Annotated in this window: 85 protein-coding genes and 1 riboswitch (1 of these 86 cut by a window edge); of the genes, 24 read left to right on the forward strand and 61 right to left on the reverse strand. The window is 72.2% G+C overall.

Annotated elements, in window-relative coordinates; all coding sequences use genetic code 11:
• From AB0946_RS29125 to AB0946_RS29145, 5 genes are all read right to left on the reverse strand, one after another.
• Positions 1-1832: the 5' portion of a sensor histidine kinase KdpD gene (locus tag AB0946_RS29125; protein ID WP_366763640.1), read on the reverse strand. Its footprint begins 727 nt before the window's first position; the window shows 1832 of its 2559 coding nt (coding positions 1-1832); the start codon lies at positions 1830-1832; the stop codon falls past the left edge of the window.
• 134 nt (positions 1833-1966) lie between these two features.
• Positions 1967-2659, reverse strand: coding sequence for an ABC transporter ATP-binding protein (locus tag AB0946_RS29130; protein ID WP_366763641.1), 693 nt, complete (start codon positions 2657-2659; stop codon positions 1967-1969).
• Positions 2660-2858: 199 nt separating this feature from the next.
• Positions 2859-3620, reverse strand: coding sequence for a DUF3710 domain-containing protein (locus AB0946_RS29135; protein WP_366763642.1), 762 nt, complete (start codon positions 3618-3620; stop codon positions 2859-2861).
• A 1-nt stretch (position 3621) separates the two neighbouring features.
• Positions 3622-4173 (reverse strand): dUTP diphosphatase, encoded by a 552-nt coding sequence (dut, locus tag AB0946_RS29140; protein WP_189881229.1) that lies wholly within the window; start codon positions 4171-4173, stop codon positions 3622-3624.
• Positions 4170-4754 carry a PaaI family thioesterase gene (locus AB0946_RS29145; protein ID WP_366763643.1) on the reverse strand — a complete coding sequence of 195 codons (585 nt, stop codon included), beginning with the start codon at positions 4752-4754 and terminating at the stop codon, positions 4170-4172. Before AB0946_RS29145 ends, dut begins: the two co-directional genes overlap by 4 nt.
• Before the next feature lie 58 nt (positions 4755-4812).
• Between AB0946_RS29145 and AB0946_RS29150 the strand changes: the two genes are divergently transcribed.
• A complete protein-coding gene (locus tag AB0946_RS29150) occupies positions 4813-5277 on the forward strand; it encodes a DUF3093 domain-containing protein (RefSeq protein ID WP_366763644.1) in 465 nt (154 codons plus the stop codon).
• A 60-nt stretch (positions 5278-5337) separates the two neighbouring features.
• On the opposite strand, the gene AB0946_RS29155 is transcribed toward AB0946_RS29150, so the two are convergent.
• From AB0946_RS29155 to AB0946_RS29170, 4 genes are all read right to left on the reverse strand, one after another.
• Positions 5338-6252 carry a hypothetical protein gene (locus tag AB0946_RS29155; protein ID WP_366763645.1) on the reverse strand — a complete coding sequence of 305 codons (915 nt, stop codon included), beginning with the start codon at positions 6250-6252 and terminating at the stop codon, positions 5338-5340.
• 13 nt (positions 6253-6265) lie between these two features.
• Complete coding sequence (locus AB0946_RS29160; RefSeq protein ID WP_171152140.1) at positions 6266-6562, reverse strand: DUF4193 domain-containing protein; 297 nt, start codon at positions 6560-6562, stop codon at positions 6266-6268.
• Positions 6563-6955: 393 nt separating this feature from the next.
• Positions 6956-8212 (reverse strand): HAMP domain-containing sensor histidine kinase, encoded by a 1257-nt coding sequence (locus AB0946_RS29165; RefSeq protein WP_225808367.1) that lies wholly within the window; start codon positions 8210-8212, stop codon positions 6956-6958.
• Positions 8213-8217: 5 nt separating this feature from the next.
• The gene (locus AB0946_RS29170; protein WP_093832080.1) at positions 8218-8871 is read right to left on the reverse strand and encodes a response regulator transcription factor; all 654 of its coding nucleotides are present in this window, start codon (positions 8869-8871) and stop codon (positions 8218-8220) included.
• A gap of 413 nt (positions 8872-9284) precedes the next feature.
• On the opposite strand from AB0946_RS29170, the gene AB0946_RS29175 reads away from it, so the two are divergent.
• Positions 9285-9458, forward strand: a complete 174-nt coding sequence (locus AB0946_RS29175; RefSeq protein WP_171152145.1) for a hypothetical protein — start codon at positions 9285-9287, stop codon at positions 9456-9458.
• 73 nt (positions 9459-9531) lie between these two features.
• Here the strand turns inward: AB0946_RS29175 and AB0946_RS29180 are convergent, their stop codons facing one another.
• Both AB0946_RS29180 and AB0946_RS29185 read right to left on the reverse strand, forming a co-directional pair.
• Positions 9532-10347: an inositol monophosphatase family protein gene (locus tag AB0946_RS29180; RefSeq protein ID WP_366763646.1), complete on the reverse strand. Its 816-nt coding sequence runs from the start codon at positions 10345-10347 to the stop codon at positions 9532-9534.
• A gap of 8 nt (positions 10348-10355) precedes the next feature.
• Complete coding sequence (locus tag AB0946_RS29185; protein WP_366763647.1) at positions 10356-11483, reverse strand: ferrochelatase; 1128 nt, start codon at positions 11481-11483, stop codon at positions 10356-10358.
• 171 nt (positions 11484-11654) lie between these two features.
• Here AB0946_RS29185 and AB0946_RS29190 point away from each other — a divergent pair, with 171 nt between their 5' ends.
• Positions 11655-12893, forward strand: a complete 1239-nt coding sequence (locus AB0946_RS29190; protein WP_366763648.1) for an MFS transporter — start codon at positions 11655-11657, stop codon at positions 12891-12893.
• Positions 12853-14172, forward strand: coding sequence for a D-arabinono-1,4-lactone oxidase (locus tag AB0946_RS29195; protein WP_366763649.1), 1320 nt, complete (start codon positions 12853-12855; stop codon positions 14170-14172). Before AB0946_RS29190 ends, AB0946_RS29195 begins: the two co-directional genes overlap by 41 nt.
• Here AB0946_RS29195 and AB0946_RS29200 read toward each other — a convergent pair.
• Entirely contained in the window at positions 14096-14875 is a 780-nt protein-coding gene (locus AB0946_RS29200; protein WP_366763650.1) for a hypothetical protein, read from the reverse strand. The genes AB0946_RS29195 and AB0946_RS29200 overlap by 77 nt on opposite strands.
• A gap of 500 nt (positions 14876-15375) precedes the next feature.
• Here AB0946_RS29200 and sepH point away from each other — a divergent pair, with 500 nt between their 5' ends.
• Positions 15376-16416 carry a septation protein SepH gene (gene sepH, locus AB0946_RS29205; RefSeq protein ID WP_366763651.1) on the forward strand — a complete coding sequence of 347 codons (1041 nt, stop codon included), beginning with the start codon at positions 15376-15378 and terminating at the stop codon, positions 16414-16416.
• 59 nt (positions 16417-16475) lie between these two features.
• Here sepH and AB0946_RS29210 read toward each other — a convergent pair whose 3' ends face one another.
• Entirely contained in the window at positions 16476-17324 is an 849-nt protein-coding gene (locus AB0946_RS29210; protein ID WP_366763652.1) for a sulfurtransferase, read from the reverse strand.
• A 318-nt stretch (positions 17325-17642) separates the two neighbouring features.
• On the opposite strand from AB0946_RS29210, the gene AB0946_RS29215 reads away from it, so the two are divergent.
• Positions 17643-18434 carry a VOC family protein gene (locus AB0946_RS29215; RefSeq protein ID WP_366763653.1) on the forward strand — a complete coding sequence of 264 codons (792 nt, stop codon included), beginning with the start codon at positions 17643-17645 and terminating at the stop codon, positions 18432-18434.
• A 4-nt stretch (positions 18435-18438) separates the two neighbouring features.
• Here AB0946_RS29215 and AB0946_RS29220 read toward each other — a convergent pair whose 3' ends face one another.
• The 4 genes from AB0946_RS29220 to AB0946_RS29235 form a co-directional block, all read right to left on the reverse strand.
• Complete coding sequence (locus AB0946_RS29220) at positions 18439-19098, reverse strand: thymidine kinase (protein ID WP_171152162.1); 660 nt, start codon at positions 19096-19098, stop codon at positions 18439-18441.
• Between the two features lie 53 nt (positions 19099-19151).
• Positions 19152-20348 (reverse strand): nucleotide pyrophosphatase/phosphodiesterase family protein, encoded by a 1197-nt coding sequence (locus AB0946_RS29225; RefSeq protein ID WP_366763654.1) that lies wholly within the window; start codon positions 20346-20348, stop codon positions 19152-19154.
• Positions 20348-20944: a DUF5998 family protein gene (locus tag AB0946_RS29230; protein WP_014675503.1), complete on the reverse strand. Its 597-nt coding sequence runs from the start codon at positions 20942-20944 to the stop codon at positions 20348-20350. The genes AB0946_RS29225 and AB0946_RS29230 overlap by 1 nt, the downstream gene beginning before the upstream one ends.
• Before the next feature lie 325 nt (positions 20945-21269).
• The gene (locus AB0946_RS29235) at positions 21270-24080 is read right to left on the reverse strand and encodes a GNAT family N-acetyltransferase (protein ID WP_366763655.1); all 2811 of its coding nucleotides are present in this window, start codon (positions 24078-24080) and stop codon (positions 21270-21272) included.
• 176 nt (positions 24081-24256) lie between these two features.
• On the opposite strand from AB0946_RS29235, the gene AB0946_RS29240 reads away from it, so the two are divergent.
• Positions 24257-24538, forward strand: coding sequence for an HPr family phosphocarrier protein (locus AB0946_RS29240; RefSeq protein ID WP_171152168.1), 282 nt, complete (start codon positions 24257-24259; stop codon positions 24536-24538).
• Between the two features lie 205 nt (positions 24539-24743).
• Here the strand turns inward: AB0946_RS29240 and AB0946_RS29245 are convergent, their stop codons facing one another.
• The 4 genes from AB0946_RS29245 to AB0946_RS29260 all read right to left on the reverse strand — a co-directional run bounded on the left by AB0946_RS29245 (position 24744) and on the right by AB0946_RS29260 (position 29579).
• Positions 24744-25430 carry a GntR family transcriptional regulator gene (locus AB0946_RS29245; RefSeq protein ID WP_366763656.1) on the reverse strand — a complete coding sequence of 229 codons (687 nt, stop codon included), beginning with the start codon at positions 25428-25430 and terminating at the stop codon, positions 24744-24746.
• A gap of 196 nt (positions 25431-25626) precedes the next feature.
• Positions 25627-26382, reverse strand: coding sequence for a M23 family metallopeptidase (locus AB0946_RS29250; protein WP_366763657.1), 756 nt, complete (start codon positions 26380-26382; stop codon positions 25627-25629).
• 12 nt (positions 26383-26394) lie between these two features.
• Positions 26395-26555, reverse strand: a riboswitch (cyclic di-AMP (ydaO/yuaA leader).
• A 235-nt stretch (positions 26556-26790) separates the two neighbouring features.
• Complete coding sequence (locus AB0946_RS29255) at positions 26791-28179, reverse strand: pitrilysin family protein (RefSeq protein WP_366763658.1); 1389 nt, start codon at positions 28177-28179, stop codon at positions 26791-26793.
• Complete coding sequence (locus AB0946_RS29260; protein ID WP_366763659.1) at positions 28176-29579, reverse strand: pitrilysin family protein; 1404 nt, start codon at positions 29577-29579, stop codon at positions 28176-28178. Before AB0946_RS29260 ends, AB0946_RS29255 begins: the two co-directional genes overlap by 4 nt.
• A 259-nt stretch (positions 29580-29838) precedes the next feature.
• Between AB0946_RS29260 and AB0946_RS29265 the strand changes: the two genes are divergently transcribed.
• Positions 29839-32298, forward strand: coding sequence for a DNA topoisomerase IV subunit A (locus AB0946_RS29265; protein ID WP_366763660.1), 2460 nt, complete (start codon positions 29839-29841; stop codon positions 32296-32298).
• Positions 32299-32352: 54 nt separating this feature from the next.
• Here the strand turns inward: AB0946_RS29265 and AB0946_RS29270 are convergent, their stop codons facing one another.
• The gene (locus AB0946_RS29270; protein WP_366763661.1) at positions 32353-33453 is read right to left on the reverse strand and encodes a GTP-binding protein; all 1101 of its coding nucleotides are present in this window, start codon (positions 33451-33453) and stop codon (positions 32353-32355) included.
• Between the two features lie 304 nt (positions 33454-33757).
• Positions 33758-34954 carry a citrate synthase/methylcitrate synthase gene (locus AB0946_RS29275; RefSeq protein WP_366763662.1) on the reverse strand — a complete coding sequence of 399 codons (1197 nt, stop codon included), beginning with the start codon at positions 34952-34954 and terminating at the stop codon, positions 33758-33760.
• A 119-nt stretch (positions 34955-35073) separates the two neighbouring features.
• On the opposite strand from AB0946_RS29275, the gene AB0946_RS29280 reads away from it, so the two are divergent.
• The 4 genes from AB0946_RS29280 to AB0946_RS29295 all read left to right on the forward strand — a co-directional run bounded on the left by AB0946_RS29280 (position 35074) and on the right by AB0946_RS29295 (position 39788).
• Positions 35074-36330: a citrate synthase gene (locus AB0946_RS29280; protein WP_366763663.1), complete on the forward strand. Its 1257-nt coding sequence runs from the start codon at positions 35074-35076 to the stop codon at positions 36328-36330.
• A 53-nt stretch (positions 36331-36383) separates the two neighbouring features.
• A complete protein-coding gene (locus AB0946_RS29285; protein WP_366763664.1) occupies positions 36384-37325 on the forward strand; it encodes a sucrase ferredoxin in 942 nt (313 codons plus the stop codon).
• A gap of 100 nt (positions 37326-37425) precedes the next feature.
• Positions 37426-39108 carry a sensor histidine kinase gene (locus AB0946_RS29290; protein WP_366763665.1) on the forward strand — a complete coding sequence of 561 codons (1683 nt, stop codon included), beginning with the start codon at positions 37426-37428 and terminating at the stop codon, positions 39106-39108.
• Positions 39108-39788, forward strand: coding sequence for a response regulator (locus AB0946_RS29295; RefSeq protein WP_366763666.1), 681 nt, complete (start codon positions 39108-39110; stop codon positions 39786-39788). The genes AB0946_RS29290 and AB0946_RS29295 overlap by 1 nt, the downstream gene beginning before the upstream one ends.
• Before the next feature lie 27 nt (positions 39789-39815).
• Here the strand turns inward: AB0946_RS29295 and AB0946_RS29300 are convergent, their stop codons facing one another.
• The 3 genes from AB0946_RS29300 to AB0946_RS29310 all read right to left on the reverse strand — a co-directional run bounded on the left by AB0946_RS29300 (position 39816) and on the right by AB0946_RS29310 (position 42604).
• Complete coding sequence (locus tag AB0946_RS29300) at positions 39816-40874, reverse strand: ABC transporter substrate-binding protein (RefSeq protein ID WP_366763667.1); 1059 nt, start codon at positions 40872-40874, stop codon at positions 39816-39818.
• Positions 40875-40935: 61 nt separating this feature from the next.
• A complete protein-coding gene (locus AB0946_RS29305; protein ID WP_366763668.1) occupies positions 40936-41799 on the reverse strand; it encodes an ABC transporter permease in 864 nt (287 codons plus the stop codon).
• Positions 41789-42604, reverse strand: a complete 816-nt coding sequence (locus AB0946_RS29310) for an ABC transporter ATP-binding protein (protein WP_366763669.1) — start codon at positions 42602-42604, stop codon at positions 41789-41791. Before AB0946_RS29310 ends, AB0946_RS29305 begins: the two co-directional genes overlap by 11 nt.
• A gap of 159 nt (positions 42605-42763) precedes the next feature.
• On the opposite strand from AB0946_RS29310, the gene AB0946_RS29315 reads away from it, so the two are divergent.
• Entirely contained in the window at positions 42764-43456 is a 693-nt protein-coding gene (locus AB0946_RS29315; RefSeq protein ID WP_366763670.1) for a response regulator, read from the forward strand.
• Between the two features lie 16 nt (positions 43457-43472).
• Here AB0946_RS29315 and AB0946_RS29320 read toward each other — a convergent pair whose 3' ends face one another.
• From AB0946_RS29320 to AB0946_RS29345, 6 genes are all read right to left on the reverse strand, one after another.
• On the reverse strand, positions 43473-45065 hold the full coding sequence (locus AB0946_RS29320) for a cation acetate symporter (RefSeq protein WP_366763671.1): 1593 nt from the start codon (positions 45063-45065) through the stop codon (positions 43473-43475).
• Positions 45062-45610 carry a DUF485 domain-containing protein gene (locus tag AB0946_RS29325; RefSeq protein WP_366763672.1) on the reverse strand — a complete coding sequence of 183 codons (549 nt, stop codon included), beginning with the start codon at positions 45608-45610 and terminating at the stop codon, positions 45062-45064. Before AB0946_RS29325 ends, AB0946_RS29320 begins: the two co-directional genes overlap by 4 nt.
• A gap of 69 nt (positions 45611-45679) precedes the next feature.
• Positions 45680-46369, reverse strand: coding sequence for a response regulator transcription factor (locus tag AB0946_RS29330; RefSeq protein ID WP_366763673.1), 690 nt, complete (start codon positions 46367-46369; stop codon positions 45680-45682).
• On the reverse strand, positions 46366-47517 hold the full coding sequence (locus tag AB0946_RS29335; protein WP_366763674.1) for a histidine kinase: 1152 nt from the start codon (positions 47515-47517) through the stop codon (positions 46366-46368). Before AB0946_RS29335 ends, AB0946_RS29330 begins: the two co-directional genes overlap by 4 nt.
• Positions 47514-48050 (reverse strand): DUF1453 domain-containing protein, encoded by a 537-nt coding sequence (locus AB0946_RS29340; RefSeq protein ID WP_366763675.1) that lies wholly within the window; start codon positions 48048-48050, stop codon positions 47514-47516. The genes AB0946_RS29335 and AB0946_RS29340 overlap by 4 nt, the downstream gene beginning before the upstream one ends.
• A gap of 313 nt (positions 48051-48363) precedes the next feature.
• Positions 48364-50487, reverse strand: a complete 2124-nt coding sequence (locus AB0946_RS29345; protein ID WP_366763676.1) for a DNA topoisomerase IV subunit B — start codon at positions 50485-50487, stop codon at positions 48364-48366.
• 441 nt (positions 50488-50928) lie between these two features.
• On the opposite strand from AB0946_RS29345, the gene AB0946_RS29350 reads away from it, so the two are divergent.
• The gene (locus AB0946_RS29350; RefSeq protein ID WP_366763677.1) at positions 50929-51159 is read left to right on the forward strand and encodes a hypothetical protein; all 231 of its coding nucleotides are present in this window, start codon (positions 50929-50931) and stop codon (positions 51157-51159) included.
• A gap of 99 nt (positions 51160-51258) precedes the next feature.
• Here the strand turns inward: AB0946_RS29350 and AB0946_RS29355 are convergent, their stop codons facing one another.
• The 7 genes from AB0946_RS29355 to AB0946_RS29385 form a co-directional block, all read right to left on the reverse strand.
• Complete coding sequence (locus tag AB0946_RS29355; RefSeq protein WP_366763678.1) at positions 51259-52113, reverse strand: serine protease; 855 nt, start codon at positions 52111-52113, stop codon at positions 51259-51261.
• A gap of 121 nt (positions 52114-52234) precedes the next feature.
• Positions 52235-53770 carry an RNA polymerase sigma factor gene (locus AB0946_RS29360; RefSeq protein WP_366763679.1) on the reverse strand — a complete coding sequence of 512 codons (1536 nt, stop codon included), beginning with the start codon at positions 53768-53770 and terminating at the stop codon, positions 52235-52237.
• Positions 53771-54203: 433 nt separating this feature from the next.
• The gene (locus tag AB0946_RS29365; RefSeq protein ID WP_366763680.1) at positions 54204-55091 is read right to left on the reverse strand and encodes a FadR/GntR family transcriptional regulator; all 888 of its coding nucleotides are present in this window, start codon (positions 55089-55091) and stop codon (positions 54204-54206) included.
• A 162-nt stretch (positions 55092-55253) separates the two neighbouring features.
• Complete coding sequence (locus tag AB0946_RS29370; protein ID WP_366763710.1) at positions 55254-58004, reverse strand: ATP-binding cassette domain-containing protein; 2751 nt, start codon at positions 58002-58004, stop codon at positions 55254-55256.
• Positions 58005-58167: 163 nt separating this feature from the next.
• Positions 58168-58926, reverse strand: coding sequence for an NUDIX hydrolase (locus AB0946_RS29375; RefSeq protein ID WP_356336680.1), 759 nt, complete (start codon positions 58924-58926; stop codon positions 58168-58170).
• 152 nt (positions 58927-59078) lie between these two features.
• Positions 59079-60992, reverse strand: coding sequence for a glycogen debranching N-terminal domain-containing protein (locus AB0946_RS29380; RefSeq protein WP_366763711.1), 1914 nt, complete (start codon positions 60990-60992; stop codon positions 59079-59081).
• 706 nt (positions 60993-61698) lie between these two features.
• Positions 61699-63261, reverse strand: a complete 1563-nt coding sequence (locus AB0946_RS29385) for a DUF4192 domain-containing protein (protein ID WP_366763681.1) — start codon at positions 63259-63261, stop codon at positions 61699-61701.
• A 143-nt stretch (positions 63262-63404) separates the two neighbouring features.
• Here AB0946_RS29385 and AB0946_RS29390 point away from each other — a divergent pair, with 143 nt between their 5' ends.
• Both AB0946_RS29390 and AB0946_RS29395 read left to right on the forward strand, forming a co-directional pair.
• A complete protein-coding gene (locus tag AB0946_RS29390) occupies positions 63405-65570 on the forward strand; it encodes a RecQ family ATP-dependent DNA helicase (RefSeq protein ID WP_366763682.1) in 2166 nt (721 codons plus the stop codon).
• Positions 65571-65960: 390 nt separating this feature from the next.
• Complete coding sequence (locus tag AB0946_RS29395) at positions 65961-66581, forward strand: hypothetical protein (RefSeq protein ID WP_366763683.1); 621 nt, start codon at positions 65961-65963, stop codon at positions 66579-66581.
• A gap of 505 nt (positions 66582-67086) precedes the next feature.
• Here AB0946_RS29395 and AB0946_RS29400 read toward each other — a convergent pair.
• The 3 genes from AB0946_RS29400 to AB0946_RS29410 all read right to left on the reverse strand — a co-directional run bounded on the left by AB0946_RS29400 (position 67087) and on the right by AB0946_RS29410 (position 69194).
• Positions 67087-67719, reverse strand: a complete 633-nt coding sequence (locus tag AB0946_RS29400) for a hypothetical protein (protein WP_366763684.1) — start codon at positions 67717-67719, stop codon at positions 67087-67089.
• A 68-nt stretch (positions 67720-67787) separates the two neighbouring features.
• Positions 67788-68489 (reverse strand): ribonuclease HII, encoded by a 702-nt coding sequence (locus AB0946_RS29405; RefSeq protein WP_366763685.1) that lies wholly within the window; start codon positions 68487-68489, stop codon positions 67788-67790.
• 81 nt (positions 68490-68570) lie between these two features.
• Positions 68571-69194 (reverse strand): TetR/AcrR family transcriptional regulator, encoded by a 624-nt coding sequence (locus AB0946_RS29410; RefSeq protein WP_366763686.1) that lies wholly within the window; start codon positions 69192-69194, stop codon positions 68571-68573.
• Positions 69195-69376: 182 nt separating this feature from the next.
• On the opposite strand from AB0946_RS29410, the gene AB0946_RS29415 reads away from it, so the two are divergent.
• Positions 69377-70927: an MFS transporter gene (locus AB0946_RS29415; RefSeq protein ID WP_366763687.1), complete on the forward strand. Its 1551-nt coding sequence runs from the start codon at positions 69377-69379 to the stop codon at positions 70925-70927.
• 379 nt (positions 70928-71306) lie between these two features.
• Here the strand turns inward: AB0946_RS29415 and AB0946_RS29420 are convergent, their stop codons facing one another.
• The 3 genes from AB0946_RS29420 to AB0946_RS29430 form a co-directional block, all read right to left on the reverse strand.
• Complete coding sequence (locus AB0946_RS29420) at positions 71307-72212, reverse strand: ADP-ribosylglycohydrolase family protein (RefSeq protein WP_366763688.1); 906 nt, start codon at positions 72210-72212, stop codon at positions 71307-71309.
• A gap of 12 nt (positions 72213-72224) precedes the next feature.
• Positions 72225-72884, reverse strand: coding sequence for a histidine phosphatase family protein (locus AB0946_RS29425; RefSeq protein ID WP_366763689.1), 660 nt, complete (start codon positions 72882-72884; stop codon positions 72225-72227).
• A 136-nt stretch (positions 72885-73020) separates the two neighbouring features.
• Positions 73021-73626 carry a YdbC family protein gene (locus AB0946_RS29430; protein WP_171152245.1) on the reverse strand — a complete coding sequence of 202 codons (606 nt, stop codon included), beginning with the start codon at positions 73624-73626 and terminating at the stop codon, positions 73021-73023.
• Between the two features lie 155 nt (positions 73627-73781).
• On the opposite strand from AB0946_RS29430, the gene AB0946_RS29435 reads away from it, so the two are divergent.
• Entirely contained in the window at positions 73782-74318 is a 537-nt protein-coding gene (locus AB0946_RS29435; protein WP_366763690.1) for a TerD family protein, read from the forward strand.
• A 72-nt stretch (positions 74319-74390) separates the two neighbouring features.
• Here the strand turns inward: AB0946_RS29435 and AB0946_RS29440 are convergent, their stop codons facing one another.
• Together AB0946_RS29440 and nrdR are read right to left on the reverse strand one after the other, a co-directional pair.
• Complete coding sequence (locus AB0946_RS29440; protein ID WP_366763691.1) at positions 74391-77285, reverse strand: vitamin B12-dependent ribonucleotide reductase; 2895 nt, start codon at positions 77283-77285, stop codon at positions 74391-74393.
• 165 nt (positions 77286-77450) lie between these two features.
• Positions 77451-78002 (reverse strand): transcriptional regulator NrdR, encoded by a 552-nt coding sequence (gene nrdR, locus AB0946_RS29445; protein WP_366763692.1) that lies wholly within the window; start codon positions 78000-78002, stop codon positions 77451-77453.
• A gap of 565 nt (positions 78003-78567) precedes the next feature.
• Between nrdR and lexA the strand changes: the two genes are divergently transcribed.
• On the forward strand, positions 78568-79347 hold the full coding sequence (lexA, locus tag AB0946_RS29450; protein ID WP_225808402.1) for a transcriptional repressor LexA: 780 nt from the start codon (positions 78568-78570) through the stop codon (positions 79345-79347).
• Positions 79348-79551: 204 nt separating this feature from the next.
• On the opposite strand, the gene AB0946_RS29455 is transcribed toward lexA, so the two are convergent.
• The 4 genes from AB0946_RS29455 to AB0946_RS29470 all read right to left on the reverse strand — a co-directional run bounded on the left by AB0946_RS29455 (position 79552) and on the right by AB0946_RS29470 (position 86514).
• Positions 79552-81543, reverse strand: a complete 1992-nt coding sequence (locus AB0946_RS29455; protein WP_366763693.1) for an ATP-dependent DNA helicase — start codon at positions 81541-81543, stop codon at positions 79552-79554.
• 323 nt (positions 81544-81866) lie between these two features.
• Entirely contained in the window at positions 81867-82637 is a 771-nt protein-coding gene (locus AB0946_RS29460; protein WP_366763694.1) for a GNAT family N-acetyltransferase, read from the reverse strand.
• 104 nt (positions 82638-82741) lie between these two features.
• Positions 82742-84784, reverse strand: coding sequence for an IucA/IucC family protein (locus AB0946_RS29465; RefSeq protein WP_366763695.1), 2043 nt, complete (start codon positions 84782-84784; stop codon positions 82742-82744).
• Between the two features lie 215 nt (positions 84785-84999).
• A complete protein-coding gene (locus AB0946_RS29470) occupies positions 85000-86514 on the reverse strand; it encodes a diaminobutyrate--2-oxoglutarate transaminase family protein (protein ID WP_366763712.1) in 1515 nt (504 codons plus the stop codon).
• 505 nt (positions 86515-87019) lie between these two features.
• On the opposite strand from AB0946_RS29470, the gene AB0946_RS29475 reads away from it, so the two are divergent.
• Positions 87020-88228 carry a hypothetical protein gene (locus tag AB0946_RS29475; protein WP_366763696.1) on the forward strand — a complete coding sequence of 403 codons (1209 nt, stop codon included), beginning with the start codon at positions 87020-87022 and terminating at the stop codon, positions 88226-88228.
• 63 nt (positions 88229-88291) lie between these two features.
• Here the strand turns inward: AB0946_RS29475 and hflX are convergent, their stop codons facing one another.
• The 6 genes from hflX to miaA all read right to left on the reverse strand — a co-directional run bounded on the left by hflX (position 88292) and on the right by miaA (position 96909).
• Positions 88292-89782: a GTPase HflX gene (gene hflX / locus AB0946_RS29480; RefSeq protein ID WP_366763697.1), complete on the reverse strand. Its 1491-nt coding sequence runs from the start codon at positions 89780-89782 to the stop codon at positions 88292-88294.
• Positions 89783-89990: 208 nt separating this feature from the next.
• On the reverse strand, positions 89991-91514 hold the full coding sequence (locus tag AB0946_RS29485; protein WP_366763698.1) for a M1 family metallopeptidase: 1524 nt from the start codon (positions 91512-91514) through the stop codon (positions 89991-89993).
• 82 nt (positions 91515-91596) lie between these two features.
• Positions 91597-94056 carry an HD domain-containing protein gene (locus AB0946_RS29490; RefSeq protein ID WP_366763699.1) on the reverse strand — a complete coding sequence of 820 codons (2460 nt, stop codon included), beginning with the start codon at positions 94054-94056 and terminating at the stop codon, positions 91597-91599.
• Positions 94057-94242: 186 nt separating this feature from the next.
• Positions 94243-95112: a diaminopimelate epimerase gene (gene dapF, locus AB0946_RS29495; protein ID WP_366763700.1), complete on the reverse strand. Its 870-nt coding sequence runs from the start codon at positions 95110-95112 to the stop codon at positions 94243-94245.
• 64 nt (positions 95113-95176) lie between these two features.
• Complete coding sequence (locus tag AB0946_RS29500) at positions 95177-95644, reverse strand: hypothetical protein (RefSeq protein ID WP_366763713.1); 468 nt, start codon at positions 95642-95644, stop codon at positions 95177-95179.
• A 326-nt stretch (positions 95645-95970) separates the two neighbouring features.
• Positions 95971-96909: a tRNA (adenosine(37)-N6)-dimethylallyltransferase MiaA gene (gene miaA / locus AB0946_RS29505; protein WP_366763701.1), complete on the reverse strand. Its 939-nt coding sequence runs from the start codon at positions 96907-96909 to the stop codon at positions 95971-95973.
• 187 nt (positions 96910-97096) lie between these two features.
• Here miaA and AB0946_RS29510 point away from each other — a divergent pair, with 187 nt between their 5' ends.
• Together AB0946_RS29510 and AB0946_RS29515 are read left to right on the forward strand one after the other, a co-directional pair.
• Positions 97097-97384, forward strand: coding sequence for a hypothetical protein (locus tag AB0946_RS29510; RefSeq protein ID WP_366763702.1), 288 nt, complete (start codon positions 97097-97099; stop codon positions 97382-97384).
• A 24-nt stretch (positions 97385-97408) separates the two neighbouring features.
• Positions 97409-97696 (forward strand): antitoxin, encoded by a 288-nt coding sequence (locus tag AB0946_RS29515; protein WP_366763703.1) that lies wholly within the window; start codon positions 97409-97411, stop codon positions 97694-97696.
• 143 nt (positions 97697-97839) lie between these two features.
• On the opposite strand, the gene AB0946_RS29520 is transcribed toward AB0946_RS29515, so the two are convergent.
• The 3 genes from AB0946_RS29520 to miaB form a co-directional block, all read right to left on the reverse strand.
• The gene (locus tag AB0946_RS29520) at positions 97840-98553 is read right to left on the reverse strand and encodes a class III extradiol dioxygenase subunit B-like domain-containing protein (RefSeq protein WP_366763704.1); all 714 of its coding nucleotides are present in this window, start codon (positions 98551-98553) and stop codon (positions 97840-97842) included.
• Positions 98554-98587: 34 nt separating this feature from the next.
• Positions 98588-98815 carry a hypothetical protein gene (locus AB0946_RS29525; RefSeq protein WP_366763705.1) on the reverse strand — a complete coding sequence of 76 codons (228 nt, stop codon included), beginning with the start codon at positions 98813-98815 and terminating at the stop codon, positions 98588-98590.
• 85 nt (positions 98816-98900) lie between these two features.
• Entirely contained in the window at positions 98901-100430 is a 1530-nt protein-coding gene (gene miaB / locus AB0946_RS29530) for a tRNA (N6-isopentenyl adenosine(37)-C2)-methylthiotransferase MiaB (protein WP_366763706.1), read from the reverse strand.
• A gap of 310 nt (positions 100431-100740) precedes the next feature.
• On the opposite strand from miaB, the gene AB0946_RS29535 reads away from it, so the two are divergent.
• Both AB0946_RS29535 and AB0946_RS29540 read left to right on the forward strand, forming a co-directional pair.
• Complete coding sequence (locus AB0946_RS29535) at positions 100741-101262, forward strand: regulator component (protein ID WP_366763707.1); 522 nt, start codon at positions 100741-100743, stop codon at positions 101260-101262.
• On the forward strand, positions 101255-102403 hold the full coding sequence (locus AB0946_RS29540) for an MAB_1171c family putative transporter (protein WP_366763708.1): 1149 nt from the start codon (positions 101255-101257) through the stop codon (positions 102401-102403). The genes AB0946_RS29535 and AB0946_RS29540 overlap by 8 nt, the downstream gene beginning before the upstream one ends.
• 136 nt (positions 102404-102539) lie before the next feature.
• On the opposite strand, the gene AB0946_RS29545 is transcribed toward AB0946_RS29540, so the two are convergent.
• Complete coding sequence (locus tag AB0946_RS29545; protein WP_366763709.1) at positions 102540-103376, reverse strand: SDR family oxidoreductase; 837 nt, start codon at positions 103374-103376, stop codon at positions 102540-102542.
• Positions 103377-103788: the final 412 nt, after the last annotated feature.

Below are 103788 nucleotides of genomic sequence, written 5' to 3' on the forward strand. Positions count from 1 at the left end.
TTGCCCTCGGCGAGCGTGCGGGCCCGGTCGGCCTCCTCCTTCAGGCGCCTGCGGTCGAGCACGACGGCGGCCTGGGCGGCGAACGCGGCGAGCACCCGGCGGTCCGCCGCGGGCAGCACCCGGCCGGTGAGCGCCAGTGCCATGTGGTCGCCGACGGGCACGTCGACGTCGGCGTCCTCGGGGCGTTCCAGCGGCGGCCCGAAACCGGCGCGGCCCGCGCACGTCCAGGGCGCCACGTCGCTCGCGCGTTCCAGCAGGGCGGCCGACTCCATGGCGAAGGTCTCGCGGACCCGTTCCAGCAGTTCCTCCAGGCTCGTCTCGCCCCGCAGCACGTTGCCCGCGAGGAAGGAGAGGATCTCGGACTCGGCGCGCAGCCGGGCGGCCTGGTGGGTGCGCCGGGCGGCGAGGTCGACCACCGAGGCGACCGCCATCCCCACCCCGAAGAAGATCGCGATGGCGACGATGTTCTTGGGGTCGGCGACGGTCAGCCGGTGCAGCGGCGGGGTGTAGAAGTAGTTCAGCAGCAGCGAGCCGAAGGCCGCCGAGGCCAGCGCGGGCAGCAGGCCGCCGAGCAGGGCCGCCGCGACGGTGACGGCCAGGAACAGCAGCATGTCGTTGGCGAGGCCGAGGTCGACGGTGTTCAGCAGCACCGCGAGGATCGCGGGACCGGCCAGGCCGACCGCCCAGCCCCAGACGATCCGGGCCCGCCCGAGCCGGCCGCCCCGGGCCACGGGCAGTCCCCGCCCCTTGGCGACCTCCTCGTGGGTGACGATGTGCACGTCCAGGTCGGGGCCGGAGTCCCGGGCGACCGTGGCGCCGACGCCGGGCCCGAAGACATACTGCCAGGCCTTGCGGCGCGAGGAGCCGAGCACGATCTGGGTGGCGTTGACCCCGCGGGCGAAGTCGAGCAGGGCGGCCGGGACGTCGTCGCCGACCACCTGGTGGAACGTTCCGCCGAGGTCTTCGACCAGGGTGCGCTGGACGGCCAGTTCCTTCGGGGAGGCCGAGGACAGCCCGTCGCTGCGGGCGATGTAGACGGCCATGACCTCGCCGCCGGCACCCTTCTCGGCGAGCCGGGTGGCCCGGCGGATCAGGGTGCGTCCCTCGGGACCGCCGGTCAGGCCCACCACGATCCGCTCCCGGGAGCCCCATATCGCCGAGACCCGGTGCTCGCTGCGGTAGGCGTTCAGGTACGCGTCGACCCGGTCGGCCACCCACAGCAGCGCCAGCTCGCGCAGGGCGGTGAGGTTGCCGGGGCGGAAGTAGTTGGACAGGGCCGCGTCGACCTTGTCCGGCTGGTAGATGTTGCCGTGGGCCATGCGGCGGCGCAGGGCCTGCGGGGACATGTCGACCAGCTCGATGTCGTCGGCCCGCCGTACGACCTCGTCCGGTACGGTCTCCCGCTGCCGCACCCCGGTGATCGACTCGACCACGTCGCCGAGTGACTCCAGGTGCTGGATGTTGACGGTGGAGACCACGTCGATGCCGGCGGCCAGCAGTTCCTCCACGTCCTGCCAGCGCTTGGCGTTGCGGGAGCCGGGGACGTTGGTGTGGGCCAGCTCGTCCACGAGGGCGACGGCGGGCGCCCGGCGCAGCACGGCCTCGACGTCCATCTCGCCGAAGACGGCATCCCGGTACTCCAGCTGTCTGCGCGGCACCTGCTCCAGGCCGTGCAGCATCACCTCGGTGCGCGGCCGGCCGTGGCTCTCCACCAGCGCGACCACGCAGTCGGTGCCCCGTTCGACCCGGCGGTGCGCCTCGGCGAGCATCGCGTAGGTCTTGCCCACGCCCGGTGCCGCACCGAGGTAGATCCGAAGCTTGCCGCGTGCCATGGCCCCATTGTCTTCCCGTGCCTGTCGCCTACGCAGCGTCGACCTTACGGCCCACGACCACGGCGAACGGGACGGGGAGCGGGAGCGGCCCGCAACTTTGACGCAACCCTGATGACCTCGCCGGGCGGCGCGGCTCAGTCTTCGGTGATCTCCCCGTCGCGCAGCTCCAGCACCCGGTCGGCCAGGTCCAGCAGGGTCGCGTCGTGCGTGGCGACCAGCGCCGTGACCTGCTCGCTGCGGACGACGGCGCGCAGCAGCTCCATGACGGCGTGCCCGGTCTCGGCGTCGAGCTGGCCGGTGGGCTCGTCCGCGATGAGCAGGGCGGGCCGGTTGGCGAGGGCCCGTGCGATGGCGACCCGCTGCTGCTGGCCGCCGGACAGCTCACCGGGCCGCTGGGCCGCGTGCCCGGCGAGCCCCACGAGGGAGAGCAGCAGTCCGACCCGCTCCTCGCGCTCGCGCGGGTCGGCCCGACGCAGCCGCAGCGGTACGCCGACGTTCTCGGCGGCGCTCAGGATCGGTATGAGCCCGAAGGACTGGAACACGAACCCGACCCGGTCCCGCCGCAGCCGCAGCAGCTCGTTCTCGCCGAGCCGGGCGAGATCCCGCCCCTCGACCTCCACCCGGCCCCGGTCGGGGGTGTCCAGCCCGCCGACGATGTTCAGCAGGGTGGTCTTGCCGGACCCCGACCGCCCTTTCAGGGCCACGAGTTCCCCGCGGGGCACCTCGAAGGAGACCCCGCGCAACGCGTGCACGGCGGCGGCCCCCACGCCGTACGACTTGTGCACACCCTCGACCCGCACCATGGTCTCGGTGACCACGTGGCTCATGTCCCCTCCCCCGGTCGACCGCGCATCAGTATCACCGGTCGGGCAGCGCCCCGTAAGGGGCGCGGGGAACTGCGCGATCCGCCACGGGGAACCCGCACCCGGGCGACGGCGGATCCTCCATGGCGGGACCCCGCAAGAAGGCGGGCCGCGCCCTGGAGGCACGGCCCGCCGAGATGAACGGCTGAACCCGGTGAAGCGCCTAGCGGACTTCCGTGATCTCGGGACCCCGCTGCAACTGCCCCATACCCCCGGAGAACCGCGAGCCCTCCTCCTGCTGGACCCCCTCGGGAACCATCTGCGCGTCGTTGGGCAGCTTGAGGACGATCGGGTCGCGCGGGGCCATCGGGCCCTCGCCACGGACCACGACGGTGTCCCGGAAGATCTGCTCCAGCAGCCCGGCCGCCTGCGGCTGCACCGCGCCCTGGCCGGAGATCACCCCGCGCAGGAACCACCGCGGGCCGTCCACGCCGACGAACCGGACGACCTGGAAGCCGCCGGTGCCGTCGGGCAGCTGCACCGGAACCTGGGCGCGCAGCTCCCATCCGAGCGGGCCCTCGACCTCGTCGACGATCCCACCCTGCTGGGTGATGCCGGACGCGATCTCCTCGCGGACCTCGCCCCAGATGCCCTCGCGCTTGGGCGCGGCGAACGCCTGGAGCTGGACGGCGCTGTCGCGCAGCACGACGGTCGCGGCGACGATGGCGTCCCCGGCGACCTCGACCCGCAGTTCCATGCCGTCGACGCCCGGTACGAACAGACCGCCGAGGTCCACGCGGCCCTCGGCCGGGTCGCGCACCTCGCTGCTGTCCCACGGCCCGTCGGGCCGGGGTCCGGGCTCCAGCCGGACGCGCTCGCGCTCGGCCTCCACCTCGTCCGCCTCGGTGTCGACGCTGTCGACGACCTGCTCGGCCTCGCCGGCCGCGTCCTCGGCGGCACCCTTCTTCTTGCGACGTCCGAACACGTCACTGTCCTTCCCGGTCGGATACGACCGCAGCGTATCGATTCCCACCCGTCGGACCGCCCTCGGCGGCCTGACCGCTTGTGCCGCTCTCGCCGCCCACCGCGGCATGGCCACCGGTGGACCCGAAGCCCCCTTCGGCCCGCGCCGAGCCGGGAAGTTCCGCGACCTCCTGGAAGCGGACCCTCTCGACCTGCTGGACGACCAGTTGGGCAATCCGGTCGAAGCGCTCGAACCGCACGCTCTCGCGCGGGTCGAGATTCACCACGATCACCTTGATCTCCCCACGGTACCCGGCATCAACCGTCCCCGGGGCATTCACGAGGGCGACACCGCAGCGGGCGGCGAGACCGGAACGCGGATGCACGAAGGCCGCGTACCCCTCGGGCAGGGCGATCGACACACCCGTGGGCAGGACGGCCCGTTCCCCGGGCGCCAGTTCGCACGCCTCGGTGGTGCGCAGGTCGGCTCCGGCGTCCCCGGGGTGCTCGTACGCCGGAAGGGGTACGTCCGCGTCGACGCGCCGGATCAGGACGTTCAGCGGGTCTCGGCTCACGGGTTCACCTCGAAGGCGCGGGTGCGCCGGATCTGGTCCGGGTCGTTCATGGCGGCCCGGATCTCCTCCTCGCGGCCGTGGTCGATGAAGTGGTCGACCTTGACCTCGACGAAGAGGGCGTCGGCGCGCACGGCGAGCGGTCCGCCGGGGCCGCCGAGGCGCCCGGCGGCCGTGCAGTAGATCTTCCGCCCGGCGACGGCGGTGACCTCGGCCTCCAGGTACAGCGTGGTGCCGACGGGCACGGGCCGCACGAAGTCGGTCTCCAGCCGTCCGGTGACGGCGATGGTGCGCAGCAGCCAGTTCAGCGAGCCGAGGGTCTCGTCCAGGGCCGTGGCGAGCACTCCGCCGTGCGCGAGCCCCGGAGCGCCCTGGTGGGCGGGCTGCACGGTGAACTCGGCGGTCAGCGAGACGCCCTCGCCGGCCCGGGCCTCCAGGTGCAGCCCGTGCGGCTGTCCGGGACCGCATCCGAAACAGTGTTCGTAGTGGGCGCCGAGGAGCTCCCCGGGCGCGGGCGCGTCGGGGTGCCGTACCGGTTTCACCGCGTCGGCAGGGGGCTGAAGAGCTGCGGAACTACCACTCACAGGCGCAGACCTTACCCGCGCGTCGGGCTTGTGCGGATCCCGTGCCAAGCTTGGCTTCATGCAGCTCTCCGCCACCCCGTACGAAGAACGCCTCACCGCCCCCCGGTCGTGGTGGCTGATCAGCTTCCTGGTGGGGGTCTCGTTCGCCCTGATACTGCTGCCTTTCGGCACGCTGCCGCTGCTCGGCGGACTGGTCGGCGGCACGGCCGCGGCGGCGGTGGTGGCCAGCGCCTACGGTTCCCCGCGCATCCGGGTCGTCGGCGACTCCCTGATCGCCGGCGAGGCGAAGATCCCGGTGGCGGCGCTGGGCGAGACGCAGATCCTGGACGCGGAGGAGGCCCGCGCCTGGCGGACGTACAAGGCCGACACCCGGGCGTTCCTGCTGCTGCGCGCCTACATCCCGACGGCGCTGCGCGTGGAGGTCACGGACCCGCAGGACCCGACGCCGTACCTGTACCTGTCGACGCGGGAGCCGGAGAAGCTGGCCGCGGCGATCGAGGCGGCCCGCAAGGCGCACGCCTGAGGACCTTCGTCCGGATCGTCGGACCGGGCCGGCCCGGGAGCGGGGTGGCGGCGACAGACCCTAGGGGCCGTCGGGCAGCCCGCGCAGTCTCAGCGGTTCCGCCGGCTTCTCCAGCGGCGGCAGTTCCGGCAGCTCGTCCCAGGGAACCTGGATCTTGCGCAGGTCGGCCCGGATGCGGGCCGCCAGTCTCCTGGTGTCCCGGCGGTTCATGACCGCTCCGACCGCGGCCCCGACCATGAACGGCATCAGGTTGGGCAGGTCGCGGACCATCCGTTTCATGATCTGCTGGCGCATGCGGCGCTTCATGTGGCCGCCCATGGCCGTGTCGTACGTCGACGGCTTCAGCACGTCGATCCCGCGCTCCCCCGACCAGGAGGACAGATACGCGGCGGAGCGGGTCTTGAGGTTCCCGGGCGGGCGTACGCCGTAGACCTCGTGGAGTTCGGCGATGAGCTTCAGTTCGATCGCGGCGACCCCGGTGATCTCCGCGGCAAGTTCGGTCGGCATGGCCGGCGGCACCGGCAGCATGGCCGCCGCCCCGATCCCGGCTCCGACCGTCGAGGTGCCGGCCGCCGCGCCCGCCACGAGTTTGTCGGCCAGCTCCTCGGGTCCGAGGCCGGGGAACTGCCCGCGCAGGGTCGCGAGGTCACGTACGAGGATGCGCGGGGCGATCTCGATGATCCGGTCCGCGAGGTACGCCAGACCCGCGCGAGCCCGGCTGCCGCCCTTACGGGCGCCTTCCCGGGCCAGATCCCGGGCCTTGTCGCGGACGACCTCCGCCCGCCGCCGGGCGACGGGTGAGGGGTGCTGCGCCGGCGCGGGCGAGTCCTCCCGGCCGGCTTCCGGTTCGAGCGGGGCTCCCGCCAGGGGTGAGCCCCGCTCTCCGTCACGCGCGCCGTGCGGGCCGCCGATCGGCCCTTGGTCCGCTTTCCGCAGGGAGAAGCGGCGCTTCCGGGGAGGGGTCGAGCCAGACACGGCCGACCCGTCCTCAGTCGCAGTCGCGGCAGATCGGCTGGCCGTTCTTCTCCCTGGCCAGCTGGCTGCGGTGGTGCACCAGGAAGCAGCTGGAGCAGGTGAACTCGTCCTGCTGCTTCGGCAGCACCCGGACGGCCAGCTCCTCGTTCGAGAGGTCGGCGCCGGGCAGTTCGAGGCCTTCGGCGGCCTCGAACTCGTCGACGTCCACCGCCGAGGTGGACTTGTCGTTCCGCCGGGCCTTCAGCTCTTCAAGGCTGTCCGAGTCGACGTCGTCGTCGGTCTTGCGTGGAGTGTCGTAATCGGTTGCCATAGTCGCTCTCCCCCTCTGGGTGTCTGCGGTGTCTCCAGCGCACGTAACGCGTGAGAGGCCGGACTTGTGCCCGACCTGAGGCGGAGATTTTGCCTCACATCAAGGTCTGTTACTCAATCGACACCCAACCCGACCCCTCAAGAGTGATCGGCTTGGATGGCGGTGAGGACCGTACACGGTTCGAATGCCGCACCTCAAAGGCGCCTCACCGTGTACTTCCCGTGATCAAGAGCCCTGAAAACCCGGACTTTCCCGGCTTTCCACCTTCTGTCATGATCACTGTGCGTACATGGCCGGAAATCCGCCCATGTGATCGATCACACAGGAAGAACCATGTACAGCGGTCGGAAAATTCCGCGTGCAGCGAACATCCTCCGCGTGTGTCGTGCCTGATCACAGGGGCAAGGTGACGCGCATCACCAGACCACCGCCCTCCCGTGGCCGGGCCAGGATGTGACCGCCGTGCGCGCGGGCCACGGACCGGGCGATGGACAGGCCCAGACCCACCCCCTTGTCACTGCCCGTCCGCTCGGTGCGCAACCGCCGGAAGGGCTCGAAAAGGTTGTCGATCTCGTACGCCGGCACGACCGGCCCGGTGTTCGTGACGGTCAGCACGGCCTGCCCGTGCTCGATCTCGGTGTCCACCTCGACCCAGCCGTCCTCCGGCACGTTGTACCGCACGGCGTTCTGGACGAGGTTCAGCGCGATCCGTTCCAGCAGCACGCCGTTGCCCTGGACCACGGCGGGCTTGCGCTCACCGCGGATCTTCACGCCCTTGGCATCGGCCTCGGCGTGCACCTGGTCGACGGCCTGCGTGGCGACCTCGGCCAGGTCGACCGGTTTGCGCTCGACGATCTGGTTGTCACTGCGGGCGAGCAGCAGCAGCCCCTCGACGAGCTGTTCGCTGCGCTCGTTGGTGGCGAGCAGGGTCTTGCCGAGCTGCTGGAGTTCCACCGGCGCGTTCGGGTCCGACAGGTGCACTTCGAGGAGCGTGCGGTTGATCGCGAGCGGGGTGCGCAGTTCGTGCGAGGCGTTGCCGACGAAGCGCTGCTGGGCGGTGAAGGCCCGCTCCAGCCGCTCCAGCATGTCGTCGAAGGTGTCGGCCAGCTCCTTCAGCTCGTCGTCCGGGCCGTCCAGCTCGATCCGGCGGGAGAGGTCCGAGCCGGCGACCTGGCGGGCGGTGCGGGTGATCCGGCCGAGCGGGGAGAGCACACGGCCCGCCATCGCGTAGCCGAACGCGAAGGCGATCACGGCGAGGCCCAGGAGCGCCAGCAGGGAGCGGCTGAGCAGGTTGTCCAGGGCCGCCTGGCGCTGCTGGTCCACGCAGTGGGCGATGGCCTCGTTGAAGTCCGACAGCGGCACCGGGCCGGAGTTGATCGCGGTGACCGCGGGGCAGTTGTCGCTGGTGACCTTGATCGCCGACCCGCTGACGATCTTGAACAGCGGCTGGTTGCCGGTGCTGATCGCCTGTGCGGCCAGCAGATAGATGATCGACAGCAGCAGGATGCCGGCGATCAGGAACATGCCGCCGTAGAGCAGCGTGAGCCGTATGCGGATGGTGGGGCGCAGCCACGGGAAGGGCGGCTGCGGCCTTCTGGGGTCCCAGGTGGGCTTCGGGGGTGCCTGGGGCGGTGCGGGTGTCGTGGCCACGGGGATCAGATCCGGTAGCCGGAGCCGGGGACGGTGACGATGACGGGCGGCTCGCCCAGCTTGCGGCGCAGGGTCATCACCGTCACGCGCACCACGTTGGTGAACGGGTCGGTGTTCTCGTCCCAGGCCTTCTCCAGCAGCTGCTCCGCCGAGACGACCGCGCCCTCGCTGCGCATCAGCACCTCCAGCACCGCGAACTCCTTGGGCGCGAGCTGGACCTCCTTGCCGTCGCGGAAGACCTCCCGGCGGTTGGGGTCGAGCTTGATGCCGGCGCGCTCCAGGACCGGCGGCAGCGGCACGCTGGTCCGGCGGCCGAGGGCACGGACGCGCGCGATCAGCTCGCTGAACGCGAACGGCTTGGGCAGATAGTCGTCGGCGCCGATCTCCAGGCCCTCGACGCGGTCGCTGACGTCGCCGGAGGCGGTGAGCATCAGCACGCGCGTGGCCATGCCCAGCTCGACGATCCTGCGGCAGACGTCGTCGCCGTGGACGAGCGGGAGGTCACGGTCGAGGACGACCACGTCGTAGTCGTTGACGCCGATGCGCTCCAGGGCGGCCGCACCGTCGTACACGACGTCGACGGCCATGGCCTCCCGGCGCAGTCCGGTGGCCACCGCATCGGCGAGCAGCTGCTCGTCCTCGACGACGAGTACGCGCACGTCGCTTGTCCTTCCTGTGTCCACCCGCGAGGACGCGCCGCGGGCGCGTGCGGGCAGGGGTGTCCGTGGATGTGAGCCCCATCCTGCCCTTTTCGGCCATAAGTCGGCTGTAAGGCGGGGTCCGGGCCGCGTGAACGGACGTCCGGGGGCGGGAATACGAGAATTTCTCCCGCGGTTGAGGTTTCTCCGGAGGGGAGCGGGGGGAGGACGGCTTTACACCCCGCGATCACGCTCTGCATGTGCCGCAGCACCATGCGGTACTTCGGCCTCCGCTTCGCAGAGCGGGCGCGGGTGTCCGGCACCGTCGCCGCCCAGCCCGGGCAGCGCTGGGCACCCGCGAGAGACGTGATCGCCCCTTCTGAACGGCACACCCCCGTGCCACCGACCCACGACCCTGGACGAGGGGGCGCAGCATGGACGCTTTCACCGCAGGACTTCTGCAGCGCATAAGGGCGACCGAGTCCGACCTGTCTCGGGCTCGTGACGAGGGCGACGACTTCCTCGCCGAGGTGGAGCAGGCAGAGCTCGAAGACCTGCGACGCCTCGCCGCCGAACACGGTGTGGAGGTCGGCGCGTCACGCGTCTGAACGGCCCGGCAGGGCAAGCGGGGACCCCGGCGAATCCAGCGCCGGGGTCCTTTCGCTTGTCCGCCGGCCCGGGTCAGTCGTGCCAGGCGCCGAAGTCCTCCAGCAGCCGCTGGAGGGGCTCGAAGACGCCGGGTGACCCGGCCACGGTCAGATCCCGCGACGGCCGCTCACCGGGCCGTCCACCGGTCAGCGCACCGGCCTCCCGGGCGATCAGGTCCCCTGCCGCGAAGTCCCACGCGTTGAGCCCCCGCTCGTAGTACCCGTCGAGCCGGCCGCAGGCCACGTCGCACAGGTCGATCGCCGCCGAGCCGCCGCGCCGGATGTCCCGCAGGACGGGGATCAGCCGGGCGGCGATCCCGGCCTGGTGGGCACGGACCTCGGTGACGTAGTTGAAGCCGGTGGAGACCAGGGCCTGGTCCAGCGGCGGCGCGGGCCGGCAGGCGAGCGCCCGCTCACCCTGCCACGCGCCCGTGGCCCACGCGCCGCCGCCGCGCACCGCCTGGTACGTCTCGCCGCGCATCGGAGCGGCGACCACCCCGACGACGGTCTCGCCGTCCTGCTCGGCGGCGATGGACACCGCCCAGGTCGGCAGGCCGTACAGGTAGTTGACGGTGCCGTCCAGCGGGTCGATCACCCAGCGGACACCGCTCGTGCCCTCGACGGAGGCTCCCTCCTCGCCGAGGAAGCCGTCGTCGGGGCGCTGCCCGGAGATCAGATCGGTGATCAGCTTCTCCGCCGCGATGTCCATCTCGGTGACGACGTCGATGGGGCTGGACTTGGTCTTCGCCACGGCCAGGTCGGCGGGGCGGCCGTCGCGCAGCAGCGCGCCGGCGCGGCGGGCGGCCTCCTGGGCCAGTTCGAGCAGGTCCCGGTGCAGGGCGTCGGTCACGGGTCTCCTCACGCGTAGGGGCTGTCGGCGCCCGCGGCGGCGGGGCGCGGGGCGCGGGCCGGGCAGCAGCCGACCGGGCAGACGTGGTGGCTGGGGCCGAGCGCGCCCAGGGCGCAGGGCGCGGTGTCCTGGCCGCGTTCCACGGCGGCGCGCTCCACGATCAGCTCGCGGACGGCCGCGGCGAACCGCGGGTCGGCGCCCACGGTGGCCGAACGGCGCACCGGCAGGCCCAGCTCCCCGGCCTTGGCCGTCGCCTCGGTGTCGAGGTCGTAGAGGACCTCCATGTGGTCGGAGACGAAGCCGATGGGGGCCATGACGACGGCCGGGACACCGGCGGCGTGCCGCTCCTCCAGGTGGTCGCAGATGTCCGGCTCCAGCCAGGGGATGTGCGGGGCGCCGGAGCGGGACTGGTAGACGAGCCGCCAGGGGTGGTCGATCCCGGTGCGCTCGCGGACGGCGTCGGCGATCAGCCGGGCCACGTCCAGGTGCTGCTCCACGTAGGCGCCGCCCTCGCCGTGGGCCTCGACGGGGCCGGAGGTGTCGGCGGCGGAGGTCGGGATGGAGTGGGTGGTGAAGGCGATGTGGGCACCCGCGCGGACGTCCTCGGGGAGGTCGGCGAGGGAGCGCAGCACGCCGTCGATCATGGGCTCGACGAAACCGGGGTGGTTGAAGTAGTGCCGCAGCTTGTCGATCCTCGGCGGCTCCAGGCCCTCGGCCTCCAGGGCGGCCAGCGCGTCGGCGAGGTTCTCCCGGTACTGGCGGCAGCCCGAGTAGGAGGCGTAGGCGCTGGTGGCGAGGACCAGAACGCGGCGGCGGCCGTCGGCGACCATCTCGCGCAGGGTGTCCGTCAGGTACGGCGCCCAGTTGCGGTTGCCCCAGTAGACCGGCAGGTCAAGGCCGTGGCCGGCGAAGTCCTTGCGCAGGGCGTCCAGCAGCGCGCGGTTCTGGGCGTTGATGGGGCTGACCCCGCCGAACAGGAAGTAGTGCTGCCCGACCTCCTTGAGGCGTTCCTTGGGGATACCGCGCCCGCGCGTGACGTTCTCCAGGAACGGGACCACGTCGTCCGGGCCTTCGGGACCACCGAAGGAGAGCAGGAGCAGGGCGTCGTACGGGGTGGGATCGAGCGCGTCTGGCATGCGTCGATCCTCCCACCCGGCACCGACAGCGGGGAAACAGCGGGGGGAGAGTCGGCTTCCGGTCACTTCGGGACGGTTTTTCCGGTTGTCATATCAGGTGTTCTCGGATTGCCCCGACTCGTAAGCTGTATGAGCCGCATTCGCGCCTTACCGAGCCGCTTCGGAGACCACGTGCCCAGCCCCTACAGAGCCCTGTTCGCCGAGCCCGGCACCAAGGCCTTCTCCGCCGCGGGATTCATCGGGCGGATGCCGTTGTCGATGATGGGCATCGGCGTCGTCACGATGGTCTCCCAGCTCACCGGGCGCTACGGCCTCGCGGGCGCCCTGTCCGCCACCATCGCGCTGTCCGCCGCGGCGATCGGCCCGCGGATCTCCCGGCTCGTGGACCGGCACGGGCAGCGCCGGGTGCTGCGCCCCGCGACCCTGGCAGCCCTGCTCGCGGCGGCCGGGCTGCTGCTCGCCGCCCACTACCGGTGGCCGGACTGGGTGCTGTTCGTCTGCGCGGCCGGGATCGGCTCGGTGCCGAGCCTGGGCGCGATGATCCGGGCCCGCTGGGCCGCGCTGTACCGGGGCACCCCGAAGCTGCACACCGCCTACTCGTTCGAGTCGGTCGTCGACGAGGTGTGCTTCATCTTCGGGCCGATCATCTCCATCGGCCTGTCCACGGCCTGGTTCCCGGAGGCGGGCCCGCTGCTCGCCGCCTGCTTCCTGCTGGCCGGCGTCCTGTGGCTGACCTCCCAGCGCGCCACCGAGCCGGAACCGCATCCGCGCGAGCGGCGGGGCGGCGGCAGCGCCCTGCGCGCGCCGGGGCTCCAGGTGCTGGTGGCGACCTTCGCGGCGACCGGTTCGATCTTCGGAGCCGTGGACGTGGTCACCGTCGCCTTCGCCGACGACCGCGGCCACAAGGGCGCCGCGAGCCTGGTTCTGGCGCTGTACGCGGCCGGTTCCTGCGTCGCGGGCGTGGTCTTCGGACTGCTGCGCCTCAGCGGTGCGCCCGAGCGACGCTGGTTGCTGGGCGTGGCGGCGATGGCCGTGAGTATGATCCCCCTCCTACTGGTCGGAAACCTGCCGCTTCTGGCCGTGGCGCTGTTCGTTGCGGGGCTGTCCATCGCACCGACGATGATCACGACGATGTCCCTCATCGAAGAGCACGTACCGCGCGCGCAGCTCACCGAGGGCATGACCTGGGTGAGCACCGGCCTCGCCGTCGGCATCGCGGCCGGCTCCTCCGTGGCCGGCTGGGTGATCGACGCGGCCGGGGCACGGGCCGGGTACGGGGTTCCGGCCGTTTCCGGGGCCGTCGCGGTCGCGGTCGGTTTCCTCGGGTACCGCCGGCTGCGCAGGCCGGCCGCGGGTCGGGGAGGCACCGTTGAGCAGCACAGCGAGCGGGAAGAACGGCACCTGGCGTAACTGGGGCGGCAATGTCTCCGCCCGGCCCGCCCGGCAGGTCACGCCGGCGTCCGTGGAGGAGCTGGCCGGTGCGGTGCGCCAGGCCCGGGAGGACGGCCTGAGGGTGAAGGCGGTCGGCACCGGGCACTCCTTCACCTCGATCGCCGCCACGGACGGTGTGTTGATACGCCCTCAACTGTTGACCGGTATACGCACCATCGACCGGGCGTCCATGACGGTCACGGTCGAGGCGGGCACCCCGCTCAAGAGACTCAACGCCGCCCTCGCGCGCGAGGGCCTCTCGCTCACCAACATGGGCGACATCATGGAGCAGACCGTGTCGGGTGCCACCAGCACGGGCACCCACGGCACCGGCCGCACGTCGGGCTCCATCGCCGCCCAGATCACGGCACTGGAACTGGTCACGGCCGACGGCTCGGTGCTCACCTGTTCCGAGAAGGAGAACCCGGAGGTCTTCGCGGCGGCCCGGATCGGGCTCGGCGCCCTGGGCGTCGTCACCGCGGTCACCTTCGCCGTGGAGCCGCTCTTCCTGCTCACCGCGCGCGAGGAACCCATGTCCTTCGAGCGGGTCCTCGCCGAGTTCGACCAGCTGTGGGCCGAGAACGAACACTTCGAGTTCTACTGGTTCCCGCACACCGGCAACACCAACACCAAGCGGAACAACCGCAGCGCCGGCCCCGAGCAGCCGGTGGGCCGGCTCGCGGGCTGGTTCGAGGACGAGTTCCTCTCGAACGGCGTCTTCCAGGTGGCCCAGTGGGTCGGCCGCGCGGTCCCGGCGACCGTTCCGGCGATCGCGCAGGTCTCCAGCAGGGCCCTGTCCGCGCGGACGTACACGGACATCCCGTACAGGGTCTACACCTCACCGCGCCGGGTGCGCTTCGTGGAGATGGAGTACGCCGTCCCGCGCGCGGCCCTGGTGGAGGCGCTGCGCGAACTGAAGGCCATGGTGGACCGCTCCGGGCTGCGCGTCAGCTTCCCGGTCGAGGTGCGCACCGCCCCGGCCGACGACATCACCCTGTCCACCGCCTCCGGCCGGGACAGCGCCTACATCGCCGTCCACATGTTCCGGGGCACGCCGTACCAGGCGTACTTCACGGCCGCCGAGCGGATCCTCACCGCGCACGAGGGGCGTCCGCACTGGGGCAAGGTGCACACGCGGGACGCGGAGTACTTCTCCCGGGTGTACCCGCGCTTCGGCGAGTTCACGGCGCTGCGGGACCGTCTGGACCCGGACCGGCTGTTCCAGAACGACTATCTGCGGAGGGTTCTGGGGGCGTAGGCATCGTGGCGGACGGGCCGGGGGCACTGGGCGTGGGGACCGGGGTCGCCGGGTCGCCGCCCGGTTCCCCGCTCCGCCCGGAGTCCGGCTGCCCGGTCGGCCGGCCGCCGGATGAGTCGCCGGGCGCGGGGGACGCGCCCGGGCCCGTGCCGTCGCCGGCGGACGGTGTGCGCTCCGGGGAGGGGGTGCGCGAAGGGGCCGGCGTCCGGTCGGACGTGGCGCCGGAGGAGCCCCGGCCGGTGACGGCGTCACTGACCGTCGTGCCCGTACCGCCGCTGAAACTGTTCCCGGAGACCAGCTCGTACGCCGTGATGCCGGCCAGCGTGACCCCGAAGACCAGGGCGGCGGCGACCAGCGGCCGGCGGCGGCCCCCGGCCCGTGCGCGGTAGACGGTGCCCTCGGTGAACTCGCCCGGCGGCGGAACCGTCTCCCGCCTCCGGGCCCGCGCCCCCCGTTCCTCCGGCGGCCGGGCCGCCACCACGGTCTTCTCCCGCAGCTGCTCCCCGGTCCGCTTGAAGAAGTGCTGGAAGACCGATCCGCCGCAGGTGGCGACGACGCTGACGACGCCGGCGCCGAGGATCGTGCCGTACACCCCGAAGTACGAAGCGAGTTTGGCCGCCACCACCGCCGCGAGAGCGCTGCCCGCGACCTGGGGGACGTTCAGGTCGATCCGCTTCCGACCTGTATCGGGCGTCTCACGCATACCCGGAACTTGCCTGCCTTTCCCGCACCTCATGGAGCACTTGCCGCAGTTGCCGACATTGGCCGGCCGACCGCACGAGAAAGGGACGTACGGACGAAACCATTAGTTCCGTTTCTGGCGATTGCGTGAAGTTCGCCACGTTCATGATCCACAAAACCGGTTGCGGACGGCCAAGTCGCACCCCTTGCCAGAAGTTGGGCGGCGCGCCAATCCACGCACGTGGTCCGAATGGAGTACTGTTGCGAGCCCTGGGTCCGGTCTCCCACCAGGGTGTCCGCGGCCTTGCAGGATCGCCGGGAGGGGGCTAGTTGCTCAGGGTGACGGAGTTGGTCACTTAGCGTTGCGAACAGGTAACCGTGCCATAACGGCGGTCCAGGGCCCGTGCCCGACACGCCGGGCAACTCGGCAAGGTTGTGGCAGGCTGCACCCGGGCAGGCCACACTCGACTAGCGGAAGCAGCGACGCACGTGACGTCGGCAGGCACCACCCGGGAGGTCCCCATGCCCGAACTGCGTGTCGTGGCCGTCTCGAATGACGGCACACGGCTGGTGCTGAAGGCTGCCGACTCTACGGAGTACACGCTTCCGATCGACGAACGGCTGCGCGCCGCCGTCCGGGGCGACCGGCCCCGCCTCGGCCAGATCGAGATCGAGGTCGAGAGCCATCTGCGCCCGCGCGACATCCAGGCGCGGATACGAGCCGGTGCCACGGCGGAAGAGGTCGCGCAGCTCGCCGGCATCCCCGTCGACCGGGTACGGCGCTTCGAGGGGCCGGTGCTGGCCGAGCGCGCCTTCATGGCCGAGCGGGCCCGCAAGACCCCGGTCCGCCGCCCCGGCGAGAACTCCGGCCCGCTGCTCGGCGAGGCCGTGCAGGAGCGGCTGTTGCTGCGCGGCGCCGAGAAGGACACCGTGCAGTGGGACTCCTGGCGCCGCGACGACGGCACCTGGGAGGTGCTCCTCGTCTACCGGGTCGCGGGTGAACCGCACTCGGCGAGCTGGACGTACGACCCGCCCCGGCGGCTCGTCCAGGCCGTCGACGACGAGGCGCGCTCGCTGATCGGCGAGTCCGACGACCTCGCCGTGCCGGAGCCGAGCTTCCCGTTCGTCCCGAGGATCGCCCGGCTGCCGCGCGAGCGCACCATGGACCGCGCTCTCGAACGGAGCGACCGGGAGCGGCCCGGCCTGCCCGCCCAGTCGTCGGAGCCGGCCGAGGAGAGCACGGGCGAACGCGACTCGCTGACCAGCCTGCTGGAGGCCGTGCCGAGCTTCCGGGGGGACCTGGTCGTCCCGGAACGCCCGTCGGAGCCCTCGGAGGACACCGAGGAGGAGCCCGCCACCGAGGAGCCGCCTGCACCCGCCGCGTCCGCCGGCTCCGCCTACGCGGACGTCCTGATGCCGCGCTCCGTCGGCAGCCACCGCGACCGGCTCATCGGCGCGACCGACCGCCAGGCCGAGGCCGACGGCGTCCGCCCCGGCCGCCGCGCCGCCGTTCCGAGCTGGGACGAGATCGTGTTCGGCACGCGCCGCAAGAAGCAGGAGTAGGACGGTTCCACCGACGTAAGAGGGGGCACGCGCGCGTGCCCCCTCCAACGGGTGTGCGGTTACTGCGGGTCCGCGCCCACCGCCACCGGCCGGGACGGGTCCGCGGACCACTCGGACCAGGAACCGACGTACAGGGCCGCCGGAATGCCCGCCACCGCCAGCGCGAGGACCTGATGGGCGGCGGAGACACCCGAACCGCAGTACACGCCCACCTCGGTGTCCTCGGACACCCCCAGCGCCTTGAAGCGGTCCCTCAGCTCCGCCGCGGGCAGGAAACGGCCGTCCGGGCCCACGTTCTCCGCCGTCGGCGCCGACACCGCGCCCGGGATGTGCCCGCCGACCCGGTCGATCGGCTCCACCTCACCGCGGTACCGCTCCCCCGCGCGCGCGTCCAGCAGCACACCCGTGCGGGCGAGGGCCGCGGCGCCGTCCGCGTCCAGCAGCCCCGGCGCACCCGGCGCCGGCTCGAAGTCGCCCTCGGCCGGGGCCGGCACCGCGGTGGACAGCTCGCCCTCCCAGGACGGCAACCCTCCGTCGAGCACCCGCACGTCCGGGTGACCCGTCCAGCGCAGCAGCCACCACGCGCGCGCGGCGGCCCAGCCCTGTCCGCCGTCGTACACCACGACCGGCCGGCCCGCCGACACGCCCGCGCGACGCATCGCGGCACCGAACTCCGCCAGATCGGGCAGCGGGTGCCGGCCGCGCGCGCCGGGCGCGGCGGCCAGCTCGCGGTCCAGGTCGACGAAGACCGCGCCGGGCAGGTGACCGGCCGCGTACTCGGCCCGCCCGTCGAAGGGCGGCGCGCCCGCCTTCGCCGTGCTCAGCTGCCAGCGCACGTCCAGCAGCACCGGCGGGTCGCCGGCGGTCAGCTCGTGTGCGAGTTCGGATGCGGTGATGATGGCTGTCATGGCGTCCATCCTTACGCCAGGGGTGGCCGCGGCGTCCAGGTCCCGCTACTCTGCTCGGCCGGACAGGCTCGATCACAGCACGTAGGTGAACGAGCACGTGCTGTACTGCCGACGGACACCCGCCGGCCATCGTCAGGAAACGGCGAAAGACGGCAGACCGGGCATCCTCCCGGACGTACGGCCGAGCGGCGCGGTACGGCCCCACGGCACCCCGGAGGATGCGGGCACCGGCACGGGCGTACGCGCCACCAGCGCGGACACCCTTCCGGGGAGCGGAAGCGACACGGCCACCACGAGGGGCCGGGGAGAGAGTGATCGATGACCGAGGCACGGGAGCCGGCCGGTCCGCACGCACGGCGCGTGCCCGGCACACCCTGCTGGGTGAGCCTGATGGTGCACGCCCTGGACGCCACCGAGGAGTTCTACGGTGAGCTGTTCGGCTGGGAGTTCCTGCCGGGCCCGCAGCAGCTCGGGCCGTATGTGCGGGCGCTGCTGGACGGGCGCGAGGTCGCCGGCATGGGCCAGTTGCCGCCGGACCGCCGGCTGCCGGTCGCCTGGACGCCGTACTTCGCCTCGGACGACGTGGACCGCACCGCGGACACCGTACGGCTGTGCGGCGGCACACTGGCCGTCGGGCCGCTGGACGCGGCCGAGGCCGGACGGATGGCCATCGCCTCCGACCCCTCCGGGGCGGTGTTCGGGATCTGGCAGAACTCCGCGCACCTCGGCACGCCGGTCACCGGCGTCCCCGGCACGCCCGTCTGGAACGAACTGGTCACCCTGGAGACGGAGAGCGTCGCCAAGTTCTACCGGAGCGTGTTCGGCTACGAGGAGGAGCCGGTGGTCTCCGCCGACTTCGACTATCTGACCCTGCGCCTCGACGGCCGGCCGGTGGCGGGGCTGCACGGCGTGGGCCACGCGCTGCCCCGGGACCGGGGGCCGTACTGGCAGACGTACTTCGAGGTCGCCGACCTCGCCGAGACGCTGCGGCAGGTCACCGGTCTGGGCGGCCGGATCCTCAAGCCGGCCCACGACGGCCCGCACGGGCGGCTGGCGACGGTGGCGGACCCGGAGGGCGCCGAGTTCTCGGTGGTCCAGGAGCAGCGCTGAGCAGTCAGGGGGTTCCGGAGGACGGGACGGGCAGCACGTCCGGGGACAGGGCCGCCGCGCGGGCCGTCGCCGCGGTCATCCGGCGCCGGTGGTGGCGCCGGCACAGCACCTCGTAGCCGACCTGGCCCGCCGACTGGTTGACGTCGCCGACGACCACCTGGGCGCCCTCGACCACCATCTCGCCGTCTATCGTGCGGGCGTTGTGCGTGGCGCGGGCGCCGCACCAGCACAGCGCCTCCACCTGGAGCACCTCGATCCGGTCGGCCAGCTCCACCAGCCGCTGGGAGCCGGGGAACAGCTTGGAGCGGAAGTCGGTGGTGATGCCGAAGGCGAACACGTCCAGGCCGAGATCGTCCACGACGCGCGCGAGCTGGTCGATCTGCTCGGGGGCGAGGAACTGCGCCTCGTCCGCGATCACGTAGTCGGCCCGGCCGCCCCGCGAGAGGTGGTCCACCAGATAGGCGTACAGGTCCTGGCGGTCCTCGACCTCCACCGCGTCGGTGACCAGGCCCAGCCGGGAGGACAGCTTGCCCTCGCCGGCGCGGTCGTCCCGGGTGAAGATCATGCCCGCGAGGCCGCGCGCGGAGCGGTTGTGCTCGATCTGCAGAGCCAGCGTCGACTTCCCGCAGTCCATCGTTCCGGAGAAGAACACCAGCTCGGGCATGAGGAGTTGAGCACCTTTCGGCGAGTCGCGGAAGACGGGGGGCGGGGGACGGTTCAGGAGCGTACTTCGAGCAGCGGGACCAGCTGCTCGGCCGGGGTCATCGAGCCGTGGTTGCCGACCAGCGCCGACTCCTTGGGCTCCCGTTCGGACGCGATGATCAGCACGTCGTCGTGCGCGGCGGCGACCACGTCCCCGATCCGCGGGTACACGCGCTCGTCGCACTCGCCGGGCCGCCCGAACCAGCCGGCCGCGATGGCCTCGTCCCGCGAGGCCACCCAGAACTGCTCCCCGAGCACCTCGCGCCACACCGTCAGCACGTCGTTCTCGGCGCCCGGCACCGCGTACACGTGCCGGGCCCGGCCCTCGCCGCCCAGCAGGGCGACCCCGGCGCGCAGTTCCCAGTCCTCGTCGAAGTCGATGCGGTGCCGCTCGTCGAACGGGATGTCGACCATGCCGTGGTCGGCGGTGACGTAGAGGGCGCTGCGCGGCGGCAGTTGCTCCGCGAGGCGCTGGACGAGCCGGTCGACGTACATCAGCTGGCCGCGCCAGGTGTCGGAGGCGATGCCGTAGCGGTGTCCGGAGCCGTCCAGTTCGGCGTAGTACGTGTACACCAGCGCGCGGTCCGCGGCGGCCAGTTGCCCGGCCGCGACATCCATGCGTTCCTCGCCGGTGAGCCGTCCGTGGAAGCTGCCGCCGCTGAGCGCCACCTTGGTGAGCGGGGTGTGCTCGAAGGCGGGCGAGGACACCTGGGCGGCGTGCACCCCGGCCTGGTGGGCGAGCTCGAAGACGGTGGGGTACGGCTGCCAGGGGCGCGGTTCGGTGTACGGCTGCCAGCGGAGCTGGTTCATCAGCGCGCCGGTGTCCGGGTTGCGCACTGCGTAGCCGGGCAGGCCGTGGGCGCCGGGCGGCAGGCCGGTGCCGACGGAGGCGAGGGAGGTCGCGGTGGTCGCCGGGTACCCGGCGGTGAGCGGACGGCCGGTGCCGCCGCGTGAGCTGCCGAGCAGGGACGTCAGGAACGGGGCCTCGTCCGGGTGGGCCTTCAGCTGTTCCCAGCCGAGGCCGTCGACCAGGAAGACGCAGACCCGGTCGGCGGGGGTGAGTTCCCCGATCGTGGCGGTCAGGCCGGGCACGCCCATGCCGGCGGCCAGGGTGGGCAGCAGGTCGGCGAGGGAGCCGCTGCCGTACTCGGGCAGCGGCGCGGTGTCGAGGGCGAGGGGTTCCGGGTGGTCCCAGGCGGAGAGCTGGGACATCAGCGCGTGACGTCCGCGGTCGCCTCCGAGATGGCCTGCGCGAAGGCGAGCGCCTGGCGCACCGTCTCCGGGCCGTCCCCGGCCTCGCTGACGCGCAGGCTGAGGTCGTCCGCCGTGGAGCTGCCCGTGTAGCCGTGGTCGGCGTCGCAGTTGGGGTCGCCGCAGGCGGCGGGCTCCAGGTCGATGCGGCTGACCGCACCCCAGCCGATGGTCAGCACGACCTCGCGGGGCAGGGTGCCCGGTGTGTACTGCTCGGGGTTCGCGACGACCCGGCTGACCACGACCGAGGAGATCCGGTCGAGCTTCACCGACTCGGTGGAGGTGGTGGCGTACGGCGTCGGGGACGTGCTGTCGGCGGCCTGCTCGTCGGTGTGGCTGACGATGAAGCGGTTGCCGGTCAGGACCAGCACGGTGACGTGCCGGCGCACCTCGTTCTGGTCGAACGTGGTCTCCTGGTGGACCAGGTACGACCGGATGGGCTCGCCGCCCACAGCGGCCTCCACCGCCTCGGCCACGAGGGCCGGGTAGTAGCCGCTGCGCTCGATCGCCGCGCGCAGCCCCTGGGTCGTCGTACTGGTCTTGGCCATGGCGTCCATCCTAATCCGTGGGCAAGGGGGGTCCGGGCCAGTCGCGCGGACCGGTGGCGCCCTGTGCGTCCGCGCGCGGGGGCCGCGGCACGAGCCCCGGCCCGGCCTCCAGCCCCCCGCCGGCCACCGGGCGGCACACGGCCTCCCGGCCTCCGGCGTCCGCTTCGAGCACGACGTCGAGGGGCGCGTCGACGCCGGGACCGCACGCGACACGGTGTCCGCGCGGGGGTCCCGGCACGAGCCCCGGGTCTCGGGCGACGGTCTCCCCGTCCCGCCGGCTGCCCGCCGGCGGCTTCCGTGCGGCGGTCTCCATGTGTTCCCCCCCCCGCCCCGCTCAGTAGGCCGGCAGGGTGCGCGGGCCGAGGTCGTCACGGGCGGGCGGCGGCGCGAGCCGTACGGTGGCGCCGAGCACGCTGGCCCCGTGGGGGGCGACGACGACCGGCTCCAGGGTGACCGCGACCACCTCCGGGTGGTCGTCGACCAGCCGCGACACCCGCAGCAGCAGTTCCTCCAGGGCCGGGGTGTCCACCGGGGTGGAGCCGCGCCAGCCGAACAGCAGCGGTGCCGTCCGGATCGACCGCACCAGCGAGGTCGCCTCCCGGTCGGTGACGGGGATGAGCCGGTGGGCCATGTCGCCGAGCAGCTGCGAGGCGGCCCCGGCCAGGCCGAAGGACAGCACGGCACCGGCCGCCGGGTCGATCACGGCCCGTACGACCGTGTCGACGCCGCGCGGTGCCATGCCCTGCACCACGGGCCGCAGCTCCTCCGGCAGCCCGAACAGCTCGGTCAACTCGGCGTACGCCCGCAGCAGTTGCTCCTCGTCCGCGAGGTCGAGACGGACACCGCCCAGGTCGGCGCGGTGCCTGAGGTGCGGGGCGGTGGCCTTGAGGGCGACCGGGTAGCCGAGCGTGCGGGCGGCCTCGACGGCGGCGTCCGGGGTGAGTGCGGGCAGGGCCCGGCGCACGGGTATGCCGTACCTGGCGAGCAGCTCACAGGTCTCCGCGTCGGAGATGGTGAGCCCCTGCCCGCGCGCGAGCAGCTCGCCGATCAGCCGGGCCGCGCCCTTCTCGTCGATGTCGTCGTACTCGGGCACCTTCCCGGGATCGGCCGCCTCCCGCCGCCACTGCGCGTACTTCACGGCTTCGGCGAGGGCGCGGACGGCACGTTCGGCGGCGGGGTAGGCGGGGATGAGGTGGGTGCCCTCGGGCGGGGTGGTGAGCGGGGCGGGGACCGCCGCCCCCTCGGTGCCGGGCGCCTTCTCGACGGCTCCCGGGGCGGTGCTCGCCGCCGCCGACAACGCTTGCGCCAGTCCCCCCAGCTCCACGTGCACCACGAGCACCGGTTTGCCCGGCACCGCCGCCGCAGCGGAGCGCAGCGCCTCCGCCAGCTCCGCGTCCCCCGGCGAACTCTCCCCTATCGCGGGGATCGCCGTGACGACGACGGCGTCGTTCGTGCCGTCGGCCAGCGCGGCGGCGAGCGCCCGGTGGAAGTCCTCCGCCGTCGCCCCGGTCGTCAGGTCCACCGGCCGCGCGGGCCGCAGTCCCTCGGCGAGGCAGCGGTCGTAGGTCAGCACGCCCAGCGACTCGGAGTTGCCGAGGATGGCCACGCGCGGTCCGGCGGGCAGCGGCTGCCGCGCGAGGAGCAGGCCCGCGTCGACCAGTTCGGTGATCGTGTCGACCCGGATCACACCGGCCTGCCGCAGGAGCGCGGAGACGGTCTCGTACGGCAGCCGGGTGGCCCGCACCGCGTGTCCCTGCGGTGCCGTGCCGGTCCCCTGCACCACCACGAGGGGTTTGGCCGCCGCCGTCCGCCGGGCGAGGCGGGTGAACTTGCGGGGGTTGCCGATCGACTCCAGGTACATGAGGACGACGTCGGTCTCGGGGTCGTCGTACCAGTACTGGAGGACGTCGTTGCCGGAGACGTCGGCGCGGTTGCCGGCGGACACGAAGGTGGAGACGCCGGTGACGCCGGTGACGCCCCCGCCGCGCCGGTGCAGCCGGGAGAGCAGGGCGATGCCGATGGCGCCGGACTGGGCGAACAGTCCGATGGGGCCGGGGCGGGGCATCTCGGGGGCGAGCGAGGCGTTCAGCCGGACGTCCGGGGCGGTGTTGATGACGCCGAAGGCGTTCGGGCCGATGATCCGCATGCCGTACGCGCGCGCGGCCCGCACGAGGGCCCGTTGCCGCTCGCGCCCCTCGGGCCCGCTCTCGGCGTACCCGGCCGAGAGCACGACCAGCCCCTGGACGCCGTGTTCCCCGCACTCGGCGACCACGGCGGGCACGTGCGCGGCCGGTACGGCGACGACGGCCAGGTCGACCGGCCCGTCGATGTCCCGCACCGAGCGGTGCGCGGGCACCCCGTCGATCTCCTTGAGGTCGTCCGGGAAGGCCTTGTTCACGGCGTGCAGGCGGCCGGGGTAGCCGGCGTCGCGGAGGTTGCCGAGGACGCCGCGGCCCACCCCGCCGGGGGCGCGGCCGACGCCGACGACGGCGACGGAGCCGGGCGCGAGGAGCCGCCGTACGGAACGGGCCTCGGCGCGCTGCTCGCGCGCGCGCTGCACGGCGAGGGAGCGGTCGGTGGGTTCGAGGTCGAACTCGAGGCGGACGACGCCGTCCTCGAAGCTGCGCTTCTGGGTGTAGCCGGCGTCCGTGAACACCTTGATCATCTTGGTGTTGGCGGGCAGCACCTCGGCGGCGAAGCGGCGGATGCCCCGCTCGCGCGCGACGGCCGCGATGTGCTCCAGCAGGGCGGAGGCGACGCCGCGGCCCTGGTGGGCGTCCTGCACCAGGAAGGCGACCTCGGCGTCGTCGGCGGGCGCGGACGCGGGCATGCCGTCGGTGCCGATGCGGTCATAGCGTACGGTGGCGATGAACTCGCCGCCGATGGTGGCCGCGAGTCCCACCCGGTCCACAAAGTCGTGGTGCGTGAAGCGGTGGACGTCCTTGGCGGAGAGCCGTGGGTACGGCGCGAAGAAGCGGTAGTACTTCGACTCGTCCGAGACCTGCTCGTAGAAACTGACCAGGCGGTCGGCGTCATCAACGGTGATGGGCCTGATGCGCGCGGTACCACCGTCGCGCAGCACCACGTCCGCCTCCCAGTGGGCGGGGTACTGGTGCCGGTCCTGCCGGTCCGCCGAGGTCTGCATGGGCCCCAGAGTACGGCTCGCGTCCGACAACGGCGCGAGGCAGTCTGTGGAGGACGGGACGCCGGACCGAGGCCGCGGTCCGGTGCCACACCGGAGGGGACGCACGTCCGCTCCGGACACGCTTCACGATATGGGAAACTGGTCTAGACAACCTGAACACCGAAGGGCAGCAACACATGGCTGAGCGCCGCGTCAACGTCGGCTGGGCCGAGGGCCTCCACGCCCGCCCCGCCTCCATCTTCGTCCGAGCCGCCACGGCCACAGGCGTCCCGGTGACGATCGCCAAGGCCGGGGGCAACCCCGTCAACGCGGCCTCCATGCTGGCCGTCCTGGGCCTGGGTGCCCAGGGTGGCGAGGAGATCGTCCTCGCCTCCGACGCCGAGGGCGCCGACGCCGCCCTGGACCGTCTGGCCAAGCTGGTCTCCGAGGGCCTGGACGAGCTGCCCGAGACCGTCTGAGCGAGCACCGCACGAAACGCCGGAGCCGCGTTCGCCTTGTCAGGGCGGCGCGGCTTCGCCGTATGCGGGCGCACCCGCCCGACGCACGTCGATTTACCGCCCGCCAGCGGCCGGCGGACCGCCCGGGAATTTCTCGCACGACGAATTCTGGCAGCAGGAAATACCCCGCCCCGAGAATAACTCCTCTTTGTATACGGTGCGCTTGTTAAAGCCGCGGGCCCGACATGTTTACGGCATGTTGCGAAGTCCTCACGCGCTCCGTGGCGGGAGAGAACCGCAGCCGGTGCGAGCCCGTCGCACGCTCGGCGTGCAGCGTCGTGAGCGCCCGCGCGCGCTCGGCGTCGCCGCGGGCCACCGCGTCCACGATGGCACCGTGCTCCGTCCAGGACTCGACCGGGCTGACCGGCGCCTCCACCGTGTACATCCACGCGATCTTGTGCCGCAGCTGGGTGAGCACCGAGGTCAGCGAGGTGCTGCCGGAGGCCTGGGCGAGCGTCTCGTGGAACCAGCCGCCCAACGAGCGCAGGTCCTCGTTGCTGCCCCTGCGGGCCCGCTCCTGGCCCAGCCGGACCAGACCGCGCAGCACCTTCAGATGCGCCTCCGTACGCCGCTGGGCGGCCCGGGCGGCGCCCAGCGGCTCCAGCAGCGTCCGCATCTCCAGCAGGTCGGCGGCCTCCTGCTCGGTCGGCTCGGCCACGCACGCGCCCGCGTGCCGGCGCGTCACCACGAAGCCCTCGGCCTCCAGGGTGCGCAGGGCCTCGCGCACGGGGACGCGTGAGACGCCGTAGCGGCGGGCCAGGACTTCCTCGGTGAGGCGGCTGCCGCGCTCGTGGACACCCGCGACGATGTCGTCCCGGATGGCCGTGCACACCGAGTGCGCCGGAATACGCATGACCGACCTCCGCCTTAATCCCCGTGAAACGTCGACGATGGACGTGTGTTCCGTGACTCTATTCCAATGAGCCGGAATTTCCGACGGCGGGCCCTAATCCATGGCTATTTTTTGGACAGCGGTCCGGCGGCCACCGGTAAAAAGGCGAAAGCCCCGGCTCGGTGAGCCGGGGCCTCGGACAGCCGTGCGGTCGGCGTCAGACGTTCACGCCGTGCTTGCGGAGGTAGGCGACGGGGTCGACGTCCGAGCCGTACTCGGGGGTCGTGCGCGCCTCGAAGTGCAGGTGCGGGCCCGTGACGTGGCCCGTGGCCCCGGACAGGCCGATCTGCTGGCCCGGGACGACCTTCTGGCCCACCGTGACCGCGATGGACGACAGGTGGCCGTACTGGGTGTACATGCCGTCGGCCATGCGGATCACGACCTGGTTGCCGTACGCGCCGCCCCAGCCGGCGGAGACCACCGTGCCGGAGCCCACCGCGTGGACGGCCGTGCCGCTGGCCGCGTGGAAGTCGATGCCGGTGTGCGCACCGGAGCTCCACAGGGAGCTGCTCGCCTGGTAGGCGGTGGAGACGTAGGAGTGCGCGATCGGGGCGACGAAGGTGTTCAGCCGCTTGCGCTCGGCCTCACGGGCGGCCCGGACCTTCTCGGCGCGGATCCTCTGCGCCCGCTCGGCCGCCGCCTTGGCCGCGGCCTCCTCGGCCGCCTTCTGCTCGGCGGCCTGCTGCTGCGCGGCGGCCTGCGCGTCGATCTCGTCGGCGACGCCCTCGGACGCGGCGACGACCGGGGTGAGGCCGGTCTGCTCCGCGGTGTTCTCGGCGGCGAGCGCCGGGGAGCCGGCGAGGGTGCCGATCACACCGGTGGTGGTGAGGGCCGCGACGCCGGCCGCCTGGGCGGTGGTCCGCTTGACCCGGCCGGGCTTGCGGTGCTTCCCGGTGGCGCACATGAACGCCATGAAGTGGCTGGTCCTTTCCTTCCCTCTCGCCTACCGGGTTAGCTGACGGGTTCGGAGCAGGAAGGTCTCCTACGGGCCTCCTCGCACTCGCGCGGACGCCCGATTCACCCCAGGGACGGTGGGTCCCCGGCTCCCCTGGCTCGCGCCGTACGGGGACTCGGCGATGACTGTCCGGTGCCGCGGGTGCGGCGCACTGCCTGACGAACAGCCCGGACGAAGCTACGCAAGCACGTTGTCAATCCTCAAACGCATCCCGGCTTTTGTAGCGCATCCCACAGGGCAGACAGGCAACCTCCGCCCCAAAACGGGCATCTGAGGAAGGGAGTGGAACACCGTGGGGCCCTGACGACCCGTAGGTCACCAGGGCCCCACGCGCGCGTGCCGTCGTCCGGCCGCCGCGGTGGCCGTCTACTCGGCCGCCACCACGGTCACTTCACCGATGCCCAGCGCCTCCACCGGCGCCTTGATCTGCGACGCGTCACCGACGAGGACGGTCACCAGGCGGTCCACCGGGAAGGCGTTCACGACGGCCGCGGTGGCCTCCACCGTGCCCGTGGCCGCCAACTGCTGGTACAGCGTCGCCTGGAAGTCGTCGGGCAGGTGCTGCTCGACCTGGTCGGCCAGCGTGCCGGCGACGGCCGCCGCGGTCTCGTACTTCAGCGGCGCCACACCGACCAGGTTCTGCACGGCGACGTCCCGCTCGGCGTCGGTCAGGCCGTCCGCCGCGACCGTGCGCAGCACCTTCCACAGGTCGTCCAGCGCCGGGCCGGTGTTGGGGGTGTCCACGGAGCCGCTGATGGCGAGCATCGCGGCGCCCGTGCCGTCCGGCGCGGACCGAAGGACCTGCCCGAAGGCGCGCACGCCGTAGGTGTAGCCCTTCTCCTCGCGCAGGACGCGGTCCAGGCGGGAGGTGAGGGTGCCGCCGAGGCAGTACGTGCCGAGCACCTGGGCGGGCCACACCCGGTCGTGGCGGTCGGGCCCGATCCGGCCGATGAGCAGCTGGGTCTGGACCGCGCCGGGCCGGTCCACGATGACCACGCGCCCGGTGTCGTCGGCGGTCACCGGCGGCACCGGCCGGGGCTCGCCCGGGGTGCCGGTCCACGCGCCCAGGGTGTCGTCCAGCAGCGCGTCCAGGTCGGCGCCGGTCAGGTCGCCGACGACGACCGCGGTGGCCGTGGCGGGCCGCACATGACGGTCGTAGAAGGCGCGTACGGCCGCCTCGTCGATCTTCTCGACCGTCTCCTCGGTGCCCTGGCGCGGACGGGACATGCGCGAGGTTGCCGGGAACAGCTCCTTGGAGAGTTCCTTGGCGGCCCGGCGGGAGGGGTTGGCCAGCTCGTGCGGGATCTCGTCCAGGCGGTTGCGGACCAGCCGCTCCACCTCGCTCGCGGCGAAGGCGGGCGCGCGCAGGGCATCGGCGAGCAGGACGAGGCCCTTGGCCAGGCGGGAGGCCGGGACCTCCAGGCTGAGCCGGACCCCGGGGTGGTCGGCGTGCGCGTCGAGGGTGGCGCCCGCGCGCTCCAGCTCGGCGGCGAACTCCTCGGCGGAGTGCTTGTCGGTGCCCTCGGAGAAGGCCCGCGCCATGATCGTGGCGACGCCGTCCAGGCCGGCCGGCTCGGCGTCCAGCGGCGCGTCCAGCAGCACCTCGACGGCGACGACCTGCTGGCCCGGGCGGTGGCAGCGCAGCACGGTCAGGCCGTTGTCCAGCGTGCCGCGCTCGGGCGCCGGGAACGCCCACGGCTTGGCCTCGCCGGGCCGCGGCTGGGGGTGGAAGTCCATGGTGGCGAGCTCGGTCACTTGGCCGTCTCCTCGTTCTCGGTCTCTTCGCGGCCCGCCTCTACGGTCGCTTCGTGCTCGGGGTCCTCGGGGACCCCGGCGTCCGGGGCGGCCTCCGGGGACTTCGGCTCGTACACGAGGACCGCGCGGTTGTCGGGGCGCAGGCGGGCCTGGGCGACCTCCTGGACCTCCTGCGGGCTCACCTCCAGGACGCGCTGGACGGCGGTCAGGGCGAGCTGCGGGTCGCCGAACAGGACCGCGTACCGGCACAGTTCGTCGGCGCGGCCGGCGACCGTGCCGAGCCGGTCCAGCCACTCGCGCTCCAGCTGGGCCTGGGCGCGCTCCATCTCCTCGGGCGTGGGGCCCTCAGCGGCGAACCGGGCCAGCTCCTCGTCGATGGCGGCCTCGATGACCGGCACCTCGACGTCACCGGAGGTCTTCACGTCCAGCCAGCCCATGGAGGGAGCACCGGCCAGGCGCAGCAGACCGAAGCCGGCCGCGACGGCCGTCCGGTCCCGGCGCACCAGCCGGTTGTACAGGCGGGAGGACTCGCCGCCGCCCAGGATGGTCAGGGCGAGGTCGGCCGCGTCGCACGCGCGCGTGCCGTCGTGCGGGAGCCGGTAGGCGGCCATCAGGGCGCGCGCCGGGACCTCCTCCACGACGACCTCGCGCTTCTGCTCGCCGATGACGTCCGGCAGGGAGCCGTCGCGCGGGGCGGGCTTGCCGTCGTGGGACGGGATCGAGCCGAAGTACTTCTCGATCCAGGCGAGGGTCTGCTGGGGGTCGATGTCGCCGACCACGGAGAGCACCGCGTTGTTGGGCGCGTAGTAGGTGCGGAAGAACTGGCGGGCGTCCTCCAGGGTCGCCGCGTCCAGGTCCGCCATCGAGCCGATCGGCGTGTGGTGGTACGGGTGGCCCTCCGGGTAGGAGAGCGCCGTCAGCTTCTCGAAGGCGGTGCCGTACGGGACGTTGTCGTAGCGCTGGCGGCGCTCGTTCTTGACGACGTCGCGCTGGTTCTCCATGGACTCCTCGTCCAGGGCGGCCAGCAGCGAGCCCATGCGGTCCGCCTCCAGCCAGAGCGCCAGCTCCAGCTGGTGGGCGGGCATGGTCTCGAAGTAGTTGGTCCGCTCGAAGCTGGTGGTGCCGTTCAGCGAGCCGCCGGCGCCCTGCACCAGCTCGAAGTGGCCGTTGCCCTTGACCTGCGCCGAGCCCTGGAACATCAGGTGCTCGAAAAGGTGAGCCAGGCCGGTACGCCCCTTGACTTCGTGGCGGGAGCCGACGTCGTACCAGAGGCAGACCGCCGCCACCGGGGTCAGGTGGTCCTCGGAGAGCACCACGCGCAGACCGTTGGCCAGGCGGTGCTCGGTCGCTGTCAGGCCCCCGGAGCCTGCCTCGGCTGTGGTCGTGTGACCCATGGGCATGTACGTCCCTTCGCGAGCGGAGGCGGTTGATGGAAACCGCGGTTTTCCTGCCGTTCCTGCCACTGTATGCAAAGCGTGCGGGGCGTCGGCGAAGTTCCCGCGGGGCGTACGCCCACAGCGGATCCCGCAACCCGCCCGCGACCCGGTCCCGGCTCCCGGCGGTGCCTGCTGAACCGGGTCGCGGCACGGGTTGTCACTGCCTCGGTCCACAATGGTCGGCGTCAGTTCCGTCCATCCTTTCAGCAAGGAGCCGGCAGCGATGGCCCGCCGCAGCACGAAGACCCCGCCGCCCGACGATTCGTTCGAGGAGAGGATCCTCGACATCGACGTCGTGGACGAGATGCGTGGCTCCTACCTGGAGTACGCGTACTCGGTCATCTACTCGCGCGCCCTGCCGGACGCCCGTGACGGCCTGAAGCCGGTGCACCGCCGGATCGTGTACCAGATGAACGAGATGGGCCTGCGCCCCGAGCGCGGCTACGTGAAGTGCGCCCGTGTCGTCGGCGAGGTCATGGGCAAGCTGCACCCGCACGGCGACGCGTCGATCTACGACGCCCTGGTGCGCATGGCGCAGCCCTTCTCCATGCGCGTGCCGCTGGTCGACGGCCACGGCAACTTCGGCTCGCTGGGCAACGACGACCCGCCGGCCGCCATGCGGTACACCGAGTGCCGGATGGCCGAGGCGACGAGCCTGATGACCGAGTCGATCGACGAGGACACGGTCGACTTCGCGCCGAACTACGACGGCCAGGAGCAGGAGCCGGTGGCGCTGCCCGCCGCCTTCCCGAACCTGCTGGTCAACGGCTCCTCGGGTATCGCGGTCGGCATGGCGACGAACATGCCGCCGCACAATCTGCGCGAGGTCATCGCCGCCGCCCGCCACCTGATCCGGAACCCGAACGCGGACCTGGACGCGCTCATGAAGCACGTCCCGGGCCCGGACCTGCCCACCGGCGGCCGGATCGTCGGCCTGGACGGTGTCCGGGACGCGTACGCGACCGGCCGTGGCACCTTCAAGATGCGCGCGACGGTTTCGGTCGAGACGGTCACCGCCCGCCGCAAGGGCCTGGTGGTCACCGAGCTGCCGTTCACGGTCGGACCCGAGAAGGTCATCGCGAAGATCAAGGACCTGGTCAACGCGAAGAAGGTCCAGGGCATCGCCGACGTCAAGGACCTCACCGACCGCGAGCACGGCCTGCGCCTGGTCATCGAGATCAAGAACGGCTTCGTGCCCGAGGCGATCCTGGAGCAGCTGTACAAGCTGACCCCGATGGAGGAGTCCTTCGGCATCAACAACGTCGCCCTGGTCGACGGCCAGCCGCTCACCCTGGGCCTGAAGGAGCTGCTGGAGGTCTATCTGGACCACCGCTTCGACGTGGTCCGGCGCCGCAGCGAGTTCCGCCGCGGCAAGAAGCGCGACCGGCTGCACCTGGTCGAGGGTCTGCTGACCGCGCTGGTCGACATCGACGAGGTCATCCGGATCATCCGGTCCAGCGAGAACTCCGCGCAGGCCAAGGAGCGCCTGATCGAGCGCTTCTCGCTGAGCGAGGTGCAGACGCAGTACATCCTCGACACGCCGCTGCGCCGGCTCACCAAGTACGACCGGATCGAGCTGGAGGCGGAGAAGGAGAAGCTCACCGCGGAGATCGAGGAGCTGACCCGGATCCTGGAGTCGGACGCGGAGCTGCGCAAGCTGGTCTCGGCCGAACTGGCCGCCGTCGCGAAGAAGTTCGGCACCGACCGGCGCACGGTCCTGCTGGAGTCCGCGGGTGCCCCGGCGGCCACCGTCCCGCTCCAGGTGGCCGACGACCCATGCCGGGTGATGCTGTCCTCGACGGGGCTGCTGGCCCGTACGGCGACCGACGAGCCGTTCCCCGAGGCGGCGGGTGCCAAGCGCGTCAAGCACGACGTGATCGTCTCGGCGGTGCCGACGACCGCGCGCGGGGTGATCGGCGCGGTGACCTCGGCGGGCCGGCTGCTGCGGATCAACGTGGTCGACCTGCCGCAGCTGCCCGAGCCGGCGACCGCGCCGAACCTCTCCGGAGGTGCCCCGCTGGCGGAATTCGTCTCCCTGGAGGACGACGAGACGGTGGTCTGCCTGACCACGCTGGACGAGTCGTCGCCGGGTCTCGCGCTCGGCACCGAGCAGGGCGTCGTCAAGCGCGTGGTGCCCGACTACCCGTCGAACAAGGACGAGTTGGAGGTCATCACGCTGAAGGAGGGCGACCGGATCGTCGGCGCGGTGGAGCTGCGCACCGGCGAGGAGGACCTGGTGTTCATCACGGACGACGCCCAGCTGCTGCGCTTCCAGGCCTCGATCGTCCGCCCGCAGGGCCGGCCGGCGGGCGGCATGGCGGGCATCAAGCTCGCCGAGGGCGCGAAGGTGATCTCGTTCACCGCGGTCGACCCGGCCGTGGACGCGGTGGTGTTCACGGTCGCGGGCTCGCGCGGCACGCTGGACGACTCGGTGCAGACGACGGCCAAGCTCACCCCGTTCGACCAGTACCCGCGCAAGGGCCGGGCGACAGGCGGCGTGCGCTGCCAGCGGTTCCTGAAGGGCGAGGACTGCCTGTCGCTGGCCTGGGCGGGCCCGGTGCCCGCGCTCGCGGCGCAGAAGAACGGCACCCCTGCGGACCTGCCGGAGCCGGACCCGCGCCGCGACGGCTCGGGCACGTCGCTGGCGAAGACGGTGGCGGTGGTGGCGGGCCCGGTGCTGTAGCCGGGCTCAGGGCGGGCCCCCCGGGGGGCTCGCCCTGCCGGGCCCCCGCCGGCTCTAGGCGGGCGGGTCCTCCACGTCGGCGTCCGCTTCGCCGGGGTCCCGCACGTAGCGCAGGACGCCCCACATGCCGTGCTCGTCGGCGTGCGGGGCGTCGTCCCTGCACGCCTGGAGTTCCTTGCCGAGGGTGTCCGCGTCGATGCCGGCGCCGATCAGCACCAGCTGGGTGAGACGGTCCTCGCGGGGCGCCCAGGGCTCCGGGTAGAAGCGCAGGAACCGGCCGACGGCGTGCACGGCGTAGCGGTTGAGCGGGTCGTAGGGCCCGAAGTCGACGTAGCCCTTGATCCGGTACAGCCCCGCGGGCCGGCTGTCCAGGAACCGCATGAGCCGACGGGGCTCCAGAGGCACGTCGGAGGTGAAGGACAGGCTGTCGTAGCCGGTGTGCAGATGCCCGGCGTGCTCGCCGGCGTCGTGGTCGTCGCCATCGGCGGCACGGTCGTGCAGGTCGTCGAAGGACAGCTGTCCGAGGCGCTCCTCGCTCGGCCGGCAGTCGAAGAGGAGCTCGGGGTCGATCCGGCCGTAGGTGGCGGGGACGACGGCGGCGCGGCCGGTGAGCGCGCGGACGGCCCCCAGCGTCCGCTCGGCGTCGTCCGCGCGGTCGAGCTTGTTGACGACGACCAGGTCGGCGAGCGCCAGGTGCCGGTCGATCTCGGGATGCTTCGCCCGCGTGTCGTCGAACTCGGCGGCGTCGACGACCTCGACGAGACCGCCGTACACGATGCCCGGGTGCTCGCTGGCGAGCACCATGCGCACGAGTTCCCGGGGCTCTGCCAGCCCGCTGGCCTCGATGACGATCACGTCGATCCCGGTGCCGGGCGCGGCGAGCCGGTCCAGGTAGAGGTCGAGTTCGCTCGCGTCGACGGCGCAGCACAGGCAGCCGTTGCCGAGCGAGACGGTCGAGTCGCCCAGGGCGCCGGCGACGGCCATCGCGTCGATCTCGATCGCCCCGAAGTCGTTGACGACGGCCCCGATCCGGCTGCCTCCGCTGCGGTGCAGCAGGTGATTGAGGAGCGTGGTCTTCCCGGATCCCAGGAAACCGGCGAGCACGACGACCGGGATCTGCCGCGGACTGCCGCCGCGAGCCAGGCTGTTCCCCAACGGGCGACCTCTCTGACGTACCAGAGCGCACCGGTTCGCGGCCCGATGCGCGGACGGGCGTGGACTGCGCGTCAAGGATACGAGCGGGCCGGGAGCCCGAGGGCCTCGGGCTCCGGCGCGGGACCGGGGGCTTCGGCGCGGGCGCCGGGGGGCTTCGGTGCGGGGGCCGGGGGGTCTTCGGCGCGGGGCCGACGGGCGGGGAGGGGCCACGGCGGGTGGCCTGGCGCCACACCGGGCCGGCGCGGGGATACGACGGCGGCGCGGATGGGGCGGGCGGCACCGGAACGCGGCGCCCCGCCCGCGCTCACCCGGCAGTGGGCACCGTGGCCTTCGGCTGCGGGCCCACGTACCGCGCCACCGGACGGATGATCTTCGAGTCGGCGGCCTGTTCCAGGATGTTGGCGCTCCAGCCCACGACCCGTGCCGCCGCGAAGGTGGGGGTGAACATCTCCCGGGGCAGACCGCACAGTTCCATGACCACACCGGCGTAGAACTCGACGTTCGTGTGGAGTTCGCGGCCGGGCTTCAGCTCGGCGAGGATCGCTTCCACGCGCCGCTCGACCTCCACCGCGAACTGCGCCCGGGGGCCGCCGAAGCCGAGGGCGATCTCGCGCAGCATCCGGGACCGCGGGTCCTCCGTGCGGTAGACGGCGTGCCCGAAGCCCATGATCCGGTCACCGGCGAGCACCCTCTCGCGGATCCAGGCGTCGATCCGGTCGGGCGTGCCGATCGCGTCCAGGGTGTCCAGGGCCCGGCTGGGCGCGCCTCCGTGCAGCGGCCCGGACAGGGCGCCGACGGCACCGGTCAGACAGGCCGCCACGTCGGCGCCCGTGGAGGCGATGACGCGTGCGGTGAAGGTTGACGCATTGAATCCGTGATCAATGGTTGAGATCAGGTATTGCTCGATCGCCCGCGCCCGGCGCGGATCCGGTACCGAACCCGTCATCATGTACAGGTAGTTGGCCGCGTACGAGAGGTCCTCGCGCGGTTCGACCGGGTCGAGACCGCCGCCGAGCCGGTAGAGCGCTGTGAGCAGGGTGGGTACGGCCGCGCAGGCGGCCACGGTGTCGGCGCGGCGCCGGTCGGCGTCGATGTCGTACACCGGCCGGAAGCCCTGTGCCGCGCCCAGCAGGGACAGTGCCGTACGCAGTCCGGCCAGCGGCCCCGAGCGCCGCCCGGCCGCGGCGATGGCGGGGAGGGCCGCGCGGACGTCCTCCGGCAGGCGCCGCAGGGCGGCGGTCTCCGCGGTGAAGGCGGCACCGCGCCGGGCGTCCGGCAGGGTGCCGTGGACCAGCAGATGCCAGACGTCCTCGAAGCTCCGGGTATGCGCGAGGCCGACGGCCGAGTACTGCCGGTAGTGGTAGAAGCCCTCCCGGCCCCGGACGTCGCCGATCTCGGTCTCGGCGACGACGACACCGGCGAGACCGCGCGGGGCGTCGATGAGCGCCGTCTCGCCGGGCGAGGTGGCGCTGTGCGGGGCGGCGGACACGTTGACGGCCATGGATCTCCTCCTTGGGTCCCCCGTTACGTGATCCGACTGTCCATGCTTGACAGCTCCACTGTCAATATTGACCTAATCAATGTATCCATCAACATGTGTGCTGCCACTACGGTGACCTCATGCGCGATCACGACACCGCTCCCCACCGTCCCGGGCGCCGGCTGAGCACCAAGGAGACCGCCGAGCTGCTCGGCGTGAAGCCCGAGACGGTCTACGCGTACGTGAGCCGCGGCCTGCTCAGCAGCAGACGCGAACCCGGCGGCCGGTCCAGCACGTTCGAGGCCGGGGAGGTGGAGGCCCTCGCCCGCCGCAACCGGCGGGAGGCGGCCGGGACTCCGGGGTCCGGCGGTGACCTGTCCGTCCGCACCCGGATCACCCTCATCGAGCAGGAGCGGTACTTCTACCGGGGCGTGGACGCCGTCGACCTGGCCACCCGCCACTCCTACGAGGAGGTCGCGGAGTGGCTGTGGACCGGCCGGCTGAGCCCCGGGGCGGCGTTCTCCGCGCCCGGGACCACCGTCGAGGTCGCCCGCCGCGCGGTGGACGCCCTGTCCGAACACGCCTCCCCGGTCGACCGGCTGCGGGTCGCCGCGATCGCCGCGGCGGCCGAGGACCCGCTGCGCTTCGACCTGTCCGAGGACGCCGTGCTCAACACGGCACGGGTCCTGATCCCGACCCTCGTCGCCGCGCTCCCGCCGGTCCGGGCCGACCACAAGGACGGCGGCGCACTGGCGCAGCGGCTGTGGGGGCGGCTGACCGGCCACCCGGCCGACGAGGACTCCCTGCGCGTCCTGGACACCGCGCTCGCGCTGCTCGCCGACCACGACCTGGCCGCGTCCACGCTGGCGGTGCGGGTCGCCGCCTCGGCCCGGGCGCACGCGTACGCGGCCGTCTCGGCCGGGCTCGGCGTGCTGGAGGGGCCGCTGCACGGTGCCGCCAGCGGCCTGGCCCACCGGATGCTCCTGGACGTGCTCGACCAGGGGACCGCGGTCCCGGTGATCGCCGACGAGCTGCGCGCGGGCCGCCGCGTGCCCGGTCTCGGCCACCGGCTGTACGCCGGTGAGGACCCCCGCGCGCGGGTCCTGTTCGGCCTCCTGGAGCAGGTCCCGCGCGCGGAGTCCGCCCTGCTCGCGGCCCGTGACATCGTCGCGACGACCGCCCGGCACACCCCGCTGCACGCCAATGTGGACCTGGCCCTGGCGGTGTTCACCGCGTCCAGCGGCATGCCGGCCACCGCCGGTGAGACGATCTTCGCCGTCGCGCGGACCGCGGGCTGGATCGCCCACGCCCTGGAGGAGTACGGCGAGCGTCCGCTGCGCATGCGGCCCAGTGGCCACTACGTCGGTCCGCGCCCGCCGCAGCCCCTGCCGGAGTAGGACACGGGCGGGCCGGAAGTCGCCCCGGGGAAAGTCAGGTTAGGCTCACCTCTGTGAGTAGGTGTGCGACCGCCTCCCGGAGCCTCGAGGAGCCGGTGTCCGGTACGGCGGCGACGGCGACGACGTGGCTGCTGCTGGAACAGCCTGGCCCCTGGGGTGCCAAGGCGCTCACGTCGAGTCACCTGGACCCCGCGCTGGGCAGGGCGCTGGAGGCCGCCGCCGGCGGAACCGGCGTGCGGATCGCTCTCATCCGGCGCCCCGGGCGCCACGCCGACCCCGGTACGCCCCCGATCCGGCAGGTGTACGCCGCGCACACCGTTCCCGGGCGCGTGTGGCTGCAAGGCGCGGCCACGCGCGATCCACGGCGGCTGCTCGACCTCGACTTCGCCGGCCTCGGAGCGGGTGACCACCGTTCCTTCGGCACGGTGCTCGGCGGACGGCCGCACCGGGGTGATCCACTGGCGCTCGTGTGCACCAACGGCAAGCGTGACCGCTGCTGTGCCCTTCTGGGCCGTCCGCTCGCCACGGAGCTGGTCGCCTCCGGGGTGCGCGGGGTCTGGGAGGTCACCCATCTGGGTGGACATCGCTTCGCGCCCACGGTGCTGGTCCTGCCGTACGGCTACGCCTACGGCCGCGCCGAGGCGCACATCGTCAAGGAAGCACTGCACGGCGTCCAGGAGGGTCGTGTGGTCGTGGAGGGGTGCCGGGGGTGCTCGGCGTGGGAACGACCGGGCCAGGCGGCGGAGCTGGCCGTGCGGTCCGCCGCGGGCGAGTACCGGGCGGGTGTGCTCAGCGTCGTACGGACCGAGGGCACCGATTCCGGCTGGCACGTCACCGTCCGGCACGCCGACGGCCGCCGGTGGCGGGTCACCGTGGCGCGCGGGACGTCGCTGCCGCCCCGCCCGGAGAGCTGCGGCGCGGCGGTGCTCGGTACGCCCGCGCGGATGGACGTGGTCGAGGTGCGCGAGGTGCGGCCGACGGCGCTGGCGAGCTGACCGGGCACGGGCGCCGTCAGGCCTTGATCAACGCATGGATCAAGAGATCCACACCACACCCGCTGGGGTGCGTCCGGCCGCCGCACGTACCGTCGTGGGTATGAGCCCCACTCCCCCCGCCCGACGGCTGCGCCTCGGTCTGCCACGGCGGATGTTCTCCCAGGTCCTGCTGATGCAGGTGGCGATCGCCGCGGGGGTCGCGGTGCTCGCGACCGGGCTCTTCCTCGCCCCGCTGAGCAAGCAGCTGGACCAGGAGGCGATGCGCCGCGCGCTGGCCATCGCCGAGACCACGGCCCAGGACCCGCAGATCGCCGACGGCGTGCTGACCACCCCGCCGACCAGGAACGGCCCCGTGCAGAAGGAGGCCGAGCGGATCCGGCGGGCGACGCACGCCGAGTACATCGTGGTGCTGGACCGTAACTGGGTGCGCTGGTCGCACCCCACGGCCTCGGAGATCGGCCGGCGCGTCTCCACCGACCCCACCGACGCCCTGGCCGGCCAGGAGGTCATGGAGATCGACAGGGGCACCCTGGGACGCTCGGCGCGCGGCAAGGTGCCGCTGTACGACGCCGGCCACCGCATCGTCGGCGCGGTCTCCGTCGGCATCGCCTACGACAGCGTGCGGGCGCGGCTGATCAGCGCGATCCCGGGCCTGTTCGCGTACGCCGGCGGTGCGCTCGCCGTGGGCGCGCTGGCCGCCTGGCTGATCTCGCGCCGGGTGCAGCGGCAGACCCGGGACCTGGCCTTCTCCGACATCTCGGCGCTGCTCGCGGAGCGCGAGGCGATGCTCCACGGCATCCGGGAGGGCGTGGTCGCACTCGACCGCGGTGGCCGTGTCCGTCTGCTGAACGACGAGGCACGGCGGCTGCTGGGCATCGGCGACGAGGCCGTCGGGCGCACCCCGGACGAGGCGCTCGGCGCGGGGCGCACGACGGACGTGCTGGCCGGCCGGGTGACCGGCACCGATCTGCTCACCGTGCGCGGCCAACGCGTCCTGGTCGCCAACCGCATGCCCACCGACGACGGCGGCGCGGTGGCGACCCTGCGCGACCGTACCGAACTGGAACAGCTGGGACGCGAACTCGACTCCACGCGCGGGCTGATCGACGCCCTGCGCGCCCAGGACCACGAACACGCCAACCGCATGCACACCCTGCTGGGGCTGCTGGAGCTGGAGATGTACGACGACGCCGTGGAGTTCGTCGGCGAGGTGGTCGGGGACCACCGGGCCACCGCCGAGCAGGTCACGGAGAAGATCCAGGACCCGCTGCTGGCCGCGCTGCTGGTGGGCAAGGCGACCGTGGCGGCCGAGCGCGGGGTCGCCCTGTGGGTGTCGGAACGCACCCGGCTCCCGGACCGGCTGATCGATCCCCGGGGGCTGGTCACGGTCGTGGGCAACCTCGTGGACAACGCCCTCGACGCCGTGGCGGGCACACCGCACGCGCGCGTGGAGGTCGAGTTGCGCGCGGAGGGCCGTACGGTCGTCCTCCGGGTGTGCGACACGGGTCCCGGCATCCCCGAGGACCAGCGGGAGCTGGTCTTCACGGAGGGTTGGTCCACGAAGAAACCGCCCGCGCACGGCAAGCGGGGCATCGGGCTCTCCCTGGTGCGCCGGCTCGCCGAACGGCAGGGCGGGAGCGCGGCCGTGGGCGCGGCGGCCGGTGGTGGCGCGGAGTTCACCGTGGTCCTGCCGGAGGCGCTGACCGAAGCGGAACTGGAACCCGCGCTGCCCGGGAGGTCCGTCGGGACCGCCGCCGTCGCCGTCACCGAGGAGGAAGCCTGATGATCGAGGTCCTGGTCGTGGACGACGACACCCGCGTGGCCCGGGTCAACGCCGCCTACGTGGCGAAGGTGCCCGGCTTCCATGTCGCCGGCGAGGCGCACAACGCGGCGGAGGCGCTGCGTCAGGTCGAGGCGCTGCCCCGGCTGGATCTCGTCCTGATGGACCACTACCTGCCCGACGACACGGGTCTCTCGGTGGTCCAGGAGATGCGCCGGCGCGGCCACCAGACCGACGTGATCATGGTGACGGCCGCGCGGGACGTGTCGACCGTGCAGGCCGCCATGCGGCAGGGCGCGCTGCAGTACCTGGTGAAGCCGTTCGCCTTCGCCGGTCTGCGGGCGAAGCTGGAGGCGTACGCCGAGCTGCGGCGCACCCTGGACGGCGGTGGCGAGGCCGAGCAGGCGGAGGTGGACCGCATCTTCGGCGCCCTGTCCGCCTCGTCGGAGCCCGGGCTGCCCAAGGGGCACTCCCCCACGACGGCCGAGCTGGTGCGCCGGGCGCTGCTGAACGCCGAACACCCGCTGTCCGCCCAGGAGATCGCCGAGCGGACGGGAGTGAGCCGGCAGACCGCCCAGCGGTATCTGAAGCTCCTGGAGCGCACGGGCCGGGCGCGGTTGACCCTGAAGTACGGCGACGCGGGCCGCCCGGAACACCGTTACGTGTGGGCGACCCGCGCCTGAGCGCGCTTCACATCGACGCGGCAGCGGTCACTTGACGGCGTTGACGAACTCCGTCGTGTACGTCTTGCTCAAGTCGACCTTCGCGTTCTGGATGTTGGGGTTGAACGCCTTGAGGACCTTCTCGACGGTCTCGGGACCGTCCTGGGGCATCACGCCGTCGTCGGTGAACATCGGGAGGGTGCTCTTGATGGCCTGCGCGTACAGTGCCTTGTCGCCCTGGGAGTAGTCGGCGGGCATCTTGGCGGCGATCTCGTCGGCGCTGTGCGTGGACATCCACTTGAGCGTCTTGACGAATGCGTTGGCCAACTTCTGGACGGTCTCCTTGTGTCCGTTCACCCAGTCCGTCTGCATGTACAGACTTGACGAGGGGTACGGCCCGCCCAGCGCCTCCTGCGAGCCCTCGGGGGTGCGCATGTCGATGAGGATCTTGCCGGCCTTCTTGTCCAGGATCGTCGCGACGGTCGGGTCGGTGGTCATGCCGCCGTCGATCGCGCCCTTCTGGAGCGCCGCGATGAACGTGGGTCCGGCCCCCACCGCGACCGGCGTGAAGTCGCTGACCTTCACCCCGTTCTTGACCGCCAGGTACTTGGTGAGGAAGTCGGTCGAGGAACCGAGCCCGGTCACGCCCAGCTTGCGGCCCTTGAAGTCCTTGGGCGAGGCGAGGTCGCCGGCGGCCTTGTTCGAGACGACCTCGACCTCGCCGGGCGCGTGCGAGAACTGCACGACCGACTCCACCGACTTGCCCTTCACCTGGAGGTCCAGGGTGTGGTCGTAGAACCCGACCGCTCCCTGCACCTGGCCGGAGACGAGCGCGGTCTCGGCCTGCACCCCGGCGGGCTCGCTGAGGAGCTGGACGTTCAGCCCCTCCGCCTGGAAGTAGCCGAGGCGCTGGGTGAGCATCGCGGGCAGGTAGATGACCTTGTCCAGGCCACCGACCATGATCTTGACGCTCGTCCCCTTTCCGCCGCCCCCACCGCTGCCGGTGTCGGCCGTGGAGCTTGCCGCGTTGTTGGCGCAGGCGGTGAGCGAGGAGAGGGCGAGCAGTCCGGCGGCTGCCAGGGAGGCGTGTCTGGCGGTCTTGCGCATGCGGGTTCACGTCCTTGTGAGGGGGCGGTGCGGGAAGGAGCGGGGGGTGGCGGGGAACCGGTCAGCTGTCGGAACCGGTGGGCTTCCAGCGGAAGATGCGGCGCTCGGCGAAGGTCAGCAGCCCCTCGGCGACGAGGGCGACGACCGCGAGGATGACCATCGCGGCGTACACGCCGGCGGCGTTGAAGGTGTTCTGCGACTGCGAGACGAGCAGGCCGATGCCCTTGGTGGCACCGATGTACTCGCCGACGATGGCGCCGATGAGCGCGAAGCCGAAGCTGACGTGCAGGCTGGTGAAGATCCAGGAGGTGGCCGACGGGATGACCACCTGGAGGGTCACCCTGCGGTCGCTCGCGCCCAGGATGCGGGCGTTGGCCACCAGGTTGCGGTCCACTTCGCGGGCGCCCTGGAAGGCGTTGAAGAACACCGGGAAGAAGACGAGCACCACGGCGGAGGCCACCTTGGAGGACGGTCCGAGGCCGAACCAGATCAGGAAGATGGGCGCCAGCACGATCCTGGGGATCGAGTTGAGCACCTTGATGTATGGACCAAGAACCTCGGCGAGCAATCTGATCCGCCCGAGCGCGATGCCGAGCAGCACACCGGCGACCACGCCGATGATCCAGCCGAGCAGCGCCTCGTACAGCGTGTACCAGATCTGCTCGCCCAGGGACCCGAGCGCTGTTCCGTGGGTCACCCAGGTCCAGATCTGGTCCCAGATCTTCGAGGGCATCGAGAAGTTGAACGGGTCGATGACCTCGGCACGGGACAGCACCTCCCACAGACCGAGGACGACCACCAGGAGCACCACGCGCACGACGTTGACGAGGAGCCTGCGCCGGCGTGCGGCCTGGGCGCGGGTCCGCGCGCGATCGGGTGTCCTGACGGTGTCCACCACCGGGGTGCTGAGAACCTCAGGCGACATGGGCGGCACCCCTCTCGCGCGTGATGCGGACCTCTTCGCCGAGGGACTCCCAGATCTCGCGGTAGATCTCGATGAACCGCGGCTCCAGCCGCACCGACTCGACCTTGCGCGGGCGGGGCAGGTCGATGTCGAAGACCTGCTTCACGGTCGCGGGTCCGGCGGTCATCACGACAACCTTGTCGGCCAGCGCGATGGACTCCTCCAGGTCGTGGGTGACGAAGACGACGGAGGCGCCGGTGCCCTCCCACAGCTCCAGCAGCTCGTCCGACATCAGCGCGCGGGTCTGCACGTCGAGCGCCGAGAACGGCTCGTCCATCAGCAGGATCTCGGGGTCGTTGACGAACGTGGCCGCCAGGGCGACCCGCTTGCGCTGACCACCGGAGAGCTGGTGCGGATAACGGTCCTCGAAGGCGGCGAGCCCGACCCGGGCCAGCCAGTCGCGGGCCCTCTGCTTGGCCTCCGCCTTGGGCACGCCCCGGAAACGCGGGCCGGCCATGACGTTCGACAGCACGGTCCGCCAGGGGAAGGTGGCGTCCTGCTGGAAGACGAAGCCGACCTTGTCGCCGACCCCGTCGACCGGTTCCCCGGCCACCAGCACCTCGCCCTCGGTGGGCTCCTCCAGGCCGCTGACCAGGGTCAGCGTCGTGGACTTGCCGCAGCCGGTCGGTCCTACGACGGCCACGAACTCGCCGCGCTCCACGGTGAGGTCCAGGCCGCGCACCGCCGTGTGCAGTCCCCCTGACGGGGTTCCGAAGGTCTTGCTCGCGCCCCGCAGCTCGATCGCGGGGCTGGTGTGTGCGCTCATGGGCCGGGACGGTAGGTGTGGCCCCGGCCACAGCAGGAGTCTTGTGAGCACAAGCCGTTCTTTTGCTCGCAAGCACCTGTTGTGCTCGTTTTGCTCGCGCTACAACTGCGGAGCCGAAACACGGGCTGAACGCTCGCCGGCCTTGTGAGGAGAGGCCTGATGATTGACGTCCTGGTGGTCGACGACGACTTCCGTGTCGCTGAGATCAACGCCAAGTACGTGGGGAAGGTTCCCGGCTTCCGGGTGGCCGCCCGCGCACACAGTGCCGCCCAGGCCCTGGCCGCCGTGGAACGCGGCTCCATCGACCTGGTGCTGCTCGACCACTACCTGCCGGACCAGACCGGCCTCGAACTCGTGCACCGCATGCGCGAGCAGGGTCACGGCACCGACGTCATCATGATCACGGCGGCCAGCGATGTGACGACCGTCCAGCAGGCGATGCGCCTGGGCGCGCTGCACTATCTGGTCAAGCCCTTCACGTTCGCCGCGCTGCGCACCCGCCTGGACTCCTACGCCGCCCTGCGCCGCACGGTCGACCGGGTGGGCGGGCGGGGCCTGACGGGTCAGGAACAGGTCGACCGGATCTTCGGCGCCCTGCGCACCGCCCCCGCCCTTTCCGCGCCCGGCCTACCGACCGGCCACTCCGAACCCACGACCGACCTCATCTGCGGTGTCCTGCACCGCGCCGACCATCCGCTCTCGGCCCACGAGGTGGCCGCCCGCACGGGCCTGAGCCGCTCCACCGCCCAGCGCTATCTCCGCCACCTCGAACAGGCGGGCCGTCTGCGCCTCTCCCTGAAGTACGGCGACACCGGCCGCCCGGAACACCGGTACGCCTGGGTGGCGCCGTAACGCGCCCACGGCCCGGCTACACGGCTCCGGCCCCGGTCAGCGAACGCACCTCCGTCTCGGCGTACTTGGCCTCGTCCGGAACCTCGTCCGAGGTCACCGTGCCCAGCCAGCCGGCGAGGAAGCCGAGCGGGATGGAGACGATGCCCGGGTTCTCCAGCGGGAAGTACTGGAAGTCGACGCCGGGGAAGAGGGATTCCGGGCTGCCGGACACCACCGGGGAGAGCAGCACCAGCCCGATCGCCGGGAGCAGCCCGCCGTACACCGCCCACACCGCGCCCCGCGTGGTGAAACCGCGCCAGAACAGCGAGTAGAGCAGGACAGGCAGGTTCGCCGAGGCGGCGACCGCGAAGGCGAGGCCGACGAGGAAGGCGACATTGAGATCGCGGGCCAGCAGGCCGAGTCCGATCGCCACCACACCGATGCCCACCGCCGCGCACCGGGCCACGGCCACCTCGCTGCGGGGCTTGCCGCTCCGGCGGCGCAGCGACGCGTACAGGTCGTGGGCCACCGAGGCCGAGGAGGCGAGCGTGATGCCCGCGACCACCGCGAGGATCGTGGCGAAGGCCACGGCGGCGACCACCGCGAACAGCACGGTGCCCCCGGTCGAGCCCGCTCCGCCGCCCAGGTCGAGGGCGAGGAGGGGCACCGCCGTGTTCCCGGCCGCGTTGGACCCGCGTACGGCCTGCGTTCCGACCACCGCCGCCGCCCCGAAGCCGAGGACGATCGTCATCAGGTAGAAGCCGCCGATCAGGCCGATGGACCACACCACCGAGCGGCGAGCGGCCCGCGCGGTCGGCACGGTGTAGAAGCGGGACAGGATGTGCGGCAGCCCGGCCGTGCCCAGCACCAGGGCGAGCCCCAGGCTGATGAAGTCCAGCCGGGAGTTCCAGTCCCCGCCGTACTTCAGCCCGGGCGCCAGGAACGCCCTGCCCTGGCCGCTGCGGTCCGCCGCCGTGAGCAGCAGCCGGTCGACGTCGCCGTGGAAGCGCAGCAGGACCAGGACGGTCAGCACGACCGTCCCGCTCAGCAGCAGGACCGCCTTCACGATCTGGATCCAGGTGGTGGCCCGCATCCCTCCCAGCGACACGTAGATCACCATGAGCGCGCCGACACCGATGACCGTCCATGCCTGGGCCGCACCGCTCGTGCGCCCCAGCAGCAACGCCACCAGACTGCCCGCGCCGACCATCTGCGCCACCAGGTACAGCACGGACACCGTGACCGAGGACGTTCCCGCGGCGATCCGCACCGGCCGCTCACTCATCCGGGCGGCCACCACGTCGGCCAGCGTGAACCGCCCGCAGTTGCGCACCAGTTCGGCCACCAGGAACAGGACGACCAGCCACGCCACGAGGAATCCCACCCCGTACAGCAGCCCGTCGTACCCGTACAGCGCGATGAGCCCGCTGATCCCCAGGAAGGAGGCCGCCGACATGTAGTCCCCGGCGATGGCAAAACCATTCTCCATCGGGGAGAACAACCGCCCGCCCGCGTAGAACTCCTCCGCCGAACCGTGCCGCCTGCGGCTCACCCACGTCGTGATCGCGAGAGTGACCGCCACGAACCCGCTGAACAGCAGCAGCGCCAGAGTCTGATGATCACCGGTCACGGCTTCCCTCCCTGCGCTCCACGGGCCAGTTCCTGGGTGTCCCAGCGCAACTCCAGTGCGGCCCGGTCCCGACGCAGCCGCGCGTGCCGGGCATACGCCCAGGTGAACAGGAACGTGGTGACGAACTGCCCGAGCCCCGCGAGCATCCCCACGTTCACCGCCCCCACCACCGGCCGGGCCATGAGTCCCGGCGCGCTCGTCGCGGCGACCACATAGGCCACGTACCACGCCAGGAAGGCCGTGACCCCGGGCACCACGAACCGCCGGTACCTGCCGCGCACCTCCTGGAACGCCTCGCTCCGCTGCACCTCGAGGTACACGTCGCGGGCGCGCGCCGCCGCCGCGCCGGGCTCGGCACGCGCGGGCGGCACGGCCGGCGCCGGCATGCCCGCGCCGTCCAGCTCCCCCCAGCCCGAGGCCGATGTGTCGTACCAAGGGTCCTCGTACGCCACGTCACGGGAGGACGTGCCGTCGTCTTCCTGGTTCCCGGCCGATCTCTCGGGACCGTCCCCGACTCCACGAGGACGACCGTTGCTTGACTGCATGCCCAAGGATGGACAGAACGGGTGGATCCCTGACTCTTCTTCCTCCGGCTCTTCACCCCATCAGGTGATTCACCCGGTCGGTGGCCGCACCAGCCCCTTGCCGTAGGCGTACCGCACGGCCTGCGCCCGGTCCTTCAGACCCGTCTTGGCGAAGAGGTTGTTGATGTGAGTCTTCACGGTCGCGGTCGACACATGCAGCCGGCGGGCGATCTCCTGATTGGTGAGCCCTTCGCCGATCAGCACCAGGACCTCGGTCTCGCGTGCGGTCAGCCCGTCGGGCGCCTCGTCGGCCGTGGGCACCGGCACGGGCTCGGCCTGCGACAGCCTCTCCAGCAACCGCCGCTGGACACTCGGCGACAGCCCCGCGTCCCCCGAGAGCACACTGTGCACGGCACGGACGATCTCGTCCCCGCCCGCGTCCTTGGTCAGGTAACCCCGGGCACCGGCCTTGAGCGCGGGGAACAGCGAGTCGTCGTCCGCGTAGGTGGTGAGCACCACGACCTGCGTGCCCGGGTACTGCTCCCGGATCCGCCGGGTGGCCTCCACGCCGTCGCAGCGGGGCATCCTGAGGTCCATCAGCACGACGTCCGGGGCCAGTTCCCCGACCAGCCGCACCGCCTCCTCCCCGTCTCCGGCCGCCCCGACGACCTCCACGCCGGGCAGCAGCCCGAGCAGCATCACGATGCCTTCGCGGACCACCGTCTGATCGTCGGCCACCACAACCCGCGCGGGTTTCCGCTCCCCTTCCGTCCGCGTCATACGGGCACCTTCAGTGTCACCACGAACCCCTCCTCGCCCGGCCCCGCGTCCAGCGAACCGCCAAGCAGTTCGGCGCGCTCACGCATGCCCAGCAGACCGTACCCGCCCCCGGAACCGTTCAGTTCGCCCCCTTCGCCGCCCGAGTCCCGCACGTCCAGCGTCACTTCGTGCTCGCTGTAGTCGAGCCGCACGGTCACCCTGGCGCCCTGCGCGTGCTTGCGGACGTTCGTCAGGGCTTCCTGGGCGACCCGTCGCACGGCCTGGGACGCCTCGGCCGGGAGGGATGTGCGTTCACCTGTGACGGTGACCTTGGCACCTTCGGCCGTGCTGACGAGTTCGGCCAGGAAGTCCTCCAGTGGGGTCAGCTCGCCCCGCAGCGCGGACAGCGCCTGCCGGGTCTCGGCGAGGCCGTCGCGGGCCATGCCCCGGGCGGCCACCACCCGCTCCAGGATCCGCTCGCGATCCGCGCCGCTCTCGATCAGCAGCCGGGCCGCCTCCAGGTGCACGAGCTGGGCGGAAAGGCTGTGCGCCAGCACGTCGTGGATCTCCCGTGCGATGCGGGCACGCTCGGCCAGTGCCGCGGACTCGGCCTCGGCCGCGCGGGCGGCGCGCTCCTGGGCGAGGAGCCGCTGCGCACTGCCGCGGGCTTCCGCGTCCAGCCGCAGCACGTACCCGGCGAGGGCCATGCCGGCCACGGTGGCGGCCGTGGTCAGCCAGACGTCGTTGTTGAACGCGGAGTACGAGGCCAGCGCCACGGACGCGACGGGGACCGCGGCCCCCAGCGGCAGCCGCTCCAGCGCGCTGACTCCGCAGCCGCACCAGATCACGAGGGCCGGCCCGGTGAATCCCGTGGCCTCCGCGGCGACCGCGATGCCCAGGAGCACGCCGATGAGCGCGAGGGAGGGCACCAGCCGGTGCGCGTAGGTGGTCCGGAAGAAGGCCCAGGAGACGAGGCCGGCGAGGAGGACCGCCGCCGCTGCCGCGAGTGCTTCCCAGAGACCGACGTGCCTCTGGCTGAAGGCACCCCACAGGAGCACGGCCAGCACGACCAGCCGGACGGCCCAGGCCAGCATGCGCCGGGGGCGGGTGGTTCCCGAGCGGCCGAGCGCTTCTCGTGAGGGCCAGCGTGTCCAGGCGTTCTCCGTCACACGCGCTCCTTCCACGCCGACCGCTCGTCGTCACCGTACGCCGGAGCGGGACGGCTCGGGGCGGGGCGGCTCGGGGCGCCGAGGGACTGGGCCCGCCAGGCCAGGATTCCGCCGCGCACCAGCAGGGTTCCGGCGAGGCCGAGCATCAGCGCGGAGCTGTCCTGGTGCACGCCGAGAGCGGAGCCGAGGGCGAAGACCCCGGCTCGCAGGGCTATGCCCACCACCCACACGGCGCCGCTCGCCTTGCTGCTCCTGGTCCACACGACGCCGTCCGGCGCGGTCCAGATACGGGTGGTCCAGCCCCAGCCGACGCCGGTGACCAGGCCGATGAACAGCTCCACCACGAGCAGTACGGCGGATTCGGCCCGGTGGTGGGCGTCGAGGATGCCGGGCTCGCGCAGTGCGACGACGGCCAGGATCACGGGTAGCAGCCACCAGCGCCGGTCCGTGCCGATCGCCCGGGCGCGGAACTGCCGCGCGATCACTATGGCGACCACGGCAACGATCACCAGTACGTTGACGACCCCGGGCATCTGGACCTCCGTGAGCGAGAGGACGGTGCCGGAAGCGAGTGCTGCCGACGCCTTCGAAGCTACGGAAGTCCGCAGGCCAGGGGATCGGAGCCGGGGTGGATCACGGGTGGAACCCGAAATCGGCCCGCCTCCACCCAGGGGTGGAGAGACCTGGGGACGGACGGGGGTGGCTGTAAGGGGCGGGCGGGGGTGAGCCCGGGTGATCGGGATCGCCCCGGACACACCGAACGCCCCGCCCCGAAGAAGCCCTCACCTCCGGGCGACAACCCCCGTCGGCCGCCCCCGCCCCGTCCGCCAGAGCCCGGCGCAGCGGCTACGCGTCGATACGTGACCGGTCCAGCGTCGCCGCCGAGCTGGAGATGAACTCCTTGCGGGGTGCGACGTCGTTGCCCATCAGCAGGTCGAAGACCTGCTCGGCGGCCTCCAGGTCGGAGAGGTTGATGCGGCGCAGGGTGCGGTGGCGCGGGTCCATCGTGGTCTCGGCCAGCTGGTCCGCGTCCATCTCGCCCAGACCCTTGTAGCGCTGGATGGAGTCCTTGTACCGGATGCCCTTGCTCTGGAACTCCATGAGCTTGTCGCGCAGCTCGCGGTCGGAGTACGTGTAGACGTACTTCTCCTGCCCCTTCTTCGGCTGGATCAGCTCGATGCGGTGCAGCGGCGGCACGGCGGCGAAGACCCGGCCGGCCTCGACCATGGGCCGCATGTAGCGCTGGAACAGCGTGAGCAGCAGGCAGCGGATGTGCGAACCGTCCACATCGGCGTCGGTCATCATGATGATCTTGCCGTAGCGGGCCTGGTCGATGTCGAAGGTGCGGCCCGAGCCCGCTCCTATGACCTGGATGATCGCGCCGCACTCGGCGTTCTTGAGCATGTCGGTGACCGACGACCGCTGCACGTTGAGGATCTTGCCGCGGATCGGCAGCAGGGCCTGGAACTCGGAGTTCCGCGCCAGCTTGGCCGTGCCGAGCGCGGAGTCTCCCTCGACGATGAACAGCTCGCTGCGGTCGACGTCGTCGCTGCGGCAGTCGGCGAGCTTGGCCGGCAGGGAGGAGGACTCCAGGGCCGTCTTGCGGCGCTGGGCGTCCTTGTGCTGGCGGGCCGCTACCCGGGTGCGGGCGGCTGCGACCACCTTCTCCATGACCACCCGGGCCTGGGCGGCCGCGTCGCGCTTGGTGGCCGTGAGGAACGCCTTCAGCTCCTTGCTGATCACGCTGTTCACGATGCGGCGGGCCGCCGAGGTGCCGAGGACCTCCTTGGTCTGTCCCTCGAACTGCGGCTCGGCCAGCCGGACGGTGACGACGGCGGTGAGGCCCTCCAGGGCGTCGTCCTTGACGATGTTGTCCTCGGCCACGCGCAGCAGCTTCTTCGCACGCAGCACATCGTTCATCGTCTGGGTGAGGGCCTGCTCGAACCCGGCGACGTGGGTGCCGCCCTTGGGGGTGGCGATGATGTTGACGAACGACCTGACGGTCGTGTCGTAGCCCGTGCCCCACCGCAGCGCGACGTCGACGCCCAGCTCACGGGTGACCTCGGTGGGGGTCATCTGACCGTGGTCGTCCAGAACCGGGACGGTCTCCTTGAAGGTGCCCCTGCCCGAGAAGCGGAGGACGTCGCAGATCGCCTTGTCGTTCGCCAGGTACTCGCAGAACTCGCTGATACCGCCGTCGAAGCGGAACGACTCCTCGCCCTTGCTGCCGCCCTCGCCGAGGCCGAACTCGTCGCGGACGACGATGGTCAGGCCGGGCACCAGGAAGGCAGTCTGCCGGGCACGCTGGTGCAGGTTCTCCAGGGACAGCTTGGCGTCCTTGGGGAAGATCTGCCGGTCGGCCCAGTACCGCACACGCGTGCCGGTGCGCGTCTTGGGGATCTTCTTGGCCTTGCGCAGACCGCTCTTGGCCTCGAACTTCGCGTCGGCGCCCTCGGCGGCGAAGGCTCCGGGCACGCCACGCCGGAAGCTGATGGCGTGCGTCTGGCCGCCACGGTCCACTTCGACGTCGAGGCGGGCCGAGAGGGCGTTGACCACGGAGGCACCGACGCCGTGCAGACCGCCGGAGGCCGCGTAGGAGCCGCCCCCGAACTTGCCGCCGGCGTGCAGCTTGGTCATGACGACCTCGACGCCGGACAGGCCGGTCTTCGGTTCCACGTCCACGGGGATGCCGCGGCCGTTGTCGCGCACCTCGACGGAGCCGTCGTCGTGGAGGATCACCTCGATGTGGTCGCAGTAGCCGCCGAGGGCCTCGTCCACCGAGTTGTCGATGATCTCCCAGAGGCAGTGCATCAGACCGCGGCTGTCGGTCGAGCCGATGTACATGCCGGGGCGCTTGCGCACGGCCTCGAGACCCTCGAGGACGAGCAGGTGCCGCGCGGTGTAGTTGGAACCGTCCCGGTCTGCTCCTGCCAGCAGCGCTGTGGACGGCACGGACGTATCGGCGGTCACGCGGTTCGCTCCTCGCTGAATTTCAGATGGCCCCCTTTTGGGTAAGGGGGCGGCTTCGGTCGCCGCACAGAGGGTACCGAGCCCTGGTAGAGCCGGTGTAACGCCACCCTCGTCGGCAACTCACACTAGTCCAGGCTCGTATGCCTGTTCGATCCTTCGTAGGAGTGAAGCACACATCACGTTCCCTTCGAGGCATGAACCATTTAGGCTCCGGGCACGTCCTCATGAACAACCGGCAACCCGGCCGGGAGGACCGAGACAGCAAGACAGCGCGAACCCGTACGCATACAAGAGACGCAATACGGCACATTCGCCGCCAACCGGCAGCAGACAGCCGCCCCGGAAAGATTTTTTCGAGGAAAAGCCACGAGCGGGAACGTTTTCGGGCTGGTTGGATGTTGACCCTGGTACGACAGCTCGTCGAGCTAGAGAAGAGGCGACGTGACTACTGTTCTGACCCCCGCGAGCCCGTTGACGGCCGCCGATCGCTGCGACCGCTGCGGCGCCCAGGCATACCTGCGCGTCGTCTTGCTCAGCGGCGGAGAACTGCTCTTCTGCGCCCACCACGGGCGCAAGTTCGAGCCGGAACTCAAGAAGATCGCCGCTGAGATACAGGACGAGACGGAGCGGCTGACGTCCGTTGGGAACACCGCTTCCGACGAAGAGCGCTGAATCTCGCACCACGACGAGCCAGCCCCGGCACAGGCCGGTGAACGGGCGGCCGCTCCTCCCCTGGAGCGGCCGCCCGTGCTCATGCCCGTCGGCGCGCGCTCAGGAGCGCCCGGAAGGCGGGGCGCCGTCGGCCGCCCGCAGCGCTCGTACGATCTCGGAGACGCGTGTGTAGACGCCGGGAAGGCCCGGCCGTCCGCAGCCGCTCCCCCATGACACGAGGCCGATCAGCCGTCCCCGGGCCACCAGAGGGCCTCCACTGTCCCCCTGGCAGGCGTCGGGGCCTCCGGCGGGCTCACCGGCGCAGAGCATGGTCGTGGCCCGGTAGGAGCCGTCTGGGCCGCCCGGAAAGGCACGAGCACACGTCTCGTCGGGCAGTACGCCTACGCGTGCGGCATGGAGCCGGTGCGGATAGGACCCCGCGCCGGTCGTGTCCCCCCATCCGGACACCAGGGCCTGCGTGCCCGGCGTGTAGGCCGGATCGCCCGTGTCCGCCATGGCGACGACCGCGCTCTGCGGCAGCGGTCCGGCGAGCCCCAGGACCGCGAAGTCCCCGGAATGGGTCGTGGCGTCGTAGGCGGGATTGAACCGGATCTCCCGTACGGCGATCTCGGCGCCCTGCTGCGACAGCAGGTCGGTACGGCCCGCGATGACCTTGAGGTCGCGCAGCCGGTTCGGCGGTGATCCGAGGGCCTCGTCGGACAGACAGTGGGCCGCGGTGACGACGGTGGTGCGCCCGACGGCCACAGCGCCGCAGAACTGGCCCGCCCGGGTACCTCCGAACCGGTCACGGCTGGCCAGCGCCACCGTCCACGGAGCCTGGGAGACGTCGATCGGGAACCCCCCGACCACTACGCTGTCGGCGCCGGCGGGAGCCGCGCTCATCAGGGGTATCGCGGTCACCGTGGCCGCCAGGGCCAGCGGCCGGATCAGTGCCCGGACAACGGAACGGCGCATGCATGCTCCTCACTCTGGGTCCTGCTGGGACACCCAGAGTCGTCCAGGCCATGCAGGCGCGCAGCGCGAAGGCCCGGCTCCCGCGAGGGGAACCGGGCCTTCGCCGTCGTACGACCGCGACCTAGTCGAGGTAGTCGCGCAGCACCTGCGAACGCGACGGGTGGCGCAGCTTCGACATGGTCTTGGACTCGATCTGGCGGATCCGCTCACGCGTCACGCCGTACACCTTGCCGATCTCGTCGAGGGTCTTCGGCTGACCGTCGGTGAGACCGAAGCGCATGGAGACGACGCCCGCCTCGCGCTCGGACAGAGTGTCCAGGACGGAGTGCAACTGCTCCTGCAGGAGCGTAAAGCTGACCGCGTCGGCCGGGACGACGGCCTCGGAGTCCTCGATGAGGTCACCGAACTCGCTGTCGCCGTCCTCGCCCAGCGGGGTGTGCAGCGAGATGGGCTCACGGCCGTACTTCTGGACCTCGATGACCTTCTCCGGGGTCATGTCGAGTTCCTTGGCCAGCTCCTCCGGGGTGGGCTCGCGGCCCAGGTCCTGGAGCATCTGGCGCTGCACACGCGCGAGCTTGTTGATGACCTCGACCATGTGCACCGGGATACGGATGGTACGGGCCTGGTCGGCCATGGCGCGGGTGATCGCCTGCCGGATCCACCAGGTGGCGTACGTGGAGAACTTGTAGCCCTTGGTGTAGTCGAACTTCTCGACCGCGCGGATCAGACCCAGGTTGCCCTCCTGGATGAGGTCCAGGAAGAGCATGCCGCGGCCGGTGTAACGCTTGGCCAGGGAGACCACGAGACGGAGGTTGGCCTCCAGCAGGTGGTTCTTGGCGCGGCGGCCGTCCTCGGCGATGATCTCCAGCTCGCGCTTGAGCTTCGGGGCGAGCTTGTCGGCGTTCGCCAGCTTGTCCTCGGCGAACAGGCCGGCCTCGATGCGCTTGGCCAGCTCGACCTCCTGCTCGGCGTTGAGCAGGGGGACCTTGCCGATCTGCTTCAGGTAGTCCTTGACCGGGTCGGCGGTGGCGCCGGCCGCGGCGACCTGCTGCGCGGGCGCGTCGTCCTCGTCCTCGTCGGACAGGACGAAGCCGGCGCTCTCGGCGCCCTCGGGCTCGTCGGCGACCTTGGTGTCCTCGAGAACCTCGTCCTCGAGAAGCTCGACGTCGTCCTTCTTGGCGGTGGTCTTCTTGGCGGCCGTCTTCTTGGCGACGGCCTTCTTCGCGACCGCCTTCTTGGCGGTCACCTTCTTGGCGGCGGCCTTCTTGGTGGGTGCGGCGTCGTCGGCGGAGTCTGCCGCGGCCGGGGCGGCGGGCGCCGCGGGGGCGGCCGTGGTCGCGGTGCGGGTGGTCACCGTCTTCGCCGCGACCGTCTTGGTGGCGGTGCGCTTGGCGGGGCTCTTCGCTGCGACGCTCTTGCGGGTGCGCTTGGGCTCTGCGGCACTGACCATCAGCGTCACACCCTCTTCCTCAAGGATCTGGTTGAGGCTGCGCAGTACGTTCTTCCACTGAGTGGCCGGAATCTGGTCAGCTTCGAAGGCCCGACGCACATCGTCGCCGGCGATCTGCCCCTCAGCCTTTCCCCGCTCAATGAGAGCCATGACAGAGACGGACTCGGCGATCTCCGGCGGGAGCGTACGGGATGTGCTGGCCGACACGAACAACCTCTCGGAACGTTGGAAAACGGCTTCCGGCACTGTCCACTGCGGACAGGAGCCGACCACCGGCCTGGGGATGGGCCGACGGCGCGGGCGGGGGCCGGGAAGATGCACAGCGCCTGGTTCGGCGTCCGTATTCCCTCCGCGGCTGTCACCTCTTAGGTCATCGCGCTGTCTCCACGAGCGTTACGCCCAATCTGCGTGGCCCGAGTCACACCCCGTAAGCGGTCAAAGGCGGTCAGACATGTGCAAATGAGATCACCTTTGACCTTCGACCGGCCGCATCCGCGACCAGGGCTTCCCGTCACCGCCGGACCCGGCCGGACCCCGCAGGTCCGGCCGGGTCCGGCGGCGGCCGGTACCCGGGCCTGGTGCCGCCACGAGTACCACGAGAGCGCCGCACACCGGCGACCGCACCGCGTTCCTCGCGAGGTCAGTGCTCGCGCGGGGCGGGCACCACGCGCTCCACTTCGGGGTGGACGGTGAGGAGCTGGCGCATGGCGCTCTCCGCCGCCGTGCCGTCGCCGGTGCCGAGCGCGTCGACGATCCGCGCGTGCTGAGCGAGGGACGCCTCGTTCGGCCTGTCACAGCCGGTGACCGGGCCGCCGGAGACCTGGAGCGCCGCCGAGACGATGCCGGATAGGTGCTCCAGCATGCGATTGCCCGCGATCTGGATCAGCAACGAGTGGAACTCCGTGTCGGCGCGCGAGTAGGTGAGCGCGTCGCCCTGGGCCAGCGCGTGGCTCATGATCTCTACCATGTCGCAGAGGCGCTGCTGCACCTCCTCGCGCCCGTGCCCGGCGGCGAGACGGGCGGCGAGCGGCTCGATCGTCCACCGCAGCTCGCTCAGTTCCCGTCGCTGGTCGTCGCGCTGCGGCCCGAAGGCCCGCCACTCGATGATGTCCGGGTCGAGAAGATTCCAGTCGCTGACGGGACGCACGCGCGTACCGACGTTGGGGCGGGCGCTGACCAGGCCCTTGGCCTCCAGGACCCGGAGGGACTCGCGGACGACGGTGCGGGAGACCTCGAAGCGCTGGCCGATCTCCTCCGGCACCAGCGGGCGGTCGGCGCCCAGGTCGCCGGAGACGATCATCTGTCCCAGCTGCTGGACGAGTTGGCCGTGCAGTCCGCGTCCACGGCTGCCCGAGGTCCTTCTGCCGACACGGCCCAGATCGGGATCCCCGCCGTCCCAGGCAGGTGCGCCGACGCGGTCGGTCACCGGCGCCTCGGCGTAGGGGTAGCGGTCGAGTTCGCCCGGGCCGGCCAGACCTGAGTCTGAGGAGCGGGCGGCGGTCATCATGGTGTGCGCAAGGGTACTCACGGATCCTTTGTCGGCGTCGCTTTCAACTCCCTTGAGGGCTTTGGTGAAAAGCACACGAAAGGGTGATCGCTCACGGCGTCGCAATTGACGCCTTATCGAAAAGAAACGGGCTCACTTCGGGGAGTTGTGTACACAGCGAGAACGGAAGCGTACGGACAGTTGTCATCGGAACCGAGTGCGCAGCGCGGTGAACAGGTACGCGCCGAGCAGTGCCGCCAGCGACAACGCCAGCGCGCTCCCGACGGGTTGGGCGAGGAGCCGCGCGACCGCGGCCAGGTACCGCTCTCCGCCGAAGGGCCACTGCAGCAGGTAGACCTCGCGCATCCGCACCGGGAAGCCTGCCGCCATCCGTACGGCCGGGCCCCGTAGCGCCGCGTGCACGAGGGGCACCACGAGGACGGGCACGGCGAGGACGGCGGCCAGTCCGCCCGTCGTGGACCGGAACACACCGGCCGCCAGCACACCGGCCCAGGCGCAACCGACGACCAGCCCGAACCAACTCGCGGTCAGCGAAAGCCAGTCCGCGGGAACTCGTGTCAGCTCCCGTCCGTAGACGATGTAGAGCGCTTCGGCGTCGCAGCCCACGGTGAGGAAGGCGAGCAGCACCGCGGTGGCTCCGGAGACGATCAGTTTCGCGGTGAGCAGTCCCAGCCGGCGGGGGACGGTGCCGCGGTCCGCCGCCAGGGCGGGGTGGCGGAACTCGTCCCCGTAGGCCAGCGCACCGAGCAGTCCCGCCGCGAGCGCCGCGGGCGGCAGCGGCAGCTCTCGCGGCCACGCGGCGAACAGCCGCGCCTGCGGGGTGTGACCGAGCCGCGCCAGGAGTACGGCGATGAGCGCGGACACCACCAGTACGGCACCGCAGACGAGGAAGCCGGTGCCGATTCCGCCGGCGCGCCGGATCTCGTAGCGCAGGGGGCGCAGAGGACTGCGGGCGGGGCGGACCGAGATGGGGGGCGGGAGAGGGGAGAGGGCGGGGACGGGACGGGCACCGTCGGTCCGGGCGGTGCGGCCGGTCTGCTGCCGGGCGCCCGGGTTCCTGGCCCCGGGCAGGAGGGTGCGGGGGCCGGCGAGGGTCGTCGTGGATGCGCGGGTGCTTCCGGGTTGCGGTTCGGAAGCCGTGGTGACCGCGCCGGAGCCGGAGTCCGGGGTGGCCGCCGGGTCGGCGGACCGCCCCCCGGTGGCCCTGGCGGGCGCAGCACCGGCGTCGGCACCGGCCGTCTTCTTCCCGCCGGATGCGGTGACTTCGCCGTGGCCGTCGCCGCCGTCGACAGCTGTACCGGCCGACGACGCGGCGTGCGTCGTAGACCCGGGGGCGATCAGTGGACGCTCCGCCGCGCCGTCTTGATCGAAGTCGTGGCCCGGTGCGGTCCGCTCACCGTCGGCGGTCCGCCCGCGTTCCCGCGCCGCGAGCCCGGGCGTCAACCAGTCTTCGCCGCCCTGGGAGAAGCCGCCCGCGGGCCGCTCAGGCTCAGGTGCGGGCGGATCGAGGGTGCGCTCGGGCTGTTCCGGAGTCTGCCCGCCGACGGTCGCGTCGGCCGAGGAGTGGCCCGGCGCGGCGGCGCCCGGACGGGGCGCGGACCGCTCGGGGGTCTTCGCGCGGGATTCGGCCGTGGCCGCACCGGTCATCGGAGCGCGTGACTCCCCCGGCGGCTGCATGCGGCGCGAGTCCACGGCGTGAAGGGCAGAGGTCGTGGGTTCCTCGGACGCCGGCCTTGCGCGTTCCGGCGCCGTCGGCGGCTCGTCCGCGGTGCCGCTCGCGTCCCGCGGTGAGTCGCCGAGCGCGGCCGAGCCGGGCTCCGGTGGGGAGTGCTGGGCGGACTGCGACGCCGGGCGGCCCGACACGGTGCGTCGGCGACGCGCCCACGAAGGGCCCGCCGGGGCCTGCTCAGGTTCCTCGGACCGGGTGCCGGGTGGCGCCGGCTGCGATGTCGCCGGGCTGTGGCCCTGCCGGGTCTCCCGGTCTGCCGGCACCGAGTCCGGGACCACCGGGAGGGGCTCGGTGGACCACGCCCCTGCGTCGCACTCGGCACCGGCTCCCGGCCCCATGTCGCCCACTTCGTCGGCCAGTTGGTGCACGAGGATGCCGTTGCGGAACGCGATCTCGCCGACGTCGGCGGTCGTGGTGCCGTACACCGACAGGCGGTTGCCGCCCTCGCGTACGACCTCGACGGAGCGGCGAGTGGTGCGCGCGTCCTTGGCGAGCAGGGCCGCGAGACGCACGGCGTGCGGGCTGCGCACGGCCACGCGGGGGCGTAGCCGGGTGCGGGCGAACGCCCTCGCCTCCTGGTCCGCGACGACTCTCCCGGCGTCGAGCGTGACCACCCGGTCGGCACTCCGCGCGGCCTCCTTGGTGTCGGCCGTGGTGAAGAGCACCGTGCCGCCCTGGGCGGCGTGGGCCCGCAGCATGCTGTGCAGCCACTGGGCCTCACGGGCGGGGAGACCGTCGGCGGGTTCGTCCAGGACGAGCGTGTGCGGGTCGGGCAGCAGGGCGCAGGCCAGGCCGACTCTGCGGTCCACGCCGCGCGACAGCGTGCCGAGGCGCTCCTCGCGGAGGCTGACGAGACCGACCACTTCGAGGACCTCGTCGGCCCGCCGCGCGGGAACTCCCGCCGCCGCGCACAGCATGCGCAGATGGCCGCGGACCGTGCGGGACGGGTGGCCCGGCACATCACCGAGGAGTACGCCGACCTCCTGTGACGGGTGCGCGATCCGGTGCAGGGGCCGCCCCCTGAAGTACGTGATTCCGCGCCCGGGTTGGAGCTCAAGCATGAGTCTGAGCGCCGTCGTCTTGCCCGCACCCGCGGCCCCGAGGAGCGCGGTGACATGCCCGGCGCGCGCTTCGAAGGAAACGTCGTCGACGGCGGGCGGATGCGCCTTGCGGGGGTTGCTGGTCAGTCCGAAGGCCTGGATCACCTGCAGCAAGATAGCGCTATATGTCCAGTTTTCCCGGTATAAGGCGACTTGCGAAAACATGCCGCGTGGTCTAGGCCCGATCTTGTCCGCCGTTCGATGGACCCGGGGCTCGGTACGGCGGCCCGGTGCGCCGGTCGTCCAGACGGGCCTGCGGCCCCTGGTCTCAGACCTCGGGGCGCAGCATCGGCGGGTTGAGCAGGGTGGCACCGCCGGCTCGGAAGAGCTGGGCGGGCCTGCCGCCCTGGCGCGTGGTCGTACCCCCGGTGGGGACGAGGAATCCGGGTGTTCCGGTGACCTTGCGGTGGAAGTTGCGCGGGTCGAGGGCCACACCCCACACCGCCTCGTACACCCGGCGCAGCTCTCCGACGGTGAACTCGGGCGGGCAGAAGGCGGTGGCCAGCGACGAGTACTCGATCTTGGAGCGGGCGCGTTCCACTCCGTCGGCGAGGATCTGCGCGTGGTCGAAGGCGAGTGGTGCCACGGGTTCGCCGTCGCGGCCATAGCCACCCTGCTGGAGCAGTTCCTCGACCGGGGCCCAGCGCGCGTTGCTCGCGTCGCCGCCGGCACGCGGCGCGGGCAGGTCGGGCGCGAGCGCGAGGTGCGCGACACTGACCACACGCATGCGCGGGTCCCGCTTGGGATCACCGTAGGTGGCGAGCTGCTCCAGGTGGGCTCCGTTGTCCTGGGCCGGGGCCGAGGGGTCGTGAGCGCACAGCCCGGTCTCCTCGGCCAGCTCACGCGCCGCCGCCTGGGACAGATCCTCGTCGGCCCGTACGAAGCCGCCGGGCAGCGCCCAGCGCCCCTGGAACGGGGGCTCGCCCCTGCGTACCGCCAGCGCGCACAGGGAATGGCGGCGCACGGTCAGCACGACGAGATCCACGGTGACGGCGAAGGGCGGAAAGGCTGACGGGTCGTAGGGCATGCCGCGATCATAGTCGTCTGCCTGACGATAAACACTCCCTTCGCCCGTCGCCCGGGCGGTGATTCCGCTTCTCTTCCGTCCGGGGTGCCGAACCGGCTCTCCGCCTGTCCGGCCAGTGCTGTCGCACGAGGTCAGGGCCTGTTCCGCGGGGGTCATACGCCCAGTTGCAGGCCGTCTGCCGCCTCCTCCACCATGGCCAGTCCGAGGCGGCTGATCCGCACGGCGAAAGGGGCGCCCGCGACACGGAGACCGTGGAGTCCGACTTCGCCGAGCGGGGCGCTGTGGACGGGGCGCAGGGTCACCGTGCGGGCGGGGGCGTCGGGCCGGATCCCGGCGAGGGCCGTGAGCAGCAGGACCACGGAGGCCGCCGCGGTGGCCGCCGGACGGCAGGCGGCGGGGTGCGGGAGGGGCGCGGTGCCGGCGGAGCGCTGTTCGCCGGCGAACATCTCGGGCAGGCGGTGACCGAAGTGTTCCGCCGCGTCCAGCAGCCCGTTCAGCAGTCCGGCCGCCTCCTTCTCGTATCCGGCCGCCGCGAGCCCGGCGACCGCGAGTGCCGTCTCCTGGACGCGTACGGCTCCGGTCCGGTGGCCGAACGGATTGTGTCCCGCCTCCTGGGTGCCGAGGCCGCGCAGTCCCCAGCCCGTGTCCATGGCGGGGGCGCCGAGCAGTCGGGCGAGGTGTGCGGTGTGCACCTTGTCGAGCAGGCCCGGGGCCACTATGCCGCCGCCGAGGAGCCCGGTGTCGAGCAGGTGGACGGCGGTGGCGGCCAGGTGGGGCACGGGCCGGTCATCCGCTGCCAGGGCCATGGCCGGGCGTCCGCCGCCGCGGTCCTCCACCCAGAAGTCGGCCCGGAAGGCGGACCGCAGGGTCTGGGCCCACTGGCGCAGTTCCGTGGCGCCCGGTCTGCCGTAGGCGTCGAGAAGGTCGGCACCGAGCAGGGCGGCACGGTGCGCATGGGCCTGGGTCTCGCAGCGGGCCGCCCCTGTGGGATGCGGATCGCGGAGGTACGTGCCGTCGCGGACGGTGGTCCGCAGCCAGGTCAGGCAGCGCTCGGCCGCGGGGAGCAGTTCCTGTGTCTCCTGATCGGGCAGCCCCCAGCGGCGGGCCTCGGCGAGCAGGACGGGGAAGAGCAGTGTGGCCTCCGTTCCGGTGCAACTCGGCGGGAGATGCGGGCCGGCGTCGCGACGCGGGCCGGGGATCATGCCGGCCCGGGGGCCCGGCCCCGGGAGCTGCGTACGGGCCAGGGTGCGCAGGGTGCCCGCGGCGAGCCGGGTACCCAGGGGCAGCGTCATGCGGGCCGCGGTGAGCGCCTCGGCCGGGGCCATCCCGCAGCGCCAGGGGGCGCCCGCCGCGAGGTAGGTGTCGGCGGGGTGCGCGGGATCACGCAGGAGCAGTGCCCGCAGATCAGCGACGGCCGAGTGGAGCAGCGGGCCCACCCGGTGGTCGTCGCCGGCCGCCCGGGCGAGGGCAAGAGGGCCGGCGGCGTGTCCCGCGGCCCGCAGGGGGCCGGCGCCCTCGGGCCGTACCCGCAGTTCCACGGTTGCCGTCCCGCCCGGTGGCAGTTCCAGCTCCCAGCGCAGCAGTCCTGCGGACGCCAGGGCGTCGGCGGGCGGCGGGTCCGGGGTGACGCAGGCGGCGGCGCCGTCCCTGGCCCAGCGCAGGCCCGAGTCGTGGACGCTGGCCGGGAGTTCGGGGCCCGCCGCCCCGGCGGCGATGGCGGCGAGTTCCGCCAGGTCGGTGCCGAGGGCGACCTCGACGGGCAGGCGCAGCGGACGCGGGGCCGCGCTGCGCAAGGTGATCTGTTCGGTCCCGTCGGCGTGGCGTGTCCGTTCGACGACGACGTCGGGATCGGGGCCGGTGGCCGCGGCGGTGCGCAGCGTCCCCACGAAGCGGGCGCTGTCGGCTCCGGTCATCCAGGCCTGCACCGGCAGCGGTTCACGGCCTGCCACGCGGACCTGGCACCGGGACAGCAGCCGTCTGCCGCCCCGGTAGATCCCGTCCAGTCCCCGCCCGGCCAACTGTCCCGACTCGCCGCAGATGGCAAGGCCGGGCAGGGCCAGGCACATCAGGGCGGTGTGCGTGGGCGGCAACTCCGGCACCGGGTGACTGACCGGAGGTGTGCGCCGCGGCGGCGCAGCCGCGGTGAGACCGCGGGACCGGGCCGTGACGGCGGGCAGAGGGCCGCCCTGGGGGGCCGGGGCGAGGGTGTGGACGTCCGCACGGGAGGCCGGTCGAAAGCCGCCCGCCTTCGGTGTGCGGGGGCCTGTGACGTCCGTCAGGAACGGCTCGGACCTGCTCCGGGGCGGACGTTCGCCGGCGGCGGAGGGCGGAGTCGGCTGCTGGTGCATGGGCTGGCTTCTTCTGCGCTCGGTGTGCCTCGGACGTGCTGGGCGGCCAATGGGCCGCCCCGGAGGACAGGGGAGGTACGGCGGCTGGGCCCGTCCAGGCCTTCCGCCACTCAGGTGAACGGCAGCGGGCTCCTCCGGGTCACGGCTCGCCCTGTGAAGCCGACCGATCGTGGCCTGGCGGGGCGGCGGAGGGCGGGCGTCGGAGCACTCGGTGCTGGCGTGCCCGGTCGGCGAGGGATGGGCGTCCGGGCACCCGGTGATGGCATCACCGGCCGGCGGGAGGTGAGCGTGCGGGCACCCGGTGCCGATCGGCCCAGGTGCGTCGCCAACAGTGCGCGCCCGGCGTGTCCGGAGGTGCCTTCACTCCCACCTGGTGGCCCGGTGGCCGTTCCCGTGCGGGTCGGCACCTGACACTCGCCGGTGCTCATCCGTTCTCCTCGGCCTGCGGGCGTCCGGTGTCCGGACGGGCGCCACCGGTCCTGGCCGCACCTGGACCCGCCCCCCGCGTGCGCGTGGTGATCGGGCTGCGGGTTCCGGGCGCAGAGGACTCGGCGGCGGGCGCCTGGGGGCGGGTGTCGGCCGGCCTCCGTCGGCCTCCCTTCGCGCGCGCCGTCTGACGGCCGTCTTCACCTCCCGCGTTGCGCGCCCGGCGCCGTCGTTGCCTGCCCGTCCGGGAGCCGGGCTCGGCGCTCGGGTCGTCCGCCCGGACACCGGCTGCGGGTGCCGGCGCCGGGGCCTGCGGGGGTGCGGTGGGAGTGGTCTGCGGTGCCGGGCCGGTTCGCTCCGTGGTCCCCGCCGTCGTGCGCCGTGCGCTGTCCGTGCGCAGGCAGCGGCGGACCGCCTCCGGGTCGAGCCCCTCGTTGCACGCCTGGTGCAGCAGGCGGGCGAAGAGGTAGTCGGGATCCGCGGCCAGGGCCATGGCCAACGCCTCCCGCGCCTCCAGTTCATCGCCCATGGACCAGGCGACCCAGCCCGCGAGGGTCAGTGGTGCGGCGGCGTGCTCACCGTAGGGCCCGACGCAGCGGCGAGCGAGAGCGCGCCAGAGCCGGAGCGCCGGCCCGGCGTCGTCCCCTTCCATCCAGGCCGCGGCCCTGTCGCGGGTCGTACGGTCCTGGAGGCCGAGGATCAGGGTGGCCGCCTCGTCGTCCGCGAGGAGGTTGTCGTCGCGCGCGTCCGCCGGATGGGTGCCGGAGACCGGGGCCGCGGTGCCGTAGCGGCGAATGATCCGCTCGGCCAGGTCCAGGGTCTCCTCGGCCACCTCCTGACGGGCCCTCTCGTCCAGGATGCGCGGCACCAGGCTCATGCCGGCCGCGTCCAGGGCGATCTCCTGTTCCAGCGCCGCGCTGGTCTCCCACGGCCGCAGCCTGGCGCGCAGCTCCCGCAGTGTGCCGCGCACCTGGATGCCGGCGTAGGTGGCCGCCGCGGCGAGTACCGACGTGCCGGGAAGGCCCATCGGCGAACCGTCCTCGGGGCAGCAGCCCTCGACCGGGCAGCAGTACGACCAGAAACGGCCGTCGGAGATGCACAGGGCCTCGATGACCGGCACGTCGAGGTTGCCGCATTCGGTCCGCATCAGGTGGGCCAGCCTCTGCAGCCGTCGTTTGACGTCCCGGCCGGACTCTCCGGGACCCGGTTCCTGGCAGACGTAGGCCACCATCCGCTCGGGCCGGGAGCCGCGCCTCTCGCTTCCGGTGACCAGACCGCGGGCCAGCTGCCGGGCGGCGGCCTCCCAGTCCTCCTCGGTCGCGGGGATGCCGAGCCGGGCCCGGCCGCCGAACCTGCCGCGGCGGCCCGCGTGGTCGTGCAGGGCGACGAGCACCATGCTGTCCTCCGGGCGGTATCCGAGGAGGTAGGGCAGGGCGTCGGCCAGCTCGGCCGGGGTGCGCAGCGTGACCTGCGTGGCGTGGTCGGCCGGTCCGGCCGGCGGCTCCTGCCCTGGGATGTCGCCGCTGTCGAAGGGTCCGGTGGCTTCGCTGTGATTCGTCATGCGCCGACGATCTCGCGGATCTTGCGGTTCCGGTTGAGCCTGTGGATAACTCGAATCAGGGACACGACAACGCGGTGCCGCGTTGTCCACAGCCTCGGCCCGTGCCCGCCCGTTTGTCGGTGCCGTCCTGTTGTATGGGACGCATGGAGCACACGAGCAACGCGGATCTCCGGGCCCGGGCGGACGCCGTCCTCGCCCGGCTCGTCGGGGATGCCACGGGCGCGGCCCGGCTGCGCGAGGACCAGTGGCGGGCGATCGAGGCACTGGTCGCGGACCGGCGCCGGGCCCTGGTCGTGCAGCGCACGGGATGGGGCAAGTCCGCGGTGTACTTCGTGGCGACCTCGCTGCTGCGGGCCGGAGGAAGCGGGCCGACGGTGATCGTCTCACCGCTGCTCGCGCTCATGCGGAACCAGGTGGACGCGGCCGGCCGGGCCGGTATCCGCGCCCGGACCATCAACTCCGCCAACACCGAGGAGTGGGAGGCCGTCCAGGCCGAGATCGCGGCGGGCGACGTCGACGTGCTGCTCGTCTCGCCGGAGCGGCTGAACAACCCGGACTTCCGGGACCAGGTCCTGCCCAAGCTGTCCGCGGCCACCGGCCTGCTCGTCGTGGACGAGGCCCACTGCATCTCCGACTGGGGCCATGATTTCCGCCCCGACTACCGCCGGCTGCGCACCATGCTCGCCGACCTGCCGCCCGGGGTTCCCGTGCTGGCCACCACCGCCACGGCCAACGCGCGGGTGACCGCGGACGTCGCCGAGCAGCTCGGCACGGGGGGCGCGTCCGACGCGCTGGTCCTGCGCGGACCGCTGGACCGGGAGAGTCTGAGCCTCGGCGTGCTGCGGCTCCCGGACGCCGCGCACCGGATGGCCTGGCTCGCCGACCATCTGGACGACCTGCCGGGCTCCGGCATCGTGTACACGCTGACCGTGGCCGCCGCCGAGGAGGTCACCGCCTTCCTGCGGCAGCGCGGGCACGCCGTCGCCTCGTACACGGGCAAGACGGAGAACGCCGAACGCCAGCAGGCCGAGGACGACCTGCTCGCCAACCGCGTCAAGGCCCTGGTCGCCACCTCCGCGCTCGGCATGGGCTTCGACAAACCGGATCTCGGTTTCGTGGTCCACCTCGGCTCGCCCTCCTCCCCCATCGCCTACTACCAGCAGGTCGGCAGGGCCGGCCGTGGTGTCGACCACGCGGAGGTGCTGCTGCTGCCCGGCAAGGAGGACGAGGCGATCTGGCAGTACTTCGCCTCGCTGGCCTTCCCCTCCGAGGATCTGGTCCGGCGCACGCTGGACGTCCTGGCCCGGGCCGACGGACCCCTGTCGCTGCCCGCCCTGGAACCGCTCGTGGAGCTGCGGCGCTCACGCCTGGAGACCATGCTGAAGGTCCTCGACGTGGACGGAGCGGTGCGCCGCGTCAAGGGCGGCTGGATCGCGACCGGGCAGCCGTGGTCCTACGACTCCGACCGTTACGCGTGGGTGGCCCGGCAGCGCGCGGCCGAACAGCAGGCGATGCGCGAGTACGCGGCCACCACCGAGTGCCGGATGGAGTTCCTGCAGCGCCAGCTGGACGACGAGGGCGCCAAACCCTGTGGCCGCTGCGACAACTGCGCCGGACCGCGCTTCACCTCCGGTCTGTCGCCGGCGGCCCTCGACGCCGCGCGGAGCGACCTGGGCCGCGCCGGCGTGGAAGTGGAGCCCCGCCGCATGTGGCCGACCGGTCTGCCGGCCATCGGCATCGACCTCAAGGGACGCATCCCGGCCGGGGAGCAGGCCTTGCCCGGGCGGGCGCTGGGACGCCTGTCGGACATCGGCTGGGGCAACCGCCTGCGTCCGCTGCTCGCGCCCCAGACGCCGGACGCCGCCGTGCCCGACGACGTGGCGCGAGCCGTGGTGGACGTCCTCGCCGACTGGGCCCGAGGTCCCGGCGGCTGGGCCTCAGGTGCGTCCGACGCCCCGCCCCGGCCGGTGGGCGTCGTCACCGTGGCCTCGCGCAGCCGGCCCCGGCTGATCCAGTCCCTGGGCACCCGGATCGCCGAAGTCGGCAGACTGCCCCTGCTCGGCTCGGTGGAGTACGCCGGGGACGCTGCCCGTTCGCCACGCAGCAACAGCGCGCAGCGGCTGAAGACCCTCGACGGTGCGTTGACGGTGCCGCCCGAGCTGGCGTCGGCACTCGCCGAGGCGGACGGTCCCGTGCTGCTGGTCGACGACTTCACGGAGACGGGCTGGACGCTCGCCGTCGCGACACGTCTGCTGCGGAAGTCCGGGGCGCGCGGAGTGCTGCCGCTGGTCCTCGCCGTGCAGGGCTGACAGATTGCCGTGACCCGCTCCTTGCCGCTCCAGGGTGATCCGGGGATGACCGGCGTGCCGCCGCGCGTTCTCGCCTGCCGGACTGAGCGGCGTGTTCCGCAGGGCCGCGCAGCTCAGGGATGACCGCGCAGCTACGCAGGGTGACCCGGCAGGCGGTGACGAGGCACCTGAGGCATCGTCAGCCGAACCTTTGGGTAGGGATATAAGCCACGCACCAGCAGATAACAGTCGGCGGTGCCAATTGCTCGTTGCCGCAGCCAAGTTCGACAGGAAGAATTGAGGTCCGCTCCCCGCTCGGTTCGTCCGTGATCCGGTTGGGCTCCGCTGCGGTGCGCGCTCCCCCGAATCCGACCTCGCCCGCAGTGTGGGCGCGTAGCCGAAGGGAGGAACGTGACCTTCGGATTCGCCTCGTCCTCGGCGGCCTCGTTGTCGACGTCCACGTCCGCCGCTTCCGCCAGTCGCCTGCTCGAGCCGGCCGAATGGGCCGCTGCCGGAATCCCTCTGCTGCGCAACCCCCGTGAGGTCGTCAGCGGACTGCACGCCCGCCATCACCCCAAGCCGCTCACGGCGATCGTGGCGGTACTCGACCCGGACGAGCGGCTGCGGGCCAGCGCCTCGTTCACACGCCGTCCGGCTGCCGCCGACGGCTGGATGTTCCGCAACACGCTGCTGGCCCAACTGCGCCGGGTGATTCCGCACGACCTCCGCCGCCGCACCCCCGTGCGCACGGCTGTTCTGCTCTACTGCCGTGAGGGCGACGCGCGTTGGACCGAGGAGGACGGCGCATGGATGTGGGGGCTGCGCGACGCCTGCACGCTGCACGGGCTGCGCTGCGGGGCGTACATCACGCTGACGCATGACGGCTGGCAGGTGCTCGGTGAGGGGCGCGGCGGACGCCGGCCCAACGCGCACTCGGCTCCCGAGCCCTTCGCCACGGCGGAGGCCCCGCCTCTCGTGCCGCGCACCGGTGGCCCGGTCTCCGAGGTGCTGCGCCGGGCCGCGGCTCGCTGAGTCCGCCTGGTGGCGCTCCACCGGCGGCAGGACGGTCGTGCCGCCGGCCGGGATCCACGAACGCCACGGCCGGAGCGCGACTGCTATGACCGGCAGAGCTGCCCGCGCACCACGAGCAGCCGGCCGCGGCAACGAAAGCGGGCAACCGGGGCACGCAAGGCGCGTGGCCAACCGAACGTGACCGACCGGTGGTCGGTGCCGGCGCGCGATGCCGGAACCAGGCCCTGGTGGCCCGAGCCGAGCCGCCGTCTGTCGCGAGGGGTGCCGAGGACACGCGCGAACGCACGCGCTGGTCCGGGGAACAGAAGATTTCCTCCGGCCAGACCAACTCCGAGAACAACCCGGCACGGTCGCCTCGGCCTCGACCCACGCGCCCAGGCACCAGGCAACACGCCGCTTCCGGCGCTGCCGCCGTCCGCACGCGGGCACGCCAAAAGCCGCACCGTGCGGATTCCGCCGGAGCGGCCCCCTCGGCACCCCGGTGCCCCGGGGTGCCGGGCGCGGCTCAGACGCCGGCGCCCAGCACCGAGTTGATCTGCTGCGGGTCGCCGCAGACGATCAGCAGGGCGTCGGCCCGGGAGTGGGCCAGCGGAAGGGCGGTGGCAGCGGCGGAGGCGGGTCCTCCGTTGACGGCCACGACCACCACCGGGCGGGTCGCGGCACGGGAGGCGACGGCGGCATCCGCGTAGAAGACGTCGTCACCGGCGTCATGCTGCGCCCAGTAGGACGTCTCGCCGAAGGACAGCTCGTGCTCGGCCCACGGGTGCTGGGCACCAGTGGTGATCACGAGCACGTCGCCGGGGGCGCGGCCCGAGTCCAGGAGAAGGTCCACGGCCTCCTCGGCGGCGTCGAGCGCGCCCTCGGCCGAGGCCGGGATCAGCTGGATCTGCGGGCTCGCCGCGGTGGCGGTGGGAGTGGCCGGGCCGGAGGGGCCGGGCTTGGCCGGAGCCACGTCACGCGGCGTGCGCTGCACCGGCGGCGTGGGCCGCAGAGGGCCGGGACGACCGGGGCGGGACGGAGCCGCGGGGCGGGGGCCGGGTACGGGGCGGGGGGTCGGCGCGGTACGGCCGCTGGCCGGGGTGGCGCGGGGACCCTGGGCACTCTCGTGAATCTGAGGCTCCTCGGGAATGAGAGGCATGAGCTGATATTTATCAAACGTTGGTGCGGCGCGGATGACCGGGTGGCACATCAGTGCGATCGGAACCGTCAGAAATCGAGAACGAGCTGACCCTCGATTTCCGGAACGCTTCCGTCCGCCCAGCTGCGGACCTTCTTGAGGTGCCGCCACTGAGGCAACGCATCAAGATACGCCCACGACAATCGGTGGTGCGGGGTGGGCCCCCACTCCTCCAGTGCGGCCTTGTGCACGGGCGACGGATACCCGGCGTTGTCCGCGAATCCGAAGTCTGCATGGTCGCTACCCAGTTCGGCCATCATTTTGTCGCGCTGGACCTTGGCGATCACCGACGCCGCAGCGACGGCGACACACGACCGATCACCCTTGATCACCGTGCGCACCTGCCAGGGGTCGCCGAGGTAGTCGTGCTTCCCGTCGAGGATCACGGCGTCGGGGCGGACCGGCAGGGCATCCAGAGCGCGGACCGCGGCGAGCCGCAGCGCGGCCGTCATCCCCAGGTCGTCGATCTCCTCCGGGGAAGCATGCCCCAGCGCGTAGGCCGTCACCCATGACCGCAGGATCGAAGCGAGTTCCGTTCGGCGCTTGATCGTCAGCAGTTTGGAGTCGGTCAGCCCCTCGGGTGGGCGGCGGAGTCCGGTGATCGCCGCGCAGACGGTGACGGGCCCGGCCCAGGCGCCGCGCCCCACCTCGTCGACACCGGCAATGACCTTCGCTCCGGTCGTGGCGCGCAGGGAGCGCTCGACGGTGTGAGTAGGTGGTTCGTACGGCATGGCGCCCTTAGCGTACGCCGCCTGGATCGCCTCGCGACACCCCGGTCGTCCGGCCGGCTCCGCAAGCGCGGACGCGGCGGGTCAGGTCGCGTAGGGCCGCAGCAGCGGAAGCATCAACTGGTCGATCATCTCTTCCAGATCCTGGTCGCTCCATTCACTGGCGCACATCTTCGACCGATACATCATCATGGCCGGAATGGCGTCGAAGACGTACCCGTTGGCCGCGTCCGGGCGGACCTCTCCTCGCTCTATTCCACGTGTGATGACGTCCCGGAGCAGCTTGACGGTCGGCTCCACCACGGTGCCGACGATCACGCCCTCGAAGCGTTCCACTTGCACATGGTCGCACTCGTGAATCACTGAACGCAGCGCGAGCCCGGGCCGCGAGAACATGATCTGCCGTACCTGCCGGCACAGGGTGAGCAGGTCCTCGCGCACGCTTCCGAGGTCCGGGGCCTTCTCGACCCGGGGCAGTCCGGACACCAGGGCGTCGGCGACCAGATCTTCCTTGGAGGGCCAGCGACGGTAGACCGCGGCCTTACCGGTCTGGGCGCCGGCGGCGACGCCCTCCATGGTCAGCCCCTTCCAGCCGACCGTGCTGAGCTGCTCCAGAGTGGCGTCCAGGATCGCGCGCTCCAGCACCGCACCGCGCCGACGAGGGGAAGCCGTCCGGTCAGGGGCGGCCGTCCAGCGCGAGGTAACCATCTGAGTTTCTCCAACATCAAGGGAAGCGGGGGTTCCGGGGGGAGGGCGCCGTGCCGCAGCAACAGGGGGACGCGGGACGCGGCGCTCGATTAAGTGAACGCTTGCGTTCACTGTCGGGGACTCACTACCGTGGACCCAAAGTGAACGCGAGCGTTCACTAGAGCCTTTATGGGGGACCCATAGTGACGACCTCTCAGCTGCTCAAAGACGATCAGAAACCGGGCGTGGCCCGCCGGGAGGGGCATCCCGGCATCGCACTCACCGTCATCGCGGCCTGCCAACTCATGGTGGTACTCGACGCGACGATTGTGAATATCGCACTCCCGCACATTCAAGAGGCCCTCAAGTTCAGCACCACCGACCTGACCTGGGTCGTCAGCGCCTACACGCTCACGTTCGGCGGCCTGCTGCTGCTCGGCGCACGAGCCGGTGACATCCTCGGCCGTCGCAGGGTGTTCATGGCCGGCATCCTGCTGTTCACCTTCGCGTCGCTGCTGGGCGGGCTGGCCCAGGAACCCTGGCAGTTGCTGGCCGCACGGGCCCTGCAGGGCGTGGGTGGCGCGATCGCCTCGCCCACGTCGCTGGCGCTGATCACCACGACGTTCCCCGAGGGTCCGGAGCGGAACCGGGCCTTCGGAGTCTTCGCCGCCGTCTCCGCCGGCGGTGGTGCCATCGGCCTGCTCGCGGGTGGCATGCTCACCGACTGGCTCGACTGGCGGTGGGTGCTGTTCGTCAACGTGCCCATCGGTGTGCTGATCGCCTCGCTGGCACCGCTGTACATCAACGAGTCCGAGCGTCACCCCGGGCGCTTCGACCTCACCGGTGCGCTGACGTCCACGCTCGGCATGGCGTCGCTGGTGTACGGGTTCATACGTGCCGCCGAGAACGGCTGGCGGGACGGCCTCACCCTGGGCTCCTTCGGCGCGGCCGTGGTCCTCCTGTTCGCCTTCGTCTTCACCGAGATGCGGGCGAAGGAGCCGATCACCCCGCTCAGGATGTTCGCCGACCGGAACCGCTGGGGCACGTACGTGATCATGCTGAGCCTGGCCGCGGCGATGTTCGGCATGTTCTTCTACATCGTGCTGTTCGTGCAGAACGTGCTCGGCTACAGCGCCATCAAGGCCGGCCTCGCCTTTCTTCCCGTGACCGCCGCGATCGCCGTGGGGGCGGGCCTGTCCCAGCGCCTCCTGCCGGTGCTCGGTCCCAAGCCGTTCATGATGGGCGGTTCGGCGTTGGTGGTCGCCGGGCTGGTCTGGCAGACGTTCATCCGGCCCGAGAGCACGTACGTCGGCGGAGTGCTGGGTCCCATGCTGGTGTTCGGCTTCGGCATGGGCCTGAACTTCGTGACGGCCACCGTCACCGCCGTGTCGGGTGTCGCCCCGCACGAGGCGGGAGCGGCTTCCGGGCTCCTCAACGCCATGCAGCAGGTCGGCGGTTCGCTCGGGCTGTCCATCCTGACCACCGTCTTCGGATCGGCCAGCACCGACGAGGCGGAGAGGCAGCTGCCGAAGTTCCTCGCCGACGCCTCGCCGGAGCAGAAGGCGGAGTTCGCCAAGACGCACCAACTGCCCGCGCCCTGGGGTCACGAGGTGCTCGCCCACGGCATCTCCACGGCCTTCATACCGGCCGCGGCGATGGCCGCCCTCGCCTTCCTCACCGCTTGGCTGGTGCTCAGGGTCCGCAAGGGCGACCTCGACGCGCTCGCGGGGACGGCGGGGCCGCACCTCGGCTGATCCGGGGCGGGCCGCGCGATGCCGCGGCCGACCGGACCGTCGCCAGGGGACCGACGGCGGACGTGAGGATCCGGTCGGCCGCACCACGGCCACCAGCACCCCGCACAAGCCGAGAAGCAGGAAGGACAGTGCCCGCACCACCTTCGGCACCGGCACCGGCACCGGAGCCGGCACGGCGAACGTCATCTCCCACCCTCCGTCCCTCGTCGTCACGGTCACGGCACCGCCCGCCAGCCCGACCAGGAACGAGGCGGCCGGCGGACGACGCATGCCGGAAGAACGGACGGTGGTCACGCACAGTTCCCGGCGTGCACGGAGAGTCTCCGATCAGGGCCGTGAAACCGGCGGCAGCCGCCAGGCCGACGGCACGAAGGAGCCCTCAGTCTCCGGTGGGGACCCAGTCCGGCAGTGCCTCGGTGTGTCGCACCCACTCCGCGGGCGGCGCCCCGGCCTTGCCCGCGGCCAGCACGCCCCCCACGATCGCGCAGGTCGTGTCGACGTCCCCACCGACCTGGGCGGTCGTCCAGAACGCCGATGCGTAGTCACCGAGGGAACGCGCGGCGGACCACAGGGCGAAGGGAACGGTGTCATGGGCCGTCGTGCGGCGCCCGCAGCCGAGGACAGCGGCGACGGTGGCGGCGTCGGCGTAGTCGAGCATGTCGCGGGCGCGGCGCAGCCCCTGGCCGACCGCGCTCTTGGGGACGAGCGCGATGACGCCGTCGAGCAGTGCCGCCGGGGCCGGCGGGCCGTCGGGCGAACCCGCCATGGCCGCCGCCGCGGCCACCGCCATGGCCCCGACCACGGCCTCCCGGTGCTGGTGCGTGGTGTAGGCCGAGATCTCCGCCTGGTGGGTCGCCTGCTCGGGGTCGTCCGCGTACCACGCGCCCAGAGGCGCGATCCGCATCGCCGCGCCGTTGCCCCACGACCCCTGGCCGTTGAAGAGCCCGGCGGCCAGCCCGCGCCAGTCCTCACCCTCCCGGACGAGACGCAGCAGGCGGTTGACCGCGGGGCCGTAGCCACGGTCGAAGTCGTGGTGCTCGGCGAAGGAGCGGGCGAGCGCGTCCTGGTCGATGCGCTGGTGGGCGGCGAGAACGGCGACCACCGAGCAGGCCATCTCGGTGTCGTCCGTCCACTGCCAGGGGCCTGCGGGCGGCTCGCGCCGCTTCAGCAGGGGATAGTTCGCGGGAACGAAGAACTGGGAGCCCAGCGCGTCCCCCACGGCCAGTCCGCGCAGGCTCGCCAGGGCGCGTTCCAGGCGTACGAGGGAAGAGGAGTCAGCGGTCATCGCCCTGCCACTCTATCCGTTCGCCCAGTACGGCACCGGTTTCCGCCAGCGCTCGAAGGGCCGGTCGAGTGTGTACTTGCCGTCCTCTCCGAGGACGAGCATCCGCATCTCGGCGTTCCCGGGGTTGGACAGCGACTCGAATTCCGCGACCGTCCAGTGGAACCAACGCATGCAGAACAGCCGCATCGCCAGCCCGTGCGTCACGAGGAGGACGTTCGGCGGGTGGTCGGGGGCCTCGAAGCTGCGGAAGAGGCTTTCCAGGAAGCCGCCGACCCGGTCGTACACGTCGGCGCCGGACTCGCCCTGCGGGAACCGGAAGAAGAAGTGGCCGTACGCGTCGCGGTAGGCCTTCTGCAGGCGGACGTCGTCGCGGTCCTGCCAGTTGCCCCAGTCCTGCTCGCGCAGTCTGGGTTCCTCCCGGACGCGTATGAGGTCGGGGTCGAGGTGGAAGGCGCGGAGGGTCTCGTGCGTGCGGCGGTAGGGCGAGACGTACACGCTCACGGGTTCCCGGCCGAAGACCTCGCGGAGCCGCTTGCCGGTCTCCTCGGCCTGCCGCCAGCCGCGCTCGGTCAGCGCGAGGGCGTGGTCGGGCTCGCGCTCGTACACGGAGTCGTCGACGTTGCCCGTGGACTCGCCGTGCCGGACAAGGACGATGCGCCGTGGTCGTGCCATGCCAAAACCCTAGTTCGAACTGCGCGGAGTCGAGCACTCATACGGCCCCTGTACGGCATATGTCACACTCTGCCGCCTCCGGGGCCGCTCCTCCGCACGCCTACCCCGGGAGCGCGTGAATTCGCCTACCGTCACGTCAGACCGTCCAGGACGGTTCCAGGTCCACGATGTCACCGGAGAGCGCCGCGATGTCCGCCTCGGTCTGGGCACGCAGGGCGAGGCGCTCCACACGCTCCGTGCGGTACTTCCCGTGCTCGGCCGCCGACCGCCACATCGACAGGATCAGGAACTCCTGCTCGGGAGCCTCCGCGAACATCCCGCGGATCATGCCGGGCGAACCCGCCATCGCGGGATTCCAGACCTTCTCCTGCATGAGCGTGAAGTGCTCCACGCGCTCCTCGTGGACCCGGCACAGGGCCACGCGGATCAGATCGGCGTCGGTGAACCGCGGTTCGAAGCCCGTCTTCACGTCGAACCGGTACTCGAACAACTTCACCTGCGCGTCCTTGAACGTGCCGGACTGGGCGGCGGCCAGGCGGTCGTGGGAGCGGGCCATGAAGGAGTCGTAGAAGGCACGGCTCTCCCAGAAGGTGAAGATGTGCGCCACCCCCGCCCGCTGCCGGCTCCAGCCCCCGCCCTGTCCCCGAAATCCCGGCTCCCCCGGAAGCCCCGCCCATTTTCGCTGTCCCCGCTCGAACCCCCGGCGGTCCACCACGGTGCAGCGAATCCACTTGACCAGCACCGCGCCATCGTAAGGCCACCGGGCGTGGCGTCGGTCACGCTCCGGCGGAGATCGCCCGCGCACGCGCCCCCGCGCGCGTGGGACGATGGGCGGCAAGGAACCCCGGCCGATGGGGAGTTGGGGTCGAGCGAGCCACAGGGGGAAGGGAAGGCCTGGTGACCGGCTTCAGCAAGGGAATCCGCAAGGTCGAGGTCGCGCTCAAGTGGGACCCCAGTCCGGCGGGTCGGCCGCCGACGGATCTGGACATCGTTGCCGCGACGTTCCTGTCAGGTGCCCCGTACGGGGATCCCGCCTATCTGGTGCACTTCGACAGCCGCTCGCCGGACGGCACGATCCTCCTCAACCGCGACAGCACGGACGGCAAGGGCTTCGGCTGGGACGAGGTCATGACGCTGGAGCTGGACCGCCTCAGCGACCGCTACGCGCGCGTGGTGGTGGGTGTCGTCATCCAGCAGCGGCCCGGGCACAAGACGTTCGCCCAGGTGCTGAATCCCGCCATACGCATCCGCGAGGGTTACACCGTGCTCGCCGAGGACGGTTTCGCGTCGGTCCTCGGGTCGACGGCCGCCACGATCGCCGAGTTCGTCCGGGACGACGACGCGCAGGAGTGGACGTTCCGTCCCGGTGTACGGGGATTCGACGAGGACCCGGCCACCTTCACGCGGGTCATGGGCAGGGCTCAGCCGTCCTGAGGGCCCCGGGAGCCCTACGGGTAAGGGGCGCCGGCTCGTGCCGGCGCCCCTTACTTCACGAACGGCGTGTCATCAGCTGCAGCCGCTGGTCGAGCCGCAGCCCTCGCAGATGTAGCAGGAACCGGCCCGCTGCATCTTCGTACCGCAGGAGAAGCACAGCGGGGCGTCCGCCTGGATGCCCAGCTGCATCTCCACCAGTTCGGCGCTGGTGTGCGCCTGCCGCGGCGCGGGCTTGGCAGCCTCGGGCTCGGCCTTCGGCGTGGCGACCGCCTTCAGCTCCTGGGCGCGCGGGGCCGACTGGGCCAGGCCCTCGACGTCGACCTCGTCCTCGGCCGGCTCGTAGGAACCGGTCTCCAGGTGCCGCTGACGCTCCTCGGCGGAGTGGATGCCGAGCGCGGAGCGGGTCTCGAAGGGCAGGAAGTCCAGCGCCAGGCGACGGAAGATGTAGTCGACGATCGACTGCGCCATCCGCACGTCCGGGTCGTCCGTCATGCCGGCAGGCTCGAAGCGCATGTTGGTGAACTTCGAGACGTACGTCTCCAGGGGCACGCCGTACTGCAGGCCGACGGAGACGGCGATGGAGAAGGCGTCCATCATGCCCGCGAGGGTGGAGCCCTGCTTCGACATCTTCAGGAAGACCTCGCCGAGACCGTCGTCCGGGTAGGAGTTGGCGGTCATGTAGCCCTCGGCGCCGCCGACGGTGAAGGACGTGGTGATGCCGGGACGTCCCTTCGGGAGGCGCTTGCGGACCGGGCGGTACTCGACGACCTTCTCGACCGCGGCCCGGATGGTCTCCTCGGCCTTCTCGGTGACCTCGGCCTTCTCCTTCTCCTTGGTCTTCGCGGAGAGCGGCTGGCCGACCTTGCAGTTGTCGCGGTAGATCGCGAGCGCCTTGACGCCCAGCTTCCAGGCCTCGAAGTAGATCTCCTCGACCTCCTCGACGGTCGCCGTCTCCGGCATGTTGACCGTCTTGGAGATGGCGCCGGAGATCCACGGCTGGATCGCGGCCATCATGCGGACGTGGCCCATCGGGGAGATGGCGCGCTCGCCCATGGCGCAGTCGAACACCTCGTAGTGCTCCTGCTTGAGGCCGGGGGCGTCGATCACGTTGCCGTGCTCGGCGATGTGGGCGACGATCGCCTCGATCTGCTCCTCCTGGTAGCCCAGGCGGCGCAGTGCCTGCGGGACGGTGCCGTTGACGATCTGCATCGAGCCGCCGCCGACCAGCTTCTTGAACTTCACCAGGGCGAGGTCGGGCTCGACACCGGTGGTGTCGCAGGACATCGCCAGGCCGATGGTGCCGGTCGGCGCGAGGACGGACGCCTGGGAGTTACGGAAACCGTTCTTCTCGCCGAGGCGCAGGACGTCCTGCCAGGCCTCCGTGGCGGCGGCCCACACCGGGGTGTCCAGGTCGTCCATGCGGACGGCCGTGCCGTTGGCGTCGGCGTGCTGCTTCATGACGCGGTTGTGGGCGTCGGCGTTGCGGGCGTAGCCGTCGTAGGTGCCGACGACCGCGGCCAGCTCGGCGGAGCGGCGGTAGGCCGTGCCCGTCATCAGGGAGGTGATGGCGCCGGCCAGGGCGCGGCCGCCGTCGGAGTCGTAGGCGTGGCCGGTGGCCATCAGCAGGGCGCCGAGGTTGGCGTAGCCGATGCCGAGCTGGCGGAACGCGCGCGTGTTCTCGCCGATCTTCTCGGTCGGGAAGTCCGCGAAGCAGATCGAGATGTCCATCGCGGTGATGACCAGCTCGACGACCTTCTGGAAGCGCTCGGTCTCGAAGGACTGGTTGCCCTTGCTGTCGTCCTTCAGGAACTTCATGAGGTTCAGCGAGGCCAGGTTGCAGGACGTGTTGTCCAGGTGCATGTACTCGCTGCACGGGTTCGACGCGGTGATCCGGCCGGACTCGGGGCAGGTGTGCCAGTTGTTGATGGTGTCGTCGTACTGGATGCCCGGGTCGGCGCAGGCCCAGGCGGCCTCGGCGATCTTGCGGAACAGGGCCTTGGCCTCGACCTCTTCGATGACCTCACCGGTCATACGGGCGCGCAGGCCGAACTTGCCGCCGTTCTCGACCGCCTGCATGAACTCGTCGTTCACGCGGACCGAGTTGTTGGCGTTCTGGTACTGGACGGACGTGATGTCGTCGCCGCCCAGGTCCATGTCGAAGCCCGCGTCCCGCAGGACGCGGATCTTCTCCTCCTCCTTGACCTTGGTCTCGATGAAGTCCTCGATGTCGGGGTGGTCGACGTCGAGCACGACCATCTTGGCGGCGCGGCGGGTGGCACCACCGGACTTGATGGTGCCGGCGGAGGCGTCGGCGCCGCGCATGAAGGAGACCGGGCCGGAGGCGTTGCCGCCGGAGGAGAGCAGCTCCTTGGAGGAGCGGATGCGGGAGAGGTTCAGGCCGGCACCGGAGCCGCCCTTGAAGATCATGCCCTCTTCCTTGTACCAGTCGAGGATCGACTCCATGGAGTCGTCGACGGACAGGATGAAGCAGGCGGAGACCTGCTGGGGCTGCGGGGTCCCGACGTTGAACCAGACGGGACTGTTGAAGCTGAAGATCTGGTGCAGGAGGGCGTACGCCAGCTCGTGCTCGAAGATCTCGGCGTCGGCGGGCGAGGCGAAGTACTTGTAGTCCTCACCGGCCTTCCGGTACGTCTTCACGATGCGGTCGATCAGCTGCTTGAGGCTGGTCTCGCGCTGCGGGGTGCCGACGGCTCCCCGGAAGTACTTGCTGGTGACGATGTTGACCGCGTTCACCGACCAGAAGTCGGGAAACTCGACGCCACGCTGCTCGAAGTTGACCGAGCCGTCGCGCCAGTTGGTCATGACGACGTCACGGCGTTCCCACGACACCTCGTCGTACGGGTGCACTCCGGGCGTGGTGTGGATGCGCTCGATACGCAGTCCCCTGGTGGCCTTGGTGCCCTTGGCTCGGGAACCTCGTGCCGGACCGCTCGCCGTCTCTGTCATGCCGCCTCCCTGTACGGGCAAAAACGCCCTGAAGTGCCCATTTGTTCCGATGAGCACGTGTTTCTGTCATGCGTTGCGGGCGCCCTCAGCTGTCACCCGCAACAGGTCTTCGTTCGCCGCCTCCCGGCCGGAACCCGGCTCTCCTCCCGGTTTCCGGCCCTCCGGTCAGTCGGCGGCGCGCGCGGGCACGGGGACCTGAGTGGCCCCGTCGGTCCCGCGATCGTCTTCCTGGCTCCCCGCTCCCGCGTCCTCGCCGTTCGCGGCGGGGCCTCCCGTCGCCTCCCTCAGCTCCGCGATGGCGGCCTCGAAGTCGTCGAGCGAGTCGAACGCCCGGTAGACGGAGGCGAACCGCAGATAGGCGACGAGGTCGAGCTCCTGCAACGGGCCGAGTATGGCCAGGCCCACGTCGTGGGTGGTCAGCTCGGCGCTGCCGGTCGCACGCACCGCCTCCTCGACCCGCTGGCCGAGCTGGGCCAGCGCGTCCTCGGTGACAGGTCGTCCCTGGCACGCCTTGCGCACACCATTGATGATCTTGGTGCGGCTGAAGGGCTCGGTGACCCCCGACCGCTTGACCACCATGAGCGAGCACGTCTCCACGGTCGTGAAACGACGGGAGCAGTCGGGGCACTGGCGGCGCCTGCGGATGGACGTGCCGTCGTCGGTCGTACGGCTGTCGACCACACGGCTGTCGGGATGCCTGCAGAAGGGACAGTGCATGTTCTCCAACCCTCCTCACAGCAGACACGTCGGCCTCACAGGACCCAAAGGCCCCGCGAAGCAGCCCTAAGCATAGGCGATCGCCAAGGCGTCTAGGACCCGGGGGACCACAACTTCTGGGTCGCGGTAGCCATCCAACCACTAGATGTAGGGATTGGCTCATACAGCGAGGCAGAGTCGCGTGTCGCGCCACAAGGGCGGCCCCGAGCGTCGCCGGCGACCGGCGCAAGGACACGCGGGCGCCGGGCAGTGTTCCCGCGACGCTCACGGGGATACGGTGGGCGCCACAGGGAGGAGGCGTGGCACTCCCGCGCAGAAAGGCCCCCGGCTCCCGGACTGCGGGATTCCGGATGGCAGACTGGGGCCCGGCCCACGAGGCCACCGCACCCCGGCGGTGAAGAGTACAACAATGGGCGCTTTTGTCCGCCAAGTGTCGCGTTAGCAATACACCCAGGCACGTGATCGCGTCAGGCAAAACGCACTTTTTCACTCGAACGTGTGTTTGGCGCAACCTTTCGAAAGCAACTACCGTTGTCCAGCAGGGAGACCATCGAGAGGGGCCGACGTGACCACCACCGCAGACAGTGCCACCATCACCGCCCAGGACCGCTCCTTGGGCCGAGTCGAGCCGGTACACGCGATGAACGAAGCCACGAATCCCGAGGGACCCAAGCGCTCCCTGCCGGGCCGACCTCCAGGCATCCGGGCGGACAGCTCCGGCCTCACCGACCGGCAGCGCCGGGTGATCGAGGTCATCAGGGACTCCGTACAGCGGCGCGGTTACCCGCCGTCGATGCGGGAGATCGGCCAGGCCGTCGGCCTCTCCAGCACGTCCTCGGTCGCCCACCAGCTGATGGCGCTGGAGCGCAAGGGCTTCCTGCGCCGTGACCCGCACCGCCCGCGCGCGTACGAGGTGCGCGGATCCGACCAGGCCGTCACCGTGCAGCCCACGGACACCGCCGGCAAGCCCGCCGCGTCGTACGTCCCGCTGGTCGGCCGCATCGCCGCCGGTGGTCCGATCCTCGCGGAGGAGTCCGTCGAGGACGTCTTCCCGCTCCCCCGCCAGCTCGTCGGCGACGGTGAACTGTTCGTCCTCAAGGTCGTCGGCGACTCGATGATCGAGGCCGCGATCTGCGACGGCGACTGGGTCACCGTCCGCCGCCAGCCGGTCGCGGAGAACGGCGACATCGTCGCCGCCATGCTCGACGGCGAGGCCACCGTCAAGCGCTTCAAGCGCGAGGACGGCCACGTATGGCTCCTCCCGCACAACGCGGCCTACGAGCCGATCCCCGGCGATGACGCGACCATCCTCGGCAAGGTCGTCGCCGTACTGCGCCGCGTGTGACGGCCGCGGCGGGCGGGTCGGCCCGTCCGCTCCCTGACCGGGCCCCGGAACCCCTGCGCCGGTTCCGGGGCCCTGCATATCTCCGGGTCCCCGGCGTATGTCCGTCCGAGGCCCTGGGCCCGGCGGCCCCGTGTTCACGGGCGGCCGTGGAATCCGGGCGCACCACGGGGTAGCCGGGCCGGCACCGGCCGGGCTACCCCGCGATCATTTGGCGGCCGCCGGCTCCGCCTCCGCCTGCTGGGCCACCGCGTCGATCGCCGCGAGCGACCTGCGGACCTGATTGCGGTCCGTGGTGTACCAGAAGTCCGGCAGGGACGCCTTCAGATAGCCGCCGTAGCGCGCGGTGGCCAACCGCTGGTCCAGTACGGCGACCACACCCCGGTCGCCGGACGCCCGGACGAGACGGCCGGCGCCCTGTGCCATGAGCAGGGCCGCGTGGGTCGCCGCCACCGCCATGAACCCGTTGCCCCCCGCCTCCTCCACCGCCTTCTGGCGCGCGCTCATCAGCGGATCGTCGGGCCGCGGGAACGGGATCTTGTCCATGACGACCAGCTGGCAGCTGGGGCCCGGGACGTCGACGCCCTGCCACAGCGACAGCGTTCCGAAGAGGCACGTCTTCGGGTCGGCCGCGAAGTTCTTGATCAGTTCACCGAGCGTCTCCTCACCCTGCAGCAGGATCGGGAACTCCGGGATCCGGGTCCGCAGCTCCTCCGCGGCGAGCTGGGCGGCCCGCATGGACGAGAACAGGCCGAGGGTGCGCCCGCCGGCCGCCTGGATCAGCTCGGTCAGCTCGTCCAGCATGTCGGAGCGCTCGCCGTCGCGTGCCGGGCGCGCCAGGTGCTTGGCGACGTAGAGGATGCCCTGCTTGCGGTAGTCGAAGGGCGAGCCGACATCGACGCCCTTCCACTTCGGCAGGTCCTCGCCCTCCGCCCCTTCCGGGCCGAGCCCCAGGGAGGCGCCGACGCCGTTGAAGTCGCCGCCCAGCTTGAGCGTCGCCGAGGTGAGGACCACGGTCCGGTCGGCGAACAGCTTCTCCCTGAGCAGGCCGGAGACCGACATGGGGGCGACCCGGAGGGACGCGCCGAAACGGTCGTGCCGCTCGTACCAGACGACGTCCCACTCCGAGCCGTTCACGACCCGCTCCGCCACGTCGTGCACCGTCTCCACCGAGGCCAGCGCCTGTTTGCGGACGGCGTCCTCGTCCTGGACGGACTTGTCGCGCGTCGCGCCGATCGCGGAGATCACCGTGCGGGCCGCGTCCCGCAGCGCCATCAGGGCATAGCCGAGGTCCTCCGGGATCTCCTCCAGGCGGCCCGGCAGCGCGAGTTCCATGAGCCGCTCGAAGCCCTCGGCGGCGGTCTGGAGCTGATCGGCGGCCTTCTCGTTGACCAACTTGGCGGCACGACGCACCGCGCGGTTGACCTGCCCGGGCGTGAGTTCGCCGGTGGCGACGCCCGTGACGCGGGAGACGAGTTCATGCGCCTCGTCCACGATCAGCACCTCGTGCTGGGGCAGCACCGGGGCGCCCTCGATGGCGTCGATGGCCAGGAGCGCGTGGTTCGTGACCACCACCTCGGCGAGTTTCGCCCGCTCACGGGCCATCTCCGCGAAGCACTCGGCGCCGTACGCGCACTTCGACGCGCCCAGGCACTCCCGCGACGACACCGAGACCTGGGTCCAGGCACGGTCCGAGACGCCCGGGGTGAGATCGTCCCGGTCGCCGCTCTCCGTCTCGTCGGCCCAGTCCCGCAGTCTCAGCAGGTCCTGGCCCAGCTTGCTGGTGGGCGCCGCGGCCTCGAACTGGTCGAAGAGCCCCTCCTCCTCGTCCTGCGGCATGCCCTCGTGCAAGCGGTGCAGGCACAGGTAGTTCGACCGGCCCTTGAGCATCGCGAACTCCGGGCGTCGGCGCAGCAGCGGGTGCAGGGCGTCGACGGTGCGCGGCAGATCCCGCTCGACGAGCTGGCGCTGGAGGGCGAGTGTGGCCGTCGCGACCACCACCCGTTCTCCGTGCGCGAGCGCGGGGACGAGATAGCCGAGCGACTTTCCGGTGCCGGTGCCGGCCTGGACCAGCAGGTGGGATCCGTCGTCGATCGCCTCGGCGACCGCTTCGGCCATGGTCACCTGGCCGGGGCGCTCCGCACCGCCGACGGCGGCGACGGCGGCATGCAGGAGTTCGGGGAGGGAGGGCTTCGTCATAGCCTGACCACCCTACGACCCTGCACTGACAAACGGGGGGTCGTTACGGGGGCAGGGGGAGGGCTCACGGGCGGGGCTCCTGGGTGGGCTGGGGTTCTGGTGGCGGTGGGGTGGGACTGGGCTCGGGGGCTGTGCGCCGCAGTGGGGCGGGCCCGGGCTGCTGGTCGCGACCTGTTCGTCCGGCTGGGGCAGGTGCGGGCCGGTGGTCGGCCCCGGGGCGCGGCAGTACGGCTCGGGCGACTCGGCCAAGAACTTTCTCTCGGATACGGGAACACCACGGACTCCCCGCTCGTATCTATCCGTGAGCGCTCAGTCACAAGGTGCTACATGACATCGCGCAGGACACGGTCCCAAATCATGAGGGCGGCCCGCTTGCCGGGCAGGTCGACCTCCGCCGCGAACCGGAAGCCCGCGCTCAGGAACGCGGCGACGGAGGGGGTGTTGCGAAGGTCGGGTTCCGCGAGGACACGTGCGCACGGGGAACGCCGGTCGAGGATCAGGTCGGCCACGGCTCGGAGCAGGACGGAGCCCAGTCCTCGTCCCCGGTCGGCGGCGTCACCGACGAGGAGGTGGATCCCGGTGTCGTGCGGACAGGCCGGATAGTGACGGGCCAGCGGATCCAGGTCGGCACGGTAGATCTCCCAGTAGCTCATCGGGGTGCCGTCGAGTACGCCGAGGCACGGCACGCTGCGCCCGTCGCCGTGGAGCTGTGCCCTCAGGTGGTGCTCCGTCCGGATCCGGGGCCCGGCCAGCTCCCAGAACTCGGCGACGGCGGGGTCGTTCATCCAGCGGTGGACGAGCGAGAGGTCCTGATCAATGCGTACGGGCATCAGCCGGAAGGAGCCGGCCGGGGTCACCACCGAGCCCCACGCGGCGAGTCGGCCGAGGAGACCGGTCGTCGCCCCGGCGCGGAGGGCGACGAACTGCGCGGGCAGGCACAGCTCCAGCGTGTCCTCGCTGTCCGGGTCCTCGTCCTCGACGGTGAGCCGTCCGAAAAGGGAGTTCCGGGGCCCTTCGGTGGCCGCGCGGCGAGTGGTGCCGTCCGGCGGGGCCGGGACGGGGCCGGTTCCGGCGCCGGCGTCGGTGGGGGGCACGGTGCGCTCCTCTCAGGAGACGTGGTGGGTGGTGTTGCTCGGACGGGAGACGGTGGGCGCTCGCTGAGGGCGGTCCGCTCAGGTGGTGCGCAGAGGTACGTCGCTCATGCGTGAAGGGGGTTGGCGATGGTGACGTAGACGGACTGGGTGTCGACCGGGCCGACGAGTTCGTCGAGACCGTGCAGCCGGGTCAGCAGGTTGGCCTTGCAGCGCAGGACGGGTGAGTCCAGGAGGCGGCCGGGCAGGGAGGTGCGCAGCGGGGCGGGCCCCGAGGCGAGGCCGGTGAGGAAGCGGCGGAAGGCCGCGAGCAGCAGCCGCTCGTCGGCGAGGCGCTGGGAGCCGAAGGCACCGATCAGACCGAGCACGTTGTTGACGGCGAGGTAGTAGGCGAAGCGCTCGTCGGCGACCTCGTCCGGGACGAAGGTGTCACTGTGCTCGCCGATGCCGGGCAGCCGGGCGGTCAGTTCGGCTCGCCGGGACTCGCGGAAGTAGTACCCCTGGTTGTCGCGGTAGCGGCCGCCGGTGGGCCAGCCGTCGCCGTCCAGCAGGACCAGCGTGTTCTGCTGGTGCGCTTCGAGGGCGATGCCGGCCTCGCCGTCCAGCCAGAGGACGGGCCGGACGACCTGCTCCAGGTAGCGCAGGAACCACTCGGCGGCGACGGCGCCGACGGGTCGGCCGGTGCGCGTGGCGAGATCTGCGACGACTCGCGCCAGCCGGGACCGCATCGGCCGGGCGGGGTGGTGCGGCGCGGTGCCGGCGGGCGGCTCGGGGGACGGGCGAGGGGCGACCAGCCCGGCGACACAGCCGACGTCGTCGGCCGGGGTGAACGGGTTGTGCCGGATCACCACGTCGAGACCGGGCAGGGGCAGGCCGTCAAGGTCGTCGACGGCGAGCCAGGCCGGGTCGCGGACGATGTCGAAGCCGGGGTGGGCGGTCTGCCACTGGCGGGCGAGACCGGTACGCAGGAGCCGGTGCACCTCGACTCCGCGGTGGAGTTCCTTGCGGAGGTTCTCCCGGCGGGAGTTGGTGATGCGCAGGGCCAGCGAGAGCTTGAGCATCGCGGGGGCACCGGATCGGTGCACGGTGCGTACGGAGGAGGTGGGAGACCAGGAAGCGCCCAGGGGTCCGAGGTCATGGAGGAGCCCGGAGTCGAGCAGCGCGGCGACGGGCGCGCGGTGCCGGACCTCGCGGGCCTGCCAGGGGTGCAGTGGCAGGGCGGTGTGACCCTCGGGCAGCGGCAGTGCGGTGCCGGCGAGGCGGCGGACGAGGTGCCCGGCGGGCACGGGACGGCCGCGCTCGGTCCACGCGGAGTCGGTCGCGAGGAGGGAGGGGTCGACGGACAGCCAGTGCAGGGGGAAGGAGCCACGCAGCTCGGGTGAGTACCGCTCGGCTTCGGCTTCGGTCAGGCCTTCCCTGCTCTTCGGGGTGGGATGCAGCGGGTGCCCGAGCAGCAGGGCCTGCTCGGCGCCGAGGAAGCGGTCGGGGGTGTCGGCGGGGTGTTCCCGCCGGTGCCGGATGAAGGTCGCGGTACGGCGGACGGAGTCGGCGACTCTGGCCACGAGGTCTGGGCCGTCGGCTCGATCGCCGGCGCCGGTGCCGGAGCTGGGGACGCCCTCGAAGCGGGTGCCGTCGGGCCCGGTGCCGTCGGCGGAGTCTGAGGAGGCGCGAGGTGAGGAGGTGGTGGTGTCGGCCGGCTCGGGGACGGGTTCCCGTGCGAGGAGGGCCGCGAGGGTGACGGCGTCGACGGGTGGCGTCGCGTCGGACGCGCCGGCCAGGCGCGGGAGGCCGAAGCGGTGCCAGCCCGTCGGGGACCAGTGGTGGACCGGTGCGATCAGGGTGGCGCCGCTGGCCGGCAGCGGGATGTGGAGGCTGCCCGCCGTAGGAGCGGTCAGGCGGCTCTCGCGGGCCCAGCACCGCAGCAGGTTCTCGACGGCGGCGGCCTGGGCGGCGGCCTGGGGATCGGGGTCCTCCAGCGGATCCGGGTCCTCCAGCGGAGCGGGGCCCTCAGCCGCGCCGGCCTCGGGAGCTGTCCTCCGGGCGGGACCGGTCTCCCGCCTCTTCTGCCGCGGGACCGACTCGGTGAGCGGTGCGGCGCAGGACGGTGCGCCGGTGCCTCCCTGGTCGTCGGGGGTGGGGGTGGCGTTCATGACGCTCCTCTCGGGCTGGAGTGAGGGGTGCGGGCTCGTTCCGCCGTCGGCTCGGGCGGCGTTCCTTCCGGGCCGGCGGGCGGTGAGGCGGGCGGCCCTGTGGGTGTGGTCGGCGGTGGACGTCGGCCTCGACGTCCGGGAAGGGGGGCTGAACAGGGATGGGAAGCGGTGTGTGCCCGCAGGCGGGCGCCAGGGGCGTCCGGCGCGGCTGGTGGTCAGCCCGCGTGCTGGGCCGGGCAGGCTTGGCGTTGCTGGTGTGGGCCATGGGATGCGTGGTGACGCGCGACCGCGGCCACCGCGTCGGTCAGCCGGTCGAGTACAGCCGTCGCCTGTTCGTCGCTGATCGTGAGCGGCGGAAGCAGCCGGACCACGGACGCGTGCCGGCCGCCGAGTTCGACGATCAGTCCGCGCTGGAGGCACTCCCGCTGCACGGCGGCGGCGAGTTCGGGGGCGGCCGGGGACGGCGTGCGGGTGGGCTCCGGCCGGACCGCCGCGCCGCCGAGGCCACCCATGTCGCCCATGCCACCGCCGTCGAGGCCGGCGACCTCACCGGCGTCACTGGCGTCACCGACGGGGGGAACCGGGCGAGAGGCGGTGGGGTCGGCGTCCGGGTTCACCAGTTCGAGCCCGATCATGAGTCCGCGCCCTCGGACGTCTCCCACGCAGGGGAACGCGTGGCTGAGTTCGGCGAGTTGGCGCAGCATGCGGGAACCGAGGGCGGCCGCGCGTTCGGCGAGGGCGTTCTCGCGGACGTGGGCGAGGGTGGCGGTGCCGGCGGCCATGGCGAGCTGGTTGCCGCGGAAGGTGCCGGCATGGGCGCCGGGCTCCCAGACGTCGAGGTCGTCGCGGTAGACGATCACGGCCAGTGGGAGGCTGCCGCCGATGGCCTTGGACAGGACCATGACGTCGGGGGTGACGCCGCTGTGGTCGACGGCCCAGAAGGCGCCCGTGCGGCCGACTCCGGTCTGGATCTCGTCGGCGATCAGCGGGATGGACCGGTCCGCCGTGAGCCGGCGCATGCGGCGCAGCCAGTCGTCCGGCGCGGGGATCACTCCGCCTTCGCCCTGGACCGGTTCGAGGATCATCCCGGCGGGCAGCGGGACGCCGGACTTGGGGTCGTCGAGGAGGGACTCGGTCCAGCGGACGGCGAGTTCGGCACCGTGCGGGCCGCCGACGCCGAAGGGGCAGCGGTAGTCCTGCGGGTAGGGCAGGCGGGTCACCTGGTCGTCGGCCGCTCCCCCGGAGACGGCCAGGGCGCCGGCGGTCATGCCGTGGTAGGCGCCGGTGAAGGTGAGGATGCCGGTGCGGCCGGTCGCGGTCCTGACCAGTTTGAGGGCGGCCTCGACGGCGTCGGTGCCGGCCGGTCCGCAGAACTGGACCCGCGAGCGGCCGGCGAGGCCGGGTGGGAGGGTGCGGAACAGTTCGGTGACGAAGGCGTCCTTGACGGGGGTCGCGAGGTCGAGGACGGAGAGGGGGGCACCGGAGTCGAGGACCCGGCGGATGGCTTCCAGCACGACCGGGTGGTTGTGGCCGAGGGCGAGGGTGCCTGCGCCGGAGAGGCAGTCGAGGTAACGGCGGCCGTCGGCGCCCTCGATGGTGAGCCCTCGGGCCCGGACGGGCACGATGGGCAGGGCCCGGGCATAGGTGCGTGCCGAGGACTCACGCGCCGACTGGCGTCTGAGGATTCCCTCGTGCACGGCCCGCGCGTCCCCGGACGTGCCTCCAGCCATCGACTCCGAAACGGACACGGCGCGTTGTCCTCCCCGCTGCCCGAAGGCGAGTTGATCCTCGGGGACCGGACACTGGCGACAGGCCCCACGGGCTACAACCGCGCACCGATCGGGCGGTTACGGGCTCGCCGGGAGATCCTTGGCCGGACGGCACGGGGACGCGCCCCTCCGCCACGCCGGGAGTCGAGGACAGTCGAGGAGTCGGCACGGATCACCGTGGCCAAGCGGCACGGATCACCGTGGACAGGCGGCACGGATCACCATGGAAGGCGGCACCGTTCTGCGCGGACAACGAGGCGGCCCTCGGACCGGCCGGCGCTCCTGCCCTGTTCAGGCGGCCTGTGACGGAACCGTTGCCCTCCCGTCGGAACTCCCCCACGGCGACGGCATAGTGTGTGATGCCGTTCCCAGAAGGTCGTGAGACCGGCATGCACCTTCCATGAGTTGGACGCCGGTGTCGGGGCCCAAGCACCGAATTCCTTTCACAGCAGGGGGAGTCAACAACATGCGATCCATACGGCCGTCGTTCACCGCTCGGCGAGGCAGGGGTGGTCGCCGGACCTCCACCTCGCTGACGGCGGTCGCTCTCGCGTCGGTGCTGGCGCTGACCGCCACCGCCTGCGGCGACGACAACGCCGACGGCAAGCCGTCCGCGGCGAGCAGCCACGACGGAAAGATCACGATCCCGGACGACCTGAAGCAGAGGCTCAAGGAACACGGGATCGACATCGACAAGTGGAAGCACGGCGCCTGGAAGAACTGGAACCGGGACGACTGGCTGCGCGAGGCCAACGACTTCGTCAACCCGATCATCAAGGGCCTGTGGAACCCGGACCGGATGCGTGACGCCGAGGACCCGGACCGGGGCGTCGACGACAACGACATCTCCGGTGACCAGGGCGTGACGGACCCGACGCCGCAGCCGGTGCAGGCACGTACGGTCACACCGCCGTACCACACCAGTGCGGCCACCTCGGGCAAGCTGCTCTTCGACGCCCCCGGGGGCACCATGGTCTGTTCCGCGACGGTGGTGACGGACCCGGCGCACCCGGGCAAGTCCAACCTCGTCTGGACGGCGGGTCACTGTGTGCACGCCGGCAAGAAGGGCGGCTGGTACCGCAACCTCGCCTTCGTGCCGTCGTACAACGACCAGGGAAGGTCGGCGGCCGAACTGGAGGGCGCCAGCCGCTCCGAGATCGCTCCGTACGGCGTGTGGTGGGCCGACGCGGCGAAGACCTCGCAGCAGTGGATCAGCAAGGGGGGCGAGACGGGCGGTGACGGTGCCTCGTACGACTTCGCCGTCATCCATGTGACGCCCGAGCAGGGCAGCGGCGGCAAGTCGCTGGAGGAGACCGTCGGCGGGGCGCTGCCGGTGAACTTCGACGCGCCGGCCGTGTCCCAGGTGCGGAGCATCACGGCGTCCGGCTACCCGGCGGCGGCGCCGTACGACGGTCAGCTGCTGTACCAGTGCCAGGACAAGCCGGGCCGGCTCTCCATCGAGCAGTCCGACCCGACGATGTACCGGATCGGCTGCACGATGACCGGTGGCTCCTCCGGTGGCGGCTGGGTGGAGACGGGCGCGGACGGCAAGCCCGCGCTGGTGTCGAACACGTCCATCGGCCCGGTGCGTTCCGGCTGGCTGGCCGGTCCCCGGCTGGGCGAGGTGGCCAAGGGCGTGTACGAGTCGGTGAGCAAGCAGTTCGCCGGGCGGTGACCTGGCGCCGGGCATGACGAGGGCCCGCCACCCTGGGGTGGCGGGCCCTCGTGACGGGCTGGGTCAGGCCGCGGAGACCGGTACGTACGGCGCGAGGTCCGCCGCCAGCTCCTCGTGCACCCGGACCTTGAGCAGGGTGCCCTCCGCGGTGTGCTCCTCGGAGATCACCTCGCCCTCGGTGTGGGCGCGGGCGACCAGCTTGCCGTGGGTGTACGGCACGAGCGCCTCGATCTCGACCGAGGGGCGGGGCAGCTCGTCGTCGATCAGGCCGAGCAGCTCCTCGATGCCCCGGCCGGTGCGTGCCGAGACGGCGATGGAGCGCTTCTCGACCCGCAGCAGCCGCTGGAGGACCAGCGGGTCGGCCGCGTCCGCCTTGTTGACCACGACGATCTCCGGCACGTCGGTGGCTCCGACGTCGCGGATCACCTCGCGTACGGCGGCGAGCTGCTCCTCCGGGTTCGGGTGCGAGCCGTCCACCACGTGCAGGATCAGGTCGGAGTCGCCGACCTCCTCCATGGTGGAGCGGAACGCCTCGACCAGGTGGTGCGGCAGGTGCCGGACGAAGCCGACGGTGTCCGCCAGGGTGTAGAGCCGGCCGCTCGGGGTCTCGGCCCGGCGGACGGTCGGGTCCAGGGTCGCGAACAGGGCGTTCTCGACCAGGACGCCGGCGCCCGTGAGGCGGTTGAGCAGGGAGGACTTGCCGGCGTTGGTGTAGCCCGCGATGGCGACCGACGGGACCTTGTTCCGACGGCGCTCCTGGCGCTTGATCTCGCGGCCGGTCTTCATCTCCGCGATCTCCCGGCGCATCTTGGCCATCTTCTCGCGGATCCGGCGCCGGTCCGTCTCGATCTTGGTCTCACCGGGGCCACGCGTGGCGAGACCGCCGCGACCGCCACCCATCTGCCGGGACAGCGACTGACCCCAGCCGCGCAGCCGCGGCAGCATGTACTGCATCTGCGCGAGCGCGACCTGCGCCTTGCCCTCGCGGGACTTGGCGTGCTGGGCGAAGATGTCCAGGATCAGGGCCGTACGGTCGATGACCTTGACCTTGACGACGTCCTCCAGCTGGATCAGCTGGCCGGGGCTCAGCTCACCGTCACAGATGACGGTGTCCGCGCCCGTTTCGATGACGATGTCACGCAGCTCGGCGGCCTTGCCGGAGCCGATGTAGGTGGCCGCGTCGGGCTTGTCGCGGCGCTGGATCACGCCGTCGAGCACGAGCGCGCCCGCGGTCTCCGCGAGGGCGGCCAGCTCCGCGAGGGAGTTGTCGGCGTCCTGCGCCGTGCCGGTGGTCCACACGCCGACGAGCACGACCCGCTCCAGGCGGAGCTGGCGGTACTCGACCTCGGTGACGTCCTCCAGCTCGGTGGACAGACCCACCACGCGGCGCAGGGCCGCGCGCTCGGAGCGGTCGAACTGGTCGCCGTCCCGATCGCCGTCGATCTCGTAGCTCCAGGCGACGTCCTCTTCCATCAGGGCATCGGCCCGAAGACCCTCGGGATAGGCGTGCGCGAGGCGCTTGGTGTCCTGGGAAGAGGAAGAAGAGGAGGTCATTGGATCCTTACGTCGATGAGATACGTCGGTGGGAGTGCCGTCCCGGCGTCAACGTGACGGCTTCCGTACGGCGGGCGGTCACCCGTCCCGCTCGTGGTGTACAACGCACGGGTACCCCGGGAGATTCCCGTTTCCCCGCGCGCCCACCCCTAGATGGTCGCACGGTACGGCGCGTCTCGTCATCGGGTTATCTCCGGGCGTCACCGGGTCACCGCCGGGCGCGCGGCGAGGCGGGCTGGGCCGATGCCGTCTGCTTCCAGTCCGGGTGGCCGGGCATCGGCGGGGTCTTCTCGCCGTACAGCCAGGCCTTGAAGAAGCCGCTCAGGTCGCGGCCGGCGACGGCCGAGGCCAGCCGGACGAAGTCGTCGGTGGTGGCGGTGGCGTCCTGGTGCTCCCGGACCCAGATCCGCTCCAGCCGTTCGAAGGCCGGTCGGCCGATCTCCTGGCGCAGGGCGTACAGGGCGAGGGCGGCGCCGTCGTAGATGCTGGGCCGGAAAATGCTGATCTTCTGGCCCGGGGCGGGCGGCTTGGGCCGGGCGGGCGGGCCGCCGGCCTCGCGCCAGCGGTCGGAGGCGCCGTAGGCGGCCTTCATCCGCTGCTCCATCGGCCGGTTCGCCGTCTCCTCGGCGTACAGCGCCTCGTACCAGGTGGCGTGGCCCTCGTTCAGCCAGACGTCGGACCAGGCGCGGGGGGTGACGCTGTCCCCGAACCACTGGTGGGACAGCTCGTGCACCATGATCGACTCGATGTACCACTTGGGGTAGGCGGGCTCGGTGAACAGGCCTTTCTCGAAGAGCGAGAGGGTCTGTGTCTCCAGTTCGAAGCCCGTGGAGGCCTGGGCCATGAGCAGGCCGTAGGTCTCGAACGGGTAGCGGCCGACCTTGCTCTCCATCCAGGCGATCTGGTCGGGCGTCTTCGCGAGCCACGGTTCGAGTGCCTTGCGGTCGCCGGCGGGTACGACATCACGCACGGGCAGGCCGTGGGGGCCCTCGCGGCGCAGCACGGCCGAGCGGCCGATCGAGACCTGGGCGAGCTCGGTGGCCATGGGGTGCTGGGTGCGGTACGTCCAGGTGGTGGTGGTGCCCACCCGGTCGGTGCCGGCGGGCAGGCCGTTGGCGACGGCGGTGTAGCCGTTCGGGGCGGTGATCCGGAAGGTGAACATCGCCTTGTCGGACGGATGGTCGTTGCACGGGAACACCAGGTGGGCGGCGTCGGCCTGGTTCGCCATGGCGAGGCCGTCGGAGGTGCGCACCCAGCCGCCCTGCTGGTCCTTGCCGTAGACGGGGTCGCTGGTGTGGCGCACGGTGATCCGCGTCCAGCTGCCCCCGGCCAGGGGGTGCTCCGGGGTGACGACGAGGTCGTCGCCCGCGCTCCTGAAGTCCGCGGGGCGTCCGTCGACCTCGACCGACCGCACGGTGCCGTGCGCGAAGTCCAGGTTGAGGCGCTCCAGGTCGGCGGTGGTCCAGGCGTCGATGGTGGTGACGGCCTGGAGCGGCTTGTCGTTGCTGCCGGGGTAGGTGAGGGACAGGTCGTACGAGGCGACGTCGTAGCCCGGGTTGCCGAGGTAGGGGAAGAGCCGGTCGCCGACGCCGAGCGGTTCGGGCGGCGCCGCGGCGGCCAGGAGGCAGACGGAGAGGGCGGAGGCGAACAGGGCCGCCTTCCGGTGCCGGGAGGGCTTGGGCGTGGTCCGGGTGACGGCGGTCCGGGGCCGGGAGCGGGGGGTGAGCAGCATGGACCACCGCTACCAGTGGCCGCCCTCCCCGCGGCGACGACGCGCGACCGGCCCACCCGAACGGGTACGCCGGACGCCGTCGTCAGGACGCCCTCGGCTGGTGCTGGGCCCTGCGCACGTCGTACACCCCCGGTACGTCCCGCATGGCGCGCATCAGGGCCGGGAGGTGGGCCGCGTCGGACAACTGGAGGGTGTAGGTGTGGCGCACCCGCTGCTGGGTGGGCGGTTCCACGGTGGCGGAGACGATCTCGACGCCCTGCGAGGCGATCGCCTCGGTGAGGTCGGCGAGGAGGTGGGGGCGGCCGAACGATTCAGCGACCAGGGTGACCCGGCACTCGGCGGTGTCCCCCCAGCGCACGCCGATCTCCGCGCGTCCCCTGCTCTTCATGTGTGCCACCGCCGGGCACTCCACGCGGTGCACGGTCACCACTCCCCCGCGCACCGCGAACCCGGTGATCTCGTCCGGTGGTACGGGCGTGCAGCACCCGGCGAGCCGTGCGGCGGCACCGGGCCGGTCCACGAGGACGTCGGCGCGCCGGGAGCGCGGGGCGGGGGCACCGTCGGCGGGGCGCTCCGGCGCGGCTGAGGAGCGGGGATCGGAGGGTGCCGCGGCGCGGGTACCGGACGGCTCGGCGCGGCGGGCCACGGCCGGGCCTGCGGGGCGGGCCGCCGCGGAAGAGTCTGCCGAGCGAGCCGTGGAGGGGGCTGCGGTGGCAGTCGGGCCGCCGGTGGTGGCCGCGGGGCCGGTCGAAGCGGTCTCTCCCGTCCGGGCCGACGCCGTGCCGGGCTCGGCGGTGGCCTCGGCGCGGGTGCCGCGCGGCTCGCCCGGGCCGGCCGGCTCCGCCGGGTCGGTGGCGCCGGCGGGGTGGGTCGCAAGCCAGCGCTGGATGGCGATGCGGGCGGCCGCGGTGTGCGCGTGCTCCAGCCACTCCCGGGAAGGTTCGGAGGCCGGGTCCTGGCCCATCAGGAGCTGGACCGTGTCGCCGTCGCGCAGGACTGTGCTGAGGGTGGCCAGCCGGCCGTTGACGCGGGCGCCGATGCAGGCGTGCGCGTCCTCGCCGTACTGCGCGTAGGCGGCGTCCACGCAGGTGGCGCCCTCGGGCAGGCCGAGCGCGCCGCCGTCGGGGCGGAAGACGGTGATTTCGCGGTCCTGGGCGAGGTCCTCGCGCAGGGTGGACCAGAAGGTGTCGGGGTCGGGGGCGGCCCGCTGCCAGTCCAGGAGGCGGGAGAGCCAGCCGGGGCGGGTGGGATCGGCGCGCTCACCGTCGGCCGAGGCACCGGAGGACGACGGGGCGCCGGCCGTGGCGTTGCCGGACGCGGGAGCGCCTGAGGCGGGAGTGTCGGCGCCTGGTGCGTACGGGTTGCCGAGGGCCACCACACCGGCCTCCGCCACCTTGTGCATCTGGTGGGTGCGGATGAGGACTTCGACCATCTGGCCGTCGGGGCGGGCGACGGCGGTGTGCAGGGACTGGTAGAGGTTGAACTTCGGTACGGCGATGAAGTCCTTGAACTCCGAGACCACCGGCGTCATGCACGTGTGGAGTTCGCCGAGGACGCCGTAACAGTCCGCGTCCTCGTTGACCAGCACCAGCAGGCGGCCGAAGTCGGTGCCGCGCAGCTGTCCGCGTTTGCGGGCGACGCGGTGGACGGAGACGAAGTGCCGGGGGCGGATGAGGACCTCGGCCGGGATGCCGGACTCGCGCAGCACCCCGCGCACCTCGTCGGCGACCTCGGCGAGGGGGTCGCCGGGGCGGGCGGCGTTCTCCGCGATGAGCTCTCTGGTGTGCTCGTACTCCTCGGGGTGGAGGATGGCGAAGACCAGGTCCTCCAGCTCGGTCTTCAGGGCCTGTACGCCGAGGCGTTCGGCGAGCGGGATGAGGACGTCACGGGTGACCTTGGCGATCCGCTCCTGCTTCTCGGGACGCATCACGCCGAGGGTGCGCATGTTGTGCAGGCGGTCGGCGAGTTTGATCGACATCACGCGCACGTCGTTGCCGGTGGCGACGAGCATCTTGCGGAAGGTCTCCGGCTCGGCGGCGGCTCCGTAGTCGACCTTCTCCAGTTTCGTGACGCCGTCGACGAGATAACGAACCTCCTCCCCGAACTGCTCCCGGACCTGATCCAGCGTCACCTCGGTGTCCTCGACCGTGTCGTGCAGCAGGGACGCGGTCAACGTCGTGGTCTCGGCGCCGAGTTCGGCGAGGATGAGGGTCACGGCGAGCGGGTGCGTGATGTACGGCTCACCGCTCTTGCGCATCTGGCCGCGGTGCGAGGACTCCGCCAGGACGTAGGCGCGGCGCAGGGGTTCGAGGTCGGCGTCGGGGTGGTGGGCGCGGTGCGCCTCCACGACATGGCTGATCGCGTCGGGCAGTTTGCCGCGGACCGCGGGGCCGAGCAGCGCGGCCCGGCCCAGTCGGCGCAGATCGATCCGGGGCCGGGACTTCCTGCGCGCCGCCGCGGGCGCCACGGACGCTGTGAGCGCTTGTGGCGCTGCGGGCGCTACCGGGCCAGCGGTCGCAGGATTCGTGGCCTCCGCACTCATGGGCACCTCCGGCTCGTGGACCGGCGGACGGGGCCCCAGGGCGTACGCGGCTCAGGGATGGCGACGTTCCCCCGTCCGTGCCGGTGCTTGATGCTACCGAGCCCACCACGTGCGACAGACCGCCTCTCGCCGAGCGTGAAACGGATCACCCCTTCGAGCGATGGAATCGAGGTTTAGGGTCGCGGGTCAGCCGAACGCGTGAGCCAGCCACTCGGCGTCGATCTCGCCCTCGGCGACGATCACGGCGGGGCCGGTCATCTCGATCTCGCCGTCCGGACGCTCGGTGATGACGAGCCGGCCCCCGGGGACGTCGACGGTGTACGTCGCCGGGGTGCCGGTGACGGCCGGGTCGGTGCCGTCCCGCCGGGCGGTGGCCACGGCGACGGCGCACGCGCCCGTGCCGCACGAGCGGGTCTCGCCGGAGCCGCGCTCGTGCACGCGCATGGCGACGTGGCGGGGGCCTCGGTCGACCACGAACTCGACGTTCACACCGTCCGGGTAGGCGGCCGCCGGGCTGACCGGCGGCGCGGTGTACAGGTCGCCGGCGTGCGCCAGGTCGGCCACGAAGGCCACCGCGTGCGGGTTGCCCATGTTCACGTTGCGCGCGGGCCAGCTGCGCTCACCGACGGTGACCGTGACGTCTCCCTCGGGGAGGCGGGCGCGGCCCATGCCGACGGTGATGTCGCCGTCCTTGGCGATGTGGACGGTCTTCACGCCCGCGCGCGTGGCGATCGTGAGGTCCCCTTCGGCGACGTGTCCGGCGTGCTGGAGGTAGCGCGCGAACACACGGACGCCGTTGCCGCACATCTCGGCGACCGAGCCGTCGCCGTTGCGGTAGTCCATGAACCACTCGGCCTCGTCGGCCATGTCCCGGGTCTCCGGGTGAGCCGCGGACCGTACGACGTGCAGCACGCCGTCGCCGCCGATGCCCGCCCGGCGGTCGCACAGGGCGGCGACGGCGGCCGGGGACAGCTCCAGGGCGTTCTCGGGGTCCGGGACGATCACGAAGTCGTTCTCGGTGCCGTGACCCTTGAGGAAGGCGATCCGTGTGCTCATCCCTCGATCGTACGGGGTGGCCACGACAGGCCCGTTCCGGCGGGCCCGGCTTCCCTCGGGGGCCCTAGCGCAGGCGCGCTACGCGCCACACCGCGAGCACGACGACCACGACCACCAGGAGCACGTACCCGAGCACGACCCGCCAGTCGGGGCGGCGGCCGGAGCCGCGCGGGGGCAGGCCGGGCCAGGTGTAGCCCACCCGGCGGGCCGCCATCATGCCCCAGCCCGCCGCGCAGGAGCAGATCAGCAGGCCGAGCATGGCGATGACCGCGCCGCTGTCGCCGAAGTCGAAGGCGAGCGGGAAGGCGAACATCAGGGAGCCGACGGCGGCCAGGCCCACGATGGGGGCGAGCTGCCAGATGCGCAGCCGGCGCTGCGGGCGCAGCTCGACCTCGACCTCGGGTCCGCCCGGGTACATCTCCTCGGGCGCCGGCCCGTCGGCGGTCACCCCTCCCACGGTGTCGTCGGGCCCGTCATCGGCCAGGGAGTCCTCGGACAGGCGGTCGCCGGAGAGAGCACCGGCCCCGGACAGCCGGTCGTCGGAGAGGGTGATCTCCGTCAGGCGGTCCTCGGGAAGGCCGTCGTCGGAGGCGGCGTCGAGCAGCCCGCCGCTGTCACGCGCGCTGCCGTCGGCGCGCCCGTTCACCCGTGGACGGTCCCCACCGGGGTCCGGGCCGCTCCGACCCGGCTCGTCACTCTCCGTGGTGACGTGCTCGGCACTTCGTGCGGTGTCGCGAGGGCCGGCCTCCATCGCCACGCGCCCTCCCAACTAGGCTCCACTTGGTCGATCGAAGCTCGATGATGGCACGGCGTCCGAGGCCGCGATGACCGGCGGCGCATCCCGATGCCATGACGTGATCAGGCTGTGACCGGTCGTTCGACCAACGCCAGGGCCTGCTGCGGAAGTTCCCGGCGGTCCACCGAGGCCCCACTCAACCAGTGCACCCGGGGATCGCGCCTGAACCACGAATCCTGCCGGCGCGCGAAGCGCTTGGTGGCACGGACGGTCTCGGCCCTCGCTTCCGCTTCGGTGCACTCCCCGGCCAGTGCCGCCAGCACCTGCTGGTAGCCGAGCGCACGCGACGCCGTGCGCCCCTCGCGCAGGCCCTGCGCCTCCAGTGCGCGCACCTCCGCCACGAGGCCCGCCTCCCACATGCGGTCGACGCGCCGCGCGATGCGGTCGTCCAGTTCCGGACGAGCCACGTCGACACCGATCTGGACGGTGTCGTAGACGGAGTCGTGACCGGGCAGGTTGGCCGTGAAGGGCTGTCCGGTGATCTCGATCACTTCCAGGGCCCGGACGATACGGCGGCCGTTGCTGGGCAGGATCGCGCGGGCGGCCTCGGGGTCGGCGGCGGCCAGCCGGGCGTGCAGCGCGCCCGAGCCGCGCAGCGCCAGCTCCTCCTCCAGGCGGGCCCGGACCTCCGGGTCGGTGCCGGGGAACTCCAGATTGTCGACGGCGCCACGGATGTACAGACCGGAGCCGCCCACGAGGATGGGCCAGCGGCCCTCGGCGAGCAGTGCGTCGATCCGCGCGCGGGCCAGCCTCTGGTACTCGGCGACCGACGCGGTGACCGTCACGTCCCAGATGTCCAGCAGGTGGTGCGGGACGCCGCCGCGCTCGTCGGGCGTCAGCTTGGCGGTACCGATGTCCATCCCTCGGTACAGCTGCATGGAGTCGGCGTTGACGATCTCGCCGCCGAGCCGCTGGGCCAGGAAGACGCCGAGATCGGACTTTCCGGCCGCGGTGGGACCGACGACGGCGATGACGCGGGGGGCGGGGGGTGCACTGCTCACCGCACCAGTCTCGCAAACCTCCCGGTGAGCTCTCGAACGAGTTACGTGACGGTGTGCGTCCCGGGTCGTTGCCCGTGCGAGGTGCCGCCCGCCGGGCTGCGGGGGCGGTGACCCGGGCGGCGCAACCTTACGCACCGGGTGACGCGGGAATTCGCCCGCACGAGTACCGTATGGAGTGGATATGGGCGTGTTTGCACGACTTCTCGGCCGATCGAAGGCGGCTCCGGAGGCGTCGGCCACGGCGGCGAGTGCCGGCACGGAGCCGGAAGGAACCGAGGCGGAGCAGGCGGAGACGGCCGAGGCGACGGGAACCGGGCCGGCGGAGGCGGAGGACGCGTCCCGTGACGAGCACGAGGACGGGGCCGTGCGCTCGGACTCCGGCACGGACGACGCGTCCGAGGGTGCCGGGATCCCCCGGCAGCAGTCCGCGGGTGGGGCCGTCGACAGCGAGGCCGGCGACAGCGCCCGCAGGTAACTGTCCCGCGAGGGAAGGTGGACCATGGGTCTGATGGACAACATGAAGGCCAAGCTGGGCCCGGCCAAGGACAAGGTGTCGGACCTCGCGCGGCAGCACGGGGACAAGGTCCAGCACGGGATCGACAAGGCCGCGAAGGCCGTCGACGAGCGGACCAAGGGCAAGTACAGCGACAAGATCCACGCGGGCACGGGCAAGGCCAAGGAGGCGATGGACCGCCTCGCGCACAAGAGCGGCCCCGAAGCGGCGCCCCACGACCCGATGAGCCCGACCCCTCCGGCCCACCCGGAGGGCCCGCCACCGGCTTCCTGACGAGCCGACGGCCGTCCTGGTGACCGCGCGCCCGGGGCGCCCCGTGATCCGCGGGGCGCCCCGGGCGCGTGTTGTCCACGGCGGCCGGGTTCCTCCGCCCGCCCATGACACCCGTCCGCACCGGTCCAGCCCTCGACCCGGGCTCAGGACCAGGTCGCGACCATGTACCCCACGCCGTACGGCGCGTCCTCGTACAGCAGTGCCCCGGTGAGGTTCGCGTTCTCGGCCGCGCCTGCCAGGATCTGCCATGGGGCGCGGCCCGTGGCCTTCAGTTCGTGCGCCAGGGCCGGGTCCAGTGCCCGCAGCGCGGCCGGGTCCGCCGCGCCGAGCGCCCGGGCGGCCTCCGCGTCGAAGGGTGCCGCCCGCTCGTCCAGGTAGCCCGGCGCCTTGAGCGAGCGGCAGGCGCTGCCGTCCCCCATCACCAGCAGGGCCACCCGCCCGGCCCGGCCGGCCAGCTCCCGTCCGGTCTCGGCGCACCGCTCCGGCTCCAGCGTGTCCGCGACACCGAGTCCCTCGATCGGGGCAGCGGACCACCCGGTCCGCTCCAGCAGCCAGGCGCCGACGGCCAGCGAGGTCGGCAGGCGGCGCTGCGGGGCGGGGTGGCCGACGGGCCCCAGGCGCACCTCCAGGTCGACCCCGAATCCGCGGAAGGTGCCCGGGGTGCCCTGCGGGAACGGGCCGCGTCCGCTCTCCTCGGCGGTGCCGAGGACCACCAGCAGGTCGGGGCGGGCGGCGGCGAGCACGCCGAGCGCGTCCGTGCAGGCGGCGCGGGCGGTGTCCAGTTCTGGTGCGGCACCCGCGGCGACCTCGGGCACGAGCAGCGGTGGGCAGGGACAGACTGCGGCGGCGACAAGCATGATCGGCAGCGTAACCCCGCGGGCGGAGCACGTGTCACTCCTCGATCAGCACGTCCGTCAGGTCGATCACCGTCAGGACGAGCACTACGAGCTTGCCGTCGCTGATCACGTTCTCGGCGAAGAGGTCGCGGCAGAGCGCGGTCTCCCGCGTCGCCTCGTCGGCCCCGACGGGGTGGGGGAGCTTGTGCCGTGGGCCGGACACCAGGATGGCCGGTCCGCGCTCCGGCTCGTCCCGCCGGTCGCCGGGCGGGCTGTCACGCACGCGGGCGGCCCGCCCGGTGAGGTGGACTCGACGCCGTACGGCAACGCGTTGTGCTTCTTCCCGCCCCGCGCGGTGTGCCGGGACCTCAGTCGCAGCCGCAGGCGCTTCCCGTGGTCGCCGGCAGCGGTGCCGGGACGCCGATCTTCGGCAGTCCGAGCATGACGCCCGCCGGCTTGGCGGCCGCCGCGGCGGTGCGCTTCTCCCAGGCGTCCCCCGCGCGCGTGCGGCGCACTCCGAGGACCGGGCCCTCGGCGAGGAGGTGGTGCGGTGCGGCGTACGTGACCTCGACGGTGACGACGTCGCCGGGGCGCACCTCCTGGTCCGGCTTGGTGAAGTGGACGAGGCGGTTGTCGGGGGCGCGGCCGGAGAGACGGTGGGTGGCGCCGTCCTTGCGGCCCTCGCCCTCCGCGACCATCAGCTCCAGCGTGCGGCCGACCTGCTTCTTGTTCTCCTCCCAGGAGATCTCCTCCTGGAGGGCGACCAGCCGCTCGTAGCGTGCCTGGACGACCTCCTTGGGGATCTGGTTCTCCATGGTCGCGGCGGGCGTGCCGGGGCGCTTGGAGTACTGGAAGGTGAAGGCCTGCGCGAAGCGGGCCTCGCGGACGACGTGCAGCGTCTGCTCGAAGTCCTCCTCGGTCTCGCCGGGGAAGCCCACGATGATGTCGGTGGTGATCGCGGCGTGCGGGATGGCCGCCCGCACCTTCTCGATGATCCCCAGGTAGCGGTCCTGGCGGTACGAGCGGCGCATCGCCTTCAGCACGGTGTCCGAGCCGGACTGGAGCGGCATGTGCAGCTGCGGCATCACGTTCGGCGTCTCGGCCATGGCGGCGATGACGTCGTCGGTGAAGTCGCGCGGGTGGGGGGAGGTGAAGCGGACCCGCTCCAGGCCCTCGATGGTCCCGCAGGCGCGCAGCAGCTTGCTGAAGGCCTCGCGGTCGCCGATGTCGGAGCCGTAGGCGTTGACGTTCTGGCCGAGCAGGGTGATCTCGGAGACGCCCTCGCCGACCAGGGCCTCGATCTCGGCGAGGATGTCGCCGGGGCGGCGGTCCTTCTCCTTGCCGCGCAGGGCCGGGACGATGCAGAAGGTGCAGGTGTTGTTGCAGCCGACGGAGATCGACACCCAGGCCGCGTAGGCGCTCTCGCGGCGGGTCGGCAGCGTGGAGGGGAAGGCCTCCAGGGACTCGGCGATCTCGACCTGGGCCTCCTCCTGGACGCGGGCGCGCTCCAGCAGGACGGGCAGCTTGCCGATGTTGTGCGTGCCGAAGACGACGTCCACCCAGGGCGCCTTCTTCACGATGGTGTCCCGGTCCTTCTGCGCCAGACAGCCGCCGACCGCGATCTGCATGCCGGGGCGCGAGGCCTTCTTCGGCGCGAGCCGGCCGAGGTTGCCGTAGAGCCGGTTGTCGGCGTTCTCCCGGACCGCGCAGGTGTTGAAGACGACGACGTCGGCGTCACCGTCGGAGCCCTCGGGGGCCCGCACGTACCCGGCCTCTTCGAGCAGCCCGGCCAATCGCTCGGAATCGTGGACGTTCATCTGGCACCCGTAGGTGCGGATTTCGTAACTCTTGGATCCTTGAACGTCCACTGCCGGGCTCCGGTCGCTGCTGCTGGTCATGCGTCAAGGGTAGGCGGTCCCGGAGAGGGCGACGGCTGCCCTGCCGCCCGGCGGTCCCGGGCCCGGTCTCCCGGGGGTTCCGGCGGGCTGTCCGCGACGAGTCCCCGCGGCGTCGTCCCGGCGGGACCCCCGTCCGTGCGGGGCCGCCGGCCCGGGAGCCCGCCGGGCGCGGCAGAAGGTTCACGCCAAAGGCCGACCGATTTTCCGGGCAGGCGTGTGCAAGAGGGCACGCGACCTGCTTAGGTGTGAGCCATAGTTTGTCCGCTGGTGACGGGAAGTGATTTCTCGCCCGAACGGGGTGACACGGCAGGTGAGGAGAACGGGCGAGTACACCGCGCTACGGCGCCGGTGCACCGCGATCCTGCGCGATCTCGGGGTGCCCCGGTCGCTGTCCCTGGAGGCGGTCCGGGAGCGGGTGGAGGAACTCCGGGGCCGTCCCCTCGTGCTGAGGGAGCTGCCCGAGGAGGTGGCGGCCGCCGGGGCCTGCGGCCTCTGGATGGCCACCGACAAGGCCGACTACGTCTTCTACGAGGCCCGGACCGCCCCGCTGCACCGGGAGCACATCATCCTCCACGAGATCGGCCACGTGCTGTGCGACCACCACCGGAGCCTCACGGAAGACGGCGAGCAGCCGCCCGGTGACCTCCTGGTCGGGCTGCAGCCGCATGGCGTCACCCGGTTCAGGGCCAGGACCAGCTACACGAACACCGAGGAACAGGAAGCCGAGATGATCGCCACCCTGATCCAGAGCGCCGGGACCGCGGGCCGGGCGGCCGGTCCCCTGGGCCGGCTCGGCGCGTTCCTCGGGGTGACGGCCGACGCCGGTGAATGAGCTGGCGGCCCGGGCCGGACTCGCCGGCGTCCTCGCCCTGTGGTTCGCCCTCGTCTGGCGGGCCCGGCCGGCCCTGCGCCACTCCCAGCAGCGGGGACTCTGGCTCACCGTGCTGGCGGCGACCGTCGCGATCACCCTCTTCCAGCCCGGGATCGTCGGCCCGCTCACGTCGGCCGGCCTCGACGTCCACACGGTGTCCCTCGTCCGCAATCTGATCGGCGTGCTCAGCGCGGGGCTGGTCCTGCTCTTCGTGGTCGACTCCAGCGGTCCTCCGCGGCTGCGCCGCCACGTGGCGGTGGGGATGACGGCGGCCCTCGTCTCGTTGCTCGTCCTGGACGTGCTGCACATCGGCAGGGGAACGGCGTCCGCCCAGGGGCCCGCGTCCGGCGCGTCCGCCTACTGGCTGATCCTCATCGCCACCCACCTCGCCGGTGACGCCGCCGCCGTCGTGGTCTGCTGGCGGTACAGCCTGCGCACGGCCGAGCGCGACCTCGTGTGGTCGCTGCGTCTGTTCGCGGCGGGCAGCGTGCTCGCCCTCGTCTTCTGGTCCGGTTACCTCTGGCAGCTCTACGACCGTGCCCCGCGCCTGCTCCCCTGCCTGACCGTGGTCATGAGTGTGCACGGCTTCCTGCGGGCGGCGTCCCTGCTGGTCCCCAGCGTGAGCGCCCTCGTCCGGTCGGCCGGCGCGCTGCGGACGGTCTGGCGACTGTGGCCGCTGTGGCGCGACCTGGTGACGGCGGTGCCCGACGTGGCCCTCGCCAGGCCGCGGCGGTCCCGGCTCCAGGAGGTGCTGTGGCCGCGCCTTCCACCGGCCTTGCAGGCACACCGGCAGACCATCGAGACGTACGACGCCCTTCTGACACTCCAGCAGTACGTGGCGCCGGACGCCTACGAGAGCGCGTACCGGTACGCCAGGGGGGCCGGGGTACCGGACGACCGTCTGGCCTCCGCCGCGCTCGCCGGTGCCGTGGACCAGGCCCGGCGGGCCGTCCTCGCCGGCGTGTCACCGGCCGACCCCCGACCCCTGCCCGGGGTGACGCACGGCAGTACCGGGACGCTGCTCGGCATCGCCCGGATGTGGCCGACGATGACCGGCGCCCTCCCCTGCCCCGACCGCATCCCGCCGGCCCGTCGGCGCTGAAGCCAGGCCGGCCGCCGAAGCAGGGCCGGCCCTGCCGAACGCCGAAGCAGTTTCGACGCCAGATCGGCCGTGCCGAAGGCCGGCCCGTCCGAAGGACCGCCCCGGCAGCGGCGAAGCGGGGCGTCCCGGAGCCCGCTCAGCGGGCGGCGTCGGCGCCGTCCTCGCCGGCGCGGGGCGTGATCCGGTAGTCGAACGCGAGCGTTCCCGGATCGAGGGCGGTCGCGCCGCCGTCCACGGTGAGCACCGCGCCGTTGACGTACGACGCCGCCGGGGACAGCAGCCAGCCGATCGCCTCCGCCACCTCGCGCGGCTCACCCGGGCGCCCCTGCGGCAGCAGCCTCGTGGCCTCCGCGTAGGCGGCCTCCGCCCCGTCGCCCGGCAGTTCCGCCTCCGCGGCGAAACGCGCCATGCGCCGGTCGGCCATCTCGGTGCGCACCCAGCCGGGACACACGATGTTGGCCCGCACCCCCTGGCGGCCGTAGTCGACGGCGACGGAACGGCACAGCTGGAGCAGGGCGGCCTTGGAGGTGGCGTACGGCGCGTTGCTCGTGCCGTTGCGCAGCGCGGACACCGACGCGACGGCGACCACCGCTCCCCGGGACTCCAGCAGGTGCGGGATCGAGGCACGCAACAGCAGGAGCGGACCGGTCAAGTTGGTGCGCATCACCTCGTCCCAGTCCCGCAGCGACATGTCGCCCACGGCTCCGCCGCGCCCGACGCCCGCGTTCAGCACCAGCCCGTCGAGCCGTCCGTACGCGTCCAGGGCCGCCTGGACCAGTCCCTCGACGGCGTCGGGGTCGCCGACGTCGGACGGATGCGCCAGCGCCCCCGTCTCCCGCGCGAGGTGCTCCAGGGGTTCGGCCCGGCGGCCGGAGACGACGACCTGGTGACCCGCCTCGGCCAGCAGCCGGGCCGTCGCCCGGCCGATACCCGAGCCTCCGCCGGTCACGATGACAACGCGCTTGTGCTCCACCGCAGTTCAGGCCCCTTCACCGAGCTCACCGAGCATCACCGAGATCGTCAAGCGCGACCGAGCTTAGGACCCGCCGCAGCGACCGGGGCGACTTCCGGCCAGCGCCCGGTCCACCGCCGGCGCCCGCGGGCGGCACGACAACCGCCTTCCCTCACTTCTTACTTCATACCTTGACGGAAGTGGTCTGGACCTCTAGTTTCGCCGGGCGACCACCCCACACCTCACGAAAGGGCGCCCCCACCATGCCCAGAGCCAGGTCCTTCCCCCCGTCCGCTTCGGCCGCGCTGGCGGTCGCCGCTCTCACCCTGTCCACCGGACTGCTGGCCGCCTCCCCCGCGCAGGCCGCCACCGGCACGATCACCGGCCTGGCCGGCAAGTGCCTCGACGTCGCCGGGGCCGGCACCGCCGACGG

This window comes from Streptomyces sp. NPDC046870 (assembly GCF_040704595.1).
In the GTDB taxonomy this organism is placed as follows: domain Bacteria; phylum Actinomycetota; class Actinomycetes; order Streptomycetales; family Streptomycetaceae; genus Streptomyces; species Streptomyces argyrophylli.

Bases quoted from the DNA above. Each gene is read 5' to 3' on its own strand.
- AB0946_RS29440 (WP_366763691.1), bottom strand. From the start codon at position 77,285: ATGACAGAGACGGCGAGCGGTCCGGCACGAGGTTCCCGAGCCAAGGGC.
- AB0946_RS29310 (WP_366763669.1), bottom strand. From the start codon at position 42,604: ATGAGCGCACACACCAGCCCCGCGATCGAGCTGCGGGGCGCGAGCAAG.
- AB0946_RS29225 (WP_366763654.1), bottom strand. From the start codon at position 20,348: ATGTCCCAGCTCTCCGCCTGGGACCACCCGGAACCCCTCGCCCTCGAC.
- AB0946_RS29220 (WP_171152162.1), bottom strand. From the start codon at position 19,098: ATGCCCGAGCTGGTGTTCTTCTCCGGAACGATGGACTGCGGGAAGTCG.
- dapF (WP_366763700.1), bottom strand. From the start codon at position 95,112: ATGAGCACACGGATCGCCTTCCTCAAGGGTCACGGCACCGAGAACGAC.
- AB0946_RS29425 (WP_366763689.1), bottom strand. From the start codon at position 72,884: ATGGCACGACCACGGCGCATCGTCCTTGTCCGGCACGGCGAGTCCACG.
- AB0946_RS29380 (WP_366763711.1), bottom strand. From the start codon at position 60,992: ATGTGCCTGGCCCTGCCCGGCCTTGCCATCTGCGGCGAGTCGGGACAG.
- AB0946_RS29455 (WP_366763693.1), bottom strand. From the start codon at position 81,543: ATGACGAAGCCCTCCCTCCCCGAACTCCTGCATGCCGCCGTCGCCGCC.
- AB0946_RS29300 (WP_366763667.1), bottom strand. From the start codon at position 40,874: ATGCGCAAGACCGCCAGACACGCCTCCCTGGCAGCCGCCGGACTGCTC.
- AB0946_RS29375 (WP_356336680.1), bottom strand. From the start codon at position 58,926: ATGCCCTACGACCCGTCAGCCTTTCCGCCCTTCGCCGTCACCGTGGAT.
- AB0946_RS29305 (WP_366763668.1), bottom strand. From the start codon at position 41,799: ATGTCGCCTGAGGTTCTCAGCACCCCGGTGGTGGACACCGTCAGGACA.
- AB0946_RS29275 (WP_366763662.1), bottom strand. From the start codon at position 34,954: ATGGCCGTCAACGTGTCCGCCGCCCCGCACAGCGCCACCTCGCCCGGC.
- AB0946_RS29280 (WP_366763663.1), top strand. From the start codon at position 35,074: ATGCGCGATCACGACACCGCTCCCCACCGTCCCGGGCGCCGGCTGAGC.
- AB0946_RS29330 (WP_366763673.1), bottom strand. From the start codon at position 46,369: ATGACGCGGACGGAAGGGGAGCGGAAACCCGCGCGGGTTGTGGTGGCC.
- AB0946_RS29235 (WP_366763655.1), bottom strand. From the start codon at position 24,080: ATGCAGACCTCGGCGGACCGGCAGGACCGGCACCAGTACCCCGCCCAC.
- AB0946_RS29325 (WP_366763672.1), bottom strand. From the start codon at position 45,610: ATGCAGTCAAGCAACGGTCGTCCTCGTGGAGTCGGGGACGGTCCCGAG.
- AB0946_RS29390 (WP_366763682.1), top strand. From the start codon at position 63,405: ATGGAGCACACGAGCAACGCGGATCTCCGGGCCCGGGCGGACGCCGTC.
- AB0946_RS29490 (WP_366763699.1), bottom strand. From the start codon at position 94,056: ATGAGTGCGGAGGCCACGAATCCTGCGACCGCTGGCCCGGTAGCGCCC.
- AB0946_RS29405 (WP_366763685.1), bottom strand. From the start codon at position 68,489: ATGCCGTACGAACCACCTACTCACACCGTCGAGCGCTCCCTGCGCGCC.
- AB0946_RS29150 (WP_366763644.1), top strand. From the start codon at position 4,813: ATGCAGCTCTCCGCCACCCCGTACGAAGAACGCCTCACCGCCCCCCGG.
- AB0946_RS29410 (WP_366763686.1), bottom strand. From the start codon at position 69,194: ATGGTTACCTCGCGCTGGACGGCCGCCCCTGACCGGACGGCTTCCCCT.
- AB0946_RS29520 (WP_366763704.1), bottom strand. From the start codon at position 98,553: ATGCTTGTCGCCGCCGCAGTCTGTCCCTGCCCACCGCTGCTCGTGCCC.
- AB0946_RS29485 (WP_366763698.1), bottom strand. From the start codon at position 91,514: ATGCTGCTCACCCCCCGCTCCCGGCCCCGGACCGCCGTCACCCGGACC.
- nrdR (WP_366763692.1), bottom strand. From the start codon at position 78,002: ATGCACTGTCCCTTCTGCAGGCATCCCGACAGCCGTGTGGTCGACAGC.
- AB0946_RS29290 (WP_366763665.1), top strand. From the start codon at position 37,426: ATGAGCCCCACTCCCCCCGCCCGACGGCTGCGCCTCGGTCTGCCACGG.
- AB0946_RS29475 (WP_366763696.1), top strand. From the start codon at position 87,020: ATGCGATCCATACGGCCGTCGTTCACCGCTCGGCGAGGCAGGGGTGGT.
- AB0946_RS29260 (WP_366763659.1), bottom strand. From the start codon at position 29,579: ATGCCCATGGGTCACACGACCACAGCCGAGGCAGGCTCCGGGGGCCTG.
- sepH (WP_366763651.1), top strand. From the start codon at position 15,376: ATGCCCGAACTGCGTGTCGTGGCCGTCTCGAATGACGGCACACGGCTG.
- AB0946_RS29215 (WP_366763653.1), top strand. From the start codon at position 17,643: ATGACCGAGGCACGGGAGCCGGCCGGTCCGCACGCACGGCGCGTGCCC.
- AB0946_RS29185 (WP_366763647.1), bottom strand. From the start codon at position 11,483: ATGCCAGACGCGCTCGATCCCACCCCGTACGACGCCCTGCTCCTGCTC.
- AB0946_RS29295 (WP_366763666.1), top strand. From the start codon at position 39,108: ATGATCGAGGTCCTGGTCGTGGACGACGACACCCGCGTGGCCCGGGTC.
- AB0946_RS29420 (WP_366763688.1), bottom strand. From the start codon at position 72,212: ATGACCGCTGACTCCTCTTCCCTCGTACGCCTGGAACGCGCCCTGGCG.
- AB0946_RS29340 (WP_366763675.1), bottom strand. From the start codon at position 48,050: ATGCCCGGGGTCGTCAACGTACTGGTGATCGTTGCCGTGGTCGCCATA.
- AB0946_RS29355 (WP_366763678.1), bottom strand. From the start codon at position 52,113: ATGCGCCGTTCCGTTGTCCGGGCACTGATCCGGCCGCTGGCCCTGGCG.
- AB0946_RS29230 (WP_014675503.1), bottom strand. From the start codon at position 20,944: ATGGACGCCATGGCCAAGACCAGTACGACGACCCAGGGGCTGCGCGCG.
- AB0946_RS29210 (WP_366763652.1), bottom strand. From the start codon at position 17,324: ATGACAGCCATCATCACCGCATCCGAACTCGCACACGAGCTGACCGCC.
- AB0946_RS29385 (WP_366763681.1), bottom strand. From the start codon at position 63,261: ATGACGAATCACAGCGAAGCCACCGGACCCTTCGACAGCGGCGACATC.
- AB0946_RS29465 (WP_366763695.1), bottom strand. From the start codon at position 84,784: ATGAACGCCACCCCCACCCCCGACGACCAGGGAGGCACCGGCGCACCG.
- miaB (WP_366763706.1), bottom strand. From the start codon at position 100,430: ATGACCAGCAGCAGCGACCGGAGCCCGGCAGTGGACGTTCAAGGATCC.
- AB0946_RS29400 (WP_366763684.1), bottom strand. From the start codon at position 67,719: ATGCCTCTCATTCCCGAGGAGCCTCAGATTCACGAGAGTGCCCAGGGT.
- AB0946_RS29315 (WP_366763670.1), top strand. From the start codon at position 42,764: ATGATTGACGTCCTGGTGGTCGACGACGACTTCCGTGTCGCTGAGATC.
- AB0946_RS29175 (WP_171152145.1), top strand. From the start codon at position 9,285: ATGGACGCTTTCACCGCAGGACTTCTGCAGCGCATAAGGGCGACCGAG.
- AB0946_RS29240 (WP_171152168.1), top strand. From the start codon at position 24,257: ATGGCTGAGCGCCGCGTCAACGTCGGCTGGGCCGAGGGCCTCCACGCC.
- AB0946_RS29130 (WP_366763641.1), bottom strand. From the start codon at position 2,659: ATGAGCCACGTGGTCACCGAGACCATGGTGCGGGTCGAGGGTGTGCAC.
- AB0946_RS29265 (WP_366763660.1), top strand. From the start codon at position 29,839: ATGGCCCGCCGCAGCACGAAGACCCCGCCGCCCGACGATTCGTTCGAG.
- AB0946_RS29470 (WP_366763712.1), bottom strand. From the start codon at position 86,514: ATGGCTGGAGGCACGTCCGGGGACGCGCGGGCCGTGCACGAGGGAATC.
- AB0946_RS29515 (WP_366763703.1), top strand. From the start codon at position 97,409: ATGGGTCTGATGGACAACATGAAGGCCAAGCTGGGCCCGGCCAAGGAC.
- hflX (WP_366763697.1), bottom strand. From the start codon at position 89,782: ATGACCTCCTCTTCTTCCTCTTCCCAGGACACCAAGCGCCTCGCGCAC.
- AB0946_RS29245 (WP_366763656.1), bottom strand. From the start codon at position 25,430: ATGCGTATTCCGGCGCACTCGGTGTGCACGGCCATCCGGGACGACATC.
- AB0946_RS29200 (WP_366763650.1), bottom strand. From the start codon at position 14,875: ATGCGTGAGACGCCCGATACAGGTCGGAAGCGGATCGACCTGAACGTC.
- AB0946_RS29250 (WP_366763657.1), bottom strand. From the start codon at position 26,382: ATGGCGTTCATGTGCGCCACCGGGAAGCACCGCAAGCCCGGCCGGGTC.
- AB0946_RS29160 (WP_171152140.1), bottom strand. From the start codon at position 6,562: ATGGCAACCGATTACGACACTCCACGCAAGACCGACGACGACGTCGAC.